This window comes from Paenibacillus sp. 10L310, assembly GCF_056395745.1.
Genome location: NZ_JBFTKC010000014.1, coordinates 57672 through 164927, shown reverse-complemented (window position 1 = coordinate 164927; position 107256 = coordinate 57672). Strand labels below are relative to the sequence as shown.

98 protein-coding genes, 1 rRNA gene, 1 pseudogene and 1 riboswitch (1 of these 101 cut by a window edge) are annotated in these 107256 nt (G+C 45.4%); of the genes and pseudogenes, 76 read left to right on the top strand and 24 right to left on the bottom strand.

Features of this window, described 5'->3' with window-relative positions; all coding sequences use genetic code 11:
* Positions 1–98, top strand: a 5S ribosomal RNA gene (gene rrf, locus AC1DE7_RS24330); the annotation flags it as partial.
* Positions 99–281: 183 nt separating this feature from the next.
* Here the strand turns inward: rrf and AC1DE7_RS24325 are convergent.
* Both AC1DE7_RS24325 and AC1DE7_RS24320 read right to left on the bottom strand, forming a co-directional pair.
* Positions 282–659 carry an NADPH-dependent FMN reductase gene (locus AC1DE7_RS24325; protein ID WP_477535339.1) on the bottom strand — a complete coding sequence of 126 codons (378 nt, stop codon included), beginning with the start codon at positions 657–659 and terminating at the stop codon, positions 282–284.
* Positions 660–687: 28 nt separating this feature from the next.
* Complete coding sequence (locus tag AC1DE7_RS24320) at positions 688–837, bottom strand: hypothetical protein (RefSeq protein WP_477535338.1); 150 nt, start codon at positions 835–837, stop codon at positions 688–690.
* 301 nt (positions 838–1138) lie between these two features.
* On the opposite strand from AC1DE7_RS24320, the gene AC1DE7_RS24315 reads away from it, so the two are divergent.
* Positions 1139–2143: a beta-ketoacyl-ACP synthase 3 gene (locus AC1DE7_RS24315; RefSeq protein ID WP_477535337.1), complete on the top strand. Its 1005-nt coding sequence runs from the start codon at positions 1139–1141 to the stop codon at positions 2141–2143.
* 176 nt (positions 2144–2319) lie between these two features.
* On the opposite strand, the gene AC1DE7_RS24310 is transcribed toward AC1DE7_RS24315, so the two are convergent.
* Positions 2320–4254: an amidase family protein gene (locus AC1DE7_RS24310; RefSeq protein ID WP_477535336.1), complete on the bottom strand. Its 1935-nt coding sequence runs from the start codon at positions 4252–4254 to the stop codon at positions 2320–2322.
* A gap of 370 nt (positions 4255–4624) precedes the next feature.
* Here AC1DE7_RS24310 and AC1DE7_RS24305 point away from each other — a divergent pair, with 370 nt between their 5' ends.
* The 20 genes from AC1DE7_RS24305 (at position 4625) to AC1DE7_RS24210 (ending at position 28785) form a co-directional block, all read left to right on the top strand.
* Positions 4625–6754 (top strand): DNA topoisomerase III, encoded by a 2130-nt coding sequence (locus tag AC1DE7_RS24305; protein ID WP_353883953.1) that lies wholly within the window; start codon positions 4625–4627, stop codon positions 6752–6754.
* A gap of 74 nt (positions 6755–6828) precedes the next feature.
* On the top strand, positions 6829–6966 hold the full coding sequence (locus AC1DE7_RS24300) for a hypothetical protein (protein ID WP_017690703.1): 138 nt from the start codon (positions 6829–6831) through the stop codon (positions 6964–6966).
* Between the two features lie 126 nt (positions 6967–7092).
* Entirely contained in the window at positions 7093–7356 is a 264-nt protein-coding gene (locus AC1DE7_RS24295) for a DUF1294 domain-containing protein (RefSeq protein ID WP_017690702.1), read from the top strand.
* A 222-nt stretch (positions 7357–7578) separates the two neighbouring features.
* Positions 7579–8013: a universal stress protein gene (locus AC1DE7_RS24290; protein ID WP_017690701.1), complete on the top strand. Its 435-nt coding sequence runs from the start codon at positions 7579–7581 to the stop codon at positions 8011–8013.
* Between the two features lie 270 nt (positions 8014–8283).
* Positions 8284–8385: riboswitch (purine riboswitch) on the top strand.
* 194 nt (positions 8386–8579) lie between these two features.
* A complete protein-coding gene (purE, locus tag AC1DE7_RS24285) occupies positions 8580–9065 on the top strand; it encodes a 5-(carboxyamino)imidazole ribonucleotide mutase (protein ID WP_017690699.1) in 486 nt (161 codons plus the stop codon).
* Positions 9062–10264, top strand: coding sequence for a 5-(carboxyamino)imidazole ribonucleotide synthase (purK, locus tag AC1DE7_RS24280; RefSeq protein ID WP_036668401.1), 1203 nt, complete (start codon positions 9062–9064; stop codon positions 10262–10264). Before purE ends, purK begins: the two co-directional genes overlap by 4 nt.
* Complete coding sequence (gene purB / locus AC1DE7_RS24275; RefSeq protein ID WP_036668399.1) at positions 10261–11559, top strand: adenylosuccinate lyase; 1299 nt, start codon at positions 10261–10263, stop codon at positions 11557–11559. Before purK ends, purB begins: the two co-directional genes overlap by 4 nt.
* A 381-nt stretch (positions 11560–11940) precedes the next feature.
* Positions 11941–12813: a phosphoribosylaminoimidazolesuccinocarboxamide synthase gene (locus AC1DE7_RS24270; protein ID WP_036668396.1), complete on the top strand. Its 873-nt coding sequence runs from the start codon at positions 11941–11943 to the stop codon at positions 12811–12813.
* Positions 12814–13415: 602 nt separating this feature from the next.
* A complete protein-coding gene (gene purS, locus AC1DE7_RS24265) occupies positions 13416–13661 on the top strand; it encodes a phosphoribosylformylglycinamidine synthase subunit PurS (RefSeq protein ID WP_017690695.1) in 246 nt (81 codons plus the stop codon).
* Positions 13662–13665: 4 nt separating this feature from the next.
* Positions 13666–14355: a phosphoribosylformylglycinamidine synthase subunit PurQ gene (gene purQ, locus AC1DE7_RS24260; RefSeq protein WP_036606071.1), complete on the top strand. Its 690-nt coding sequence runs from the start codon at positions 13666–13668 to the stop codon at positions 14353–14355.
* Positions 14333–16576: a phosphoribosylformylglycinamidine synthase subunit PurL gene (purL, locus tag AC1DE7_RS24255; RefSeq protein WP_074093477.1), complete on the top strand. Its 2244-nt coding sequence runs from the start codon at positions 14333–14335 to the stop codon at positions 16574–16576. Before purQ ends, purL begins: the two co-directional genes overlap by 23 nt.
* Entirely contained in the window at positions 16561–18039 is a 1479-nt protein-coding gene (purF, locus tag AC1DE7_RS24250) for an amidophosphoribosyltransferase (RefSeq protein WP_036606069.1), read from the top strand. Before purL ends, purF begins: the two co-directional genes overlap by 16 nt.
* Before the next feature lie 514 nt (positions 18040–18553).
* On the top strand, positions 18554–19594 hold the full coding sequence (purM, locus tag AC1DE7_RS24245; RefSeq protein ID WP_101314736.1) for a phosphoribosylformylglycinamidine cyclo-ligase: 1041 nt from the start codon (positions 18554–18556) through the stop codon (positions 19592–19594).
* Entirely contained in the window at positions 19594–20211 is a 618-nt protein-coding gene (gene purN, locus AC1DE7_RS24240; protein WP_036606067.1) for a phosphoribosylglycinamide formyltransferase, read from the top strand. Before purM ends, purN begins: the two co-directional genes overlap by 1 nt.
* 293 nt (positions 20212–20504) lie before the next feature.
* Complete coding sequence (gene purH, locus AC1DE7_RS24235; RefSeq protein ID WP_036606066.1) at positions 20505–22052, top strand: bifunctional phosphoribosylaminoimidazolecarboxamide formyltransferase/IMP cyclohydrolase; 1548 nt, start codon at positions 20505–20507, stop codon at positions 22050–22052.
* A gap of 129 nt (positions 22053–22181) precedes the next feature.
* Positions 22182–23447 (top strand): phosphoribosylamine--glycine ligase, encoded by a 1266-nt coding sequence (purD, locus tag AC1DE7_RS24230; RefSeq protein WP_405158511.1) that lies wholly within the window; start codon positions 22182–22184, stop codon positions 23445–23447.
* 716 nt (positions 23448–24163) lie between these two features.
* Positions 24164–25501 (top strand): hemolysin family protein, encoded by a 1338-nt coding sequence (locus AC1DE7_RS24225; RefSeq protein WP_076253832.1) that lies wholly within the window; start codon positions 24164–24166, stop codon positions 25499–25501.
* 231 nt (positions 25502–25732) lie between these two features.
* A complete protein-coding gene (locus tag AC1DE7_RS24220) occupies positions 25733–26815 on the top strand; it encodes a hemolysin family protein (protein WP_036606063.1) in 1083 nt (360 codons plus the stop codon).
* Positions 26816–27214: 399 nt separating this feature from the next.
* A complete protein-coding gene (locus AC1DE7_RS24215; protein WP_445253600.1) occupies positions 27215–28165 on the top strand; it encodes a ring-cleaving dioxygenase in 951 nt (316 codons plus the stop codon).
* A gap of 14 nt (positions 28166–28179) precedes the next feature.
* On the top strand, positions 28180–28785 hold the full coding sequence (locus tag AC1DE7_RS24210) for an alpha/beta hydrolase (RefSeq protein WP_315371338.1): 606 nt from the start codon (positions 28180–28182) through the stop codon (positions 28783–28785).
* Positions 28786–28896: 111 nt separating this feature from the next.
* Here the strand turns inward: AC1DE7_RS24210 and AC1DE7_RS24205 are convergent, their stop codons facing one another.
* On the bottom strand, positions 28897–29580 hold the full coding sequence (locus AC1DE7_RS24205) for a stalk domain-containing protein (protein ID WP_315371330.1): 684 nt from the start codon (positions 29578–29580) through the stop codon (positions 28897–28899).
* A gap of 246 nt (positions 29581–29826) precedes the next feature.
* Between AC1DE7_RS24205 and AC1DE7_RS24200 the strand changes: the two genes are divergently transcribed.
* The 4 genes from AC1DE7_RS24200 to AC1DE7_RS24185 all read left to right on the top strand — a co-directional run bounded on the left by AC1DE7_RS24200 (position 29827) and on the right by AC1DE7_RS24185 (position 35328).
* Positions 29827–32118, top strand: coding sequence for a beta-glucosidase (locus AC1DE7_RS24200; RefSeq protein ID WP_477535335.1), 2292 nt, complete (start codon positions 29827–29829; stop codon positions 32116–32118).
* A gap of 361 nt (positions 32119–32479) precedes the next feature.
* Positions 32480–33370, top strand: coding sequence for an alpha/beta fold hydrolase (locus AC1DE7_RS24195; protein WP_477535334.1), 891 nt, complete (start codon positions 32480–32482; stop codon positions 33368–33370).
* A 63-nt stretch (positions 33371–33433) separates the two neighbouring features.
* Positions 33434–34726: a threonine ammonia-lyase IlvA gene (ilvA, locus tag AC1DE7_RS24190; protein WP_477535333.1), complete on the top strand. Its 1293-nt coding sequence runs from the start codon at positions 33434–33436 to the stop codon at positions 34724–34726.
* Positions 34726–35328: a GNAT family N-acetyltransferase gene (locus AC1DE7_RS24185; RefSeq protein ID WP_340983482.1), complete on the top strand. Its 603-nt coding sequence runs from the start codon at positions 34726–34728 to the stop codon at positions 35326–35328. Before ilvA ends, AC1DE7_RS24185 begins: the two co-directional genes overlap by 1 nt.
* Positions 35329–35478: 150 nt before the next feature.
* On the opposite strand, the gene AC1DE7_RS24180 is transcribed toward AC1DE7_RS24185, so the two are convergent.
* A complete protein-coding gene (locus AC1DE7_RS24180; protein WP_340983481.1) occupies positions 35479–36447 on the bottom strand; it encodes a hypothetical protein in 969 nt (322 codons plus the stop codon).
* Between the two features lie 316 nt (positions 36448–36763).
* Here AC1DE7_RS24180 and AC1DE7_RS24175 point away from each other — a divergent pair, with 316 nt between their 5' ends.
* Both AC1DE7_RS24175 and AC1DE7_RS24170 read left to right on the top strand, forming a co-directional pair.
* A complete protein-coding gene (locus tag AC1DE7_RS24175) occupies positions 36764–39937 on the top strand; it encodes a copper amine oxidase N-terminal domain-containing protein (RefSeq protein ID WP_340983480.1) in 3174 nt (1057 codons plus the stop codon).
* A gap of 256 nt (positions 39938–40193) precedes the next feature.
* Complete coding sequence (locus tag AC1DE7_RS24170; RefSeq protein ID WP_282319437.1) at positions 40194–41099, top strand: AraC family transcriptional regulator; 906 nt, start codon at positions 40194–40196, stop codon at positions 41097–41099.
* Between the two features lie 25 nt (positions 41100–41124).
* On the opposite strand, the gene AC1DE7_RS24165 is transcribed toward AC1DE7_RS24170, so the two are convergent.
* Positions 41125–41937 (bottom strand): DUF1129 family protein, encoded by an 813-nt coding sequence (locus AC1DE7_RS24165; protein ID WP_340983479.1) that lies wholly within the window; start codon positions 41935–41937, stop codon positions 41125–41127.
* Positions 41938–42349: 412 nt separating this feature from the next.
* On the opposite strand from AC1DE7_RS24165, the gene AC1DE7_RS24160 reads away from it, so the two are divergent.
* From AC1DE7_RS24160 to AC1DE7_RS24150, 3 genes are all read left to right on the top strand, one after another.
* A complete protein-coding gene (locus AC1DE7_RS24160) occupies positions 42350–42583 on the top strand; it encodes a hypothetical protein (RefSeq protein ID WP_036606058.1) in 234 nt (77 codons plus the stop codon).
* A gap of 254 nt (positions 42584–42837) precedes the next feature.
* Entirely contained in the window at positions 42838–43668 is an 831-nt protein-coding gene (locus AC1DE7_RS24155; RefSeq protein WP_036606057.1) for an alpha/beta hydrolase, read from the top strand.
* A gap of 103 nt (positions 43669–43771) precedes the next feature.
* Positions 43772–44557 (top strand): DODA-type extradiol aromatic ring-opening family dioxygenase, encoded by a 786-nt coding sequence (locus AC1DE7_RS24150; RefSeq protein WP_340983478.1) that lies wholly within the window; start codon positions 43772–43774, stop codon positions 44555–44557.
* A 172-nt stretch (positions 44558–44729) separates the two neighbouring features.
* Here AC1DE7_RS24150 and AC1DE7_RS24145 read toward each other — a convergent pair whose 3' ends face one another.
* Entirely contained in the window at positions 44730–44942 is a 213-nt protein-coding gene (locus AC1DE7_RS24145; protein ID WP_017690673.1) for a hypothetical protein, read from the bottom strand.
* Positions 44943–45097: 155 nt separating this feature from the next.
* Complete coding sequence (locus tag AC1DE7_RS24140; protein ID WP_017690672.1) at positions 45098–45640, bottom strand: DoxX family protein; 543 nt, start codon at positions 45638–45640, stop codon at positions 45098–45100.
* Between the two features lie 336 nt (positions 45641–45976).
* Here AC1DE7_RS24140 and AC1DE7_RS24135 point away from each other — a divergent pair, with 336 nt between their 5' ends.
* The 5 genes from AC1DE7_RS24135 to AC1DE7_RS24115 all read left to right on the top strand — a co-directional run bounded on the left by AC1DE7_RS24135 (position 45977) and on the right by AC1DE7_RS24115 (position 50849).
* Positions 45977–47050, top strand: a complete 1074-nt coding sequence (locus tag AC1DE7_RS24135) for a DUF3048 domain-containing protein (RefSeq protein ID WP_282319434.1) — start codon at positions 45977–45979, stop codon at positions 47048–47050.
* Positions 47051–47367: 317 nt separating this feature from the next.
* Positions 47368–47988: a DUF47 domain-containing protein gene (locus tag AC1DE7_RS24130; RefSeq protein ID WP_017690670.1), complete on the top strand. Its 621-nt coding sequence runs from the start codon at positions 47368–47370 to the stop codon at positions 47986–47988.
* 14 nt (positions 47989–48002) lie between these two features.
* Complete coding sequence (locus AC1DE7_RS24125; RefSeq protein WP_036606054.1) at positions 48003–48992, top strand: inorganic phosphate transporter; 990 nt, start codon at positions 48003–48005, stop codon at positions 48990–48992.
* 307 nt (positions 48993–49299) lie between these two features.
* A complete protein-coding gene (corA, locus tag AC1DE7_RS24120; protein WP_477535332.1) occupies positions 49300–50259 on the top strand; it encodes a magnesium/cobalt transporter CorA in 960 nt (319 codons plus the stop codon).
* 128 nt (positions 50260–50387) lie between these two features.
* Positions 50388–50849, top strand: coding sequence for a DIP1984 family protein (locus AC1DE7_RS24115; RefSeq protein ID WP_076320034.1), 462 nt, complete (start codon positions 50388–50390; stop codon positions 50847–50849).
* A gap of 394 nt (positions 50850–51243) precedes the next feature.
* Here AC1DE7_RS24115 and AC1DE7_RS24110 read toward each other — a convergent pair whose 3' ends face one another.
* Both AC1DE7_RS24110 and AC1DE7_RS24105 read right to left on the bottom strand, forming a co-directional pair.
* Entirely contained in the window at positions 51244–52332 is a 1089-nt protein-coding gene (locus tag AC1DE7_RS24110) for a DNA alkylation repair protein (protein ID WP_076320033.1), read from the bottom strand.
* A 134-nt stretch (positions 52333–52466) separates the two neighbouring features.
* Complete coding sequence (locus AC1DE7_RS24105) at positions 52467–53102, bottom strand: hypothetical protein (protein ID WP_083669946.1); 636 nt, start codon at positions 53100–53102, stop codon at positions 52467–52469.
* Between the two features lie 454 nt (positions 53103–53556).
* On the opposite strand from AC1DE7_RS24105, the gene AC1DE7_RS24100 reads away from it, so the two are divergent.
* Both AC1DE7_RS24100 and AC1DE7_RS24095 read left to right on the top strand, forming a co-directional pair.
* The gene (locus tag AC1DE7_RS24100; protein ID WP_017690665.1) at positions 53557–53847 is read left to right on the top strand and encodes a YerC/YecD family TrpR-related protein; all 291 of its coding nucleotides are present in this window, start codon (positions 53557–53559) and stop codon (positions 53845–53847) included.
* Position 53848: 1 nt separating this feature from the next.
* Entirely contained in the window at positions 53849–54634 is a 786-nt protein-coding gene (locus AC1DE7_RS24095; RefSeq protein WP_340983476.1) for a sirohydrochlorin chelatase, read from the top strand.
* Positions 54635–54779: 145 nt separating this feature from the next.
* Here AC1DE7_RS24095 and AC1DE7_RS24090 read toward each other — a convergent pair whose 3' ends face one another.
* Complete coding sequence (locus tag AC1DE7_RS24090; protein ID WP_076253824.1) at positions 54780–55349, bottom strand: TetR/AcrR family transcriptional regulator; 570 nt, start codon at positions 55347–55349, stop codon at positions 54780–54782.
* Positions 55350–55517: 168 nt separating this feature from the next.
* Here AC1DE7_RS24090 and AC1DE7_RS24085 point away from each other — a divergent pair, with 168 nt between their 5' ends.
* Positions 55518–56444, top strand: a complete 927-nt coding sequence (locus AC1DE7_RS24085; protein ID WP_076320031.1) for a ketopantoate reductase family protein — start codon at positions 55518–55520, stop codon at positions 56442–56444.
* Positions 56445–56515: 71 nt separating this feature from the next.
* Positions 56516–56932, top strand: coding sequence for a DUF4395 domain-containing protein (locus tag AC1DE7_RS24080; protein WP_036606047.1), 417 nt, complete (start codon positions 56516–56518; stop codon positions 56930–56932).
* Positions 56933–57027: 95 nt separating this feature from the next.
* Here the strand turns inward: AC1DE7_RS24080 and AC1DE7_RS24075 are convergent, their stop codons facing one another.
* Positions 57028–57744: an NPP1 family protein gene (locus AC1DE7_RS24075; protein ID WP_036606046.1), complete on the bottom strand. Its 717-nt coding sequence runs from the start codon at positions 57742–57744 to the stop codon at positions 57028–57030.
* A 525-nt stretch (positions 57745–58269) separates the two neighbouring features.
* On the opposite strand from AC1DE7_RS24075, the gene AC1DE7_RS24070 reads away from it, so the two are divergent.
* The 5 genes from AC1DE7_RS24070 to AC1DE7_RS24050 all read left to right on the top strand — a co-directional run bounded on the left by AC1DE7_RS24070 (position 58270) and on the right by AC1DE7_RS24050 (position 65350).
* Positions 58270–59151 carry a diacylglycerol kinase gene (locus AC1DE7_RS24070; RefSeq protein ID WP_017690659.1) on the top strand — a complete coding sequence of 294 codons (882 nt, stop codon included), beginning with the start codon at positions 58270–58272 and terminating at the stop codon, positions 59149–59151.
* A gap of 540 nt (positions 59152–59691) precedes the next feature.
* Positions 59692–61302 carry a 23S rRNA (uracil(1939)-C(5))-methyltransferase RlmD gene (rlmD, locus tag AC1DE7_RS24065; protein ID WP_340983475.1) on the top strand — a complete coding sequence of 537 codons (1611 nt, stop codon included), beginning with the start codon at positions 59692–59694 and terminating at the stop codon, positions 61300–61302.
* A 1221-nt stretch (positions 61303–62523) separates the two neighbouring features.
* On the top strand, positions 62524–62763 hold the full coding sequence (locus tag AC1DE7_RS24060; protein WP_051446949.1) for a phosphopantetheine-binding protein: 240 nt from the start codon (positions 62524–62526) through the stop codon (positions 62761–62763).
* Positions 62760–64253 (top strand): class I adenylate-forming enzyme family protein, encoded by a 1494-nt coding sequence (locus AC1DE7_RS24055; protein WP_477535331.1) that lies wholly within the window; start codon positions 62760–62762, stop codon positions 64251–64253. The genes AC1DE7_RS24060 and AC1DE7_RS24055 overlap by 4 nt, the downstream gene beginning before the upstream one ends.
* Before the next feature lie 41 nt (positions 64254–64294).
* Entirely contained in the window at positions 64295–65350 is a 1056-nt protein-coding gene (locus AC1DE7_RS24050) for a hypothetical protein (RefSeq protein ID WP_340983473.1), read from the top strand.
* Between the two features lie 59 nt (positions 65351–65409).
* Here AC1DE7_RS24050 and AC1DE7_RS24045 read toward each other — a convergent pair whose 3' ends face one another.
* Entirely contained in the window at positions 65410–65649 is a 240-nt protein-coding gene (locus AC1DE7_RS24045; protein ID WP_164783194.1) for a hypothetical protein, read from the bottom strand.
* A gap of 70 nt (positions 65650–65719) precedes the next feature.
* Between AC1DE7_RS24045 and AC1DE7_RS24040 the strand changes: the two genes are divergently transcribed.
* The 14 genes from AC1DE7_RS24040 (at position 65720) to AC1DE7_RS23975 (ending at position 80308) form a co-directional block, all read left to right on the top strand.
* Positions 65720–66667 (top strand): NAD-dependent epimerase/dehydratase family protein, encoded by a 948-nt coding sequence (locus tag AC1DE7_RS24040; protein ID WP_244898284.1) that lies wholly within the window; start codon positions 65720–65722, stop codon positions 66665–66667.
* Positions 66668–66680: 13 nt separating this feature from the next.
* The gene (locus AC1DE7_RS24035) at positions 66681–66932 is read left to right on the top strand and encodes an acyl carrier protein (RefSeq protein ID WP_036668367.1); all 252 of its coding nucleotides are present in this window, start codon (positions 66681–66683) and stop codon (positions 66930–66932) included.
* Positions 66929–68287 carry an ATP-grasp domain-containing protein gene (locus AC1DE7_RS24030; protein ID WP_127546851.1) on the top strand — a complete coding sequence of 453 codons (1359 nt, stop codon included), beginning with the start codon at positions 66929–66931 and terminating at the stop codon, positions 68285–68287. Before AC1DE7_RS24035 ends, AC1DE7_RS24030 begins: the two co-directional genes overlap by 4 nt.
* Positions 68288–68331: 44 nt before the next feature.
* Entirely contained in the window at positions 68332–69447 is a 1116-nt protein-coding gene (locus AC1DE7_RS24025) for a UDP-glucuronosyltransferase (RefSeq protein ID WP_340983472.1), read from the top strand.
* A gap of 27 nt (positions 69448–69474) precedes the next feature.
* On the top strand, positions 69475–70569 hold the full coding sequence (locus tag AC1DE7_RS24020) for a radical SAM protein (RefSeq protein WP_340983471.1): 1095 nt from the start codon (positions 69475–69477) through the stop codon (positions 70567–70569).
* Between the two features lie 43 nt (positions 70570–70612).
* Positions 70613–71791 (top strand): radical SAM/SPASM domain-containing protein, encoded by a 1179-nt coding sequence (locus AC1DE7_RS24015; RefSeq protein ID WP_076320024.1) that lies wholly within the window; start codon positions 70613–70615, stop codon positions 71789–71791.
* A gap of 32 nt (positions 71792–71823) precedes the next feature.
* The gene (locus AC1DE7_RS24010) at positions 71824–72828 is read left to right on the top strand and encodes an ABC transporter ATP-binding protein (protein WP_340983470.1); all 1005 of its coding nucleotides are present in this window, start codon (positions 71824–71826) and stop codon (positions 72826–72828) included.
* A complete protein-coding gene (locus AC1DE7_RS24005) occupies positions 72806–73615 on the top strand; it encodes an ABC transporter permease (RefSeq protein WP_017690646.1) in 810 nt (269 codons plus the stop codon). The genes AC1DE7_RS24010 and AC1DE7_RS24005 overlap by 23 nt, the downstream gene beginning before the upstream one ends.
* Before the next feature lie 4 nt (positions 73616–73619).
* Complete coding sequence (locus tag AC1DE7_RS24000) at positions 73620–74432, top strand: ABC transporter permease (RefSeq protein WP_127546849.1); 813 nt, start codon at positions 73620–73622, stop codon at positions 74430–74432.
* 40 nt (positions 74433–74472) lie between these two features.
* On the top strand, positions 74473–75321 hold the full coding sequence (locus AC1DE7_RS23995; protein WP_477535330.1) for an FkbM family methyltransferase: 849 nt from the start codon (positions 74473–74475) through the stop codon (positions 75319–75321).
* A gap of 5 nt (positions 75322–75326) precedes the next feature.
* On the top strand, positions 75327–76280 hold the full coding sequence (locus tag AC1DE7_RS23990) for a class I SAM-dependent methyltransferase (RefSeq protein ID WP_477535329.1): 954 nt from the start codon (positions 75327–75329) through the stop codon (positions 76278–76280).
* Positions 76281–76326: 46 nt separating this feature from the next.
* A complete protein-coding gene (locus AC1DE7_RS23985) occupies positions 76327–77361 on the top strand; it encodes a hypothetical protein (protein ID WP_477535328.1) in 1035 nt (344 codons plus the stop codon).
* Positions 77362–77689: 328 nt separating this feature from the next.
* The gene (locus AC1DE7_RS23980) at positions 77690–78052 is read left to right on the top strand and encodes a hypothetical protein (RefSeq protein WP_339285481.1); all 363 of its coding nucleotides are present in this window, start codon (positions 77690–77692) and stop codon (positions 78050–78052) included.
* 1563 nt (positions 78053–79615) lie between these two features.
* Positions 79616–80308, top strand: coding sequence for a CPCC family cysteine-rich protein (locus AC1DE7_RS23975; RefSeq protein WP_339285482.1), 693 nt, complete (start codon positions 79616–79618; stop codon positions 80306–80308).
* A 236-nt stretch (positions 80309–80544) separates the two neighbouring features.
* On the opposite strand, the gene AC1DE7_RS23970 is transcribed toward AC1DE7_RS23975, so the two are convergent.
* The 3 genes from AC1DE7_RS23970 to AC1DE7_RS23960 all read right to left on the bottom strand — a co-directional run bounded on the left by AC1DE7_RS23970 (position 80545) and on the right by AC1DE7_RS23960 (position 83967).
* On the bottom strand, positions 80545–82311 hold the full coding sequence (locus AC1DE7_RS23970; RefSeq protein ID WP_477535327.1) for a leucine-rich repeat domain-containing protein: 1767 nt from the start codon (positions 82309–82311) through the stop codon (positions 80545–80547).
* Positions 82312–82594: 283 nt separating this feature from the next.
* A complete protein-coding gene (locus tag AC1DE7_RS23965) occupies positions 82595–83476 on the bottom strand; it encodes a GNAT family N-acetyltransferase (protein ID WP_076253804.1) in 882 nt (293 codons plus the stop codon).
* 284 nt (positions 83477–83760) lie between these two features.
* Entirely contained in the window at positions 83761–83967 is a 207-nt protein-coding gene (locus AC1DE7_RS23960; protein ID WP_076329555.1) for a DUF2536 family protein, read from the bottom strand.
* Between the two features lie 385 nt (positions 83968–84352).
* Between AC1DE7_RS23960 and AC1DE7_RS23955 the strand changes: the two genes are divergently transcribed.
* The 7 genes and pseudogenes from AC1DE7_RS23955 to AC1DE7_RS23925 form a co-directional block, all read left to right on the top strand.
* Positions 84353–85315 carry a tRNA dihydrouridine synthase gene (locus AC1DE7_RS23955; protein ID WP_339285486.1) on the top strand — a complete coding sequence of 321 codons (963 nt, stop codon included), beginning with the start codon at positions 84353–84355 and terminating at the stop codon, positions 85313–85315.
* A 23-nt stretch (positions 85316–85338) separates the two neighbouring features.
* Positions 85339–85992: a hypothetical protein gene (locus tag AC1DE7_RS23950; RefSeq protein WP_477535326.1), complete on the top strand. Its 654-nt coding sequence runs from the start codon at positions 85339–85341 to the stop codon at positions 85990–85992.
* Position 85993: 1 nt separating this feature from the next.
* Positions 85994–86233 (top strand): hypothetical protein, encoded by a 240-nt coding sequence (locus tag AC1DE7_RS23945; RefSeq protein WP_339285490.1) that lies wholly within the window; start codon positions 85994–85996, stop codon positions 86231–86233.
* A 37-nt stretch (positions 86234–86270) separates the two neighbouring features.
* Entirely contained in the window at positions 86271–86693 is a 423-nt protein-coding gene (locus AC1DE7_RS23940) for a protein-export chaperone SecB (protein ID WP_339285491.1), read from the top strand.
* Between the two features lie 341 nt (positions 86694–87034).
* Positions 87035–87823, top strand: coding sequence for a hypothetical protein (locus tag AC1DE7_RS23935; protein WP_339285492.1), 789 nt, complete (start codon positions 87035–87037; stop codon positions 87821–87823).
* Positions 87820–88446: a hypothetical protein gene (locus tag AC1DE7_RS23930; RefSeq protein WP_339285494.1), complete on the top strand. Its 627-nt coding sequence runs from the start codon at positions 87820–87822 to the stop codon at positions 88444–88446. Before AC1DE7_RS23935 ends, AC1DE7_RS23930 begins: the two co-directional genes overlap by 4 nt.
* 179 nt (positions 88447–88625) lie before the next feature.
* A pseudogene (locus tag AC1DE7_RS23925) lies at positions 88626–89108 on the top strand (tRNA-dihydrouridine synthase); the annotation flags it as partial.
* A gap of 94 nt (positions 89109–89202) precedes the next feature.
* On the opposite strand, the gene AC1DE7_RS23920 reads toward AC1DE7_RS23925, so the two are convergent.
* The gene (locus AC1DE7_RS23920; RefSeq protein WP_477535325.1) at positions 89203–90258 is read right to left on the bottom strand and encodes an ankyrin repeat domain-containing protein; all 1056 of its coding nucleotides are present in this window, start codon (positions 90256–90258) and stop codon (positions 89203–89205) included.
* A gap of 252 nt (positions 90259–90510) precedes the next feature.
* Here AC1DE7_RS23920 and AC1DE7_RS23915 point away from each other — a divergent pair, with 252 nt between their 5' ends.
* Together AC1DE7_RS23915 and AC1DE7_RS23910 are read left to right on the top strand one after the other, a co-directional pair.
* Positions 90511–91080, top strand: a complete 570-nt coding sequence (locus AC1DE7_RS23915; protein WP_477535324.1) for an SF0329 family protein — start codon at positions 90511–90513, stop codon at positions 91078–91080.
* Between the two features lie 114 nt (positions 91081–91194).
* Positions 91195–92361 (top strand): cobalamin-independent methionine synthase II family protein, encoded by a 1167-nt coding sequence (locus tag AC1DE7_RS23910; RefSeq protein WP_477535323.1) that lies wholly within the window; start codon positions 91195–91197, stop codon positions 92359–92361.
* 191 nt (positions 92362–92552) lie between these two features.
* Here AC1DE7_RS23910 and AC1DE7_RS23905 read toward each other — a convergent pair whose 3' ends face one another.
* The gene (locus tag AC1DE7_RS23905) at positions 92553–93131 is read right to left on the bottom strand and encodes a GNAT family N-acetyltransferase (RefSeq protein WP_477535322.1); all 579 of its coding nucleotides are present in this window, start codon (positions 93129–93131) and stop codon (positions 92553–92555) included.
* 44 nt (positions 93132–93175) lie between these two features.
* Positions 93176–93925 (bottom strand): TVP38/TMEM64 family protein, encoded by a 750-nt coding sequence (locus tag AC1DE7_RS23900; RefSeq protein ID WP_477535321.1) that lies wholly within the window; start codon positions 93923–93925, stop codon positions 93176–93178.
* 183 nt (positions 93926–94108) lie between these two features.
* Here AC1DE7_RS23900 and AC1DE7_RS23895 point away from each other — a divergent pair, with 183 nt between their 5' ends.
* The gene (locus AC1DE7_RS23895; RefSeq protein ID WP_036668346.1) at positions 94109–94801 is read left to right on the top strand and encodes a response regulator transcription factor; all 693 of its coding nucleotides are present in this window, start codon (positions 94109–94111) and stop codon (positions 94799–94801) included.
* Complete coding sequence (locus AC1DE7_RS23890; protein ID WP_282319398.1) at positions 94794–96137, top strand: sensor histidine kinase; 1344 nt, start codon at positions 94794–94796, stop codon at positions 96135–96137. The genes AC1DE7_RS23895 and AC1DE7_RS23890 overlap by 8 nt, the downstream gene beginning before the upstream one ends.
* A gap of 179 nt (positions 96138–96316) precedes the next feature.
* On the opposite strand, the gene AC1DE7_RS23885 is transcribed toward AC1DE7_RS23890, so the two are convergent.
* Positions 96317–97852, bottom strand: coding sequence for a carboxylesterase/lipase family protein (locus AC1DE7_RS23885; protein ID WP_076329548.1), 1536 nt, complete (start codon positions 97850–97852; stop codon positions 96317–96319).
* 112 nt (positions 97853–97964) lie between these two features.
* Between AC1DE7_RS23885 and AC1DE7_RS23880 the strand changes: the two genes are divergently transcribed.
* Positions 97965–98774 carry a helix-turn-helix transcriptional regulator gene (locus tag AC1DE7_RS23880; RefSeq protein WP_017690624.1) on the top strand — a complete coding sequence of 270 codons (810 nt, stop codon included), beginning with the start codon at positions 97965–97967 and terminating at the stop codon, positions 98772–98774.
* Positions 98775–98776: 2 nt separating this feature from the next.
* Here the strand turns inward: AC1DE7_RS23880 and AC1DE7_RS23875 are convergent, their stop codons facing one another.
* Together AC1DE7_RS23875 and AC1DE7_RS23870 are read right to left on the bottom strand one after the other, a co-directional pair.
* Positions 98777–98980 carry a hypothetical protein gene (locus AC1DE7_RS23875; protein WP_074093540.1) on the bottom strand — a complete coding sequence of 68 codons (204 nt, stop codon included), beginning with the start codon at positions 98978–98980 and terminating at the stop codon, positions 98777–98779.
* Complete coding sequence (locus AC1DE7_RS23870) at positions 98981–100144, bottom strand: glycoside hydrolase family 27 protein (protein ID WP_076329546.1); 1164 nt, start codon at positions 100142–100144, stop codon at positions 98981–98983.
* A gap of 516 nt (positions 100145–100660) precedes the next feature.
* Between AC1DE7_RS23870 and AC1DE7_RS23865 the strand changes: the two genes are divergently transcribed.
* Positions 100661–101368: a DNA alkylation repair protein gene (locus AC1DE7_RS23865; protein ID WP_477535320.1), complete on the top strand. Its 708-nt coding sequence runs from the start codon at positions 100661–100663 to the stop codon at positions 101366–101368.
* A 220-nt stretch (positions 101369–101588) separates the two neighbouring features.
* Here the strand turns inward: AC1DE7_RS23865 and AC1DE7_RS23860 are convergent, their stop codons facing one another.
* Both AC1DE7_RS23860 and AC1DE7_RS23855 read right to left on the bottom strand, forming a co-directional pair.
* Positions 101589–101669: a putative holin-like toxin gene (locus tag AC1DE7_RS23860; RefSeq protein ID WP_353957565.1), complete on the bottom strand. Its 81-nt coding sequence runs from the start codon at positions 101667–101669 to the stop codon at positions 101589–101591.
* A gap of 277 nt (positions 101670–101946) precedes the next feature.
* Positions 101947–102522 carry a TetR/AcrR family transcriptional regulator gene (locus tag AC1DE7_RS23855; protein ID WP_315370434.1) on the bottom strand — a complete coding sequence of 192 codons (576 nt, stop codon included), beginning with the start codon at positions 102520–102522 and terminating at the stop codon, positions 101947–101949.
* A 201-nt stretch (positions 102523–102723) separates the two neighbouring features.
* Between AC1DE7_RS23855 and lpdA the strand changes: the two genes are divergently transcribed.
* From lpdA to AC1DE7_RS23835, 4 genes are all read left to right on the top strand, one after another.
* The gene (lpdA, locus tag AC1DE7_RS23850) at positions 102724–104109 is read left to right on the top strand and encodes a dihydrolipoyl dehydrogenase (protein ID WP_127546815.1); all 1386 of its coding nucleotides are present in this window, start codon (positions 102724–102726) and stop codon (positions 104107–104109) included.
* 49 nt (positions 104110–104158) lie between these two features.
* Positions 104159–104791, top strand: coding sequence for a biotin/lipoyl-containing protein (locus AC1DE7_RS23845; RefSeq protein ID WP_477535319.1), 633 nt, complete (start codon positions 104159–104161; stop codon positions 104789–104791).
* The gene (locus tag AC1DE7_RS23840) at positions 104775–105947 is read left to right on the top strand and encodes an ABC transporter permease (protein ID WP_477535318.1); all 1173 of its coding nucleotides are present in this window, start codon (positions 104775–104777) and stop codon (positions 105945–105947) included. Before AC1DE7_RS23845 ends, AC1DE7_RS23840 begins: the two co-directional genes overlap by 17 nt.
* Positions 105948–106231: 284 nt before the next feature.
* Positions 106232–107256: the 5' portion of a DUF4317 domain-containing protein gene (locus AC1DE7_RS23835; RefSeq protein WP_036668338.1), read on the top strand. The gene runs 157 nt beyond the window's last position; the window shows 1025 of its 1182 coding nt (coding positions 1–1025); it begins with the start codon at positions 106232–106234; its stop codon lies beyond the right edge, outside the window.

Sequence of the window (107256 nt, the reverse complement as noted above, 5' to 3'; positions counted from 1 at the left end):
GGGTTCCACACGTACCCATCCCGAACACGACCGTTAAGCCCTCTAGCGCCGATGGTACTTGGACCGCAGGGTCCTGGGAGAGTAGGACGCCGCCAAGCAATCTAAAGACACACTTGATGATATCGAGTGTGTCTTTTTTATTTTAATCCTAAATACTTATATAAATCTTAACAGCCCTGGTAAATAACCAAGGCTGTTTACTATTTCAATATTTATGAGAATGTTAAATAACTTTAAAAGGATCATTTCTTCTCTATCATCGATTTAAGTACAACATCTGTCTATACTTTCATTTGGTTGCAAGCCTCCCCAAGGATTGTAAGGGAGTTCTGCAATGCATGCTGGGTTTCCGAATCAATGATGACGCCTTGTTTGTTCATTTTCAATGTAATATGAGGAATGGTTAAACAGCCCTCCTGTAGAACTTGTGCATTAATCATGTTTAGTGTGAGCAATAAGGAAGCATGGGCTTTGTCACCTCCCATGGGGCTTGGGGAAGCAGCAATGACAATGGTGGGTTTATTGAGCCATTCTCCAGAAGATACAACCCAATCTAGTGCGTTTTTTAAGACCCCAGGAACGCCGTTTCCATACTCTGGCGTGCAGATAAGGACACCGTCCGAATGCTTAAGTTGGGCTCTCAAGTTCTGTACGGACACTGGACCCTCCTCGACATCGAGGTCAGGGTTAAAATGGTGGCAGATCATTTAATCCATCATATACTTCAAACTTAAGGTTAGTGTGAGCCAGTTTAATCATGGCGTGCATTAGTAACGTATTGGAGGACTGATTGCGCAGACTTCCGGAAATGGCAAGGATATTTAATTCTTTTTTCATGGATATAGATCAACTCTATTCTTTAGTAATGTAGGGCAATTTGTTTATTTTCCTCCTGTTTGAATGAGCTGTCTATAAAAAACGCATATAATTAAGGCATTCTTCATGTTAGTCAGGGAATATCCACAATTCTTCATCGAAAATGCATGCCATCGTTTGTATTGCTCTGGGTAATAGAATGAAGAGATCACTTTAAAATAAACAACTAACGAAAGAATCATAATAAATATTTTATAAAATTAGTACCAAGTACTAAGACTTAGTGATATAATGGTAAAAAACAAGTGAGGTGACTACCGGTATGAAGCATCAATCAAAGGCAACCATCACGGCAATGGGGACGTATGTACCGGATCGAATATTAACGAATGCTGATCTGGAGAAATTGGTCGAGACAAGTGACGAATGGATTGTACAGCGTACTGGTATGAGAGAACGGCGAATTGCAGCTGAAGATCAGTTTGTATCTGACTTGGCTACGAAGGCTGTAGAAGATATGATACATCGTTATGATGTAAGTGTAGAAGATGTGGATATGATCCTTGTGGCTACAAGTACACCTGAATATGCTTTCCCAAGTACGGCATCCAGAGTACAGGCTAATCTTAAGATCCCACACACGGGTGTACTGGATTTAAATGCTGCATGCGCAGGTTTTACCTACGGATTACAGCTAGCCGACAGTCTGGTGACCAGTGGAATGTACCGCAAAGTACTGGTAATTGGAGCAGAGACATTATCCAAAATTACGGATTACACAGACCGCACGACTTGTGTACTGTTTGGTGATGGAGCGGGGGCCTTCTTGGTGGAGAGATCATCGGGTGCTGAAGGTGACTTTATGGCAGCCATATCAGGTACACATGGAGAAGGCGGTGTACATCTCTATAAGAGTGGTCTGTCTTCGGAGATGAATGGTGTGCCTTTACAGGGCGAAGGTTGTTTAGTTCAGAATGGGCGAGAGATTTATAAGTGGGCTGTACGGACGATTCCAGAGCAATTGGGTAAACTTATAACGAAAGCTGAATTAAGCCCTGACCAGATTGACTGGTTTGTCCCGCATAGTGCCAACATGAGAATGATTGAAGCTGTTTGCGAACGTGGTCCGGTTCCTTTGGAACGTACTTTAACCAGTGTCGAGTATCGTGGGAACACATCTGCTGCTTCCATTCCGCTTGCTTTACAGCTTGCAGTGGATGAAGGGAAGTTGAAAGAAGGACAGAGCTTAGCTCTCTTTGGCTTTGGCGGTGGTCTGACATACGCAGGTTTGGTGCTGAAATGGGGCGTGCCGGACAGAGTTCAGTAATGAATAACATCGACTGTATGCAACATAAAAATAAATAGAGAAATTAAAAGAGACCACCCAAACTTCATGCAGTCATGAAGAGGGTGGTCTCTTTAGTGGGTTAACTCGTTTCAAAAAAGTGATATAATTGCATCTATTTTTTGTGTTAACGAGAATTATTTAATCCCATAAATATTTTACGGCGTGAGCTTAGGCGCTTGGCGGTGATGTGTACCTTGTTCGTAGCTGTAAGCCAGCTTGATCAAGGTTCCTTCATCAAAGGCGCGACCCAGGAATTCCATACCTACTGGCAAACCATCAGTTGTGAAACCGGCAGGTACAGTGATGGCCGGGAAGCCGGAGAATGGACTCAGACGGTTGTTACCACCGGAGTTTTGTCCTTCGCCAATAACACCAGCGGCTTGTGTGGACGTAGGATAGATGATGGCATCTAGATTATTATCTGCCATAACTTTTAGCAGGGACTCACGTGTAACTTGGGTACGTTTCAGGACGATGTCCTTGTATTCGGTAGTCTCCAACGTTTGGCGTGCATCCCGAGTCTTCATGGATTGCTCCTGAGATTTGTCGAACTCTCCGGAAGCGATGATCTCGGACAGACTGTGATATGGAGCGTCTGCACCCAATGAGTCCAGATAGTCATTCAGTTGGAACTTGAATTCATATCCGCTAAGGCTTGGGTATTTGTTGATCTCAGTCAAGTTCGGGATGGAGATGGGAACTGCGGTAGCGCCCAGTGTCTTCAGTTCTTCCACAGCGCTGTTGATCACATCAGCAACGGCTTTTTCTTCAGCTTTGGTACTTGGGATGAGTTCTGTGGCCACACCGATGCGTGCACCTTTCAGTCCGTTTACATCCAAGAAGTCTGTATAGCTGGAAGGGATTTTTCCAACCGCGTAAGCTGTAGAGACATCCTTTTTATCATAGCCGGCTGTAGCATCCAACATGATTGCAGCATCACTAACCGTACGAGCCATAGGTCCACCTACATCCTGTGTCAAAGCCAATGGGATAATGCCTTCACGGCTAGACAGTCCGATGGTTGGGCGGATACCCACAAGGCTGTTAAAGCTGGATGGGATTCGAATCGAACCACCAGTGTCTGTACCCATGCCGGCTGCAGCAAAGTTTGATGCAATGGCTGCACCTGTTCCACCGCTTGATCCACCTGGATAGTGATCCAGGGCGTAAGGGTTCAGTGTTTGTCCACCCAATGAGCTGGATGTCGTTATGCCGAATGCGAATTCATGCAGGTTCGTTTTGCCCAAAATAATGGCGCCAGCTGCTTTGAGTTTCTTCACTTGTTCAGCATCGTGAGCAGGAATGGAATCTTTCAGACAGATACAGCCTGCGGTTGTCGGCATGTCATTGGTATCGAAATTGTCTTTTACCAAAACCGGAACGCCATGCAGAGGCCCGCGGGCACCTTGGGCTGCACGTTCTTCATCCAATTGCTCCGCAATTTGGAGTGCATCCGGGTTCAGCGTTAATACGGCGTTGATGCTTACACCTTGATCATCGTATTTTTCAATGCGGTCCAGATATTTCTGAACCAGCTCTTTTGATGTCAGTTTTCCTTTCGTCATTGCAGTCTGGAGATCCATGATGGTTGCTTCCTCAAGGACAAACGGTTTTATGTAGTTATAAATGCGGTCTTTCAGTATGGAGAGGTCATTCTCGGTAAGTACAGCGTTTGGAAGGAAGAGGGAATCGGTATAACCTTTCATTAGCCCTGCCGTACTCAATGCACCAACAGCACCTGCAAAAGTGGCTTCATCCGGGACATCTTTGAATGATACGGTAGTCGAATCCAGCTTGAGCCATTGTTGCAAGGCGACCGCAGCATCTTTACGTTGTACGGTTGTGCCGGAGAGCTTGTCCATAGTAAAAGGAACACCTGCAAGTGTAGCCGCTTCTTCCATAGCCTGAACAAATGTTGCCGGAGTTGCTGGCGCTTTTCCTTTGGATACAGCTGCTACTGTTGTTTTACTCGTAGGCGTTGCCGTTGCGGCTGATACCGAAGGTACCGTTCCTCCCCATGTTGTGGCAACAACAGCACCTGCCAGTAACAAAGCCCCACTTTTTTTCAATACAGATCCATGATAAGTCATGCATCCACGCTCCCTTCCTGTGTCTCATTGATGTGTGTAGCAGCGATTCTGTTTCTATGCTTTTGACACATTGTATAGTTATGTCAGGTAATCTTACAAGGTTTATATTTATCCAAAAAAACGTATACATCAATACTTTACAGTGTTAATACTTACTGATGCTTCTGATTCCGTGTACTCAGGAAAACTATCAAACGAATTAATGTAATTAAAAGTGACATGAATACGACATATTGTTTAAACATGAGGTTACAGGAGGCGAATAGTTAGGAAGTAGAGATGACAGAGCATACCTTTAGTGTGAAATGATATAATGAAAAGATAGGGATAAAAGAGACATAACGTTCTACCAGAGAGGAAGAGATATGAAGTGAAGACATTGGTACTCGCAGAAAAACCATCTGTAGCACGCGAAATAGCCAGAGTCATGGGTGCGCGTGATAAACATAAAAGTTATATGGAAGGCCCGAAATATATCGTTACCTGGGCGCTTGGACATTTGGTTGGATTAGCTGAACCCGAGGATTACGACAAAAAGTATGCAACATGGAATCTGGAGGACCTACCCATTCTGCCAGATCGTACGAAATTGAAAGTACTTAAAGAGACCAACCATCAATATAAAGCCGTGCAGCAGTTGATGAAACGTCAGGATGTAGGCGAACTGGTCATTGCGACCGATGCAGCACGTGAGGGAGAATTGCTGGCTCGTTGGATCATGCAGATGGCGGGGTGGAAAAAAACTTTTAAACGCCTGTGGATTTCATCCCAGACAGATAAGGCGATCAAAGACGGATTTGCTTCGCTGAAGCCAGGCAGTCAGTTCGACCGCCTCTATGAATCTGCACGTTGCCGGGCGGAGGCTGACTGGATGATCGGACTTAACGTGACCCGTGCATTAACCGTTCGTTTCAATGCCCAGTTGTCTGCTGGACGTGTACAAACTCCGACCTTGGGCATGATTATGGACAGGGAAAATGAAATTAACGGTTTCCGCTCGCAGGAGTATGAGACGTTAACGGCAGACATGGGAGGTTTTCAGGCTGTGTGGCGGGCAGCTGGAGGAGATTCACGAATTTTCGACCCTCAAGAAACACAAGAATTGAAGAAACGGGTAGATGGGCGCAAGGGCACGATTGCCCAAGTGAAGAAAAGCGAGAAGGTTGAGCCGCATCCACTGGCATATGATCTGACGGAACTACAACGGGATGCCAACCGGAAGTATGGTTTCTCTGCAAAGCAAACATCAAATGTCCTGCAACGTCTGTATGAACAGCACAAGCTTGTGACGTATCCGCGTACGGACAGTCGATACCTCACTTCGGATATGACAGCTACGTTGAAAGAACGGCTGGATAGTGTAGCTATTGGACCTTATGCGTCTTTGGCACGTCCTTTGCTGCGCAAAAATCTGAATATCACCAAACGTATTGTGGATGACAGCAAAGTTACGGATCACCATGCGATTATCCCAACGGAGCAGACGGTGCTTTTGAATCAATTGAACCCAGAGGAACGCAAACTGTACGATCTGATCGTACGTCGTTTTATCAGCCTATTCTATCCGGCAGCGAAGTACGATTCGGTTGCGATCACGGTTCAGGTGGGGAATGACTCCTTCCATGTTAAAGGTACAACGGTGAAAGAAAGTGGATGGCGTGAAGTATACGGCGGCGATTACAGCGATGATGACGATGACCGTACTGATGATGCAGCAGACCATGAGCGTGCGCTTTTGCCAGATGTGCAGCAAGGGCAGTCCGTGACGGTTCAGCGTTGCCATATTAAAAGTGGACGGACGATGCCGCCCAAACGGTATACCGAAGCTGCTTTGCTTTCCCAGATGGAAAAGCATGGACTCGGCACTCCAGCTACACGTGCGGATATTATCGAGAAGCTGGTCAGTTCCGATACAATAGATCGTCAAGGCAACAGCATGCATCCAACCGGTAAAGGAAAACAGTTGATTGAACTGGCTGCCCCGCAGCTTCGTTCACCGGATCTGACTGCCCGCTGGGAAGCTGAACTGGAACGCATCGCTCGTGGGCAAGGGAAACCGGGGCCGTTCCTGGATGGTATCCGTTCCATGGCGAAAGAGTTGGTGTCCACCGTAAAAGGCAGCAAAGCAGAGTACAAGCCGCATAATGTGTCCAATAGCCATTGCCCGGACTGTAACGCACGGTTGTTGGAGAAGAAAGGCAAGCGCGGCAAGTTTCTTGTATGTCCTACCGAGGACTGCGGGTATCGTCGTTCGGCAGAAAAGAGACTCTCCAATCGTCGTTGTGCGCAGTGCCACAAAAAGATGGAAATCAAAGAAGGTAAGGCGGGGTTATACGTACAATGTCTACCTTGTGGTATTACAGAAACGTTGGATAAGGATAAACAGCATGTGAACAAACGCGATCAGCAAAAGCTGGTGAAACAATATGCTAAGCAGGAGTCCATTGGGTCTAACCTTGGAGATCTGCTGAAGGCGGCTATGGAGAAAAAGGGAGAGTAACACGCTTGAGGGTAGTTGAAGTCGTATAAGATCCTCCGTTTTCAGGCAACGTAAGCCAAGGAGGTGATACCTACATGCCGCATAACAAACCAGAGAAGATCCATAACCAGCAAAACAAAGACAGTATTCGGGAAGAGAGTATCGCTGTGCGCCCGGACAAAGCAGCCAAAAGAGCACCAAGCCTGAACGGTATTCCAAAGCAGGAGTCCTAGGTTAGAGCGAGGTTAGCGTTATTACACAAAATTGCGGTTCCCTATCCGGTGCGTTGAACATGTCTCTGATGAGGACTATAATGGAGACAGGGAGATGTCCCGGGACAGGGGGATCGCTAGAATTATATGCAAACCGGACTTATATTGTGGTTTTTATTTATTAATGTAGTTGGTTATCTGGTGATGTCGGATGATAAGAGGCGTGCGCAACAGCGTCGTGACCGTACACCCGAACGGACGTTATTCTTATTAGCATTTATAGGCGGTGCTTTGGGAGTCTGGATCGCGATGTATCGGAAAAGGCATAAGACTAAACATCCCAGCTTCACCATTGGCATTCCATTGTTGTTATTCTTGAATGCGGTAATCTATGGTTACTTTATTCAATGAACACATGGAACAAATGCGTAACCATTCGAACAAGACTTACGCTGAAGTGAAAGGTGTATCATTCATTCGTCTGATATGTAAATTCATTCGTATAAATGGTTCATTGTGGCTCTGGAACGTTTAAGGAGTTACATGGTTCTGTTATTTAACTGTTAGTTTATTACATGTCAGACCGAAGCTTGCTTCGCGTGCTCTACATATAAAGGAAGGGACGGGATTCACATGTTATTTTCCAAAATATTAGTGGCTTATGATGGTTCCAAAGCTTCAAATAAAGCACTTGATCGTGCGATTGAGCTAGCTAAAGTGTCCCCAAATGCAGTACTGGATGTCATTCATGCTTTTGATTTCCCACGTGTATTTATTGGTGAGGGACTGGCTCCATTGCCACCTTCACTTAATAATGACTATTACAATCTCGCGGTACAGACGACAGATGAAGCAAAAGAGCGAATTCAGGCTGCGGGTGTAACGGCCAATGTGGACCTGATTCAAGGAGCAGCTGCGGAAGTATTGCTTGATTTTGCCAAAGAGAATGATTCTGATATCATTATTATTGGTAGCCGCGGACTGGGTGGTATTCGGGAATTTGTCCTGGGTAGTGTCAGTCACAATGTGGTGCAACATGCGCGGGTTCCAGTACTGATCGTAAAATAATGGATGAAGTGTGTACGCACTGAAAAGCAGGAAGCCGGTTGTCTTCGAGAGATTGAAGAGGAGCCGGCTTTCTTTTATGGGATGAAATGGATGGTTAAGCGAATTTAAAGAAGCAATTCCCGAACATTATATTTGTCAATATGTTAAATGTTCGTCTTTAAGTTGACATTAGCTGTAGGGGATTGTTAGAATGTTAGATGTGTCGATCAGGTAAGAATAAGGTCGAGTAGGAACGAAATATGTAATAAGAGATTACAAAAATGAACGAAGATAGTTTGATAGATATTTGCTCGTATAACGCCGGGAATAGGGCCCGGAAGTATCTACCCGGGAACCGTAAATTTCCGGACTACGAGGAGATACGGCTGAGAGTCGCATGAAACCAGATGCGGACAGCAAGCCCCCTTTTGGCATGCCCAAATGAGGGATACGTATTTCTTGGAGTCCGGTGTCCGGAGAAAATGTGATGTTTTCGCGGGTAGCGGATTTTTTCATTTCACACGTAATAAGAGTTCCTTAATAGTCAGATGTAATCAAAAAAGCGCAGACGGGAGTTGGATGTATTCATGTCACTGCAAGTCGCTGTAATTATGGGCAGCAAGTCGGATTGGGAAACGATGAAACATGCGTGCGAGGTGCTGGACGAACTGGAGATTGGGTATGAGAAAAAGGTGGTCTCCGCCCATCGTACACCGGATCTGATGTTTGAATACGCAGAGCAGGCGATTGATCGAGGATTTAAGGTGATCATTGCAGGGGCAGGCGGGGCAGCACATCTACCCGGTATGGTTGCCGCCAAAACGATGCTTCCAGTCATTGGCGTACCGGTTCAATCCAAAGCATTGAACGGTCTCGATTCCTTGTTGTCCATTGTTCAGATGCCTGGTGGTATTCCCGTCGCAACTGTGGCGATTGGCAAGGCAGGGGCAACCAATGCAGGATTGCTGGCAGCTCAAATGATCGGTGCTTTTGACCCGGATGTCCAACGTCGCTCTGAAGCTCGCCGAGAGCGCATCAAACAAGAAGTACTCGAAAGTAGTGAAGAACTATGAATAGAGCAGGGAACCAATCCGGTATAGCAGGAGAGCTAAAAAAAGTCCTGCCGCCCGGGAAAACAACCATCGGCATTCTTGGAGGCGGACAGCTCGGACGGATGATGACGCTCGCAGGAACGGCAATGGGGTATCGATTCGTTACTCTTGATCCCGCTGCGGATGCACCTTGTGGTCAAGTTGCTCGTCAGATTGAAGCTGGTTATGACGATGCCAAAGCTGCACTTGAACTGGCTCGGCAATGCGATGTCATTACGTATGAATTCGAAAATGTAGATGCAGAAGTGGCTGGGCTGCTTGAACGTGAGTCTTACGTTCCGCAAGGAAGTGCGTTACTGTACACCACACAACATCGGTTGCGTGAAAAACGTGCGATCGAAGCCGCCGGAGTGAGAGTCGCGCCTTATCGGGAAATCATAAGTGCGGATACGATGCTTGCTGCTGTTAGCGAACTTGGAGTGCCCTGTGTACTGAAGACGGTGACTGGAGGCTACGATGGCAAAGGTCAACGGGTCATCCGGGAAGCAAGTCAGGCTGTTGCGGCATACGAAGAACTTGCGGCTACTGGTGCGGAACTGGTGTTGGAACAATTCATCAAGTTTGAATGCGAAATATCGGTCGTTGTAGCGCGTAGTACAAATGGGGAGATCAAAACGTTCCCGCCAGCGGAGAACATTCATGTGAACAACATTTTGCATGCTTCAATTGTACCGGCTAGAGTTGCCGCAGATATCCAGATTGAAGCGCAAAAGCTGGCAGCAGCGGTGGCAGAATCGATGAAGGCTGTTGGACTGCTGGCTGTGGAACTGTTTGTAGCGGCGGATGGAAGACTGTACGTCAATGAGCTGGCACCAAGACCGCATAATTCTGGTCACTATACGATGGAAGCTTGTGCGACTTCTCAGTTCGAACAACATATCCGTGCCATCTGCGGGTTACCACTTGGGGACACTTCGTTATTGAGTCCGGTTGTTATGGTCAATGTGCTTGGAGAACATCTGGAAGGCATTATCGCCAGAACAGGGCAACCTGATGTAGAAGCGATAGAGCTCGGTGTGATTCCCAAGCTTCACATATATGGTAAAACCGAAGCAAAAACAGGACGTAAGATGGGGCATGTGAATCTGCTCTGTCAGGATGTTGAAGAAGGATTGCAATGGATTGAACAAACTAATCTCTGGAGGAATACAAATTCATGATTGAACGTTATAGCAGACCCGAAATGAGAGCCATCTGGACCGAAGAGAACAAATTCCAATCGTGGCTGGAAGTTGAAATTTGTGCATGTGAGGCGTGGGCCGAACTGGGTGTTATCCCTAAGGAAGAAGCAGCATTGCTTCGTCAGAACGCATCTTTTGACATCGATCGCATCTATGAGATTGAAAAAGAAACACGTCATGACGTTATCGCATTTACACGTACGGTATCTGAAAGTCTGGGTGCGGAGCGGAAATGGGTGCACTACGGACTGACTTCCACGGATGTCGTAGATACGGCTCTAGGTTATGTATTGCGTCAAGCGAATGAGATTCTGGAAAAGGATATCGTGAATTTCATTGAAATTCTTCGTGAAAAAGCATTGGCTTATCAGCACACACCAATGATGGGACGTACGCACGGTGTGCATGCGGAACCAACTACATTTGGACTGAAAATGGCATTGTGGCATGAAGAGATGAAACGGAACCTGGAGCGTTTCCGCCATGCAGCAGACAATGTACAATACGGCAAAATCTCAGGCGCAGTTGGAACATACGCGAACATCGATCCGTTTGTTGAAGAGTTTGTCTGCGAGAAGCTGGGCACGAAACCTGCGCCGATCTCGACTCAAACATTGCAACGTGACCGTCACGCAGAATATATGGCTACACTGGCGTTGATCGCAACGTCCCTGGACAAGTTTGCTACAGAGGTACGTGCGCTACAGAAGAGTGAGTTCCGTGAAGTGGAAGAAGCTTTTGCTAAAGGTCAAAAAGGATCTTCTGCGATGCCACACAAACGTAACCCGATCGGTAGTGAAAACATCTCCGGTCTGTCCCGCGTCATTCGCGGACATATGGTATCCGCATACGAGAACGTAACGCTCTGGCATGAGCGCGACATCTCACATTCTTCTGTAGAACGTATCATTCTACCGGATGCAACGATGCTGCTGAACTACATGCTGAACCGTTTTGGTAACATCGTGAAGAACCTGACGGTATTCCCTGAAAACATGAAACGCAACATGGAGCGCACCTACGGGGTACCATTCTCCGGTCGCATCATGACAAAGCTGATCGACAAAGGTTTCAGCCGCGAGCAAGCATACGATACCGTTCAACCACGTGCGATGCAAGCATGGGAAGAACAACGCCAGTTCCAGGATATCGTGAAATCCACACCGGAAATCACGGAAGTGCTGAACGAAGAAGAAATCGCAGATGCATTCAACCCGTCATGGCACCTGAAGCACGTAGACACCATCTTCAAAAAGCTCGGCTTGAACGATTAATATATAAGTCCCATAAGGCTATAGCGCAGAATGATGGTTCAGCAGGGAACGCAGAGGACAGAAATAAGCTGAAGAAGCAAAGCTAAAAACATTATGAAAGAAAGCTACTTCGGAAGCATACGCTGCGTCTTTATCAAATTTAGAACAAGTTTTACTCCCTAAAAGTATAGGTTGATTATGTGTTCACGCTGGAACGGAGAAGGCAGAAAAAACCTGAAGAAGCAAAGCGCTCGCCTTTATCCCCGGATTTTCACTTTGCAAAAGTGGAATCAAAAAATCTGGGGATAACAGCGATCGGAAGGTTGTTCTGCATTCGGAGTGGCCCCGCGTGAAGAGGGGAATTGGACGTATACTTTACATCTCCTGAAAGAAGGTGAGCCCATGGCACTGTCCACTGCGGCAGATCTCGTTAAAGCACCTCTGTTATATAAAGGAAAAGTACGTGAATTGTACGATCTGGGTGAACATTTTCTGATCGTGGTTACGGACCGTATATCGGCATTTGATTACGTGCTGGACCCGGCGGTTCCCGAGAAAGGAAACGTACTGAATAAACTCAGCAGCTTTTGGTTCGAACTGACGGGTGACATGATGGAGAATCACGTCGTTCATACCGATGTGAATCAACTGGGTGATCTCATCACAGACCCTGAATTGCTCAAAGACCGCATCATGGTAACCCGCAAAGCAGAACGCATTGATATTGAATGTGTCGTGCGTGGATACATCACGGGTGGGGGATGGAGACAATACGAGACGAGTGGTGAAGTGAATGGCATTAAACTGCCTGATGGACTTCGCAAAAACGCCAAGCTCGAAGTTCCTATTTTCACACCGGCAGCCAAAAACGATGTTGGTCACGATGAGGACATCCCAATGGATCGCATGAAAGAACTGGTGGGAGACGCACTCGCAGTTGAGCTTCAGGAAAAAAGCTTGCGCCTGTACGAATTCGCCCGTGATTACTGTGATCAGCGTGGCATCATTCTGGCAGATTGCAAATTCGAGTTCGGCATCGTGGATGGCAAGGTCATCCTGATTGACGAAATCTTCACCCCAGATGCTTCACGCTTCTGGGCCAAAGAGAATTATGAACTCGACATCGAGATCGACAGCATGGATAAAGAGCCAGTGCGCACCTATCTCGCCGGAACCGATTGGGACAAGAACAGCAAACCTGATCCACTTCCACAAGAGGTAGTAAAGACAACAACCGCAAGATACGTCGATATTTATAACCGTTTAACGAAATAATAAAGTTTAACGTTTGAGCGAGAGGCTATGGGAAAGTTTGAGGAAGCTAACGTTTGAGTGAGAGGCTATGGGAAAGTTTGGCTTTCGATCGCTGTTGCCCCCGGAATGTTTTGATTGGAATCCTTTTTTCAAAAGGAAACATTCCGGTTGCAAAGGCGAGCACTTCGTTTCTCTAGCTCAAATCTTTCCCTCCGCCAGTGTTCAAACTGGTGGGTGAGGCAATTAAGAGCGGTGGCTTCCCACAGGTAGGGAAGCCTAAAGAGATTGCAAGATTCAAATTCACTGATTCATAAAGTAACTTAAAGACCATTAATTGTTTCAAGTAATGGTCAGGCTAGACCATTACACACCGTGCAACGTAAAAGGTTTAGGCCTTTAAAAAACGTCGCATGGACTAGCGGAGGGGCGGAATTGTTCTTAAAGGAGCGATAGCGTTCGCCTTTGTCCCCGGGTTTTGACCGCACAGCGGGCCAAAACAATCAAAAAACCTGGGGACAACAAGCGACCGGAAAGAACAATCCGCCCCGGAGCAAGCTCCACACCCCATTTTTAACAGCATAAAGCATTTATCCCGTTCATTACTGAGGAGGAACATAAGGATCATGATCAAAGCAACCGTATATGTCACTATTAAGCAAAGCGTACTCGACCCGCAAGGCGTAGCTGTTCAAGGAGCCCTGCATTCTATGGGATTCAACGAAGTGGAAAGTGTACGGATCGGTAAAGTCATGGAATTGAACCTGGATACAACAGATCGTGCGGAAGCGGAGAAACGATTGAAAGTCATGTGTGAAAAGTTGCTGGCCAACACCGTTGTTGAAGATTACCGCTACGAATTGGAGGGTTAATCTCATGAAATTTGCAGTTCTTGTGTTCCCTGGCTCCAACTGCGACATCGACTGTTACAAGGCAGTGGAAGATGCGATCGGACAAGAGGTTGATTATGTATGGCACACGGCTACAGATCTTTCGGCTTATGATTGTATTTTAGTTCCGGGTGGTTTCTCTTATGGTGACTACTTGCGTTGCGGAGCGATTTCCCGCTTTGCACCGGTAATGAACGAGGTAGCGAAAGCTGCTGAACAAGGTAAATATATTTTGGGTATTTGCAACGGATTCCAGATCCTGACGGAAGCGGGATTGCTTCCAGGTGCATTGATCCGTAACACTTCCCTGAAATTCCGTTGTCACGATACGGTATTGAAAGTGGCAAACGCAGATACACCATTTACACGTGACTATGCACCCGGCGAAGAGATTATCATCCCGATTGCTCACGGTGAAGGCAACTATTATTGCGACGAGGAGACGCTGGCGAGTCTGCAAGCGAACAACCAGATCGTATTTACGTATGGTACCAACCCGAACGGTTCCCTGGGTGATATTGCAGGAGTCTGTAACGAGGCTGGAAACGTGGTCGGCATGATGCCGCATCCAGAGCGTGCAGTGGATTCACTGTTTGGTTCGGAAGACGGCAAACGTATGTTTACATCTATTTTAAAAGCATGGAGGGATCGGCATGACGCAGCAGCTATCCGCTAAGGAACCAACAGCAGAACAGGTCGCAGAACATAAACTTTACGCACAAATGGGCGTATCTGACAGCGAGTATGCGCTGATCTGTGAGTTCATGGGGCGCAAGCCAAACTACACGGAAATTGGTGTGTTCAGTGTAATGTGGTCCGAGCACTGTGCTTATAAAAACTCCAAGCCATTGTTGCGCCGTTTCCCAACCACTGGACCACGTGTCCTGATGGGACCTGGTGAAGGTGCCGGTATCGTGGATATCGGTGATAACCAGGCCGTTGTATTCAAAATTGAAAGCCATAACCATCCTTCCGCGGTTGAGCCTTATCAAGGTGCGGCAACAGGTGTGGGCGGCATTATCCGTGATATTTTCTCCATGGGTGCAAGACCAGTAGCAATACTGAACTCCCTTCGTTTCGGTAAGCTGGAGAGCGATCGCGTTAAATATTTGTTCGAACATGTGGTAGCGGGTATTGCTGGATACGGTAACTGTATCGGTATTCCTACCGTTGGTGGCGAAGTGATGTTTGATGAGAGCTATGAAGGCAATCCGCTGGTTAACGCCATGTGTGTGGGTCTGATTGATCATGACAAGATTCAGCGCGGTGTAGCTAAAGGTGTAGGTAACCCTGTGTATTATGTTGGGCCGCCAACAGGCCGGGATGGTATTCATGGAGCAACCTTTGCATCGGTTGAATTGACGGAAGAATCCGAGTCCCAACGGACAGCGGTTCAGGTCGGTGACCCGTTTATGGAGAAACTGGTGATGGAATCTTGTCTGGAATTGATCGACACGGGCATCGTGCTCGGAATTCAGGATATGGGTGCTGCGGGTCTGACATGTTCGAGTGCAGAGATGGCAAGTAAAGCGGGTAATGGTCTGGAATTGTATCTGGATCAGGTACCACAGCGTGAAGAAGGCATGACGCCTTACGAGATGATGTTGTCCGAGTCCCAAGAACGGATGTTGTTCGTTGTAGAGCCGAAGGATGAGGCGCAGGCGATGGAGATCTTTGAACGTTGGGGCGTAATCTGTGCCAAAGTTGGTAAAGTAACGGATGATGGTCGTCTGAAATTGATCCACCACGGCGAAGTGGTCGGAGATATGCCGGTAACGGCTTTGGTTGACGAATGTCCAGTGTATGACAAACCTTCTTCTGTACCTGCCTACTACGAGCAAAGTGCTTCCATCGACACGCTTCGTTATGACGAAGTGTCGGATCTCGGCGGAGCACTGAAACAAGTGCTGGCATCACCAACAGTAGCAAGTAAAAAATGGATTTATGATCAATATGACTACATGGTGCGTACAAGCACTGCCGTTCGTCCGGGTTCGGATGCGGCTGTAGTTACGATTCGTGGCACACGCAAAGGTCTCGCGATGACAACGGACTGTAATGGACGTTATGTGTACCTTGATCCTGAAGTTGGCGGACGGATTGCCGTAAGTGAAGCAGCGCGTAACATTGTATGTTCCGGTGCTGAGCCGCTGGCGATTACGGACAACCTGAACTTCGGTAATCCGGAGAAGCCGGATATTTTCTGGCAAATGGAGAAAGCGGTAGACGGTATGGCGGAAGCTTGTCGTGTGCTGGATACACCGGTCATCGGTGGTAATGTAAGTCTGTATAACGAAAACGCCAAAGGCTCCATCTATCCAACGCCAGTTGTCGGTATGGTAGGTCTCGTTCATGACACGGATCATATCACGACACAAGCATTCAAATCCGAAGGTGATGTTATCATCCTCCTCGGTGAAACAAAAGCTGAACTGGGTGGCAGCGAGCTGCAATACGCGGTTCATGGTCAGACGGAAGGTCGTCCACCAGAACTGAACTTGCAAACGGAAAAAGCGCTGCTCAGCACGGTGCTGGAAGCGATCCAATCCGGACTCGTTCGCTCTGCACATGACTTGTCTGAAGGTGGCTTGGCTGTAGCACTCGCAGAGTCTTGTATCAGTGGTAACGTAGGAGCACAGGTGAATGTGGAGACTGCACTTCGTGCAGATCACGCCCTGTTCAGTGAGAGCCAATCCCGTATCTTGTTGTCGGCTACGCCAGAGCAAGCGGGTAAACTTGAAGCATTTGTACGTGAGCGCGGTGTACCTGTTGCTGTGATTGGACGTGTAGAAGGAAGTAACCTGACGATTGAATTGAACGGAACATCAGCCGTGAGCGAACCTGTAGGAGGTTTGGCTCAGGTCTGGGAGGATGCGATTCCATGTCTCATGAACTGACGACAGGACCGTTGTGGACAGGCGATTATTATAATGAAGGGTCCGGCAAGGAAGGACTCGACAAATTGAAAGAAGAATGCGGTGTGTTCGGGGTGTTCAGACACCCTGACGCAGCTTCGCTCTCCTATTATGGACTGCATGCGCTGCAACATCGGGGCGAAGAAAGTGCAGGCATGTGTGTGAGTGATGGCAGCCAGTTTAACTATCATCGCGGCATGGGTCTGGTGAAAGAAGTGTTCACCAAAGACCTGATGCAGACGTTGACCGGGGATATTTCCATTGGACATGTCCGGTATTCCACAAGTGGTGACAGTAAACTGACAAACGCACAGCCATTGGTATTCAAATACCGTGATGGCGATTTGGCGGTAGCGACCAACGGGAACATTGTGAATGCACCAACGATCCGGCGCGAGCTGGAGCAGAGCGGGTCCATTTTCCAAACAACAAGTGATACCGAGGTCATTGCGCATCTAATTGCACGATCCTCCAAAGGGCTTGTGGAAGCGGCAAAAGAGGCGTTCCAGCGCATTGTGGGTGGCTATGCATTTCTGATCATGACCAACGACAAACTGCTCGTGGCTTCCGATCCGCACGGACTTCGTCCGCTGACGATGGGTAAGCTGGGAGATGCATATCTGTTTGCATCTGAGACGTGTGCACTGGAAACAATTGGCGCAGAGTTAATCCGTGACATTGAACCGGGTGAACTACTTGTGTTGGATGCAGATGGTCTACATGAGGATCGCTTTGATCATCACAAACACCGCAAGGCATTATGCGCGATGGAATATATTTATTTTGCTCGTCCGGATAGTGATATGAATGGTACGAACCAGCATGCGGCCCGTAAACGGATGGGAAGCCGGATGGCGATTGAGTCGTTTGTGGATGCGGACTTGGTTACGGGGGTACCAGATTCCAGCATCTCGGCGGCCATTGGATATGCTGAACAGACAGGTATTCCGTATGAGATGGGTATGATCAAGAATAAATACACTGGACGTACGTTTATCCAGCCAAGCCAGGAATTGCGGGAGCAGGGCGTGAAGATGAAGCTGAGCGCTGTGCGTCGCGTTGTGGAAGGCAAACGTGTGGTTATGATTGACGACTCCATCGTACGGGGAACAACTTCCCGACGGATCGTGAACATGCTGCGTGATGCAGGAGCAACGGAAGTACATGTACGGATTACATCACCACCGTTCAAAAACCCGTGTTTCTACGGTATTGATACGCCTGACAGCCGTGAATTAATTGCTTCACAGTTGTCGGTGGAAGAAATTTGCCGTGAAATTAATGCGGACTCCCTGGAGTTCCTCAGTCCGGATGGACTGATTGCATCGATTCAGGGAGATAATCAGGATGATCCTAAAGGCGGACTATGTCTCGCATGTTTTGATCATGATTACCCAACCCGCCTCGATTTTGGCGGCGAGGAAAAATTCGGCTGCAGCTGTTAGTTGTAAAGCCCCGCCTTGCGGAGCAACAGGGGCCAGGCAGCCAGGCGAAGCAACTGCCACCGGGCCAAGCCCGCGCCCTTAAGCCCCGCCTTGCGGAGCAACAGGGGCTAGGCAGCCAGGCGAAGCAGCTGCCCCGGGCCAAGCCCGCGCCCTTAAGCCCCGCCTTGCGGAGCAACAGGGGCCAGGCAGCCAGGCGAAGCAGCTGCCCCCGGGCCAAGCCCGCGCCCTTAAGCCCCGCTTTGCGGAGCAACAGGGGCCAGGCAGCCGAGCGAAGCAGCTGCCCAGCGGGCTTGCCCCGCAGCGTAGCTGAGCGGGGTTCGCCGACCGATGGCTTGCAGCCAACGGAATCGGCGAACAATCCCGCGAGATCACGCACGAACCAACCATAGCAAGATCACACCAGCCACCTCTGCACCGCTTTTTTGGCGGGTGTCCAGAGGGCCTGCCAAGGTCCTATGGGGTCCTCCCGGGCGGGAGGATTTAGGTGGGGCGAAAAAAAAGGAGATGATTCCACTTGTCCGAAGCATATAAAAAGGCCGGCGTTGATATCGCGGCAGGTAATGAAGCGGTTGAACGGATGAAAAAACACGTGAAGCGTACCTTCCGTCCGGAAGTGATGACGGATCTGGGTGGATTCGGTGCCCTGTTCGGTTTGAACAAAGATAAATACGATGAGCCGGTGCTTGTATCCGGTACAGACGGCGTAGGCACCAAGCTGAAAATTGCATTTGCCATGGACCGTCACGATACCATCGGAATCGACGCGGTAGCGATGTGTGTGAACGACATTGTGGTACAGGGTGCAGAACCACTCTTCTTCCTTGACTATCTGGCATGTGACAAAGTCATTCCTGAGAAGATTGAAGCTATTGTCGCGGGTATCGCTGAAGGGTGTCATCAATCTGGTTGTGCGTTGATCGGTGGCGAGACGGCGGAGATGCCGGGCATGTACAGTGAAGGCGAATACGATATTGCCGGATTCACGGTGGGCATCGTGGACAAAGCGAAGATCATCAACGGTACAACCATCGCCCCTGGCGACACAGTGATTGGACTTGCTTCCAGCGGTGTGCATAGTAACGGATTCTCGCTGGTACGCAGACTTTTGTTGGAAGATGCAGGACTTGATCTGCATGATGAAGTAGCGGAACTGGGCGGTAAGCTGGGTGATTCTCTGCTGGAACCTACAAAGATCTATGTTAAACCCCTGTTGTCCTTGCTGGAAAAGGTAAAAGTAAAAGGTATGGCTCACATTACAGGTGGTGGTTTCATCGAGAATATCCCACGTATGTTGCCTAGCAACGTGAATGTGGATATTGACTACGGCTCTTGGCCGATCCTGCCAATCTTCAACCTGTTACAGGAAAAGGGTGCTGTTTCGAACCGTGACATGTTCACCACATTTAACATGGGTGTCGGGCTTGTACTGGTCGTTAATGAAGCAGATGCATCGGAAGCGCTGCAACAACTGAAAGCATCTGGTGAAGAAGCGTACATCATTGGCCGTGTTACTGAAGGAGATGCGCGAGTAACCTTCACGGGAGCGGATGTTTAATGGCGAACTACCGCATAGCTGTATTTGCCTCGGGTGAAGGGACTAACTTTCAGTCATTGGTCGATGCAGTACGGAATGGTGGGCTGAATGCATCCGTTGATCTGCTCGTGTGTGATAAACCATCTGCACGTGTTGTGCAGCGGGCACAGGACGCAGGCGTGGAATGTCATCTGTTTACTCCGAAAAATTATGCTTCCCGTGAAGCCTATGAGTCAGAGATCGTGGAAGTGCTTGAATCCAAAAAGATCGACCTGGTCGTTCTTGCCGGATATATGAGATTGCTGACTTCCGTTGTGGTGGATCGTTACGCAGGGCGGTTGATTAACATTCATCCGTCCTTGCTACCGGCATTTGCAGGTAAGGATGCGATTGGACAGGCATTGGAATACGGTGTGAAAGTTACGGGTGTGACCGTGCACTTTGTGGACGGAGGCATGGATACCGGACCGATTATTGCCCAGCATCCGGTTCCCATTTTGCCAGAGGATACGCCTGAGTCAATCAGCCGTTCCATTCATGCGGCTGAACAGCAGTTATACCCTGAAGTTGTTTCCTGGTTCGCGCAAGGTCTGGTTCAGTTAGACGGACGTCACGTGACTGTTAACAAACCGGTTTGATATAAGTTGAATTTTTTTACACATTAACGGAGAGGACAGAAAAAACCTGAAAAAGCGAAGCGTTCGCCTTTATCACCGGATTTTCCCTTTAAGAAAAGGGAATCAAAAAATCTGGGGATAACAGCGATTGGAAGGTTGTTCTGTCATCGGAGTGTCCCGTGTAAACATCTTGGTTCAACTTCTATAACAGAAGTCGAATATTGGTACGCATTTTGTGATATTTCTCGGGAAATAAATCGGCTGTGTTTCGTCAGGAAACGCGAAGCCATGGGACATTAAAGGAGGAGCATATTGTGAGTATCAAAAGAGCGCTGGTTAGCGTATCGGATAAAACGGGCATCGTGGACTTTTGCCGCGAGCTGTCGCAAATGGGTGTGGAGATTATTTCGACAGGAGGTACAAGCAGCCTGTTGTCGAAGGAAGGCGTACCTGTCATCGGAATTTCGGATGTGACCGGATTTCCGGAAATCATGGACGGACGTGTCAAAACATTGCATCCGGCAGTTCATAGTGGGTTGTTGGCTGTGCGTGATAACGAAGAGCACACACGCCAGATGGAAGAACTCGGTCTCGGCTACATCGATCTGGTTGTCGTGAACCTGTATCCATTCCAAGAGACTATTGCGAAACCGGACGTAGCATACGAAGATGCCATCGAGAACATCGATATTGGCGGTCCAACGATGCTTCGCTCGGCAGCCAAAAACCATGCCTTTGTCAGTGTCGTTGTAGACGCATCTGATTACAGCCAAGTGCTGGAGGAAGTGCGCAACGATGGAGATACCACTCTCGAAACTCGCAAACGGCTTGCGGCAAAAGTGTTCCGTCATACGGCGGCTTACGATGCACTCATCTCCGACTACCTGTCCAACGTAAATGGCGATCCACTGCCAGAGCGTCTAACGGTTACTTACGAAAAACTCCAAGATTTGCGTTACGGCGAAAATCCACACCAGCAGGCGGCATTCTACCGCAAACCGCTGGCTGCTCAAGATACGTTGACAACAGCCGAGCAATTGCACGGCAAAGAGTTGTCTTATAATAACATCAACGATGCGAACGCAGCATTGCAGATCGTCAAAGAGTTTGAAGAACCAGCCGTTGTCGCGGTTAAACATATGAACCCATGCGGCGTAGGTATTGGCGCAAGTATCTATGAAGCTTACGGCAAAGCATATGCTGCAGATCCAACATCTATATTTGGTGGCATTGTGGCAGCAAACCGTATTATCGACAGCGATACAGCAGGCAAGTTGAGCGAGATTTTCCTGGAAATCGTACTTGCTCCTGATTTTACACAAGAGGCTCTCGATATCCTGACGAAAAAGAAAAACATTCGTTTGCTCAAAACAGGCGAACTGAATGCTGCTCGTAAACGGGAGAGCCAATTCGTGGTAACGTCTATCGACGGTGGCATGATCGTGCAACAGTCCGATGTACACTCCATCGAAGCGAGTGAACTGAACGTGGTAACGGATCGTGCGCCATCGGAAGAAGAACTGAAACAGCTCTTGTTTGGCTGGAAAGTAGTTAAACACGTGAAATCCAATGCGATTGTACTTGCTGCGAATGATATGACGGTGGGTGTGGGCGCTGGACAAATGAATCGTGTGGGTGCGGCCAAAATCGCGATTGAGCAAGCGGGCGAGCAAGCAAAAGGTGCTATTCTGGCATCTGATGCGTTCTTCCCAATGGGTGATACGTTGGAACTGGCAGCAAAAGCGGGAATTACAGCAGTGATCCAACCTGGTGGTTCGATCAAAGATGAAGAATCCATCAAAGTAGCCAATGAATACGGAATTGCCATGGTCTTCACAGGCGTTCGTCACTTCAAACACTAGAACGAAAAAGGTTTAAATAAGGGGTGTCGCCTGTCATGCTAATGACTTATGGTACACCCCCTATTTTTTAGTTTTTTCAACACGCAATAGCGTAACAAATTCAGTTATGCACGGAGGGGAACAGAGCGAATGGATATTCTGGTAGTAGGCGGCGGTGGCCGGGAACATGCAATCATCTGGGCACTGGCGAAGAGTCCAAAGGTAGACAAGATTCACTGTGCACCGGGAAATGCAGGCATTGCTCAGCTGGCTGAGTGTCATGCCATTGCGGTGAATGAATTCGATAAACTAACGGCTCTTGCTGTAGAGCTTAAAGTAGGTCTGGTGGTTATTGGTCCGGATGATCCGCTTGCGGATGGGATTGTGGATGCATTTGATTCGACAGGTATTCCGGTATTCGGACCCCGTCGTAATGCAGCAGAGATCGAAGGAAGTAAAACGTTCATGAAGGACCTGCTGCACAAATACAACATTCCAACCGCAGCCTATGAAAAATTCGACAACTACGAACAAGCTCAAGCATACCTGAATGAGCAAGCAATTCCGGTTGTCATCAAGGCAGATGGACTGGCAGCGGGCAAAGGTGTGACCGTAGCTTATTCGCGTGAAGAGGCTGATCAGGCACTTCGCAGTATCATGGTGGACAAAGTATTTGGTGAAGCAGGAGCCAAAGTAATTATCGAGGAATTCCTCGCAGGGCAGGAAATGTCCATTCTGGCTTTTGTTGATGGGGAGACGGTTCGCCCGATGGCGGCGGCACAGGATCACAAACCTGTATTCGACAATGATCAGGGGCCAAACACAGGCGGTATGGGTACATACTCACCATTACCACATATCCCTGCTTCTATTATTGAGGAAGCCGTGGAGACGATCATCAAACCAACTGCCAAAGCAATGGTGTCCGAAGGACGTCCGTTCCAGGGGGTATTATTTGCCGGACTGATGATCTCGCCGGATGGCAAACCCAAAACGATTGAGTTCAACGCACGTTTTGGTGATCCGGAAACACAGGTTGTATTGCCACGTCTGAAGAGCGACTTGTTTGATATCTTCTGGGCAACCGTTCATGGCAAGCTGGCTGATATTGAGATTGAATGGAGTGATGAAGCCGCAGTATGTGTGGTGCTTGCTTCAGGAGGTTATCCGGGTCCTTATGCCAAAGGTGTAGTCATTGAAGGACTGGATCAAGTGCAAGATGCCGTGGTATTCCACGCAGGTACAGCACGTAGTGAAGCAGGAGACTGGGTTACGAATGGTGGACGGATCCTGGGTGTAGTTGGCCTTGGTGCGGATATTGCCGAAGCTAGAAACAAAGCTTATGAACAGGCGGAGCGTATCCACTTTGATGGTAAACATCAGCGAACGGATATTGCTGCCAAAGCACTCGTATAGAATGAATATAAGAGCCCGTAAAGATGTATACCGGAAAGGTATTTGCATCTTGCGGGCTCTTTGATACGTATATAGATGTATCTTGTGCATAAGGCCGGACTTGTCCAAACGGGAAAGAATATGGGGAAGATTCAAAACGGGATTAAATCAGGGAGATCCGGCATGTTTAATGCCCTAAAGTAAGGGGTAGTATTTTTATAAATTGGACTATACTAAACATGTGAACAATATCACATTACGAGGTAATATCAATCATATTATATAAAGTACGTAACATACATAGAGACTAATTTGTGAACATTATACTGTAAGCTTGTGGCAAACCATAACGTGCAACTGGATGGTTGAGCGGGAAACATGGTATACTTTTCGGAAACAGGAATGAGTACGAGGGGAGGTGGATATCTATTGGGTAGGCGATATTGTAAATTGTCCAAATGGCGAATCTAGGTGGAGTTAAGCGAGGAACAATTGACAGCATGAGGGGTAACCCGATTTGAATGAAGAAGTTTCTGCAAGTCATTGACTTCATCTTGAATTCCTGTTTTGTAATTTTACAAGGTCAAACGTAAGACATACAAAAGTTATCATTGAAATCAATTTTATATAAGGCAGACGTCGTGTTGAAAGACTAACAGTTGATGAATGGTTAACACAGTTAACGGATCACGCTGTAACTATCTCTGGAGGTGAATCCCTGAGAACCGGGGAAATCATTGGACATAATTACCATATTGAATATCGTTTTACTTATTATCTTGATTGCATTGACTGCATTTTTCGTAGCATCGGAATTTGCTGTAGTCAAAATTCGTACATCAAGAGTGGATCAACTGGTCGCGGAGGGCAATAAAAAGGCCGTATTGGCTAAAAAAGTTGTCTCGGACCTGGATTATTATCTGTCAGCCTGTCAGCTCGGTATTACGGTCACTGCTCTGGGACTGGGAGCGCTCGGAAAACCGACGGTTGAGAGATTGTTATATCCGGTATTCAATTATTTAGATGTACCTGCTTCAATCTCGTCGATTGCTTCCTATGCGATCGCCTTTATCCTCGTCACGTTCTTGCACGTGGTTGTTGGTGAGATGGCACCGAAAACGTTGGCGATTCAATTTTCAGAAAAACTGACATTAATGCTCGCCCCATCGCTATACTGGTTTGGTAAAATCATGTATCCGTTCATCTGGGCGCTTAATGGAACTTCACGTGTTCTTCTGCGAGGATTCGGTGTAAAGCCTGCCAAACATGATCAAGCCTACTCGGAGGATGAGATCAAAATCATCATGAACCAGAGTTACGAAGGTGACGAGAACAACAAGACCAAGCTTTCATATCTGGAAAATGTATTTGTGTTCGATGAACGTGATGCCAAAGACATCATGGTACCTCGTACAGAACTGGTGACATTAGATCAGGATATGACCTATGACGATATTATTCCTATATTGGATGAACATAACTACTCACGTTACCCTGTCATCGAGGATGGGGACAAGGACCGCATTATCGGCGTTGTGAATGTGAAAAAGATTTTGCCTGACATGGTAGCCGCAAGATCATATCAGCTAAGCGAGTTCGTTCGTGAGATCCCATTTGTTTCCGAAGTTACAAGTATCCAGGATGCGATGATTAAAATGCAGCAGGAACGTGTACACATGGCCGTGGTCGTGGATGAATATGGGGGTACCTCGGGTATCATTACGATGGAGGATATTCTGGAGGAACTTGTCGGTGAGATTCGCGATGAATTCGATGCCGATGAGGTGGCTGATATCCAGGAAACCGGAGAGAATCAATATCTCATTAATGGCCGGGTACTTTTGGATGAAGTGGAGCGGCAGTTCGGGCTTAGCTTTGAAGGTAATGAAGAGATGGATACCGTTGCTGGATGGATCCAGTACCAGAAGGGTGTAGGTGTGGAAAAAGGAGACACGGTAGAACACGGCGATTATGTCTGGACCGTTGTGGATACCGAAAATTATCACATCAAACAAGTTCTTCTGGAACGAGTGAGCGGCGCACAGGTTGAGGAAGCTACTAGCGATCTGGCGTGATCTTGTCCGGAAATCTTTTAAAAATTTAAATATTTTTGCGATAACGGAGAGGACAGAATAGACTGAAGAAGCGAAGCGTCCGCCTTTATCACCGGATTTTCCCCTTTTATATAAGGAATAAAAAAATCTGGTGATAACAGCGGTCGGAAGGTTATTTTGTCATCGGAGTGGTCTGTGCAACCTTAATATAAATTTTATTTGGAGGTGAATCCCTCAACCTGAGGGAAATCATTGGACGGAATAATAGCCTTGAATTTATTTTTAGTAGCCGTATTTATAGGTCTGACAGCCTTTTTCGTTGGAGCCGAATTTGCAATTCTTAAAGTACGGATGTCCCGAATCGATCAATTGATCTCGGAAGGGAACAAAAAGGCAGTACTGGCCAAAAAAGTGGCGCACAACCTGGATTATTATCTGTCGGCATGTCAATTGGGGATCACCATCACGGCGCTGGTATTGGGAGCCTTGGGTGAACCTACTGTTGAGAAAATGCTGCATCCGCTCTTTGAGCGAATGGAAGTACCAGCGGCATTGTCTACCGTGCTTTCCTATGGTATTGCTCTGGCGATCATTACGTTCCTGCACGTGGTTATTGGTGAATTGGCACCGAAAACCCTGGCGATTCAGTTTGCAGAGAGAATGACGCTGTTGCTGGCACCACCACTGTATTGGTTCGGTAAAATCATGAATCCATTCATCTACGCGCTAAATGGAGCTGCTCGTCTGTTGCTTGGCATATTTGGTGTAAAACCTGCCGGGCATGATACCGTTCACTCCGAAGAAGAGCTGAAGCTGATTATGGCACAGAGCTACGAGAGTGGCGAGATCAACCAGACGGAGCTGGACTATCTCAAAAACATTTTTGCTTTTGATGAGCGTCTGCTTCAGGAGATTATGATTCCACGAGATAAAATTGTTACTCTGAATAAGGAAATGCCGATTGATCAGATCATTGAGACGCTAAATCGACATGAATACACGCGATACCCTGTTATTGCAAATGGGGATCAGGCTCATTTTGTTGGCTTTATTAATACAAAAGAAATGCTGACGAGTGTGGCTGCGGGTAGAGATTTCAATATGGAGACATTTGTTCACAATACGCCGAGTTTCTCCGAGCGTTCTCCAATCAAGGATGTACTGATCCAGATGCAACAAAGCCGTGTACACATTGCAACCGTGAAAAACGAGGCAGGTGCTACGGTAGGTATGGTTACGATGGAGGATATCCTTGAAGAGATTGTCGGAGATATCAAGGATGAATACGAGCATAAAGATTTGGTGAATCCACCAAAAAGAATGAAACTGGTTTAAGAAGCAGTAATACAAAAGTAATACAGGAATAAGAAGCAACCTAATCAATCGTTATAACGCTAAGCAGGTTCCCGGAGTGATCGGGGCCTGCTTTTTGTATTAAATCTTAAATTTAAAATAAAAGCTTGCATAATGTGGTCCAATGGATTAATATAAATTTAAAGAATCTTAACTTAAAGATAAATAACAGGAACCAATAAATAAAAGAAGCAAAATAAGTCGAACTAATAACTTACACGTAACGAAGAGGACAGAAAAAACCTGAAAAAGCGAAGCGTTTGCCTTTATCCCCGGATTTTCCCTTAGGAAAAGAAATCAAAAAAATCTGGGGATAACAGCGATTGGAAGGTTATTCTGTCATCGTAGTGTCTGTGTAAATAAACCAAGGGAGTGGAGATTATGTTCAGAACTTCAGGAATTCATCATATTACAGCTTTTGTTGACGATGCGCAGAAAAACGTTGATTTTTATGCAGGTGTGTTGGCGCTCAGACTGGTGAAAAAAACAATTAACTTTGATGCACCGGACGTGTATCACTTGTATTACGGGAATGAGCAGGGTGCACCGGGCACAATCATTACCTTTTTCCCACAGCAGAATTCAAGAAGAGGTGTCATTGGGTCAGGTCAGACTGGAGTTACCGTATATGCGGTTCCTGTAGGAAGCCTGCCTTTCTGGAAAGAACGTCTTACTTCCTTCGATATTCCATATGAAAATAAAACCAGATTTGGTGAGCAGTACATTCGTTTCTTCGACAAAGGCGGTCTGTTGCTTGAACTGGTTGAGCGTGAAGGCGGTCAGCCAAGCAACTGGAGTTTCAACGGTGTGACACCGGAGCATGCCATCAAAGGATTTGGCGGAGCCGTATTGTTCAGCCACGTTCCTGAGAAAACCATGGACGTCTTGGTGAGCAAACTGGGTCTGGAGCAAGTCGGTGAAGAGAACGGACTTCTTCGTCTTCAGGCAAGCGGCGATATTGGTCAGATCATCGATATTCAGTCCACAGGTATCCAACGCGGGATTGGTGGAGCCGGAACGGTTCACCATATTGCATGGCGTGCCAAAGATTACGTGGAACATGAACAAATTCAGCAGGATCTTGAACAATCCGGATATCATCCAACGCCAGTCATTGACCGTCAATACTTCAACGCTGTGTATTTCCGGGAGCCGGGTGGTATACTGTTCGAACTGGCTACGGATCCTCCGGGATTTGCACGGGATGAACCAGCAGAGAGCATGGGTGAGAAACTGATGTTGCCTGAATGGTATGAACCACAGCGTGAGCAGATTGAACAATTGTTGCCACGAATTGAAGTACGTGAATGGAAAGGAGAGTCCAAATCATGACCACAACCAATACAATGAAACATATCTATAAAGCAGGTGCTCAGCCGGATGCGCCAACAATCCTGTTGCTTCATGGCACAGGCGGAACCGAGAATGATCTGATCGGTCTGGCGGAGATGATCGCACCAGGAGCTGGCATACTTGGGGTGCGGGGTAATGTATCGGAGAACGGGATGCCCCGTTTCTTCCGCCGCCTGGCCGAAGGCATTTTTGATGAAGAAGATCTGATTGCTCGTACGGCAGAGCTGGGATCTTTTGTCGATGCAGCTGCGGTGGAATATGGTTTTGATCGGTCCAACGTGTATGCACTGGGTTACTCTAACGGTGCCAACATTGCGGCAAGCTTGATCTTCCATCAAGCAGATGTATTCAAAGGTGCAATTCTGCATCACCCGATGGTACCGTTGCGCGGACTCGAACTGCCGGATCTGAAAGGTCTGCCTGTGTTCATTGGTGCGGGCGAGAACGATCCGATTGTACCAAGACGTGAAACCGAGGAACTTGCTTCGCTGCTCAGCGGTGCAGGTGCCGATGTAAACACGCATTGGGAGCGTCAGGGTCATCAGTTGACTCGTACTGAGGCAGAAGTTGCGGCAGCTTGGTTTAAGACTCAGGCGTAAATTGGGTGGATAGACATCCTCTATTCAAATGATAAATTATTTTAATGTCTCTATAAGAAAAAAACGTTACTCATTTGAGTAACGTTTTTTTCTAGATTTGAAATTTTATTTCTAATTTAGATTACCAGTAACAAAAATAGAACTTTCAGAACCGGTTATGTTGAGAGTTTCAGCTTCGACAGTCAGCTTTTTAGCTGCTCCAATGTCGAATGAAGCAGTTTGAATTTTATCAGATGTACCAATAATAATCTCTTTAAGCAACACATCTCCATCTAAAATTCTAACACTAATATCTGTCTTTACATCAATTGGGAATACAGAAACTTCAAGTTTTTGATATTTTCCTTCGGTAGAAATATTGAAGCCTTTATCAGCACTATTAATTTCCTTTATAACAACTCCAGAGAGATAATCTTTCCCTTGTTGAACAGTGAATTGTTTATCCTTCGTAACATAGGAACTATATTCAGTTACAATTTTCTCGGATGTTATAGGTGTCCTATCTGATTTCTCACCAAGCATAAGAGTTTGGCTACTGCCGTTATAATCTACCGCTACTCCAAGTGCTTCGCCTACTGAACGAACAGGTAGGTATGTCGTGCTGTTATATGTAATTGCAGCTAATTTCTTACCATTTTGATCCACTGGGCTCCATGCTTTACCTGAAATGTTGTAATTGATTCCCCAATTCAGATTGGCCGTGATTTTCTCCAAGATTGGTGCAGCTCCGGCGCCGATAGCCATACCTCCAAGAAGTGTAAAGCTAGATAACGCAATAATAAACTTTTTCTTCACAATTTCTTCCTCCTAAAGTAAATATATGATTTCATTGTAATTATATTACTTTAGACATGGTATGACAATGATTTTAATAGTCTTAAAGTATTAGTCTTCTGAGTTATCAGTAATATAGACCTATAATCGGAATGACTGGTGTTATGTAACCGTTACTAACCGGGTAAACATTTGAATGTGTGGTAGATAACCTTGTATGCTTATTGATATAGCTATGTATCAACATCATGAACTGGAGGGGTTAATGTGGAACGTAACATCAAGGAACTGGTACAGCGGATGACACTGGAAGAAAAAGCGGGCATGTGCTCGGGACTGGACTTTTGGCATCTGAAAGGGGTGGAGCGTCTTGGCGTTCCATCCATCATGGTGACGGACGGACCTCACGGACTACGCAAGCAGGATGGGAGTGCGGATCATCTTGGACTAACGTCGAGTGTGCCTGCAACCTGTTTCCCGTCCGCGGCAGGATTGGCTAGTTCATGGGACAAGGAGCTGGCGCGTCAGGTCGGGGTGGCTTTGGGAGAGGAATGTCAGGCCGAGGATGTAGCGGTATTACTTGGACCGGGTGTAAATATTAAACGTTCCCCATTGGGTGGACGTAATTTTGAATACTTTTCCGAAGATCCGTTGTTATCTACGCAGATGGCTACCGGTCATATTCAAGGTGTGCAGAGCCAGGGTGTGGGTACGTCTCTCAAACACTTTGCAGTTAATAATCAGGAAGAACGGCGCATGTCGATTGATGCGGTGGTGGATGAACGGACGCTGCATGAAATCTATCTGGCGAGCTTCGAAGGTGCGGTGAAGGATGGACAGCCGTGGACGGTGATGTGTTCTTATAATAAGGTGAACGGTACGTATGCAGGTGAGAATGAATGGTTGCTTACGGATATTCTGAAAGACGAATGGGGTCATGAAGGTCTTGTGGTATCAGACTGGGGTGCGGTTAATGAACGTGCAGATGCCCTTGCAGCAGGACTGGAACTGGAGATGCCAACAAGTGGTGGAATCGGTGAGCGTAAAGTGATCGATGCCGTAGAAAGCGGACAACTGCCGCTGGACAAGCTGGATCGGGCGGTGGAGCGTCTGCTTACGCTGATCTTTAATGCCGTTGATCAAAAGCAAGATGGGGCTACATATAACAAGGATGAGCATCACCAACTTGCGCGTAAGGTGGCAGCCGAGAGTATGGTTTTGCTGAAAAATGAAGAAGGTATCCTGCCGCTTGGGCGTGAAGGCGATGTGGCGATAATCGGGGCATTTGCGCGTAAACCTCGCTTCCAGGGCGGGGGAAGTTCCCACATTAATCCGACCAAAGTGGATGATATTGTGGAAGAGATGACACAGGTGGCTGGCGAAAGTGTAACCTTCTCGTATGCCCCAGGTTATCGGATTGAAGCGGATGATGTGGATGAGACATTGATGCATGAGGCTGTTCAGGCAGCACAGTCAGCGGATACCGCTGTTGTGTTTGTTGGATTGCCGGATCGTTATGAATCCGAAGGGTATGATCGTGCCCATTTGCGTCTGCCTGACAATCATATTCGTCTGATTGAAGAGATTGCAAAAGTACAATCACGTGTGGTTGTGGTGCTGAGCAACGGATCTCCAGTGGAGATGCCTTGGTTGCCGCAGGTGCAAGCGGTGCTTGAAGCTTATCTTGGTGGACAGGCCGTTGGTGGAGCGATAGCTGATCTGTTGTATGGGGAGGTGAATCCGTCCGGTAAACTGGCAGAGACATTCCCTGCCAAACTCAGCCATAATCCGTCTTATCTGAATTTCCCGGGCGAAGGGGATCGAGTTGATTACCGGGAAGGTATTTTTGTTGGTTACCGCTATTATGATAAAAAAGAGCTGGAGCCACTGTTTCCGTTCGGTTATGGACTAAGTTATACGACATTTGAATATGCTGACCTGAAGGTAGATCGCACAGAATTGACCGATCAGGATGAGGTGAATGTGCAAGTAAGGGTCACCAATACCGGTGACAGAGCGGGCAAGGAGATTGTACAGTTGTATGTCAGCGATGTAGAGAGCACAGTTATTCGTCCTGTAAGAGAATTGAAAGGATTTGCGAAGGTGGCCCTTGAACCTGGAGAGTCCAAAGTGGTGAGCTTCACACTAAACAAACGTTCATTCGCCTATTACAACGTAGATATGAAGGACTGGCATGTGGAGACCGGAGAGTTCGAGATTCAGGTAGGCAGTTCCTCACGGGACATTCATGTGCACACACGTGTGAATGTAGAGTCTACAGCGACATTCCTTCCAACCTATACGCGTAATAGTACATTGGGTGATATCCAGCGTGATCCGGCCCATAAACAGCTACTGGACCAGGCTTTGCAACAATTCCAGGAAGCCAGTGGGTTCGGCGGTGATGATGCCGGGGATCATGCAGATATGATGGATGCGATGATGAAATATATGCCGCTACGAGCACTGGTTGCGTTTAGCGGTGGGGCCATGACGGAAGAAGCGATGAATGAACTTCTGGAGCAGCTGAACAACAAGAATCATGGTATTCGGGGATAAGGGGCTGTGCTCTTAAACCGAGTATTCGTCCATCCTTGGATTAAGTAATTATGCAATATGTGCAGGAACTGCGCACGAAGCAACAAGAAGGTGTATGTGAGGTCCAGCGACACAGTGGCTGGGACAGTTACCCGATCCGATCATGGATCGGGTTTTCTTTTTGCATAAGGAAAAAGGAGGGGGGAAAGGAACGGTGTATGGAGGATGATCCTTGCAACGTGACAGAGGTGACAGGAATGCTGTAACTTGCTGAAGCAACATGGTTGTCGTAAAGCATGGATTATTCTATAATGAAGTAATTGATAATCATTTTCAATTAGATTCGGTGATAGATGATTATGCACGTAATCAGGAGGGGAATATGAATCCTAACCCTAGCTCACATACGTTTGGTTCAAGTGCGTTTGTTCGGACCCGTGATGGTCGCAAACTACATTATATGTCCAGGGGAACAGGAGAGCTGACGGTTGTATTTGAGTCCGGTATGGGCGTCTCCAGATCAAACTGGGGACTGGTTGCACCAGCCATTGCTGAGCATGCACGTGCAGTTGTGTATGACAGGGCAGGGGCGGGACGAAGTGATGTCGACTCGGCTCCCCGCAGCCTTGAACGCATTGCAGGGGATCTTGGAGAACTGCTGACAGCTCTGGGCCCAGGCCCATTCATTCTGGTTGGACATAGCTGGGGGGGTCCGATTGTACGGGCTGCGGCAGCTGCACATCTATCTCGATTACGTGGCATTATTCTGGTAGATCCATCAGACGAGCATTGCGAAATGTATTTTTCCAAGCTTACTAAAAAGAGCTTTGCCATCAATGGTTTCATTATTCCAATCATGGCGCGGACTGGCTTATATAAGATGTTTGGCAGCAAAGCTGGAAGTGTTCAGCCTGACGATGTGGCAGCGGATCACCTCAAGGAGGATTTCACTGTACGGGCAGCCAGCACGATGCTTGCAGAAGGCAAAACATTTCTGGATGACATGGCAGCGCTGCTGGAACATCCTCCGGCTCTGGGTGATCTGGAAGTTAGCGTGATCTCGGGTACGAAACCGGGCAAGGGAGAGGGGAAAATAAGACCTGCCCTCATTACGGCGCATCGTCAGACGGTGAGCCAGCTGTCCAATGCGAGATGGATTGGGGCCGATCAATCGGGACATATGGTTATGTATACAGACCCTCAGGTCATTAGTGATGAAATTGTACGAATGATAAATGACGTGAGCTCAGGCGCAAGAACAGAGCAAAAGTGATACAATACAAAGAAAAGCAGTGCGCGACATTGCTAGACAATAAAAGCGGAGTGTGGAGACAACATGAAACCAGTTGAACAAGAACCAACGGGAACCACAAGTCCCGGTCGTGCCAGTGTTGGCATGGAAGATATCGTACGCGCACATCATGTGCTGCGTGAGGTCATTGTAAGAACGCCGTTACAGCGGGATGCTGTATTGTCGGCCAAATATAACTGTAATGTGTATCTGAAAAGGGAAGACCTTCAAGTGGTGCGTTCGTTCAAAATTCGGGGCGCCTATAATATGATTCGCAGTCTGCCACCAGCCGAGATGGAGAAGGGTATTGTCTGTGCAAGTGCGGGCAACCATGCTCAGGGTGTTGCTTTTAGTTGTAATGCCCTTGGAATTAACGGCAAAATCTTCATGCCGAGTACAACACCGAACCAGAAGGTGAAGCAGGTGCGTCGCTTTGGTGGAAACAACGTTGAAGTGGTGCTGATCGGGGATACGTATGACGATGCATACGCAGAAGCAATGCGTGCATGTGACGAACAGGGCATGACGTTTATCCATCCTTTTGATCAACCGAAGATTATTGCAGGTAATGGTACGGTAGCGATGGAAATCATGGAAAGTCTCGATGAGAATGCCGACTATGTGTTCGTGACAATTGGTGGCGGAGGGTTGGCAGCCGGCGTGGGAACCTACATGAAGACCGTGAGTCCAGAGACACGCATCATTGGAGTTGAGCCACTTGGGGCAGCTTCCATGAGTGAGGCGATGTTCCGCAAACAGGTTGTGACGTTGGATGATATTGATAAATTCGTGGATGGTGCAGCGGTGAAACGGGTTGGCGATCTCACCTTTGATATCTGCAACAGTATACTTGATGACATTGTGAAAGTGCCAGAAGGCAAAGCCTGCACAACTATTCTGGAACTCTATAATGAAAATGCGATCGTTGTCGAGCCTGCCGGTTCCTTGGCTGTTGCGGCGCTGGAGCAGTATCGTGAGCAAATCGTGGGCAAGACGGTGGTCTGTGTTATTAGTGGCGGGAACAACGATATCGACCGGATGCAGGAGATCAAGGAACGTTCCCTGATCTATGAAGGTCTGAAGTATTATTTCATGGTTAATTTCCCGCAGCGTGCAGGAGCTTTACGTGAATTCCTGGAGGAAGTTCTAGGGAAAAATGATGATATCACCCGGTTTGAATATACGAAAAAGCATGATAAGGAAAATGGCCCTGCCTTGGTGGGCATCGAGCTGATGTACAAGGAAGATTACCACCCGCTCATTGAACGCATGAACCGCAAAGGTATCGCCTATACCGAACTGAACAAAAATCTAAATCTGTTCAACATGTTAATCTGATGAAACATACCAGTATGCCGTCAGATCACCACGAAACATCTCCTCTGATCAGACCTGCACGCATAGAAGATGCTGATCAGGTTATTCCTTTGCTGTATCAGGCGATAGGAGACATTGCATACACGCTTGCGGGTGAGGCGGATCATGAGAAGGCGATGCAGATTTTGCAGGAGTTCTATGTACAGGAAAACAACCGGATTAGCTATCGTCATGTGACAGTGATGGAGCGGGATGGGCTGATTGCGGGGATTCTGGTAGCCTATGATGGCGGAGAAGCAGATCGTCTGGACCAGCCGATTCTGGATCGACCTGGACGAAGCCGGGATGAGAAGTATGCATTGGTCAAAGAGACCCGTCCGGGGGAGTATTATCTGGATACTCTCTCGGTAAGTGAAGCTTATCAGGGGCAGGGCATCGGCCGGGCACTGATGGCTGCTTTTGAGCAGCAGGGCAGAGATCTGGGTCACTCGCAGGTATCCTTGATTGTAGAACGGGACAACGGCCGTGCGCTAATGCTGTACGAACGGCAGGGATATGTCAAAGACGATGTGATTGTCATCGCAGGACATGAGTATAATCATATGGTCAAACCGATTCAATAGTGCAGGGAGCTGACCGGTTGAGTTAGTTTTGATGATAAAAGCATGAAGAAAACCGCCACAGGAGCGAATCCTGTGGCGGTTTTTGTTGTGGTTATCTGTTGGGATTTAGCCTGAATTCGAACAGGATATTAACCATGGAAGCGGATTAACTCAATAATTCGCGTAGTCGCTGACCGGCACATTCTGCTCCAGCCATTTCTCGACAGCAGTCGTTTTTTCATACTTAGATTCCTTAACCACGTCCATAAAGGCATCCAGCTTGGTGAGGAATTCACTATCGACGGATGCAAGACGCTGCAAGACGCCGTTGTAGCCTCTTTGGGCGTTCGCAACCATTTTGTTCGTGTCATAATCAAACAGCGGTGTATTGTTCAGTCCATAAAAGGTATACAGGGTATAACTGTTTAACAGATTCTGCACCTGCTTGGCCCGATTTGATTTTGGATGCAGCTCCAGGAATCTTTCCTGGCTCAGTGCTCGAAGGAGAATTTCCTGATAGCCAATGACCAGAGCACCGTCATCCGCAGGCAAGTTTTTTGTTTCCTTTGTCATGATACTGATGTAGCTAGAGATGTCCTCTTTAATTACAGAGGTATATTTCACGAATGCCGCATAATTCATTATGGGATAGAGGGAGCCTTCGAGCATGACGAGGCGGTAGCCGCTGTCACGGGCTTCTTTTAACAGTGCACGCAGATCGGAGTCCTGGGTACGCTCCATGAGTTTGGTGAAGCTATCATTCAACTTGTAAGCCTTGATCATCTTGTCCTGAACGTTAGGAACGAGCAGGCGGTCTGTCATGGTACTTAGCGCCTTCAGGCGAGCATTCTCCAATTGAAGCACCATCAGGGTGGCGTGATGCTTTGTTACTTTTTTGATATGAGATTCGAGATAAGTATCCGCGGCAGGCAAGCCGTTCTTTTTGTAGAGCATGGACTGAAATGTTTTATATATCGTTGTTGAACTGGCAGTTGTGACTTTGGTATCTGTACTGGAAGAAGCGGCAGCAACGACTCCGGATAATGGAGCGACAGCCGTTTGGAGCAGCATGAGGATGGCGGTGGCTGTAATGAAGGTGCGCATGCCTTTACGTTTGGCAGATTGGAACGATGGTGTCATAGATATGAACCTCCCGTAGTTGAGAAAATGATAGGCGTTGTTCACTAGTCACTATACCTTAACCCAATTGGGGAAGGATGTGGTTGCGGAATAGTGACAAATTCTTCTGTTATTTTTAACTTTTGGAGGGTGGAAGATAGAGGGAGATTTCTGAGAAAATATTTTTTGTACAACTGGAAACTTTTGAGCCGATCTGAACGTCTTAGTTGTGCATAGGAAAATACAGGAATTAATGAAAAGAACAGCGAATCTATTTCGATGTTAACTAAATGTGAGAATGGGGATATGGGATATGAGGAAAGCGGGAGGAAAACAAGTGAAGAAGGTAATGTCAGCGCTGGCTGTATCGGCCATGCTGATGTCCGCACTTCCAACGTCGGTTATGGATGCAGCCGCGAGAATCAGCATATACATCAATGATGCAGAGTTATCATCTGCTCAGGCACCTGTCATGAAAGGTGGACGCGTACTCGTTCCGCTTCGGTCGATTTTTGAAGGATTGGATGCGAAGGTACAATACACGAACAGAACCAAAACGATTGTTGCAACTCGCGATGATCAGGAAGTTACTTTGAAACTTGGTTCCAAAACGGCATACATCAACGGGGAAGCGATATCGCTGGATGTACCTGCAAACACGATTAAGGGCAACACGATGGTTCCAATTCGTTTTGTCAGTGAAGCTTTTGGAGAAAAAGTATTCTGGAACTCACGCAATCAGCGTGTAGATATCAAGACAACAGCAACACCTCCAGTAGATGAGACACAATATGCTGCATGGAACATCTATGGTTCGGTATCCGGAAGTAACGGAGATGGTCGTGACTTGACCGTGAGCTTCACACGTCCAACTTCAGAGAAGGCGGTATCTGCTTACCGGATTATGCTGGTAAAAACTCGCGATGTGAATAGCTTCACGGAGTCCTCAGCAACTGCCGTACCTTCTGCGAACTATACATCTGTTACACCAAATGGCAGCAACCCGAAACTGACACTTAACGCGCAGACACGTGACGTGAACGGGGATTTGCTCAATAGTAATGAAACGTATCGTCTGTACGTACTGACTGTTGGTAACAGCAGCAATAATTATAAAAATGCACTGAACTGGTCTTCCCAAGCATTGAAGCTCAATAATGTGAAATCCACAGTACAGGCGGTTGCAAGTCTGCGTGCCGCAGATATTAGTGACTATGGCGATGGCCGCGATCTGGAGATTAACTTCACGCAGCCGAGCACAACATCGAACATTACGTATTATCGTGCTTTTGTAGTCAAAGCGAAGGACTCTTCTGCGTTCAATCTGGCTGCAGCGAATAAAGTGTCCAGTGCAAACTCCACGATCATATACAAAGGAAACAGTACCGCAGTGAAAAGCCAGCTGACTTCTTCGACACGGGATACGTCTGGCGAAATGATTAAAAGTGGCACAGCGTATGTGGTCTACATCTTGTCGGTAAGCACTAATACAACAACAGACAGCAAGCTGTCCGCAGCATCATCTTCACTTACGTTGTCCGTGAACACAGCAACGTCTCCAGTAATTACGCAGGTGAAGGATAACTCGGATTATGGAGATGGTCGTGACATTCAGGTGAGTTTCAACCGTTCATCAGATGAGTCCAAGGTGGCGAATTATCGCGTCTTTGTGGTGCGTAACTCGGTTGCCAGCAGCTTTAATCTGACAACGGCGAGTAACCTGTCCTCCAGTCTGTACTATACGGTGAATAAAACAGGCAACAACATTACAACGACATTACCTTCATCCATGAAGGACACAAGTGGTTATAATGTAACGAATCTGCAAGATTATCGCATCTTTGTGATGGCGGTGGGCAATCAGCAAAATGGATACACCAATGCGCTGTCAGCTTCCTCCACAGCCCTGAGACTGACAACGACCGGTAACGCAGGAGTCATTAGCAACCTGGCTGTTGCGGATATTGGTGACAACGGTGATGGGCGTGATCTACGGGTTTCGTTCAACAAGGCCGCGGATGAGTCCAGAATCTCTGGATATCGAGTATACGTTGTTCGCTCCGGTAATGCGGGCAACTTCACACTAAGTGCAGCTAATGCGTCGAACTACTATACGCAGGTGAACAAAACGGGTGGTAACTTGTCAGTTACGCTTCCGAATGCATATGATACAAGCGGTTCCCTTATTTCCAATAACGTTTCCTATCGTGTATTCGTTATGTCAGTAAGCAATAGCGGAAACTCAAGTCAAAATGCGTTGTCTTCATATTCTTCTCAGATCACACTGACTGCGAACACGGCTGTTACCGCTCCCACCAGTGTGACTGCGAAGGACATCGCGGATAACGGAGATGGACGTGATTTGCGTGTGACATTTAATCGATCGTCGAATGAGACGAACGTGTACCATTACCGTGTATTTGTAGTCAAAACTTCCAACTTGAGTGGATTTGATTTGTCGGAAGCTAATCGGAACTCCAACTTTAAGGTGGTAAATAAAGCTGGAGGAAGCGGAGATTACACGGTGACTTTAGACGATACCAAGGCAACAGATAGTACAACTATTCGCAATGATGAGAACTATCGCATATTTGTACTTGCGGTAAGTAATACAGGTAATTCATCCAATGTGCTGTCAACGGCCTATGCAGATGTTAAATTGTCCGTAACTATTGCAGTAGGAGTAGTTACAATTACTAACGTTGAAGTTAAGAAAGAAGAGCAAGCAGCTGGTGATGTAACGGATGTGACTTTGAGATATACGGAACCAGCTTCCAAAGCAGGCATTGGACGTTATGTTGTTATGGTTGCTCCGACAGGAAGCGCATTTGGGCTCAATGTAGCGAAGAATATAGCGAAAGAAAACAATTCCACTACAATAAAATACGTGGAAACATCTGGTGGAAATGCCATACTTCCGGGTGTACTGTCTGATATCAATGGTCAAAAAATTGAAGCAGGCAAATCATACACGGTGTATATTTTATCTGAATCAAACGACAATAATCGTGAATCAAGTTTGGCTTCATCTACATTCACTATTAATGCGAAGAAACAGACAGTAACACCAGTGCAAACGGTAACTGCTTTAGAAGCAAAAGTAACTGATAATTTAATCAATGTAAGTTTCGATAAGCCAAATGAATTAGGGATTACTCGTTACGATGTGTACATTGTTAAAGAAGGAAGCGGTTCAGGAACTGCTGGGAGAGCTTTAAAAACTGTTGATACGGGTGGTACTTCTTCAGGGACAGCAATAGTGGATATTGGAAATTCCGCCAATGATTCAAATAATATGGCTTTTGGAGCGGGTAAATACAAAGTTTTGGTAGTCTCAGTGGTGAGTGAATCGACGAAATATACATCTGTCAGTGCAGAAAGAACATTTGATATTCCGCCAGCTTCTTCTGGCAATGGTCAGGGAACTGACAATAAGGGCGCGGGAACTTCAGGTGGTAATGGCACTCAAGCATCTGCTACAAACGAGCTATCCACTACGCAGGGTTCATGATTTTAAGATAGACAAATGCGGTTGAAACGCATACTGGGTAATTGAATTTTAGGAATTCGAATCCATTAACTCCCTTTCCATACGGAAAGGGAGTCTTTATCATTCCCTCGTAGATAACGTTTAACGTTATCGCGGCAACTTCCATTTTGAAAATCTTGTCGCCAAAAAGGTTCCTTAGACCATTGCTGGAACAGGACAAACGGATGGATAATAGAAGGAATAAGCTAGAAGCCTATGATCCGAAAGGAATGATGGAATGCTTGCATTTCGTTTGACGGGCCTGCCGGATTCCCGGTTGCCGCTGTACCTGTATTGTGTGGGGACACAGGAAGAGAAAGTTCTGCATAGACCGGATGGATTTCCGGTATATCAGTTGTTTTTGTCACGCGGTGGTGAAGGGCAGTTCAAGGTAACGGGAAAAGGGACATGGACGATAGGAGCAGGGCAGTTATTCATCGTGGAACCCGAAGTTGCGCATGAGTATGTGCCTCATTCCAAATCCAAAGGGGAACTGGGTTATATCGGTATTGGCGGTACATCGGCTGGATCGGTACTACAATCCACGGGTTTGCTTCAGAACGAGCCGTGCCATATCTCTGGTTTTGAAATCATCTGGTCACGGATGACCAATCTCTGGCATGGGCTGGATCGAGGAGCAACGGAGATGTGGAACACATCAGCCCTTATCTACCAGCTTATTTTAGATATAGCACAATTGAAAATTTCATCTGATGTCGGCATAGGAGGTATTGGAACATCTAGGGCACAGGATGGCACTGTAAAACACTCTAATCGGGAGCCCGATCCGAGCAAGGATGCACTCATCCGAGCAGTAGCATTGATGCATACGCACTATCAGGACGATCTGTTATTGAAGCATGTCGCTGACGCAGTGGGCTATTCGGTTCAGCATCTCAATCGATTATTTCATCATCATTATGGCGTGACAGGACATCAATATATGCAACGATTACGTTTGCAGAAGGCTTCGGACTGGATGGACAAGCATCCAGGAGCAAGTGTACGAGAGGCGGCAGAGACCATAGGGATGGAAGTGAACTATTTTATCCGGATGTTCAAGCGGGAGTTTGGAGAGACACCGGGCAAAGGAATCAAACATCGGAACCAGCTCCAAATGGAAAAAGACCTCACGAATTCGTGAGGCCCCTTAATCGCTTATATACGTGTTATACTGTTTTCTTTTGTCCAAATAAAGGTCTTACCGTTGCAAGTCCCACAACTCCGATCACGGCACTCACCCACGGAGCCAGTGCAAATACCGGAAGTTTATCACGTAGTGGATACCCTACAAACAGCACAAGGACCACGATGACGATGTAAATGATGATTCCCTTAAGGTTAACCTTAGGTACGGTGTTCTTGTCCGCTCCTTCATCGTCCGGTCGCTCAGCAAGGCGGCGAAGCATCTCCACCAATGCAATACCGCCAACTGCCGCAACGATCAGAGAGAACAGACTGATGTGTTGGAACGGCTCCGTATCTCCGCCAGTCCAACCCACGAACAATCCCACACATCCTTGAATCAACATGACAAAAGACAAAGCCGCCCAAGCGATCATGGCATACCACTTTGGTGTCCGTTTCACAGGCTCTGGATTCTCAGTTGGCTGTGGTTCTACAGCGTTGGCATTCTTTTTCGATGAAGCTGTTGAACTATTATCACGGGTTGGGCTGGATTTACCCACCTCAACGGCAGCCGACTTCTCCGGTGCTGTATTTGTAATCCCAAGCTGTGCATGGATGTCTTGTTCCAGATCAGGTCCGTATAACTCGCGAGCTGGTTTGTTATCCCGCTGAGCCTGTATGATTGCTTTTCCGGCGGAGAGTATCCACTCTTCCTGTGTTCTCTCGTCCGCTGGCGCATGACGCGCAATTGTGCTGATCTCGTCATACAATTTCACATGTTCAGGTGTCATTCGACTCATCTCAGTTATTTGCCGATTCTGTATTTCTTTAAGCTTCTTATAGGAAATCCCCAATGATTGCTCCCCCTGTCTACACACGTTCTGATCTTCCAATTGACTGAAGACCCTGACGGTATTTTAGTATACGGGAAGGGCTCTCGTTTCGCAAAGTCATTCCTTATAAAAAAGCTGCTCATGGTGGACCCATATCCATACACAGGCCAGTATAACACAGGTGCATAACAGCACCAGTTTACCGTGATGTTGAATCCATTCCAGTAGATGTTCCATGAATTCATTCCTTTCGGCAGAAGGATTCCGAGGCATATGCTGCCTATGTTTGTTCGTTTATTTTCCCCCGTTCATGTAAAAAAATACCCTCACGCCTCCCAGATCTAACGATTGTGTGAAGTATGCATAAAGAGCAGCCGATTCCATCACAATAGTAGCATTTCCAACAGAAATCCAAGATTGGAGTGTGCTTGTTATGGATAAACAAACAGAATTGACCCGGAAGCTGCTACTGAACAGCAACTCCCGTGGAGTCGTGGACGAGGTTGTATCCTTTGAGGAAAATCTGGAGGATACGGAGTATGCAGAAGAACTGACAGATGGAAATTTGAAGGGAAGAAGTTTCTGGGACAATACTGATTCGGGTCATGAGCATGAGTGGAATGGACGGGTGGAGACCCACGAGATGTTCCGTAGAAGCTACGAATAACGAACCTGCAACACTTGGTTTGAATTCCAAATGATATCCGGGCCAGCTGTCATCAGCGTGGCTCATTTTTTTGCGCTTATTATCCGATAAAATGTAGATTGGTAGTCGACGTAGAAAGGGTTCTTACTTACGTTGACTTGAAGGTTACGGGATGATAGTATATGAATAACATCTTAATACAAACTAAACTTATCGGATTATATATATTTAATAAATGGAAGTTAACAGGCTAAGGGTGGAAAGGGGAAATCGGTATGGAACGTCAGATCAGTATCCGTCATGGACAGGAAGAATTAACAGCCACGATTCATTATCCGGTCGTGAAAGATATCAAGGAGGAGAAGAGTCAGCAACGGGTCCCTCTGGCGGTCATCTGCCACGGCTTCGTTGGTAGCCGGATCGGCGTGGATCGTTTGTTTGTAAAGACTGCACGGGAGCTGGCTGAAGACGGTTATCTGGTCTTGCGTTTCGATTATATCGGTTGCGGAGAGAGCAGTGGGGAGTACGGAGCGGAGGGACTGGAGTCCATGGTGCTGCAGACCCGTTCGGTGCTGGATTACGCGGTGAATTGCAGTGATGTAGATCCTACGCGTGTTACGCTGATTGGTCATAGTCTGGGTGGTGCCGTTGCATTACTAACTGCTGTACGTGACAAACGTGTCAAAAACCTGGTTATGTGGTCCTCCGTGGGTTATCCATTCAATGATATCGTGAAGATTACGGGACGGGAAGTATACGATGAAGGCGTGAAACTGGGTGCGGCTGATTATCTGGGATACAAATTCACACCGACGTTCTTCGAGTCTCTTGCTGAACAACAGCCATTCCAGGAAGCAGTTAAGTTTAGCGGAGATGTACTCGTCGTGCATGGCACGTCAGATGAGATTATTCCTGTAGACTACGCATTCCTGTATCAAAAGGTATTCTGGATGCGCCAGGAAGGCCGTTGCGACAAGGAGATCATCTTCCAGGGTGATCACACCTTCTCTTCAGGTAAAGAGCGGGAACAGCTGATTACGCGTACCAGAGAGTGGCTGGGTGAACGTCAGAAGATCGAGCAGGATTGGCAACACTGGATGATATAAGTGGCAGGATTACAACTGTTTGGGGATGTCAGCTTGGAAAAGCGCCTTCTTAAGGGTAAAATAGAGGAGTAAGCATTCTATCCGTGTCTGGAGGTTGGCAGCAATGACATTACCCGCACTTTTCATTGCGCATGGTTCTCCCGCTCTGGCGGTGGAGAGCAATGACTACACTCACTTCTTGAACCAGCTTGGAGACAGGCTGCCGGCTCCGAAAGCCATTGTCGTATTTACGGCGCATTGGGATTGTCCTGAACCGTCCGTGACGATGGATAATACACATCAGACCTTGCATGATTTTTACGGATTTCCTTCTACGATGTATACGATGGAATACCCTGCATCTGGGCAGCCGGATTTAGCGAACGAGATATGTGCTTTGTTCACCCGTAGCAATCTGGCACATCAGCCGATTCGAGGCCGAGGGCTGGATCATGGCGTATGGGTACCGTTGCTCCATATGTATCCCAAGGCTAACATTCCTGTGATTGCTGTATCTGTAGACTCGCTCCGTACGCCGCAGGAACAGTATGATATTGGCCGAATGCTGGAACAGCTACGTCATGATGATGTGTTAATCATTGGCAGCGGTGGAACGGTTCACAATTTGCGATTGCTGGGCAATACGGATGAACCGCAAGAGTGGGCGGTGGAATTTGATAACTGGATCGGGGAGCGCTTGCAGCAGTGGAACACAAGAGAACTGTTTCAATATGAGAAAAAAGCCCCTCATGCACGTACGGCGGTTCCGTCGTATGGTACAGAACACATTGCACCTTTGTTCTACGCCATGGGTACAGCGGATATGTCCCGATCAGCGAAGCGTCTATTCCAGTCTTACCCTTACGGAACGCTCAGTTTGAACTGCTGGCAGTTTGGAGACGGCGTGTAACTTGGAACAGACAACAGCCTGATTATGGTGCTTGAAGCCAGTTTGGTACGGATAACATAACGTGTATTAATGCATACAATTACAATATATAAACAAAAGAAGGTTACTGTACACCCTTGAAGGGCTACAGTAACCTTTTTTCAATATGAGGACTTATTCATGCAATAGATCTTTATTTGCGGATTTCGAACAATTCACAGTCTGTACGCGAATGATAAGCGAGCTCACTGACACTGGATTGTACTACTACGGTGTTGCTGTCAAAACGGATAATGATGCCACCGGAGTCAATCTGGTGATTATCTTTAAAAACTCGAACCTTATACTTCATATTCATGGCTTCCTGGAAGTCCGCATCGGTCTCGAGACGTCGCTGGGTCGGCATATCGTGTACTCCTTTGAAGTTCAACTTTATTTCATCATAATACGATTTTCTGTGGATGGGCAAGTCAGTCAGGCATTCAGGCTGATTTTGAAAAGTAAAAAGCCCTGCTCTCCAGGGGGATTGGGAGCAGGGCCGAGAATTCTATGAATGATTGCTTAAGCTGTTTTTTGAGTAGGGCTAATCGTTGGTGTGTCTTTAGGAAGATTTCCTTTGTTGTTACGAGTGAACAATCCGCGAAGGTAAGGCAGTACCCAGTGATCCAGACCGATTTTACCTGCATTTGCACCAGCAACGACAAGGAAGATTTCCATTACAACCAGTTGAGCATTCGTGCTTACTGTTCCCGAGAAGAGGAACGCGAAGTTCATGACCATAGCCATCAGTGCTGCTAGTGTAGTGAAGCAACCGAGGATGAGACCCAAACCTACAAGGAATTCACCCAATGGGATAACGAAGTCGAACAGTCCTGCGTTTGGTACTGCGAATTTCTCAAGGAACGTTCCCCACCATGCTTGAACTGCAGGATGATCACCCGTTGTTTTTTCCAATGCCCCTGCAAGGAACCCGCCAGCTTCGAATCCGCCAGTCAATTTGCTCCATCCGTGAGTCATCCAATCATAACCGATATACACCCGAAGTACTGTCAAAATCCACATTGCTACTTTGTTTTCTCTAAGCCATTGGTTTGTGCTGAACATATGAACCACTCCTTCATGGAATCTAGTGTGTGTTGTTTTGTTTTTCTAAGTGATCACCTTTGATGTCTTTATTGTATAGTTCAAAAGTCGTTTTGTTTGTGATTAAAATCACAATCTAGTTCAAATTTTAAGTAAGGTTTGAGAAGTTCACATTTAGGACATATTTTTCTAGCTATATGCTGTTTCAAATGTGAATTTCAAGCTGTATCAAGGCCTTCTAGGCGCAGACAAATCGGATGGGGTGTGATTAAATGGAAAGAAATACGTGAAATGGTTGCCCACATGAGACATATATCACAACTTAGAACCAGGCCATATCGTTCAGGAGGTCCTATATTGAAGCTTTTTAAATGGAACAAAGCAGCATCGGTTGCATCTCTGTTTATTCTCTCATTAAGTCTTGTTGCCTGCCAAAACCAGGAGGTGGCGCAGATGCCAGTTCAGCCAGAACCGACACCTGCACCTGTACAAGAAGAACACGTGGAGGAAACCAACACGTCTCTCTATACAGCACCTCTGACGGGTCTGCCTGTAGATGAAGCGATTACGCGTCGACCACTCGCCGTAATGATTAATAATGCACCCGCAGCTCGGCCCCAATCGGGTCTAAGTTCAGCCGATATCATTCTTGAAGTTCTCGCTGAGGGAGGCATTACCCGTTTCATAGCCATCTTCCAGAGTGGAGGCGGTGCTGAGACGGTTGGACCCGTTCGCAGTATACGTCCATATCTAATTGAGCTCGGCGAGAGTTATGATGGGGTACTTGTTCACGCCGGAGGCAGCCCTGAGGCGTATTCCATTTTGCAAAGGCAGCAGAAACAGCATATGGATGAAATCTCGAATGGTGGACCCTACTTCTGGCGTTCCTCGGATCGTAAAGCCCCACATAATCTGTATACTTCAGCGGACAAGCTGAGAGAAGGGTCAGACATCAAGGGTTACAGCCATGATTTCAAGTCGCCGGTATACAATTATAACGAAGAAGGCGCGACATCCGCAGGAGAGGCAGTGAAGCAATTTGATATCCATTATTTATTGGATAGTTACCGGGTGACGTATGATTATGATGAAGTTAGCGGACGATATATGAGAATGGTGAATGGCAAGGCAGATCAGGATCTGGATAATGGGACTCAACTTGGTGCAGCGAACATCATTGTGGCAGGTGCAGATCACAAGGTGCTCGATAATGTAGGTCGGTTGTCCGTTAATTTGGAACAGGACGGGGAAGCCATGCTTTTTCAGAAGGGCAAGATGATTCGTGGGCAGTGGGTGAAGAAGCAGGGGGATATTATACGGTTTGTTCAAGGTGGCAGTGAAGTTGCTCTTGTACCGGGTAAAACCTTTATCAGCATTGTTCCCAATCAACCGGAATTTTCCAGTCATGTGAAGCTGGCTGCGCAGCAATAAAAGGATGTAATGAAAGAAAACAATGAAACATGTATTCATTTTGTTGTCGAAAAGGCATTATATTTGTCCTTAGCGTGAAAAGTAGAATCGTGTCGATTTTGAATTTTGATGTCGAATTGTAAACGCAGTGTAAAATCTTGACTTGAATTTACCATTATTCCAAATAATTAAGATTCATTTCAGATTAATGTGATAAGAATATAAAAAAGGATCACACCTTTTGTACAAACCATGAAACAAATATGATAAGATATCAAAGGTTGTCATTTCATGTTTCATCGGTTGTCGGCAATTTTTCTCGTAAAGGGGATAGAGCTATGAAGCTTAAGAAGAAGAAGGATATATTTTTTGAGACACTGGAGAATATGGCAGATACGGTTGTTCAAGCGGCAGATTATTTCTCCCAGCATGTTTCCAACCTTCAGGATGTGACTCTTTTTGCTAATGAAATGAAGAAGTACGAGTCGAAATGTGATGATTACGTGCATACGATCATTACAGAACTCAACAAAACATTTATCACACCGATCGAACGCGATGATATTATGGAGCTGACAACAACACTTGATGACGTATTGGACGGACTCGAAGCAACGGCTTCCCGTTTCTATATGTACCAACTGACAGATCCAGATGATGAGTTCGTCATACAGTTTGCTGAAATTTTGCGCCAATCGGCTTACGAAATTCAGAAGGCGATCCATCTGCTGTCCCAGAAAAAATTGCTCGCGATCCGTGAGTATACCATTCGTTTGAATGATCTGGAAAACCAAGGCGACGAAGTGCTGCGCATGTGTATCAAACATCTCTTCGCTACCGTGTCTGATCCGATTGAACTGATCAAGCGTAAGGAAATTTACGAACGTCTTGAGACAACAACGGATGCTTGTGAAGACGTGGCGAACGTGCTTGAATCCATCATTATGCGTAATTCTTAAGGAGCCAGAGAATAATGGAAACAACGATTTGGGTATTGGGTATAGTCGTCTTCCTTGCACTGGCGTTTGACTTCATCAACGGTTTTCACGACACGGCCAATGCCATTGCGACTTCGGTCTCAACCCGAGCACTGACGCCGCGTCGAGCTATTCTTATGGCAGCGGTGATGAACTTTGTCGGTGCGATGATGTTCACAGGTGTTGCGAAGACGATTGGGGGGAGTGTGACCGACCCCACCACGCTGGATAACGGGATAGAGGTCGTCATAGTCACCTTGATATCAGCGATTATCTGGAACCTGGTTACATGGTGGTTCGGTATTCCGTCTTCTTCCTCACATGCACTTATTGGAGCCCTTGCAGGTGCCGTACTCGTTGGCGCAGGATCTGATAAAGTGAAATGGAGCGGATTCATTGATATCGTCGGAGGTTTGTTGTTATCACCTCTGATCGCATTTGCCATCGGTTATGTGGTCATGACGATTCTCAAATATATTTTCGCCAAACGCAGTCCGCATAACGTGAACAAAGGTTTCCGTACGGTACAGATTTTCACGGCAGCACTGCAAGCATTCACGCATGGTACGAATGATGCACAGAAAGCGATGGGAATTATTACCTTTGCTCTGGTTGCAGCAGGTGTACAGGATAATCTGGATGTTCCGCTGTGGGTTAAAATTTCAGCGGCAACAGCGATGGCTCTGGGTACGTCCATCGGTGGTTGGAAAATCATCAAAACGATGGGTACCAAAATCTTTAAAATTGAACCGATTAATGGTTTTGCCGCGGATATTTCAGCTGCTTCCGTTATTTTCACAGCAACGTTGCTTCACCTTCCAGTTAGTACAACGCACGCGATCACATCAGCAATTCTGGGTGTGGGTTCCGCGAAACGTTTCTCTGCTGTGAAATGGGGACTTGCTGGACGTATCATTATTACGTGGTTCATTACGATTCCGATTACTGCGGGACTGGCAGGATTGCTCTACTGGATTATTTTCTAAAAAGAGAAGTTATCCCGAACGAATTCGGGGTTACCAGACAATCTGTTCATAACTGTGTGAATATCGGGATATGTGGACAATTATACAACCAAAATCAAGAGACGCCTGTGCATGAACGTGTGGACAGGCTGGATATGTGGATAGCCATCCGTGGAATGATAAACCAAAAGAAGATATTCCTGTGGATACAGGGAACTGTGGATAGGGAAATGAGAGAAGCCAACAGGGTTGGCTTTTTTTGTTGTCGAGTTAGAAGATACCTGTGTACAATAACGTAAAGATACAGGACAAGGACGTGGTCTAATTTATGATTCGTACACTCGCCATTACACGAGAACATCAAGTCTCCGTTAACGTACCACTTACACAGCTGGATCTGAACGATTACGCCTGGGTATGGGCCGATTTTAACCAGCCAACGGAAGAGGAAAGCCGTTTGCTGGATACATATTTTCATTTTCACCCTTTAGCTATTGAGGACTGTCTGCATGTGTTGCAGCGGCCCAAGCTCGATTATTATGATAATCTGCAGTTTCTTGTGCTGCACGCACTGAACCCGTCCACACTGGAAGCCGAGGAGGTTGACTTGTTTCTCGGATCAAACTTCCTAGTGTCTTTTCATCATGGCGTATTGGAGGAAGTGGATGAAGCGTGGGAACGCTTGTTGCACCATGCTCATGAACGAACCATTTGGGCGCGAGGTCCGGTGGCAGCAGCCTATACGGTGATGGACAAGCTGGTCGATCATTATTTTCCGTCTCTATTTGCGATTGAGGATGAACTGGCCGAACTGGAGAACCGGGGTGGACAGGAGTCAGTTGAAGACTTGATGAACCAGGTGTTTGATCTGCGGACTCGATTGCTGAAGCTCAGACGAACGGTAGTACCGATGCGGGATCTGCTCTATCGGGTGGTCAATTCCCAGCATGTACAAYGAACAGGTGAACATACGGCTTATTTTACCGATATCTATGACCATTTATTGAAGCTGACGGATATGATTGAAGCCGATCGGGAGATGACCGCTGACCTGCGCGATAGTTATATTTCCCTGAACTCCAACCGGATGAATCAGATCATGAAGACACTCACGGTGATTACGACTGTATTTATGCCGCTCACACTGATCGCGGGTATTTATGGCATGAACTTTGCCTATATGCCTGAGCTTCAATGGAAGTTTGGGTATGGGGCTGTGTTGCTGTTGATGTTTGTGCTTGGTGGAAGCATGGTGGCCTGGTTTGTAAAACGGGGCTGGTTTAAGTGAGAACGAGTGTAATCAGATGTTAGTAACATAAACTTGTAATAACGTGTATCCACAGGTAAAATATAACGATATGTGAATAGATTCTGGATGAATTATCCATACATATCATTGTGGAAGGATGGGATACGATGAGATTGGCAGAGGCTCTTGTACTGCGTGCAGATGAGCAGAAGAAGATAGCTCAGCTCAAGCAACGTCTGGAACGCGTAGTTAAAGTTCAGGAAGGTGAACAGCCAGCAGAGGACCCACAGTTGCTTATGATTGACCTGGAGAATACGATCCGGAGCCTGACGGTATTGGTTAAGAAAATTAATAAGACCAATGCACAGACTGACTTCACAGCTGGAGTTACGCTTGCAGATGCCCTTGCAGAGCGGGATGGAATCATGCAAGAAAGAGCATCGTTTAACGAAGTTTTGCAGCATGCGTCCATTCGCCAGGATCGGTACAGTCGTTCTGAAGTGAAGTATGAGCGAACCGTGAACATAGCAGATATTCAACATAAAGTGGATAGCCTTTCGAAATCCTACCGGGAACTGGATTTTAAAATTCAGGAGAAGAACTGGACCATAGACTTAATCGAGGAATAAAACTGCGTCGGTAACCCTATCCAAATGAAGCGAGCATAACCCACCAACGGGAAGTTGGAAACCTGGTAGACGCTGGGCCATGTCTAACCCATATCATCATTTAGCCCAATATTGTTACAAGAATGCGCAGCATGGATGTATCGTGTATCTTTCTAATTGTTACGACCATATGCAGGTCTTTGGATAGCGGTGAGGGTGGGTAAGGGGAATTGCAGTTTGAACTACATATGAAGAAGGCCACTGGGCCATGATCTCGGGCAGTAATAAATGTCGGGAGATGATGTTTGCCAGGTGGCCTTTCTGATTCTTCTATTAGAAGTTTTGAAAAAATGTATCCACATGTGAATAACTATTCCGCTTCAACAAGCTGTGTATAACTTATGATGACTTCCTTTTACTCCATTTCAAGAACAAAAGAAGTTGTAGCTGCTTCTTTGCCATTCACAAGAATGGTAAGCGTATGCAGACCGACATAATATTTTCTCGTTGTGATGACTTTGAAGGATTGTTTGGTGGCTACCTTGGTTCTGCCTGTCGGGTACATTTTATCGGAGCATTTGAACCGTTTGGGGGCCTGCTTGCCGTTTGCCTTCATATAACCCATCTCATATTCAATTCGCAGCATCTGGGACTCGCCGCTCTCATTAACGACATCGAACGAAAAATGGAGATCCTCGCCAATGCTAATCGTATCCTGGACAAGCTGAAGCTGCTCAATGTGAATCGAATCCTGCTCGTTATAACCAAAAAGACTTAGTGCTGTGCTATGTCCTTTCTTCAGTAATGACCTGCTGGCATGCCGGACAATCCAGTCTGTGTGTGCATGTTGTCCGTACCAGGTCGTGGCCAGATCCATAACCAGTTCAGGGTGGTCCTTGGAGATGTCATTCAGATGATTGGCGACACTTTTGCGAACATAGAGGGACTCGTCCTGTTTCAATGCATGCAGAATCGGAAGTACAGGTGTTGGATCAGTGATAAAGTTCTGGAGTTTCGCACCCCATGGCAAACGTGGCCGGCTGCCCTCACTGGCAAGTCTGCGGATATGCTCGTTGTTGCTCTCTGCCCACGCCATCATATGTTTCATCGTTTGGATTGGATAAAGTTCAATAAACGGGCGTACCGCGAACTCCGAGCTGGAATAAGGTGTGAAGAGGGTCAGATACTTCATGGATAACTCGTAATCCTCTGGGTCAAGTCCGTTCACTTCGATAAAATCCGGTACAAACAGATATTCAACGCCTCTCATCGTAGGGGCGGCTTGTTCGATAATATGTAATGCTTCCTCATAATTGTCCGGCAGTACCTGGGTCAAAGCCAGTGTGATTCTGCGAATGCGCGCTTTGAATTCCAACTGTTCCCAGCCTTCGGCGAAAACCAATTCATGAAATTGCTGTGTATCCAGCTTAGGGTAGAATTGACGCATCTGTTCGCCGGTCCGATCGATTAATGCGGGAGTGTATTTGTCTTTGATAAGTTCCATGGTCCGCCTCCTTTAGTTACTATCCAGTATACCTCAAATTACAGAAATAAGAACGTAAGTTCCTGAAATTTATTTGTATACGGATGAACGGTGTTAAGGCACCCGCCTTCTGTAAGGGGGTGCCTGAATTTTTTTTAACCTTTGCGACTTTTGGGACGGCGCTTTGTGGAATTGGATTTGCGACGGACTGGAGTTGGATTGCGGCGACGTGTAGCATTCGTTGTTTTGTTCCGACGTTTGTTTTTGCGTTTGCGGGACGGCTTATATTCTTCATAGTCTGCATCGGCCGCGCTGCTATCCGTTTTTCCTTTTCCAAAAGGCAGAATGCCCATAACGAGTTTCATCATCGGAGCCATCTGCTGGATCCCACCGACGACCTTTTGCATTTTGCCTATTCCACTCATGATTCCATCAATACCGCCGAAGCGGTCGATCATTCCTTTTAACTCACCGATGTTGGCTAATGAAAAGCCGGAACTGCCAGTAGCAGGCGCCGGTACCGGAGCTGGGGGAAGAACCTGAGCTGCACCTCCATAAAAGTTTCCGCCAGCCACACCCTGCCCATAGGGTACGACTGCAGAAGCTTCGACTTCACCAAAGCCCGGGTAGTGTGGTTCTACGCCAGGATACATCGGTTGAATCTGAGTTTCATTTAAAGACCGTGGAACCACACCGGGCGGCATATAGGCAGAAGTATGCGCCTGCCGATGAGCATGAGAAGACGGACGCTGCCTTGGTGCTGGCTGGCGGTGATAATAATGCTGTGGCATGAACGATCACGTTCCTTCTATGTTGGATTTCGGAATTGCGTTCCATGAGTTGCATGACAGATGTACATCATAGACCCTTGTGGAACTCCCTTTTGTTATACTGTATGTCATTCGCGGAGAGACGGCGTAGGCGGGTATCCCGGAAAACGGGATATTTGCGGATTTGGGCGCATGTAAGATGGCAGGTTCACGAAGAGTAAAATGCAGTTTAGACACAAAATTGTAACATTTAGGAGGATTGAAATCCTACATAAGTAATCGGATATATACAGGTGAAAACTGGGAAAAAGCGCGGAAATTTCGCCCGATGTACGCGAGGGGAGGACAATAGTACCTTTTGTAAGCGGTAACATGTATTTTTATTCTGTAGTGCGTGAAATCGGTAACGCTTGAAATACCAACTCAGGGTGAGTACAATGTAGGTACACAGTAACCGCTAGGGGATGATGATGAAATGCAGCTGAAAAAGCTAAATGATAAAAGCATTGAACAACTATTCGAGGCTATTTTGACGCTAAAAGATATTGAAGAGTGTTATGTTTTCTTTGATGACCTCTGCACAGTTAACGAGATCCAATCCATGTCCCAGCGGCTGGAAGTGGCTCGTATGTTGGGTAAAGGCAATACGTATAACCAGATTGAAGCGGAGACAGGTGCGAGTACAGCTACAATTTCACGTGTGAAACGCTGCCTGAATTACGGCAATGATGGTTATAAAATGACGCTGGAACGCCTGGGACGCTAACATGAAGAAGCCGGGTGTACTCATCATCAGTCACGGTTCACAGGAGCAGACCTGGGTGGAATCCGTCGATGACGCGATCTCCCGGTTGAATCTGCCTGTTCCATTACCGGTTGAAGCCGGTTTTCTTGAACTTGTGGAAGGACGCCTGATCCAGGACGGTATCGACCGACTGGAAGCACAAGGCGTAACCGATATTCTGGTCGTACCTCTATTTGTTTCGTCCGGGAGTACACACGTGGATGAAATTGAATATGCCATTGGTGCAAAGGAAACACCTGATCGCGAAACGGATCTGGAACCGTTCGAAGTGAAGGCTCGGGTTCACTTCGGTTATCCGGTGGATAACGATCCGGATATTGCCGTGATGGTGTGGGACAAAGTCCGAGTACTGTCGCAGCAACCGGAGGAAGAAACGATTCTGCTGGTTGGCCATGGTAGTATTCATGATGGTTTTCGCGAGCGTTGGGAAGCCGGAATTTCTTCCCTTGCAGAGCGTGTGCAGGAAGTTAGTGATGTAGCCCATACGGATTATGCATTGCTGAATCCGGAGAGTGTGTACGACAAAGTGAAGTACTGGAGCGAAGAGCGGGGGAACCGAGTCATTGTGACGCCGCTGTTTTTGAGTGCCGGTTATTTCACGAGGAACGTTATCCCGGGTCGGTTGCAAGAACTGAATTATGTGTACAGCGGTGAGACACTGTTGCCACATCCATTGCTTGGGCAGTGGCTGGAGCGCCAGATCCAGATTTTGCTGGAGAGATGTAATGAAGTTAAAGCTTCTTCTTGAAGTGATCGCTTTGGCCTAGGTGTGTGATCACATCGCTCGCAGTGATGTCGCATCAATTGATTTGAACTCCATAGCTTCATAAACAATCAAACCACGTCGAAGGACGTGGTTTTTGTTTGTTGTAGATCACTTGAAAGAGATTGGGCTATCCATTAATGGGTGCGTGCAATTGCAGATGTAGCTCCAGTAAACTTATTAATTGGTCAACGATCTCCTCGGCCGGATAAGGCATGGAATTCATAATCCACCACTCCAGGATACCGACTGCAGCGGAAGCAAGAAACTGTATGGTAATCTCTTTTTTCATACCTTCCTGGATTCCACAAGCATCCATTTGATCCTGTACTCCCTGGACCAACAATGTCATCAACTTACTACGGAATGCCGGAATACCTTTTTTGGTTAGAAGTGTAGTATAGGTAGAGGCATGCTGTTCCAGATAACGGAAAGTTCTGAGCAGCGCATCCTTGGCCGTAACGGGTGTTGTAGTAGAGCTTTCGATCATACAGGCATCCAACAACCGCTGCAAATAGGTCTCAATGCATTGATCCAACAGGTCGAACTTGTCAGCGTAATGCAAATAGATGGTTCCTCGGTTTACATTAGCCCGATCAGCAATATCGTTTATCGTAATTTGCTCAAAATCCTGTTCCTCCAGTAACCCCACAAAAGCTTCAATTATTGCCTTTCGTGTCTTGAGTACTCGTCTGTCCATGGCCCCTCCTATGATGGTTTTCAACAATAAGGAATCATTCGTTGATTATTCAACAAAAACGGATATTTTAACGATTGAAGCACAGTAGGTGCTTTGTTACTCTTATTTTATCAACAAATGTTGATAAAACAACGATTATTTATAAACTATGAAATTGAGGGATAACCAATGAAGATATTAGTGTATGGTGCGGGGGTTTTGGGCAGTCAACTGGCGCATGTTCTGGTGCGCGGCGGCAATGAAGTCACCATTCTGGCCAGAGGGAAGCGGGCAGAGGAGCTGGAGAAGGATGGACTCGTCATCCGGCATTTTTTTCAATTCAAAACGACAGTTGATCAGGTTCGGGTAGCCAGAACGTTGGAAGTGGATGACCAATATGATCTGATTTTTGTTGTCATGAAGTATAACGATTTTCCTTCAGTGTTACCTATTCTGGCAGACAATCAGAGCAGCAATATTGTGATTGTGGGAAACAACGCAGATGCACGAAGCATGCAAAACTTTTTGGAGGAAAACAGCAGGGTAGCAAAACAGGTCGCGTTTGGATTTCATGTGAGTGCAGGGAAGCGGGAAAAGGACCGCATGTTATCGGTCGGTGGAGGCAGCGGACAAATGGTAATCGGCAGTCTGGACGGAGAGATAGGCTTTAAACCTTTGCTGGACCAAGCTTTCCAACATGTGAAATACAAGTTAAATGTTCTGAGCGATATTGATGCCTGGCTGAAAAGCCATATCATCCCCATTCTGATGCTTAATGCGGTGAGTTTTAATGAGGAGCGTGAGTTGATCAAGTTGGACGGGAATAGAAAGCAAATCCAACATATGATTGGGGCGATGGATGAAGGCTTTAGCGTACTTGAGGCTATGGGCATAACGATTATACCGGAGATTCAGGCTAAAATGATCCGCAAGCATCAACGGATGTTGTACCTTCTGTTGAAGATCTATAGCATGCTTCCGGTTCATAAGCTGGTCGCGGGTTCTTTTGGAGAGATTGAGGCGTTAAATAATGCATTTACCGATTGGAAAAAGACAACAGGCACCCCGACTCCCCATTGGGATGTGCTGAAAAGAGATTTTACTCCCCTTAAATGAAGTGTTGCTCATTAACCCAATACCGACTACAATAAAACCAACTAATAAAATGGGGATAAGGAGATATACAGATGCGGGAAGTACCTATGCGCTATGTGAAAGCAAATCAGGTTGGTATTGTATTGTTTGTTTTGCTCTCGTTTGTGTTCAATCCAATTGTAGTTCTGGGCTTGCTGTGGATCATTCAGGTGGTGGGGCTGGCTTCCGGTGGCAAATTTAATCTGTTCGTACAGATTGGCAAAGTCGTGCTGACTGGTAAAGGTACAGAGGCGCAGGCGGTGGAGCTACAGCGATTCAACAATATTCTGGCCGTGCTCTTCCTGTCTTTGGCACTCATCTCGTTCTCGCTTGGTTGGGTAGGCGCAGGTTATGTATTCTCCGTCATGCTTCTCGCGGCTGCAAGCGCGGCACTGCTGGGTTATTGTGTAGGCTGCACCGTCTATTTCTGGTATAAACAGCTGCGTGCAGGCAGAAAAATCGGATTTTGAGGTTGGTTGAAAAAGTGATACAGGTATCCGGGATACTACGATAACTTCATAACGAAATCCCCCTCAAGTGAGCTGCCACTTGAAGGGGATTTTTTTTATCTGAACCAGGCCTTATTTAAATTGTTGGTAAAATTGTTATCGTTGAAAGGCACGTTGGCGCTACCGAAGTTTGTCGTGTTGAGTGCATTTCGTGCGGCAGAAGTCAGATCGTCCCATCCGATTAATGGTTGTGTTCCCCCAACAGCGTTGGTGACCCCGAGCTCATGGTTCAGCGGCCAGGTACTATTATAGGAAATCAACGGATGGTTACCTTGTGTATTGTTATTGCTCGGTGTAACTTTTGTAAACTGGCCGTGACCGGAATATGCGATAGAGAGGATTTTGGAATTGGCAGCTGCCGGATTATCGACCCACACGACGATTCCTTCCCAATCATGACGATGGCCGAGTCCAGAGGAAGGGGAGTCTTTGGGGAAATACCACGAATACATGATAGCCCACACCCCATTGTGCCATGCGGAGCGGGAGTAGATCTGCCCTGTATTTGAGCTACAGTTCCCATTCGATGACCCGGACGTATTCAAGCCAGCGCTGGTATTGCCCTGTTGATCCACTGCGGGAAAAGGCACACAACCATGATAGACCTTCAAAAATGGCTGAAAACGCTTGGCTGCTTGTTGCATTACGGTGACTGGTGAGACTTCCTGGAATCCGACAACCTGATCATGATTGATTTCTGCCGCTTCAACAACGGTGACCCAAGGAATACATGCCATAAGAAAGACCAGGAGCATTAACACGATTTTTTTCATTTACACTTCTCCTTCAAGGGTATGATGTGGTGCTAAGTTGAGGGTGCACTAAAACTATATTGGAAAAAGGTTTATGTTATTTATCTTTTCATCTTAAGATTTGTAAATTTGTAGCATATCTATGTCATAATCATATAAATATCATCGAAATCGAAGACTAATTCCTGTCCAAGCGGGCAGAATGGTTGATTAATGAGACTATTTTACATAAAAGGTAGTGGAGAAGATTCAGGATCGGTGCGTGAGGTTTATTGGGTAATAGGCAGATTAGTGGGTACGGATATGTTAAAATATACTTATGGATTACAGGCTAGGACATCTTTACATTTGATGATATGATAGGAGTTAAAGGCTTTGGAATGAGACGGAATTCCTGATGCATAGATATAGGTAAGTCGAAAGATTAGAGCAGAATGAACGCAAGTTCATTATTGTGTAAAAAATATGCCCTTTTGTGGACTGATGCAACGTAAGAATATGAGGTCGTTTAGACTCATGGATAATGTGGAATAGGTGGCGTATGAGATGAAAAAAGCTCGCTTAATATATAATCCGACCTCAGGCCGGGAAGAAATGAAGAAACGTCTGGCTGATATTTTGCAGCGTTTGGATCAAGGTGGTATTGAAGCTTCATGTCACGCAACAACGGGTGAAGGTGACGCAACCCGGGAAGCTGAACTGGCAATTGAACGCGGATATGACATGATTATTGCTGCTGGTGGCGATGGCACGTTGTATGAAGTTATCAATGGTATGGCTGAGCGGGAGAATCGTCCTCCGCTGGGTGTGTTCCCTTTGGGAACAACGAATGATTTTGCACGTGCACTCGGCATTCCGAGACAGTGGGAGGATTATGTGGATCTGGTCATTAACCAGCAACTTCGTCCGCTCGATCTGGGCAAAGCGAATGATAAATATTTTATCAACATTGCCGGTGGCGGCTCATTAACTGAACTGACCTATGAAGTGCCGAGTCGTCTGAAAACGATGATTGGGCAACTGGCCTATTATATGAAGGGTATTGAGAAAATGGCGAGTCTGTCTCCACAGGAGCTGATTATTCGTGCCGACGGTCAGGAAGAGATCCATGATGAATTCATGTTATTCCTCATCGCCAATACCAATTCGGTCGGGGGTTTTGAGAAGTTGGCTCCAGGAGCAACCATTGATGATGGTCTGTTCGATGTGATCGGTGTCCGCAAATGTAATCTGGCTGATATGATTCGCCTCGTAACGCTCGCGTTGCGTGGGGAGCATCTGAACGACAAGAAAGTGGTTCATTTCCAGACGAGTCATATGGAAGTTACGTCGCCAGGTTATGTGCAACTGAACCTCGATGGAGAGTTGGGCGGCACGCTACCTGCTACGTTTACGAATTTGCGTCATCATCTGATGTTGTATCGTTAAACTTGGCACTTAGCGGAGAATGTGGTTGCTTGCGGAAAGCGTTAATGCCGCAGTGGTTTTTGTAAAGCATCGCACAAGTGGTGAGGAGAGTTGGATACAGCTCTGCCGTAAGGTGAGATGGAAGTGCAATTTCCAGTTGCTGTGTACGGTGGGATCGCGTATAATCTCATGTGGTCACCATACGTTGAGCGGATACAGGGCACATTGTGGTGATTGAGTGAACGTGAAACAATGAACATTGAACAGTGAAGGTTAAAAGTGCTGGTCTAGTTCGATGGTACTGCGATGTAGTACACCGTACTGAATGTAACAGTTTGGTCGAGTGCCGGCTGGCGGCTAACGAACTCAGAAAGCCTTAATGTGGCTAAATAGCCGAAGCTGCGAATCTAACGAATCTCAGTGTCGTTATTTTGGAGAAAATGACCGAAAAAGGTCGGAAAACACCATCCGAAGATGATATAACGTTTCTGAAATTCATTAGAAATTCGGAACGTTATTTTTTGATGTGATACCATATAAGAAGAAAGAAGTGAATGTACGTTGTCTAATACGAACCGCAGCGGTCGTGGAAAAAACCGCCGGAATTCGGCTGCCTCTCAGGGGCAAGGGAACGCTTCAGCGTCCCGTCAGCCAAGTCAATCATCTCGTCCATCTACACGTCAGCAGGGAAAAGAGGTGCGGCCACAAGGCGCATCTCTTTCTGCCGTTCGTCCAAAGGGGAGAACGCGTGAATCTGCACCAATCGAAGGACTGCCCGTTAGCAAAAATGAAGAGACCGTCATCGACATCATTGGCATGAACCATGACGGTGAGGGTGTAGGTCGTGCGAATGGATACACGCTCTTTGTGCAGGGTGCGCTTCCAGGTGAAACCGTGCGTGTGCGCGTGATGAAAACCAAGAAGCAGTATGGCTATGCCAAACTGCTGGAAATCGTGAAAGCAAGCCCGGATCGAGTGTCCGCGCCTTGCCCGATCTACGATCAGTGCGGCGGCTGCCAGATCCAGCATATGAGTTATGCCGGACAGCTTGCGTGGAAACGCCAGTTGGTGATTGATAATTTGCAACGGATTGGCAAATTGAACGTGATGATGGAGGATGCAAAAAATACGGAACAGGGTATTCGCGTCCTTCCTACGATGGGTATGGACGAGCCGTGGCGATATCGGAACAAGGCACAGGTGCCCATTGGTGTGACCGAGGGTGGTCTGGTAGGTGGTTTTTACGCCAAAGGAAGCCATCGCATCATCGATATGGAGAGTTGCCTCATTCAGCATGAGCACAATGACGAAGTGGTCGCAAAGGTTAAAGAGATCGGCAGTCATTTTGGAATTAGCGCCTACAACGAAGAGACAGGTCGCGGCTTATTGCGCCATGTGGTTGTGAAGAAGGCATTCCGTACTGGCGAGATGATGCTCGTACTGGTCACGAATGGTCGAGACATTCCGTACAAAGACGAATGGATTGGCAGTATCCGTGAAGCGATTCCGCATGTGGCAAGCATCTGCCAGAACGTGAACAAGAAACAGACCAACGTCATCTTTGGCGATGAGACCCGCGTCCTGTGGGGCCGTGATGTAATTTATGATTATATCGGTGATGTGCAGTTTGCGATCTCTGCGCGTTCGTTCTATCAGGTGAATCCGGTGCAAACGGAAGTACTGTATGGCAAAACGGTAGAGTACGCTGGACTGAGCGGCAAAGAGACGGTAATTGATGCCTATTGCGGCATCGGAACGATTTCTCTTTTTCTCGCGCAACATGCGGATCAGGTGTATGGGGTAGAGATCGTGCCTGAAGCGATCGAGGATGCGCGGAGCAATGCTCTATTGAACGAGATGCGCAACGTCAAGTTCGAAGTTGGTGCCTCTGAGGATGTCATCCCGCGCTGGAAAGAACAAGGCATCGAAGCTGACGTCATCGTTGTCGACCCACCACGAAAAGGCTGCGACCCGCGTTTGCTCGATACCATCCTGGAGATGAAGCCGGAACGCGTGGTTTACGTGAGTTGTAATCCGAGTACGCTGGCACGTGATCTTCGTGTGTTGGAAGATGGCGGCTATCGCACCGTGGAGGTAACGCCGGTGGATATGTTCCCGCATACGGTGCATGTGGAATCGGTGGCGATGTTAAAATGGAAGGGGCAGGATTAATTCCTACGCCTCTCGTTGTTCCAACTTCCTTATGGATTGAGGACAGGAAATATATAATGTATGGCTTTGATTGAACCGCCGTTAATAACTTCAATTTTTTGAATAAGTCTTTGAAGTGCCTGCTTAAAGACTTGTTGACCTTCAATTTGAAGTTCGGTGAAGCGGGATAATTGCTTTATATAGGCACGGAGTTGTTCTTCCGTGTCTTTTTTTGTACCTGTAATAATGAAGTAATTACTGATTTTGTACACACCCTAAACCTAATACAGATAGAGGTGAAATTTCTTGAACTATAGGGGCATAGATCTCATCAAGTAGAAGCTTCTTATCATCACGCTTGTAGCCAAATGTGGGTAGAGAAGCCTTGTAGGGGGTTCGTGAAAATATCATCTTCATGTGGCTCGCCGCTGGCCAACAGCCATACTTTCGTACCAGTAACCTCTTTCTTTCCGAACGGATGAAAGAGGTTACTGGAAACCATGTTTACCCATGTGCTAGAGTTATAACTGATTTCGATTGGACGTCAAAGCGAGGCAAACTTCATTAACTCAGCTTTGGACGCTGATACACGTGATTCTGTATCGTGTTCATGAGCGATTCCAGTTTGAAGTCGAGCCGTTCTCCTTAAATAATTGACGTTCGTTCTTGACAGCCCAACAGCATGCGTTGAACATCTCCTTGGCATCAACGGGCTTTTCGAAACTGTTGACAATTGGCAGATATGTAATTATATTTAATATATCGAGCGATTGGTGCTGTAAATCTACTATTGTAAACGCTCTCCAAGCAAATCTTTACGCAGTATAGTTCAATCCCGTCAAGGAAGAAAATGGAGAGTTGATGGTGTGCTTAATCCCGGTTTTGTACACGCACTATCCATTTACGAGTGACATTCATCCTAGTTTTGTAGAGCATTTTCAGCAACGCTTCATTGCTTGGGAAAATGCTTTTTTCTTTAGGCTTTGCGATGTTGACGAAGGAACCCTCAATTATTTCCGTCGTTGTACTCTTCGCGTCAAGCTTTTTATGTCCTGCATCGTGTCATACTCCGCCTCCAGCATGAATTGCAGAATCTCTGCATACAACTATGCAAACAACTCTTTCAATGCAAATTCACCTTGTTCATCGTTATGAACTTATTCTTCTTCAAAATCACTTTCTCATCACGTATACTATCCTCTTTAATCAGCCTTTCTAAAGATTATCTAACGGGGGAATATGATGTCTAAATCAATAGAATCTATCTTGAGAGATGAAATTTTTGCTGAGCTGGACATCGAGTATCCGGAAGGCCACGATACCCGTTTGTTGGACCAAGGGATCGATTCAGTAGGCTTCATCAAGCTTATTGTTTTAATGGAATCGAAGTTTAACATCTCGATCCCTGATGAAGATCTGTTATTTGAGAAGTTCTCCACGGCTGGATTAATCCTTAATTATTTGACTGTGAGAACGCTATGATGACTATCATTCAGCGTCTATTTCTGGAGGCCTCTGATCGCCAAGATCATATTATCCTTGAAGATCTAAAGCAGCAATGGACTTACGCAGAGGTGATGACAGAAGCTTACTTGATTGCTCTATATATCCACAAGAATTTTGAGCTTGAGTCCGGAAGCCATCTTGCATTATACACAAATAATGAGCCCTTGTTCATTTTTGCGGCGCTGGGCATTCAATTCTGCGGTTATGTGTTAGTACCGGTTCCTTATTCGGCGTCCAATACTGAAATTGAAAATATTTTAATTGCTAGTGACGCCAAATTGGTTATCAGCAAATCTGCACAGCCAGCGCATTTAAATTGCGACATACCTTGGGTTACCGCTCAGGATTTATCGCAAGAACCAATGCCTTCGTTCGAATCGATCTCGTTAACCAATCAGTCCGATCCCAATCAATGTGCGATTCTCCTTCCTACATCGGGCACAACCGGAAAATCTAAAATCGTTATGTTATCCCATTGGAATGTATTAACGAATGCGTTGGCACATGGCGGAAAGGTGGGGTATACAGAACAAGATTCGTTTCTTGTAACGATGCCCGTTCATTTCAGTTCTACGATTGTCACGCAATTAATTTCTTGTATGTTATATGGAACCCGAATTAAACTTATCAGCTTGCCCTTTCTGCCGCGCACCGCGTTTAAACTGTTTCAGAATAAGGCGGTCACGGCATTCTCAGCGGTGCCTACGCAATTGATGCACTTTGTTTCCGATTTCCATCAGACAAAGAACTGGAGTGCCTTTGACTCCATTGAATTTATTGTAATTAGCGGTGCGGCGACTCCCGCGAAATTAGTAGACCATCTTCAGACTGTATTTCCTCATGCGGACATTATTCAAACCTATGGATTGACCGAAGCTTCTCCGCGGGTAAGCATGATGGAACGGGGAGAGCGCTACTTATCCTGTGGATCACCCATAGATGACGTTTCTATTCGTCTTGTTGACGAAGAAGAGAATGAGATAGAAGGAGCTGCTATCGGAGAAATTTGGGTAAAGGGCCCGAATGTGATGCTCGGTTATTACAAAAACCCGGAGTTAACGAACGCTACCATTGTTGAGGGTTGGTTAAAGACAGGAGATTTGGGATATTGGAATGAATCAGGGTGTCTTATACTCACAGGCCGAAAGAAGAATATCATTATATCCGGCGGTATCAATATCTATCCGGAAGAAATCGAGGAATTTTTGTACGGCTTGAAAGAAGTGGAGGAGGTCATGGTTGTTGGTGTACACGATGATCTGTTAGGCGAAGTGCCTATCGCATTTCTGAAAGTTTTTAATGAATGCCTGATTGATATAGATGCACTGACACGACATTGCAACTTGCATTTGTCAACGTATAAAGTGCCTAGACAATGGAGGATTATCGATAACATTCCAAAAACAAAAACAGGAAAACTGGACAGGGCAAGTACGAAGCGCTTATTGCTAAATGAGATATACTGATTCGAAATCCTTAAGCCATTTAACCAGGGGTGAACGAAAGGTTGAAGAATTCAACTCAAACGTTAGGCAGAAAAATATTGCCGGTCAGTTATCCGATGATTACAACCTATACGCAACATGCTCATCTCTTGTCCATACTTACCCATTACGAGTGCGCACACCCATGGATATTTAGCAATTATATCCAATTGTTTATTAACAAAGATTATAAACATCATTGGGGAGATTTTTATTTTCCTGTGACTTATGAGCTACGGCCTTCGGATGCGTGCAAATGGATTACTACTCAAAAGATACATAGAGATACTGTAACAACTAAATGGGACTCTGTTATTCATTTTATTGTAGAAAATATTAATGCTAATAACTATGTCCACACCATGATCAATTATTTCTACGTGCCCCTAAGCGATCGCTACAATAAACTTCAATTGCATCATGACATATTTGTTTATGGCTATGATTTGGATAGAGAGATGTTGTATGTTTCCGATTTTTTTAAGAACGGGGTGTATAGTCAGGCTGAGATATCATTTAATGATTTCAATCTTGCGTTCGACACAAATCATCTAACAACCAATCATGATTACCTTAGAGAAATGGTTTATCTGTATACATTCAATGATCAAAATCAGGATAAATTCAGTGCAGATACCCTATTGAATTCTATAAGAAATTATTTCACTAAGCAAACGCCGGAGTATTGGGAGATGTTCAACTACGGGGGTGACAAGGATAATCTTGACTTCGGCATGCAAATATACACAACTCTATTTAATTATGTGAAAGAAACATCGGAACATAAGGCTATGCTTGATATAAGACCCTTTCATTTACTTTATGATCATAAGAAGATGATGACGCTAAGACTCAAGTACTTGTACCATAATCGGCATTTAATTGAATTAAATCAAGAGCATATAGATGAATTCACAGCCATAGAACTTCAGGCAAGGATACTTGTGAATGTAGCGATTAAATATAATTTGACTAGGGATACGAGTATTTCCGAAAGCTTACAAACGCTGATTACGAATATAGAAAATGAAGAATCCATATTCCTTGAACGATGGCTGAAGAAGGTAGGCATTCAGTAATGTTGAGGGAGCAGATGATGTCAGTTGTGGATATCTCTTCTTGTACCTGAATAGAAGCCTTAGCCCGAAGCCGGTGGTGATCCGGGCATATTTATGGAGGGAGTGATGCCGGGATTATAATCGTTGCGATACAGCGTATTGATTAAGCCAAACCGTTGCTCTTGTCTTAAAGATCCGTTTGCTGACAGCCTATTGCTTTCTTGTCTTTCAACGATCCGCATTGCTTCAAGCGCTTTTTCCGGCACAACCACAGCGAATCCACTCACCTCAAGAATCTCTCCTGTTATTTGACCCGACATCTTGTGATTCATGCATAGAACCATACCTGTTCGATTGAATTAATAGTGGCTTCACAAACCTTAAGTAAGGGTGGGGATCATAATATTCATTGTATTAACAGGAGTCGCAGGCTTCATCGGTTCCAACCTTGCCGAGAGGCTGCTGCGGGAAGGCCATACCGTTATCGGCGTCGATAATTTTCTGACCGGGTCTACTGTCAATATAGACAATCTCTTACGGTCGCCCAATTTCAAGTTTATCGAGCATGACGTCATTTATCCGCTCGCAATTGAAGGCCCTGTCGATTGGGTGATGCATTTTGCAAGTCCTGCCAGTCCGCCTAAATATTTGTCCTATCCGATCGAAACGATGAGGGTCAACAGCGAAGGGACGATGCATCTGCTGTATCTGGCCAAAGAAAAGCAGGCTGCTTTCTTCTTGGCTTCAACAAGCGAGATCTACGGTAACCCAACTGTTCACCCTCAGCCGGAGACCTACTATGGCAACGTGAATTCGGTTGGAGCAAGAAGCTGCTACAACGAAGCGAAGCGGTATGCAGAGGCGATCACCTACTGGATGAACAGGAAATACGGTATACCGGTAAGGGTCATTCGGATCTTCAATACATTCGGCCCGAAGATGGATTTAAATGACGGACGCGTCATTACCAATTTCATTAATGAAATCATGTCCAAGCAAAACCTTACGATTTATGGCGACGGCAGACAGACGAGAAGCTTTCAGTATATCGACGATTTGCTGGAAGGGATTGTGAGACTGCTGAGCACCACGTATGAACAGCCAGTCAATTTGGGGAATCCGGAGGAAGTCACCATACTTGAAGTCGCCCAAATATTGAAGGAGCTAATGAAGTCCAACGCGCAGTTAGAGTTTCTCCCGCTGCCGGAAGACGATCCAAGGAGAAGGAAGCCGGATATTACCATTTCAAGGACGATTATGGACTGGGAACCGGCGATCAGTTTGCATGATGCACTCGCTAGAACGATCCATTATTACCAGGGTCAATATATCCATTAAACGGGAGGTACCTATGCAAGAACAGATCATAGCGATGATATGCGAAATCAAGGAAGACGCCCAACTGGCAAACAGTTTGAACGAGCATTCGAACATCATGGAAGACGGGGGATTGGACTCTTTACAGCTAATTACTTTTGTACTACAGGTGGAAGAGCGTTTCGGTATTGAAATCGATTTTGAACAATTCGACTTCAATCTTATGGAGTCGGTCACGACCTTCTGCAATTATATCTCGGAGCTGCAGAAAACAGCGCCTGTATGAACGATAGACGCAAGTTCGAGCTCATTATCGGGACATTTGACGCGGAACGCTTCTGGCGCGACCCTAATCTAGCCAAACTGCCGTCGTTTCACGATCCTGAAATGGAGAATATCGTGATGGCCATGGATGAGCTGCTCTTCCCATTTTGCGAGGCGCAGGATAAGCTCATTACTCGCTATCGAATGAACGTTTGCCATAAAGAGTATTTGCATGAGATCGGATTTAAATTTCTTTCCAATTCAACCGATCTCGAGAGTCCTGATGTAGGAAGCGTAGGCAGAACCGCCAATATATTCGACCTGCTCACATCAGCCGATCGAATGGGTGACATGGATCTCTACTTGCTGGACGGCGCCCGGTTGTCGCCCTTTGCCGTCATTCCGGGGGCGGATCGTACTGCAACGCGTTACGGGCTGGAACAGGATTTTCCAGCTATCGAAACGGTTCAGACTGTCAATTCGAAGCTGTATTCAACCGAATTGAACCGTCGCCTTGATCTTCGGTGTGACAGCCAGACGGTCTATTCTCCCGAAAAGCTGCTGGCAAGCGGCTTGACTTTGCTGAATCAAGGACCCTTCCTGATCAAAGATGAGTTTGGGGTATCGGGGAAAGGCAATTTGCTGATCGAGTCGGAAGCGATTTTGCGGCGAGTCACATCCTATGTCGCCGATCAGTGCAGCAAGGGAAAAACGGTTCGGTTTATTATTGAGCCGTTCCTCCGCAAGGAATTGGATTTTTCTTGCCAATTCCACATCGATCCGGACGGCACTTACCGACATATCTCAGTGCAGCAGTTGGTCAATCACAATTTCGCTTACCAAGGCTCCTATACAGCAGACGATAGGTTGCTTCATATGCTGCAGGAAGCGAAGTATTTTGATGTAATGAAACGGGCGGCTCGCGAGCTTTATCGGTCGGGTTATCACGGCGACGTATGCGTCGATTCTATGCTGTTGACAGACGGCCGCATCGTTCCGATTGTTGAGGTGAATGCAAGAAGATCGATGAGTCTGATCAAGCATTACGTTGACCGCTACCTGAAGAAGCACGACACGGCCGGGAGCATGACACATGCGACTTTACAGTTTGCATGCGATGTATCATTCGATCAATTGCTTGAATCGCTGGACCGCGAGGGTGTTCTATATAAGCCTGATCGAGGATTCGGTATTTTACCTTTAAGCGCGAATACGCTCTTTATTAACAAAGTCGTCAGCGAGTGCAAGGGGATCCGGAATAAGCAGGTGAAAGGCAGATTATATTATTCGTTGATCGAAGGGGAATGGGATAACGAACGATTGACCACTAAGGTTAATGAGGTGCTGTCGTCGTTATCCTTCAAGATCGCCCGCTGATGCAGTCCGAAGCGCTTGAAGCCATGAATGGAGGAAGAAATTTTATGGGTGAGCGGAAAGTGACGATTCTATGCTCGGGTTTCGGTCTGGGTTTCTATATTCCCGGCCTGTTAGCTGCAAGTGATTTCGAGAAAAGGGATATCGCGACGGAAGTGCTCGTGTTCGAAAGCTATTTGGAGCAAGACAAGATGGATCATATTGTAGACAGCAGAAAGGCTTACCACAATAATTTCGCACTTGCCAATTTATCGGCCCGAATGCCGATGGATATCCGGGGCAGCATTGATTATGCCCAGGTCGAGCTATTGCTGGAGGCGTGGAAAGCGGAAGAGCGGTACGAATTCATATCGTTATCCGGACACTGGATCTATATTCTGGATTTGTATAGGGAGAAGATGCTGCCGAATCAAATTCATGTAGACCTGCTCTACGTCGATTCAGATCTGGCCCCGTCTTGGAAGAGCTTGAAGAAGTTTCATCCTAGCTATGACGAGTATTATTACAATGCTTGTCTCTATGACACCGACAAGATGGAAATTCGATACGAAATCCCGGTTCTTCATCGTACGGCACTGCCCTTCGACTCAAGGAAGCGGCGGCTTGTTGTTCATGGCGGCGGCTGGGGGATGGGCACTTATCAAAGTACAATTCCAGAGCTTGCCTCCCATAACTATGGGCTTGATATCGTAGCTTACGATTGGAAGGAAGCGAAGCCCGATCCCGATCACCGATATTGGATGAATGATCCGGAATGGTGTGCATGGGTGAAGAGTGCGAACGGCCTGCACGAGTTTCCGCCATACATCGAAATAACGGGAGAAGACACGAAGTCATACGCCGCTGAGGTTGATCATCATTGGTTATTCGATATCGCTTCGGAGGCGATGGCTATCGTGGCCAAGCCGGGAGCGGGCACATTAATCGACTCGCTTGCATCCGAAACCCCTCTTATTCTGCTGGAGCCGTTCGGAAGTCACGAGCTTAGCAATTTGGAATTGTGGGAATCACTGGGGTTCGGAATACGCTACGAGAAGTGGCGGGAGATGGATTTTTCCGTAGAGGTCCTTAGGGAGATGCATCAAGCGATCATGAACAGACCCGGAGAACGGACGAATTATGTGGATCATTATTGTGCGAGAGTCGCGTTAACGAAGGGGTAAGATTTCAATGGCAGAAGGGGTTATGCGATGAGCGTAAACAAATTGAGTGTCGCCCAAGATAAGACAAAGACAAGCTATCCGAGATGGATCGTCATGCAGCTGTTGGAGGAGTGTAATTTACGATGCAAGATGTGCTATGAGTGGGGACTCGAAGGTCCCTACAAAAGCAAAAAAACGTTAGCGCATCTGGATCCGGATCTCATTAAAAAGATCATCGTCGAGTGCAGCCCGGGCAAGCCGTATTACGATTTCTTCGGCGGCGAGCCGCTGATGTACCCTTGGCTGAGCGACATTCTCGCCATGATCAATCACTATGGAAGTAAAGCGGACTTCCCCACGAACGGCACATTGCTTGAGCAGCATGCCGAGATGCTTGTCGAGACTGCTCCAAATAAGATCTGGATGTCGCTCGACGGCCCTGAGGAAATAAACGATAAGCAGAGAGGCAAAGGCGTATTCAAGAAAGTAATCAAGGGGATCGAGAAGCTTTATGAGCTTCGGGAAAGCAAGGGCAAGCAATTTCCGAAAATGGGTGTATCCTTTATCATTACGCCCTTGAACTATATGTACGTTGAGGAATTTTTCTTTAAGCATATCGACTTGTCAATGTTGGACCATATCAGCATGGAAGTGCAACTCTATGCAACGGAAGAGCAGTATGCCCAATATGTGAAGGTTCTTAGTGACAAATTCGACGTTCATGAAGCTCCTTATGCCAAGGGGATGGTGTGGCGTGACACCAGTTCGTTCAGCCAGATCGATATTCCGGAATTGACGAGAAAGCTCAATAATGTTAAAGCGTATTGCTTGAAAAACAGCATCCATGTGATCACCTATCCGAAGACGATAGATGAACAAAATTTGAGCAACTATTTCTCGGGGCAATTCCATCAGATGGCTGATAAACGGAATCGGTGCTCCCTTCCATGGGTTTATGCGGAGATTACGGCAAGGGGCGACGTTTCTCCCTGCCATGCCTTCTATGATCTGACCTTTGGCAACGTGAACGAAGAGAGTTTGCTGGATATCTGGAGTAGTGACAAGTACAAAGATTATCGCGCGTATATGAAAAAAAATATGCTTCCGATTTGTACGGCTTGTTCAAGGTATTATATCTATTGATTCATGTGAATGACCTAATAGGTTTAAGAAGGGTGGTGTTGATATGAATCCGAAATCAGAGATTAAACGTTCCCCAAAGGATTTGCAAATATTGAAACGTACTATCAAGAATACGGTGGAAACCAAGCGGAACATGGAGAAAATAGCGGGTTACGCGACACCGTTGCCAGAGTCGGTCGGGATTAAACTGACGAACCAATGCAACTTGCGCTGCAAGCATTGCTATCAATGGAACGACACCGGCTATCATCACTTTATGACACCGGAGCAGCAGCGGGAACAGCTCGACTACGGGCTGCTGGAGAAGCTGATCCTCGAGACGGAACCAGCCAAGTCGAGACTCTATATCTGGGGCGGCGAGCCGCTCGTATACAGCCATTTCGACCGTTTGGCCGATTTGCTTGAAGCCCATCCTCGCGAGACGACGATCTGCACGAACGCGATGCTGATCGAGCGAAAGCTGGACGCCTTGCTGAGAATCTCCGACAACCTGGAGCTGCTCATTGCACTTGATGGATTCGAAGAAGAGAATGATGCGCTTCGCGGCAAAGGGGTATTCAACAAGGCGATAGATGCTATTCGGATGCTAGTCGAGCTGCGCAAGGAAAACCGATTCAAGGGCAAAATTACGATCCATACCGTCGTTAACGATGCTATGACCGACAAGCTGTACGATCTGTTGGACTTTCTGGAGGGCGTCGGTGTAGATATGGTCATGGTCTGTTTCCCGTGGTACATCTCGGACGAGTGCACGCAGGGAATGGACGATTACTTTGACCAGAAGTTCGACTTCCTTGCGGCGAGCGAGCACAAGGGCGAACGAAGCTGGCACGCCTTTAACTACAAGCTCGATCCGGAGCGTATCCCTGCTTTGATGAGCGAGTTGGACCGGGTGAATAATCGGGTCTGGAAAATGCGTTTACGCTACCAGCCGAATCTGGATTATGACCAGATCGAAGATTTCGTGCTCGGCAAAGAGGTGAAGAGTAAAGGCACGATGAACAAGAAGTGCCTGGCTCTCTCGAACCGGATGGATATTACGCCCGATGGAACGATTGTTGCGTGCAAATTTTTCAAAGAGTTCGAGATCGGCAAATTAAATGAAGCGTCCGTACAGGAATTATGGCACGGCATGACCTACAGAAGGATAAGGGAAATGATGGATGAACGACTGACACCGGCATGTTCCAAGTGCAGTGTCTTGCATTTGCACGGTGTTTAACTATTCTACATGAGCATAAATGAGGTGAACCAGTGAGTATTATCCAAGTGGAACGCTTATCCAAAAGCTTCAATTACTACGAAAAAGAATTGGGGTTCAAAAAATCGCTAAAAAATTTAGTGAAGCGGAAATCACTGATCAAAGAAGCGGTTAGCGAGATATCACTTGTAATCGAGCAAGGCGAGATGGTCGGGTTCTTAGGCCCGAACGGTTCCGGCAAAACAACTACGCTTAAGATGCTGTCCGGCATCTTGTATCCGACAAGCGGGCAAGCGACGGTATTAGGCTATGTCCCTTGGGAGCGAAAAAAAGAATTCAAGATGCAGTTCTCGATCGTGATGGGGCAGAAATCGCAGTTGTGGTGGGATTTACCGGCGAACGAATCGTTGTACCTGAACAAATGCATTTATGAGGTCGAGGATAAGCCCTACAACCTTGTCCTGGATGAGCTTACGGAGATGCTTGATGTTAAAGATCTGCTCAATATTCAGGTACGTAGGCTTTCGCTGGGGGAACGGATGAAGATGGAGCTAATTGCGTCGCTCATCCACCGGCCTAAGGTAATTTTTCTGGATGAGCCTACAATCGGACTCGATCTGATTTCGCAGAAGCGCATTCGGGAGTTCCTGAAGTGTTATAACCAGCAGACGAAAGCAACGGTTATTCTGACAAGCCACTACATGGCGGATATTGAGGATTTATGCAAACGAACAATCATCATCAATCAAGGGAAGATCGTATACGACGGCGATCTTCGGCGTGTGAACGAGCTGTTTCATGCAAAAAAGATCATCAAACTGCAATTTACGGACGAAGTGCCGAGGCAAGCGCTAAGCGAGTATGGCGCTATCATGCAACATGACGGTATGAATGCCGTCATGGAGATCGATAAGCATGACCTCCAGCGGCTTTCCAAGATGATGCTGGACCGGTTCCCGATCCTTGATTTCACAGTTGAAGATATACCTGTCGAGCGAGGCATCGAAAGCTTGTATCAGAAAGATGGGGTCAGACATGAAAGCCTTACAGAAGTATAAAAGGACGTACATCCTTGCGCTTCAGAATGCGATGGAGTATCGGACCGATTTCTTTATGAGTATCATCAGCGGCGGCTTCATCATTCTCGTCCAATGCTTCCTCTGGACGGCTGTGTTTCGCAGTTCGCCGCAAGAGATTATTAATGGCTATACTTATTCACAGATCATCATTTATTCCGTGTTGTCCGGCGTCGTCTCCAAGCTGGTTTCTGCCGGCTTCGAAGGGGAAATCGCGAATGATATCAAGACGGGTGGACTGAGCAAATTTATCGCTCAGCCCATTCATTATTTCAGCTATCGGATATGCAATTTTTTCGGTGGGAAAACGGTTCAGATCGGGGTCGTCCTTGTCTTATTCGTCATACTGATGATCGTTTTTACTCAGATTTGGGGGTTTCAGCTTAGAGGGGTGCAGATCGTTATGTTCCTGGTCAGCATTCTGTTCGGACTGCTCATCAACTTCCTGCTTTTTTATTCGATTAGTGCTCTCGCGTTCATCATTACCGAGGTTTGGGGCGTTTATATCGCGTTCAATCAAGGCGTCTATCTGCTAAGTGGTGCCATCTTTCCGCTTAATATTTTCGGAGATACGTTTGCCAGAATCTCCAGCTATTTACCGTTTCAATATGTCGTATTCTTCCCGGTTAACATCATCAATGGGAGCATGGCGATTCATGAAATCGTGCGCGGACTCCTCTTACAAGCGGTCTGGGTAATTGTGCTTATGATGATTTCGAAGTTGTCGTGGGATTCCGGGATGAGGAAATATGTAGCCGTTGGAGGTTAGATCTGTGAGTATCAGCTTGACGGAGTTTCGGAAGCATGTACGTATGTTCTTTATTTTCGCAAAGAACAGCTTGGTCGGTTACATGGAATACAAAGCGAATTTCTACTCCGGTTTGATCATGGAGACCGTATTTCTGTTTTCCAAGCTGATCTATATCTTGTTCGTTTTCCAGCTCGGGATCGAAATCAATGGCATTTCTCCTGACCAGATGTTGATCTTCACGGGGACCTATACGATTATGATCGCAATCTATACAGGACTGTTTATGGATAACTTTTATAGATTCGCCGGCCATATCCGCAACGGGACGCTGGACTTGTATATGACGAAGCCGCTTTCGCTGCAGTTCATGATTTCATTCCGGCACGTTAACTTCGCGTTTCCGATCCCGAACCTGATCGCCGGGATCACGATGATCGTACTGGCTTGGCAGCGTCTTGACATCGAGCCAAGCTTGATCCACGTGGCCGGATATATCGGCGTGATCTTGAGTAGCACAATCGTGACCTATTCGGTACTTCTACTTCCGCAAATCCTTGCCTTCTGGACGGTGAAATCCGGTTCGATCTTCGAAATACTCGACAAATGTTGGGATTTAAACAATATGCCGATGTACATATACCCCAAATGGCTGCGGAGAATTGGGCTGTATGTTGTGCCGATCTTGTTCATCACCAACATGCCGTCGGTTTATTTGATTGATCGATTGGACTTGTTCCTTGGGATATGGATTTTTGTAGCTCCCGTTATATCGCTTCTAGTGGTCAGGCTGTTCTGGAAGCTGGCCGTCAAACGCTATGAAAGCGCCAGCAGTTAGAGAAATGCCCTACAAACAAATTGTTGAGAAGGTGAATTGAATGAGCAAGACGGAGCATGAGCGTCATCCATTGCAGACAGACGCCATTACAAAGAAACGGCTGCACAACGGGATTGAAATCTATCAAAACAACGAAGGAGAGACCGAGTTTCTCTACAACGAGATTTTCCACAAGGAGATGTATTTCAAGCACGGTATTACGCTTCCGGATCATGGCACGGTCCTGGACGTCGGGGCTAATATCGGCATGTTTAGCCTATATGTCAGCAGCAAGAGCGACTGCAGGGTGTATGCCTTTGAGCCACTGCCTCCGACGTTTAAACTCTTGAAGATGAATACGAGCTCGCTGCCTCGCGTAACGACGGTTAACGTCGGGCTTTCCAATGAGATCAAGGAAGCGGAGTTTGCCTATTTTCCTACGATGTCCACGGACTCTGTCCAGATCAAATACAGGGAGAACCACGATCAAGATCTCCGATACGGGTTAATCAACCATTACGAAGATAATTTCGCTGACCGGCGAATGCTAAACCGCTTTGTCGATCATCTTATGTCGCCGAAGCTTCTGAATGAACAAATCTATCGTTGCAAGCTAACTACGATCTCCGAAATGATCCGTTTTTATGATCTGAACCAAATTGATCTTCTCAAAATCGACGTGGAAAAAAGTGAGTTCGAGGTGCTGGAAGGAATCGAACCGGAAGATTGGGGCAAAATCAGGCAAATTGTAATGGAGGTACACGGACTGGACGGAGGGCAGATCAGCAGGCTCGAGAACATCTTTCAAACCAACGGTTTCTATGCCGTGATCGATTACTACGAAGATTTGAATATCCCAAATTACTATAATGTGTACGCGTTGAATCAAATGCATACGTCGGCTGGGTGATAGTCATGCTACAACATCTACCTGCAAGGTTGGTATGCTCCAGCTGCAAGGGCGTGCTGGTCCAGTCGGAGGCATTGCTACAATGCTGTAGCTGCGATGCGGTATATACGAACGATGACCGTTATGTATCGATGCTCGACCGGCGTGAGCAGTTTGTCCACCCTTCCGAATGGAACCGGAAAGAGGCTGAAATTCGGGATTATAGCGAGATTTCGCACTCTCTTGCGCTGTCCGGTATAGGCCGATTCGCCACCTTCTTAAATTATGGTTACGTCCCGCACGAGAATGAGCAACATGCGGTGATTGAGCCCGACGATGCATGGAATAGAAACTCGGTCAAGCTGCTGCTTGAGACAGTGGGCAGGACGGCGATTCGGGAGCGGCAGGTGATCGACATCGGATGCGGCAGGGGAGGGAACATAGCAGCTCTGTCTAAATATTTCAAGCCGCTGTCTATTGTCGGTCTCGACATCTGCCCGGCGAATATTGCCTATTGCAATGCCAAATCCCGAGGGGGTGAATCTTTGTATCTCGTCGGCGATGCGGAGAATATACCGTTTGCAGACGAGAGCTTCGATGTGGTGTTAAATATAGAATCCGCACATGCCTATCCGAACCGATCTCGATTCTATGAAGAGGTGTACCGGATAATGAGAGTTGGCGGCGTATTTCTGTATACGGAGCTGATGCTGGGAGATCAGGTAGCGCATAACATCAGGCTGTTAGAGGAAGCAGGCCTGTCTGTAATCCGCAATCAGGATGTGACTTCGAATGTTCTTCTATCATGTGATGAGAGTGCGAAGCAACGTACTGGCACACAAGGGATTGCGAGCAATGCCAAAGCGAGCACGAATATTGGAGATATCAATGAATTCATCGCATTGCCCGGCTCGAAGAAATATGAAGAGATGAAGGCTGGAACGCGGCAATACCGTATGATGAACCTTGTTAAGAGGTAATATAGCCGTAATATCAAATATAATTTTAGTATAGGAGAAATATTTTATGGAAGAAATTATTTCCCTGGACACCTTTCAGCCCTTCGACGGCATGACAAAAATGTATCCTCATCATAATTTTCCTTATTTTAATTGCGGCTACAATTTGTTGTTAACGCTTGCCAGATATTTTAAAAAAGATGAGTTGCCGATTTTGAATAATGTTATTAGCATTTATAGATTTGATAAACAAAAAATACAAACAAGAGGATATTTCAAGTTAGAGGTGTTGGATCTTGAGGAGGGGGATCAGATCCTTGAGGAAATGGGGATCTCTATTCGTAAAAAATCCCCTGAACTAGATACGTTACAAGATGAGATCATAAACTCTATTTCAAGTGGTCATCCGATTTCCATATTTATTGATTTATTTTATCAACGCGGGAGAGACTTTTACTATAACAAAAAACATGGACTGCACCCTGTTTTTGTCTATGGCTTCAATCTTACGAACGAGGAAATATATACGGTTGATGATATTACAGAATACAGACAATATTCTCTGCCATTTTCAGAATTTAAATGGTCATGTATGACTTCGGAACACGTAAAGATGCCAGACTACTTTTGGGAATATGCGCTAGTGCCCCCCGGTAATCATGAAATCTTGAACAATAAGAATTTAGCACACACAACCATCAATACATTCGTAGAAAATATGTGCAGGTATCAAAATGAAATAACGGAAAGTTTGAATAATATACTGTTGTTGGCAGAAAATTACGAACTCATTATAAAAAATGAAACGATTATAGAAACACTGAGCAGTACTATTTATAGAAAATGTTCTGAGAAATACAGGTTAAATACTCTCTATAAGTACAACATTGATCATATCCATGCAAGACATACGCTTGACCCGTTATTGGACCAAATTATTCATGACTGGAAGACAGTAAGGATCTATTCGAATAAAGCCATCATGTCCCAAAAGTTCACTGGGGAAATCATAGACAAGTGCATTGGTTTATTTACAAAAATATATACGAATGAAGTACATTTTCATAATCAATTATTTTTAATGTTAAAGGCTTTCAGGTAAAATCACATCTAATATTGCTAGAAATGAGCCGCATCAACAGGCATACTGTGTATGTGTCTTTTCATCGTATGAAAATCGCCGCTGTCTGCATCAACACTAGTCATGTGGAGTGTTACTCACTGTTGGTCAGGAAAGACTAATAGTTGAGATGTATTGGCGGAAATAATAAGAGGAGCGAGAGCCCCTCTTTTTTATTATTGTAGTAAAAGAATAAAACCCTCTCGCACCTTTTCCTTTACATGATTACGGAAAAAATAATAAGGAGTTTCATGAGAGTTTTAAATTACCCTTATTATCCTCGACCAGCAAGGATAGTACGTTTGAATACATGGATGTTTTTATCAACACACCGTACAGATTGGTGACAGCACATTCATATAATCAATATATACAGTACGATAAGACGGCATCTATTGATGAAGTTATGAGCTTGATCAACGATGATTCTATTTCATTTACTGCTTATGTGCTGAGAGGAACGGCTAGTATGCTAGCTACCGAATTGATACAGGACGGAAAAGTAATTGAATCATATAAGATTGATAATAATGTGAAAGGAGATATGAAGACTATCTATTTTTCCGTAGATGCTATTGATTTCCGGGAACCCGCTATTCTGAAAATACTCGAAAAAAGCAATCCTTCAAATTACTCTGAATATCAGATTTCTTTTGAGAATTATATTAAATAGAGTTTTATTGGAATAGTATAAACCACTAGTCACTGAGGACGGGAAATGTTGTAATGCATGGCTTTAATTGAAATTTATTACCTTCAATTTTTTGAATAAGTCTTTGAAGTACCTGCTTCAAGACTTGTTCATCGTGGATGTCGTCAAGTTCGGTAAAGTAAGATATTTGTTTTCTAAAGGCACGGAGTTTTTCTTCCGTGTCTTTTTTTGTTTCAAGTAGGCTTTCAATCGTTGCCTATGCTTATCACTGATCGTAGAATGTTCCCAAGTTTGGATATATTATAAATTCTCTTTGAATGTTCATCGTCACCAACTCATTACTATCTATGGCCGTTCTATGGATTTATAAAGGTACGCTCGAAAGATAAAGGGTTTTGGAAGGTTTTGTCGAATAGTTCTACATGCTTACAAACATTCATTGAGGAGGGAATCAAACGAAGTGCAACGTGATAATAGAACTACATACAATCAGCCTAATAGATCATCCGTACAAACTAACAGGGCTGTTAGCGGTCAATCTAGGACGACTAGTCCCCAAGCAAGCAGTACAAAGAGCGTAAATGCAGTTATTTGTCGTAAGTGCAAGTCACAACAAGTGGTAGCCAATAAAAGAGGTTACAGCTTCGCAAACTTGTTCACAACTCTTAGTATTATGATTCTTTTTGGCATACTGACTATTGTATCGAACTACCTTATCAATTTGTATAGAGTGAGCTATGCTTTAGAAAGCTTTATGATATTATTCATGGGATTAGGAGCAATCTCCTTGTTTCTAGCGCTACCAGTAAGTATATTAGTCGGGTTCGTTGGGAGAAGTGAAATTGTTAACGGCTGTATGAACTGTGGTTTCAAATGGAGACCAGCTAAGAGGAAGTGAAATTGATGGGGCAAGTGTAGATCTACCTGAGCTATAAGGGAGTTACAATACTCTTAGGAAATGCAGACTATTCTGTATAATGAATTTTTGAGTGGTTCAGAAGGCTAAAGGTGTTCAAATGTTAGTTAGTGGCCGGCTCACTGTATCAGTACGTATTTTTATACATAATATGTTAATTTTTAGGCGTTTATGAACCCCTAGTTTCTGGTATTGGTGATATGTCTCACATTAGTTATATCGAGACATCAGCAAAAGTGTTCAGCAGTGAACTGATATTACCGGTGAGAAAATAAGGACAGCTGCTGTCAGTTGCCCCTGATTGAGCAAATGCTAATCCTGTAACTTGTTTTAAGTGTCCACACGCACATGTGGAGAGTGTAGCCATATTAGTGAGAAAAGATTAAACTAAATGTTACGGTTTCAGAACCCTTCCAACACGACGGAAGGGTTCTATTTTATATGGGTAATTACGGTGATAGCGATTCATATTAAAAATTGAGCAGTATTTACTTTCCAAACTTCAGGAAGATGTGATTTTAGTGTAGAGAACACAAAAAAGAATATTGAATGTATTAAGCAAAGGGTATATAAGAATGATCCAATAAATTTGAGTGGTATATGTATTACAATTTTTAATGTGAGGGTTGGGCATGTTTGGGTAAGCGAGATGAAAAGGAGTAGCTAATATGAACAGATTTAATTGTCCCTGTTGTGGCTATCCCACACTGGAGGAAAGACAGGGTTGGGAAATTTGTTGTTTATGTAATTGGGAAGATGATCCGCACGCAGATGAAGTTTGGGACGGACCCAATCAAGACTATTCACTTACTGAGGCTCGTGAGAACTTCAAAAAACACTACATCATGTATAGAGATAGACGAACAATCTTAAAACAAACGAATAAAGAAGTACAAACAAAGAAAAGATTAATTCATGCATTTGAAAAGCTTAGAACCGCCGCAAATAATGAATCTGACCAACAAATATGGCAAGAAATCAACTCCTTCGAAAAGGAACTAGATGATATAGTTCACGAAAGAGTAGAACGTTACAGCAACAACATAGAAAAGAATCAAGAGATTATAAACCTGATCAATTCCGATAATCCTGACACAATCGTAAATGGCTTGCTATCTCTAACATTAAATGCGGATGATGGAGAGTTTATACAAGAACTGATGGTCCGATACACTCAGCATAAAAATGAAAATATAAGAGGAATAGCCGTTCTTTGTTTTGGCCATATCGCAAGAATACATGGAGCAGTGAATAAACAGTTGATTCTTCCACTTATCCATGATGCATTAAAAGATGAAAGTTCATTTGTTAGAGGGCATGCTGATTCAGCATTGAATGATATAAATATGTTTTGTGGGTAGTAACTTGAATAGTAGAGAGGGGGGACGAATCCCTATTTTTTTGTTGGGTCTGCTATCGTGCTATGTCGATGTTAGATCAAAAGCCGATTGCCCTGAAATCAGTGCAGTCGGCTTTTCGTATCATGTAATGACTAATCATTGAGATTCATTAGGTGAAAAACTAAAAGAGAGACTTTCGCCTCTCTTAAGTTCATTAATCACAGGAGTTTAAGAATCTCCATTGATCTGTATACTGGCTAATATACGTGCACACCCGCACCAAGCACGGACTTGTTTTGCACGGAATTACCGGATAGATATACCTTTTGCAGATTAGGCAGCTGGCTTAGGGTCTCGATATTGGAAATGGCATTGTTCTCGAGATGAAGCTCTTCTATGGCCTGCCAGTTACTCATGAATTCTAAAGAATCCAAATTGCTATCCTGCATGGTGAAGGAACGTAGAGCGGACATGTTGGCAAAGTAAGGCATCATTTGATCAATTTCAGTAACAGAGGTATTGTTCATGCTAAAATATGACTGGTTTAAGGTCAAATGTTCAAGTACGCTGTTCTCCGCGGCCGCCTTTTGTTCAAAGTTCAGCCTGCACTCGGAGCAAACCAAAGATTTCACCTGCTTCAAACGAAATAAGGCGTCGCTTTCCTTGAACAGTGACGAGTCGTAAATGTTTAAAGTCTCTAGGCGGGACAAGCCGTCCAGGGCGGCAAGACGGGTTATTTCACTGATCTCCCAGAGGGAAAGCTGCTTCAGCTTCGGAAATTTCCCCAGCGCAGCCAAGTTCAATTCCCCACTTCCGCCACGGAGCGTCAGACTGGTTGTAGTCGGGGCCTTTAGCCCGGGGAGAAAGGAGCTTGGAATTTCCACTCGCTCTACTTTAGGCAGTGTCAGCGCTTCTGCATTCTCGTAGTAGCCGGACAACGTTAATTCCCGCAAAGAGGGCAGACTGTTTATGGCCTTTACGGAGCCAAGCTCACTTAGAGAAGCCAGGCGTAGTGTGGTAATAGAGTTTTTGCCGGTCAAGCGCTCCAGACTGGAGAAGTTTACATTTTCAATATCTAACTTTTGTAGAGCAGGCATATTTTGCACAAAGTCGATGGACTTTACATTCGTTAAATAGGACAACTGAAGCTCCTGAAGCTGGGTCAAGGCATATAGCGGCTGCAGGTCTGTGGTTTCACTGTACTGTATAGACAAGGATGATAACCCGGTCATGGACGACAACCATCCGAGTTCATCGACAAAGGTGAGCGACAGGGACTTGATTGGCAATTGGTTTAACAAGTGAAAATTTGTTACGGACTCATCCACATAGGTAATGGATAAAGAGTTCAGATTGGGGAATTCCAGCAACATAGCCAATTCCTGATTGCTACGAAGCTGAGTGGTAAGCTCCGTAATTTTAGACTTGTCGCCAAAGTAGCCCGAAAATGTACTAAAGGATTCGTTAAAAGCGCCACCATAACTTTTTAATCCGGGCATATGGGCCAAAGTGGTTTGGTCCGTCTGGGATATTTCATAGGTATTCGTCAGGTCCAATGCCGTCAGTCCCTTAAAAGCTTCAAAATCTCGCTGATCAATCCGCTGGCTATTCAGTTTCTTGTCCTGAGTAATATAAGTGATCTTCTCGGCCTGTTCGTCGCTGAAGGGATCGGAGAGGCTATATGTAAACTTCCACTGATCATTCTCCGAATGCTCTACGGTTAAATAGCGAATACGAGCCAATTCCTCCTCTGTTGGCAAGGCGGCCCCTTTATCAAAGATATCTCGCAAAAATGAGAGCAGAACCTCGCTTTCAGGCATCTTTCGTACAGGCAGATTGGCTTCTGTTTTTGGATAGGTGGAGCTATTGCTATAATAAAAATATGTACCGATCGCGCCAGTTAGGACTAACATCAGTATCAGCATTACCTTTACGGAGGCAGTCTGCTTCGGTGGTACTTTAGGGGGCGTTCCATGGTAATGATTAATAGTCTGGTCTACGTAATAGACATGATTTTGCTTCAATAAAAGTTCTGTTTCACAATAGGGACACTTTAAAACCTCATCCTTCTTGTATTCAATTCTTCCGTTGCAATTGGGGCAGTTTAGCGGGATAAACGCCACGAATGTCCCCTCCTTCATTATGATGGTCATAAGATCATGCTGAACGGTCATCTGATTTCATTATACCTTTTGAATTTACGTTTGATGAGAGAAAGAAGTTTCACATAACGAAGGAGCAGGGAATCCTGCTCCTTTTTGATCTTTTTTAAGTATGGTCTGGTGGTAGGTCTTATTAAATAAATCATCAAGCAATAGATGTAATCGGGTGTTTAACGTGCAGAGGGTAGAGATGTTCACCATGGGTTCTTACAAATAAACCTTCATTGGTGATCGAACTTTTTAGAACGATATCATCTGTTGCATCTGGAGTGAAATGAAAGGTTACTTTCTCTGTATCTTCATCTGCAATCTTATCCAAGATATCTTTCATATTCATTTCGTTTAAGCTAACAACGTCGAAGAGCTCAATATGATTGTCTTCTTTCTGATAAATAACAATGACGTTTTCGTTTTCCAAGTAATAAATATCATCACTAAAGACATTCAGGCAATAAAACATGAGTATTCCTTGAGCATGATGGGTTGCGAAATGCTGAGAAACAGGCAATCTTTCCGATGCCAATTTTTGAATAAGACGTAAATCCTCCGCGTTAGTTACATTTAGTTTTCGGATGTTCGCAGGCTCGGGTGATTTTTTTGCCGTATAATTTATTGAAAAAAGATGTTCTTCCACAGGTTTAAACCCAAACTTGGGGTAAAAATCGAGCACAGATTCATTGGCAAAAAGGTACATATAATCGTACTTGTTCTCGTATTCCTCTAAAACTTTGTTCATTAAACGTGTAGAGAGTCCTTTCCCCCGATAATCAGGATGTGTCATCACCGTGCCGATTTGAATCGCTTTTTTCTTCTCACCGTGAATGATGAGCTCAAGGATGTTAACAGAAACGTTGGCAATAACCTGGTCTCCATCGACATATGAATAAGGAATGTAACGCTCGCCCCAGTATCCTTGTTGATACCAATCTTCAAAATTGATCTCAAACGTGTTGACAGCAAGCTCGAAAAAACTCTTGCGCAGTACTTCATTGTTTTTATAATTCTTCATAAATATTAATTCTTGCATGGTATTCTCCCCTTAATCCTCAAAAGTGACTGTTTGTAAAGTGGTACGATCCCGTATTTAACTATGTAAAATATGATTACAGGTGACAAAAATCCTCTTTTAACACCGCGTTTTAAACAAACTTGGCGATGTTATTTAAGCAGGAGTTTTAATAAGAGAAAATGGAGTTTGATATGGAAAGAGACGCGAGCGAATTCGCGTCTTCTTTTTTGCATGCTTTATAGGATATGCTTAAATGCAATTGCGTCAGTGAACTGTTTTTCACTATTGAAAATCTTGGTCCATTAATTTACGGCAAAATGCACGATTGCACTATATAACATCTTGTTGCGAAAAGGGTCAAACGTTACTTGATGCTGAACTTGCTTCACGCGTAGCATTAATGCTTTGTTCATTCCGATTCGTTCTTCGATCGCTCGTTCCAGTTCACGGAAGTCATAAGCCTGCAAGCATTCGACTTTGTCTTTGATCATATCCAGTGAAATTTCCATATATCATTCAGGCCTCCTTAAAATCTTGATTTGCAGGTTAAAAGCCTGTCGAGCTTCATTTTAGAGGAGCTTTTCCAGTTCGGCAAGAGCAATCGGGCTGAAAATCTAATAAAGACGTGATAAAATCGGGAAAGGGCAATTTTGAGATCATCGAACTTCCGTTAATCTGAAGATCTAATGGAAGTAATAACAGATACTGCTGTTTGAACGAAGTTACATTTGCATGGTATAAGTGAAGAAGCAAGGACAGCATAATGTGAATTGCAACGAAAACTGTTAATGTTAATTCTAATGTAGATGATAGGCAGGCAGATGCAAAGAGTTACGTTTTATGATTATTAATGAGGACGGAGACTGTCCTGGAATGTATAGAGGAGCTTTTGAGATGACAAAGGAAAACTTTTGGCGTGAATTGCCACGACCATTTTTTATACTGGCACCCATGGAAGATGTGACGGATGTTGTGTTTCGGCATGTCGTAGGTGAGGCAGGCAGACCGGATGTGTTTTTTACCGAATTTGCGAACACAGAGAGTTATTGTCACCCTGAGGGGCACCATAGTGTGCGCGGGCGTTTGACGTTTACAGCGGATGAACAGCCGATTGTGGCTCATATTTGGGGAGATAAACCGGAATTCTTTCGTGAGATGAGTATCGGTATGGCGAAAGAAGGCTTTAAAGGCATCGATATCAATATGGGTTGTCCGGTAGCGAATGTAGCCGAGAATGGAAAAGGAAGCGGCTTGATCTGCCGACCAGGCCTTGCGGCGGAGATTATTCAGGCGGCGAAAGCCGGGGGGCTGCCGGTCAGTGTAAAAACGCGTCTTGGATTTACTGAGGTAGACGAATGGCGTGACTGGTTAACCCATATCTTGCAACAGGACATTGTGAATCTGTCCATTCACCTGCGGACGAGAGAAGAAATGAGCAAAGTAGACGCTCACTGGGAACTGATTCCGGAGATTAAGAAGCTTCGTGATGAGATAGCGCCCAATACTCTTCTGACGATTAACGGGGATATTCCTGACCGTGAGACAGGCCTTAGACTCGTGGAGCAATATGGTGTAGATGGCATTATGATTGGACGCGGTATCTTCCAGAATCCGTTTGCTTTTGAGAAGGAGCCGAGGGAACACAGTAGTGAGGAATTGCTTGATTTACTGCGTCTGCATCTGGATTTGCATGATCAATATTCCGAGCTTGAACCACGTTCGTTCAGTGCGCTTGCCCGTTTCTTTAAAGTCTATGTCCGTGGCTTCCGCGGGGCTAGTGAGCTGAGAAACAGCTTGATGAACGCCAAGTCGACAAGTGAAGTTCGTACGTTGCTTGATGAATATATTACATTTTAGTCTATTCTATATTCTATAACAGGTTGGTTTTGCTTGCGAGGGCCTTTCAGTTAGGGTATTATTGTAAAGAGATAGGTATTTTTTACCTTGTTTTAGATTATGATAATAAAGATACTGAGTTCTCAATGACTGAAAATTTTGAGTTTGAAGGTTATCATGGTACAAGTGAGTCAGCAGCTGTTAAAATTGAAAAGGGTAACTTCAACATTGATTATAACAGAATCGGATGGTTGGGTAACGGAGTATATTTTTTTCAAGAAGATATCGAAATGGCAAATTATTGGGCGACTCGAAAGTTTAAAAATAAAGGGATTTCCGTAGGTCTTTTTAGAGTTGAACTTGCTATGCTTAAAAGACAGGTTTTTGATGTAACAGATCCACTTGGTGAACACAATAAATATTACCAAGGTATAAGAAAGAGATTTGTGGAAAATGAGATTAAAAAGCATGGGATTAACGTTAAGGCTAAAAATCAGGATGATTTAGATGGTAAGGTTTATAATATGATCTGTATAAAAGATCGTTATAAGTTAGTAAGAGGATGCACAATTACACCTGATGATAATGATAGAGAACACAAGTTAATACCTCATACTCCAAATGGAGTAGAATTATGTCTCAGAGATGTACAATTGATTACACTAAAAGAAAAAATAAGTTTTGATGGGAGTGTTTGAAATGTCAGACATTCAAAAAAGTATTGATAATTTCTTTGATGAGATGGATCGGGATGAATTTGTAAACTTGCTCAAAGAAGCTGGGTTTGAAGTTGAAAACGGTGAGGGTCATGTAATCTTTAGTGAAGCCGAGAGTTACTCCTATGAGAATAAAACAACATTTACAATTGGTGGAACATATAAATCAAAATATAGTCCAAAGACAAATCATGTGGCGGGAAGTTTTCCGCTCGCGAGTTAATCTACTAAAATTACAAAAAAATTGATAGAGGGTTATTATGGAAGATGAAATTATAAGTACACTTCGATTTAATGATTATAAAATTGATAGAATGATATTTTCACGCAATCATAATTTCAATGATATCGAGAATGAAGAATTAGAGATTGAATTTAAATTCTCGTCTGAAGTTCATGTTTCTACAGATAAATCCAAAGCAATTGTTGTTTTAACTTGCAGATTATTTGATGAAGATTTTAACGAGAATAACTTTCCATTTTTTTTAGAACTTACTATGCGAGGGTATTTTGATTGTGAAAATGTTGATTTTGAGAATTTTGAGTTGAATTCAATGGCAATATTACTTCCTTATTTGAGGTCGACTATTACAAGTTTTACTGCTCAAGCGGGTATTTCTCCCGTTATCATTCCTACAATTAACGTTTATAATTTATTCCACGAACATGATAGTGACGATTAAAAGTAACCTTATAAAAAAGCTACTGAAAAAACTATTGTAGTTGTGGAAGAAGAGGGCATCCTCTCATGGTGGACAGTGATAAAGAAGTTCATGTTTGAATGAACCTAACACTGAAAACCGGAGGGGATCTTTGTTATGCTTGGCTATTACTGTATAGGGGAATAGCACGATACAATATATCCATTTGCAAGGGTGCTAAAGTCATTAGATAACTGTTCAAGAAGTCTTTTAATAAGACATTTACCTATCACCATATGTAGAATGTTTCAAACCATATATTTCCTAATATACATACATTAATCTAAAGCAAGCATTTCATAATAAAAATGAGGTGAAAGATAATGATACAAATTGAGTGTTCCTTTTTTCTAGCATCGCAGCCTAAATTGGCAATAAATCGTTCACATATCTATAATGTAACTAAATCTGAAATAGGCATTTACGGTAATCTCTATACAGGAAATTTGATTCGTTCGCTTGGTGTTCATTATGATGACTACGTAAACGCAAGTGGAGCTCCGATATGGACGATTAATAATCGATATCAGGGACATTCCATTGGCAGAATCAAACTCCACTCAGAGAAACACAAATCTCAAGCAGTTACAGGGAATATTGGTGAAGCTGTTGTTATGCTAGCTCTGGAATCTTCAATGGGAGTCCGAAATTTACCATTCCATAGGATGAAAGCCCATCAGATTAAATGTCCGGATTTCCGGTTTTACTGTAATTGGTCTAACATAGATGCCTTATGGGGAACAAGCCTCTCTTCTTTAAGCACATTACCAGACAATTTACCACTTGAAGTGAAGACTCATTTAAAAAAAGATAGTGGTTATCTGCTGGATGCATTGGAACAGTTGTTAAAGTATTGGACAGAATGTGATCGCGAGGGCATTTTAAATGCAGTTGGCTATGGCGTAATTGCAAGAATTGATCTAGATGTGGCAAGAAATCCGGGCTCCAACCGACATTTTATACGCTATTTTTTGTTTGTTAAGAAAGCCAACTTCACGTTGAGGAAACTAGAAAGAGTTTTGAAAATACTGAAAAATAAACAGTTTAAGCAAAGGGATAAAGCCACTCGCCAATTACTTCAAGACAAATGGATTGGCAGGTACATGCTATGAATAAGATGGTGCTCATAAAATTGCAGGAAATTAACTCGTTGTTATGGGTTCTAGATCTTGACAAGGCAAAGCCTGTATTGGAAGATTTGGTGATAATGTCAAAAAAAAGTGAAGATCCCTTTTTCAGTAAAATGACTAGAAAATATAAGCGAACATATGATGAACTTAATGCCCAATTAAATCAGGAAAAATTAAATTTCGTTGGTGTTCAAGAGTTGGATCACAGCACTGAGCAGGAATATGGTCACCTCTCACATAGTGATGAGTTTGCATCCTCTTTATTAATAATTAAGAATAGATTTGAATTAGAGATTAGAGTAGTTATGGGAGCTTTAAAGAAGCTTGAGTATGCTAAAGAGAGCATCGTGGTCACGAATTTCCTTAATGCCCGTAAGGTAGAAGAAAGCAAAACAGCTCTTGTCTATTCCATATCATTTACTGATGAGGTTCAAAGGTTCGGAGAAATTACATTCACTCAATCTGGAATCGCTATCGGGAGAGTGTTTTCCAATGAATACCCAATACTAAATGATGAATCTATAGTTACCTATGAGGGTATAACCGTTGCAATAATTGAGTTGGCTAAGAAAATTTATAGCAGAAATGAATTTATTCGAGATTAGTTAAGTTCTCTATGTGTACGAAGTAGGATATTATTTACAAAGCGTGATATTCAAAATGAACTTTTCGCTTTCTTTTCATTTGGCGAATTGTAATACGAAGTGTAAGATAGCTCCCCCCGTTACTTTAAAATGCTCTATAGGTGAAGACGAAACAAGGACAGGAACAGTTTTTTTACTTTCAAAACATCGTGAATCTGTCCATTCATCTGCGGACGAGAGAAGAAATGAGCAAAGTAGATGCTCACTGGGAATTGATTCCTGAGATTAAGAAGCTTCGTGATGAGATAGCTCCTAATACACTGCTGACGATTAACGGGGATATTCCTGACCGTGAGACAGGCCTGAGACTCGTGGAGCAATATGGTGTGGATGGTATTATGATTGGGCGCGGTATTTTCCAAAATCCATTTGCTTTTGAGAAGGAGCCGAAGGAACACAGCAGTAAGGAATTGCTTGATCTGCTAAGGCTGCATCTGGATCTCCATGATCAATATTCCGAGCTTGAACCGCGTTCGTTCAGCCCGCTGGCCCGTTTTTTCAAAATCTATGTTCGTGGCTTCCGCGGTGCTAGTGAGCTGAGAAACAGCTTGATGAACGCCAAGACCACTTCTAAAGTACACGAATTGCTCAATGAGTTTGAAAGTAATGAACAGGCGGAGTAGAGTAAGGCGTTAATCATGGATACGGAGTATAATTTAGATAGATTTAATAGAAAAAAGAAGCGGTAACTTTTCCGCTTCTTTTTTGCTTTGCTGTTTAACGCGTATACGCAGGTTTCTCCATAGCCACCGGCTGAGGATTGGCAAGCACCCATAACACAGCCAACTCGGATAATCTGGCGGGCGCATCAAAATCGTATCCATTGTGAAGTCTGCTGACCAAGTCTGCTGCCTCTTGGAGAAGTGCCGGGGCGAGTGGCGTACCAGAGCCCAGGTGACGAATCAGTGCATCCAGCATCTTGCGATACTCCGCATCCCAGTTTCCACCGCCATTATCCAATACTTCATGGGACACACGTCCTGTGATGCGGATGACCTCTCCCTGCACCGTTTGAGCGTGGCCTTGGGCGGGAATGAGATATTCCCACAGCTCTTGGTGCTGTTTGGTCCAGGTGGTTGCCTTTACCTGAATGGGAGTAGTCCCATCGTGTATGATCCGATTCGCTACCGGCTCAACATCAAATAACTGGTACAGTTTGATCAGCGCATCTGAAACTTCATCGACCTTGTCCTTATTGAACTTCTCACGGACGAATTCAAAATCCTTACCGATCCGCTTCACCGATTCTTTCATATCGGGGGTGACCGATGCTCCGGCATTCAGCAGAATTGCGGCAATCTCTGCCAGACTGACTATATCGCTATTCCTGCAATTGGCTAACCCCTTAGCTAATGGCGTATTTCCCTGTTTATTTTCTACGTTAATCGTAGCGCCCTGGGTTACCAACTCTTGAACCACTTTGGTTCGATACCCATTGACCGCTGCATGTAACGGTGTTTCATTTTGGTAATCCACAGCGTCCAGATCCGCACCTAATTCAAGGAACAGGGGTACATTTCCTGACCAGTGTGAGGCATGGGCATGTAAAGGCGTGCGTTGATATTTGTCGCGTGCATTAATGTCTGCTCCTTGCGCTACCAGCCAGCGGACCAATTCATCCGAAATATGCCGAAAGCTGAGGGCCGTACCTTTGCTATAACCCCCACGTGCATCCCATTCGCATTGCTCGAAAATTTCTTTTACAGTAGCGATATCATTATCTTTAACGAGTTTTTCCATATGAGCAGGTAAGGTTGCTTCCTTCGTAGCCATTACACTCTTCCTCTCCTTTGTGAATAACAACGTATGTTCCAATGGTAGGCTATGACGATTTAATAGTAAGTAGATAATTTTCTGCAATCTTATCACATAGGGGATTTTAAAACCAATAACTGGGTTTCTTCCATCATCCATTTGGTTTGCTATGTTATAATTTAGATGAATGTTGATACTGGAGACGGATTGAAAAATATTTGAAATGATCGCCGCAATTCATGCGGTAGGCTTTTGATAATAGGAGGATCTATGTCCTGGAGTAAATTGAAGCAACAACTGGAGAGTTTTCTTAGTCCTGCGTTAGTTGGAAGGGTGGAGTACCGTGCCACCAGCTATCGCTATTCACCTGATAAATCAGGCAATTGTTATATTACTGTAGATAAAAAGAATGTACTCAACATGAGTGATACTACAACCCCAATTCGATGGTATCAGTCAGAGCAGGAGATCAAGAGCGATCCGGAAATCATGATTCCTGTGAGCGATGAAGAGATTGAAGCTATTCGAAAAGATTCCAAAGGACCCATTCCCGAGGATCGTCTTCATGTCATGGCAAGAAGCAGAAAAATCTCCGTGCATGCCAAAGAGCTTTTTTTGGCTCAGACCGCACTTAGTAAATCGAATTTTACCGTTGCAGCTACGACGTATTTATCCACTTCTATAGAGGATAATCTGGAGAGCAAGGATATCTTGTTTAATATTCTGGCTTTAATGGACAGACGAGTTGGCAAAAAGCGAATTCTAAATATGTCGGAGCAGGTCAAATTAAAGCATCCAGCCGTTCAGTATTTTTATGAACTGCGTCGTCGTACGGTGTGAAATTGAATAACTTTTGATATAGCTTTTAACTATAACCAGTTATGGTTTTTTAGTATCCCTTCTAACTGCTCTCAGCGTGATATGATCATTGTATACAACGAGGGGGTTTTTTACATGACTGATAAGTTCCAGATCGTAGGAAGTTTATTGCGGCCGGATGAGCTGCTGAAATATAAAACGCAAATTGAACATAATGATGATATCCAATATCCGTTCTATGAAAACTACGAAGGATATGAGAAGTGTGAGACAGAGGCAATCAAACAAGTTGTCGCTAAGGAAATCGAACATAACTTGTCCGTGGTTACCGATGGCGAATTCTCCAAATCGATGTGGCATCTGGACTTTGTATGGGGATTTGGCGGAGTGAAGCGTTACATCGCGGATCACGGCTATTTTTTCAGAGATGTGGACGGAACTTCGAAATATGAAACACGCAAAGATATTGGACTGCGCATCATTGATAAATTGAGTGGAAAGAACCATCATTTCATTCAACTGTTCCAACAACTGCAAGACACAGCTGGCGAGCAACAAACGAAACTTTGCGTACCGTCTCCTTCCCATATTTTCGGTGAGCTTTCCTGGTCAGATAACATTGGTGGAACGGATGCTGTATATCAAAACATACAGGAGCTCAAAGAGGGTCTTGTGATCGCGTATAAGGAATTCGTGGAGGAATTCGCTGCAGTGGGCGGTAAAATTCTGCAATTCGATGATTGCTTGTGGGAGCTGTTTGCAGACGACAACCCGAACTCTCCGTTTACAGGGGAAAATATTAATCAAGATGAAGTAAAGGGACTTGCTACCGAATTCATTGATATTAATAATACTGTGATTGACTTTGGTCATAGCCTTGGCTTGAAAATGTGGACACATAACTGCCGCGGCAATTATGATTCCCGCAACATGGGTGGTGGATCGTATGCCAAAATTGCGAATCTGTTCCTGAAGCAATTGAAGTATGACCGTTTCTTCCTGGAGTGGGATGATGATCGTGCGGGTTCAATTGAAGCTCTGGAAGTGTTCAAGGACAGACCTGAAACGGAAATTGTACTGGGTCTGTTGTCATCCAAAACGAGTACACTCGATGATGAAGCACGTGTTGTCCGTTTGCTGGACGAAGCATCCAAAATCATCGATAAGGATCGGCTGCTGTTGTCTCACCAATGCGGATTTGCATCCTGCGATGGTGGTAACGAATTAAGCGAAGCTCAGCAATGGGCGAAGATTGATCAAGGGCAGAAGATTGCAAAGCAATATTGGGGCAGCACCGTCTAGAATTCAAGCTAAATGTATTGTGACCTTATAAATACATTGCTCGATCAATAGTGTTCTGTGCGATAACGAAACGGCGACTTTTCCTCTGGAATCTATCCAGTGAGAAGCCGCCGTATTTGTTGTGGAACGTACACATGGGTACGTTCTCAGTTCTATAACTTTTTTAAACTAATGATGGGGCTTGTCATTCTTTATTTCTGAGATTCACGCTGTGCCAGCCATTCCTTTTTCAACAAAGCATATTGATACGTATTCTCGTATTTCGGTGTGCCGTCCTCATTTTTGACAAATGAAATGAACTCCAAAAAAAGACCTTCCCGACGCATGCCCAGCTTCTCACACAGTTTCTGAGAACGGAAGTTATCATCCTCGACATAAGCGTACAATCTTCTTATTCCCTGTTCCATAAAGAGATTTTCGATGAAAGCATTGGCGCTCTCACTGGCGTACCCTTTCCCTTCAAATCTGCCATTAAAATTCCAACCTATACTATACGTATCTGAATTCGAATCTTTATCCGTATCGGAATCCCGATCTTCCCTCATACCAAACAGCTCACCGATCAACTCGTTACTGTCTTTCAGACAGACTGCGATGTGGGAATCGTCACTGCTTCTTTTTGCGACCTCTGCCGTAGCGTCTTCCAACGTTGAAATTCGTTGATCCATAAAACAATTCACTCTGGGATTTGCTGTGTATTCCAACAGTCCGGCTGCGTCCGTTACGGTGAAATTTCTCAGGATTAATCGATTGGTTTTAAGTATTTGCATAAGATGATATACCTCCGGTTTTCATATCAATAGATTGGCTTTGTTCATGTTGTATCTCTTTTTATTTTACGAGACTCCCTATTCGTACTATAACTGGGTATAGCCTTGGGTTTGGGTTTGGCTTTGGCTTTGGTACTGTCTGACCGGGAGAACAATCCCACCAATTTCTCCCTATAGATATAACCGAGTACAAACCCGATTACAGCGATAACAGAAATAATAATGGCGATTGTGTATTGTTGCATATGAATTGTGGACCCTACGACGGTAGATGCGATGATCCACGGCAGACGACCGACGATAAGGATCGTGAAGAATCTAAACGAACTAATCGATGTAAGTGCGGCGACAAATACAAGCATGTCTTTGGGCAAGCCGGGAATTACGAAAAAGATGAATAAAAAAGCGGAGAACTTCTTCTCATCATGAATTAACGACATCCACTTATTATTTTTCTTTTGCATTAGCCGTGAAATATAAGCGCGACCGATAAAACGAGTAAAATAAAAAGCAATCGCTGAGCCTATAATCAAGCCTATTGTAGTATACAAGGACCCAAGTGTAACCCCATAGATATAACCGCCTGCAATCTGTACCACTTCTCCTGGAATAGGTGCAACCACGATCTGAAGAATCTGGAATAAAATAAACATCACCGGACCCCAATGGCCTGTTGAATGAATATACGCTCTGAAATTGTCCATGGAAGACATGATTTTAATAATGGCAGGAGAATAATACACCAGTAGACCAATGGACAACATGATGAACAGACCCAACAATATGTTAATCATTACTTTTTTCGAAGTTTGTGGCATTCCTGACGACCCCTTTGTGTAATAACTTCTACATATTTACAGTATAAGACGAAATTATTAAGAGATACCTACATAACTTCTGAAGAATTCTTAAGTCGATTGTATTTGCTGGTAGTCGCTTATAGCGCATATTATACTGAAATTAGACGGAGGGATCAGATGAGCAAGAAAATTCTAATTGCTGATGATAACAGTGAAATTCGTGAAATTGTAAGGATTTTGTTAGAGAGTGAGAATTATGAAGTGATTGAAGCGATAGATGGTCAAGATGCGATTGATAAAGTGAACGAAGAGACGGATCTCATTATTTTAGATATGATGATGCCCAATAAATCAGGGCTGAAGGCGTGTCTGGAGATTCGTGAAAAAACAAGCGCACCGATCCTGTTTCTCACGGCGAAAACGCAGGATTCTGACAAACAATTGGCCTTTTCCTCAGGCAGTGATGACTTTTTGTCCAAACCCTTTTCCTATACAGAACTTGTTTCGAGGGTGAAGGCTTTACTGCGGAGGTATTATGTATATCGTGGCAAGGAGAAGACCGAAGAAAAGGACCAAATTATCGTTAAGGATCTTACCGTCCATCAGGATTCAAAAGCCGTGTTTGTTGGGGAGAAGGAGATTGCTCTAACTGAAATTGAATACCAGATCTTGCTGCTGTTGGCTAAGAAGCGACGAAAGGTATTCTCGGCAGAAAATATATATGAGAGTGTTTGGGGGCAACCCTATTTTTATACGTGTAATAACACGGTGATGGTTCATATTCGTAATTTGAGAGGCAAACTGGAGGATGACCCGCAGAACCCTAAATATGTGAAGACCGTTTGGGGGAAGGGGTACAAAATTGAATAGATTATTAATCGGAAAAAAGCTGAAGATTAAACTGGTTCTGGCGGTTGTCATTTCTTTGGTCATTTCCATAAGTGCACTCGTTATTTTACAAGTTGTTGGCGAGACTGTATTGGATAGTTATTTAAGCAAATCCACTTTTGTAGAGAACAGGCAGCAAGATGCGCTTGATCGATTCGAAGCATTTGTGGATAACCAGAACGTGTCAACCCGTGATCATGAGCAATTGTCTGCTTGGATAAGACATGAGCGCTACTTAAATCTGTATATTTTTGCAAAAGACAAATTGATATTTTCCTCCAACACGGAGATTGATCCTGCCATTAATGAAGAGTTGTTAACTCAATTCGTGCCATCAAAAATACCCATCACCACCATCCATTTTGCGGATCAGGATGCCCAGATATACTTGGTTAGCTTTTATGAGTATCAATACTACAACCTCATTCTGATTATTGGTGTTTTCATAGCGGCCATTGTGTTTATTGTTTCCTTTCTACTGATGATTAATAAGAAAACATCTTATATTGGCGTGCTTGAACAAGAGATCAAAATACTCGAAGGTGGAAATTTGGATTATTCGATTACGATATCGGGAAAGGATGAACTGTCATCTCTGGCCCAGAGTATTGATGAGATGAGGAAATCATTTGTGGAGCGGCTGGGCAGCGAGGAGAGGGTCAGGATGGCCAACCGTGAATTGATCACTGCGATTTCCCATGATTTGCGAACGCCACTCACGATTCTATTAGGATATATGGATATCATAGAACTCAACAAATATAAGACACATGAGGATCTGTTGCAGTATATTCATAATAGCCGGGAGAAGGCCTATCAGATCAAAGTGCTGTCAGACAAACTATTCGAATATTTTACGGTATCCTCGGCCGCTGAAGAAGAGGAAGTAGAATTTGAAGTGTATGAGGGCAGAGCGCTTATCGATCAACTCATAGATGAGCAATTAGTGGTTTTGGACGATATAGACGTGCAGGTTCAGACAGATGCACATCATGAGGAGTTTTTGCTGGAAATCAATCTGGTCGCGATGCGTCGCGTAATGGATAATATATTTTCAAATATTCGAAAATACGCCGATCCAGGGCATCCCGTTCATATCCAGATTTCTTTGAGGCAACAATGGGTTATTCTTGAGGTGGAGAATAAGATTAAACGTGTTGGCAAAAAGAAAGATAGCAACGAAATTGGACTCGTTAGTTGTCAGAAAATGATCCAGCAGCACAACGGGACGTTGACGGTGTCGCAGGAAAAGGATATCTTTTCACTACAGATTAAGCTACCTGTCATCATCAATAAACCAACACAGACTCATATATAACGGATCTCTTGAAATGATGTTGAGTGTTCGTGGGATTCCTTTGGCTGCCTATTCTGTAGTGGGGTAACTTGCTAAATAGGCATAGGCGAAAGAACATCGCTCTACCATTCACAATATACAAAGAGAGCCATGCGACAGCATGGCTCTTACATATATCGCGAGAGGGCAAACCTCATGTTTTAAACAACAGGTGCATTCTGTTTCTTGAAATATTGTTCAATTAAAAACGCGAGCATCGGTCCGGGCTCAGCCTTCTGTAATTGAGCCTGATCGCCAAATTCTATTAGATACGGCTGTTCCGTAGTACAAGGAGTCCAATGAGGCATCAGCTTTCCGGTGGAGTCCGAACCGTTTGGGTCACCTGTAGCAATAAAGTTGGATAAGTAATTACACATCTGGCGAGCCAGATCATAATGCTTGCCTGTGAAAGGCCGCCAGCATTTGGCAAGTGTTTCGAAGAAGAACCACAGATCAACGGAGTGAAAAGTACCTGGCTGATCCCAGCCCGGAATCTCGGCGTCGAAGTTATAATAGTAGAGAGGCGTTTCAGACGGATGACCGCTGTTCGCGCGGATGGCGAGCAGAATGGCATGTTGGATCATGCGGACCGATGCTTGTTGCAGAGCATGTTCGATTTGGCCGGAATCAGCCTCACATAGTTGCAAAAAGGCAGGAGCATCCTCGCCAAACAGCTCCACAGCCATCTGCTTCAGTTCTTCCAGATTGGCTGCGGCGGGACGGGTCCAAAATTCGGAAGACGTATGCCCCAGCATTACGGGGATCGCCTCGCGCTCCTGCTGAACAAAACGAATAAACGGATCGCCTGCGCAGAATTGTTCGTCGATGACGGTTCCCCAGAAGCTTTTGTATTCGAGTGCTTTGTCACGGAGATATTCAGCATCCAGTTGTCTCGCCTCAGCCAGGGAAGATACGCCCAGGAAGCCGAAAAATTCAACCCCGGCCTGCTCTGCATCTCGCAGTGTGGAGCGGACAGAAGGCACGCGGACCTTCGGGTACAACTCGGTAGCTATACCGCTCATGATGACGGCTCGCTGGAACAAGCCTTTATTTTGCGGAGAGGTCATCTGGCTGAGTACACTTCCTCCGCCTGCCGACTGTCCGCCGATGGTGATCTGGTCTGGATCACCGCCAAAGGCGGCAATGTTGCGTTTGACCCACTGGGTACCTGCTTGTTGATCAAGATGACCAAAGTTGGCGGGTGCATGTGGGGATTCGGCACTAATCTCAGGATGGCACAGGAAGCCAAAGGCATTCAGTCGATAATTAATCGTCACAACGACAATACCTCTACGAGCGATTCGCTCGCCATCAAATTCCATTTCGGCCGTATGGCCGACTTGCAGGCCCCCGCCAAAATACCAGACAAAAACAGGCAACTTCTCGTCCGTACGCTTGGCGGGTGTCCAGACATTCAGATACAGACAATCCTCGTCCATGGGCAGGTCGGGATCAACGGCCCATTCGCGGGTATAGATATTGTTATCATCGATGACTGTTGGGGCTTGCATGGAGATGGGGGCAAAATCAAAAGCTTGCAGTACACCTTCCCAGTTCGACTGCGGTTGCGGAGCGCGCCAGCGGTTCTCACCTACAGGAGGTGCGGCAAAAGGAATTCCCTTGAAGCTGGTAATCCGCGGGTCCGCCGCGGGCAGTCCTTGCACTTGTCCATGTTCTACCGTAACCATTCTAAGCATACAACATTCTCCTCTCTGGATTTAGCATGTAAGCGTTACCGAGCATCTGATCAACGATATATAAGATAAACCTAACGCCAGAACAGGGCGTCTTAGAAAGGGGGAATCAAGGTTGAATCCGATTTGGCATGAGAGCAGTAGAGCCAGTAATTTGTATTTTATCAGCGGTGGTCACAAGCCAGCTAACCCTCACCAATGGGGGCCAGGCGTGCGTGACGTTTATGCGCTGCACTATATTATCCGCGGCCAAGGGACGCTGGAGACGGGCGGCCGCGTTTTTCGGCTCGTTACGGGGGAAAGCTTTATCATATTTCCGCAAAAGGAGATTTACTATTATCCAGACCCGCAAGATCCATGGGAGTACGTCTGGGTGGAGTTTAGCGGTGAGGATGCCGGGCGGTTGCTGGGGCTGACACAACTCTCAGAGGTACAACCCGTGGTGACGGTCTCGCCGGAGACATTGCAGCCTTTTTTCCACCTTGCCTGGAACGCGGGTGCATCATCTTATGAATTACTGCGGGCGGATGCACGTTTGCGTCTGCTACTCTCCTACTATATGGAGCATTATCCGAAAGAGCCGCAGGTGGACGCCAAGGATTATGTCTGGCTGGCGAGAAAGTACATCGAGCAGAACTACTGGAAGCCAACATTGACCGTCACCGAGATCGTAAAGGCAGTTAATCTGGAGCGCAGTTATTTGTTTCGTCTGTTTAAGGCAGCAACCGGCAAGTCTGTTTTGGAGTATATTACATCCTGCCGAATCGAGCGCGCCTGTGAACTGTTGAAAACGTCGGGCCTGCCGATTCAATCGGTAGCTTATTCTGTCGGCTACAATGATCCGTTATATTTTTCCAAAGTATTTAAGAAAGCAACTTCACACACGCCAACATCGTACATGATGCTGCACGGGACCAAGGCATAACGTTAACGGAACAGGGCACAGTTCCCGGACTCTCGGAAATAACGGATCAGCTTCTCAATAGGCTCACGTCCACAGTTCAGCTTCACTCCTATACAATCAATGCACAGAAATTGCTGGGCAGAGCGCGAGATCAATTTGAGGTAGATGCCCACATCGTCTGAAGAGAGCGGGACCTGACAGGAGGTGCACAGGCGATGTTGAGCCATCTATTTCACCAGTTTGGCCCGGACGACGAGGCAATCATGTGCTGCGACAACGGGAGCGAAGCGTTCACGGAACACGCCAAGCTCTTGATGTTCCCAGCAGTCATACAGGGAAAGGGTATAACCGGCAGCGTAAGGCAGACCCATATCCCAAAATTGCAAAGACAATTCCCGCTGGCTGTCGCTCAGGTTGAAGAAACCAATAGCTAGATCACCATCTGTGAGTACCTTCACCAGCATAAATACATCGTCTGTGTGAAACCATTGCGGTTCTGGTTTGATGCGGTAAGCTCCGCGCGCTTCTACATCCTGATTGATAGCGATCAGGTCAGGATTCAGGAGAATATCCTTTGTAATCTGGTTAGCCTTGCGCACGTCACATCCGATCATTAATGGGGAACCCATCATGGACCAGAGAGAGAAGTGGGTTTTATATTCGATGTCGTTGCATCCGCCGATGCTGCCAATATAATCATTGTTGCTTCCACCGTACATACCTACAATCAGCATATCCATGTCGTTATGGCAGAAGGAGCCGGTGTAGCTTTGTTTGCCCAATTGAGACAGGGCAAGTTCCTTCACTGAATCCCAATTGTCACGGATATCGCCGGTGGAGCGGTACATATGAGCGCCCGATTCCCGAATCCAATCGTATACGTCGTCGGCTCCCCAGTTGCAGGCGGAGAACAGGATATCGCGTCCGCAGTTTTTGAGCGCAAGACTCATCCGTTTGTACAGCAGCTCTCCTGAGATATGGCGCGGCTTGAAGCAGTAATCATACTTCAAATAATCAACGCCCCATTCGGCAAAAAGGGCAGCATCCTGGAATTCATGCTCGAAGCTACCTGGATACCCGGCACATGTATGCGTACCTACGCATGAATACATGCCGAATTTTAGTCCTTTGCTATGGATATAATCAGAAAGCGCTCTCATTCCACTCGGGAATTTATCCGGGTCAGCCACCAGATTACCGCTCGCATCCCGTTCCTTCAGGCTCCAGCAATCATCAATGACAATATACTCGTAACCAGCGGCCAGATAACCTTCTGATACAAACACATCAGCGACATCCCGAATTAATTGTTCGTTAATATCCCACGTAAAGGTATTCCACGAATTCCAGCCCAGGGCAGGGGCAAAGCCTAACACTTGATTGTTGCTCATGCTCTCGCATCCTTCCTCATCTCGGTTTTGTTAACAACACTAAACTGAACATAAACGATGAGTGACGTATCCTGCCATAGCTTAACGTTGCTTGGACATGGACATATGTTGCTCTGCTTGTGCTGGGGGAATTCCCTCTTCCAATCCGGCTCTCGGCAGGTATTCAGAAGTTGTCGGTAGAAGCATAAGAAAGGAAAAATGTCTGTCTGCGAAAAAGTTATACCTATCTTTTCAGGGATCTGTGCGAAAAAATGGTATGGATGTTATGATCGGTGATAATACTCGAACAGGTTGTCAGAGCAACAGGGAAATTTGAATAGTATTCAGTTTTTTTAGGAAAAATACTCCAGTGGGGAACCCCTCATACTTAAGGTAGTAATTCCGTCGTAACGATTATGCATATGCCAGAAGGATTCCAATTGGATAATGTACGATTTCTCATCGGTTTTTTGTTAAACATAAGTGTCTGATTGATTTGATTAGATATATAATTTATAGGATTGGGAGTGTCACGAAATGAATCTAGATGAAGTGATGCAGGAGCTTGAAGCGCTGGGCAAAGAACGAACGAAAAAAATCTATATCTCCAACGGTGCGCATGAACCGCTATTTGGCGTGGCAACCGGAGCGATGAAACCAATGGCGAAGCGGATCAAAAAGGATCAGCCTTTGGCGGAGGAACTATATGCAACGGGGAATTATGATGCGATGTACTTTGCGGGCGTGATTGCCGATCCTCAAGCGATGACGGAAGCAGATTTTGATCGTTGGATTGACGCTGCTTATTTTTACATGATCTCTGACTTTATCGTTGCTGTGACGTTAGCCGAGACGGATATTGCTCAAGAAGTTTCGGATAAGTGGATCGCCAGCGGAGATGAGCTGAAAATGTCAGCAGGATGGAGCTGTTACTGTTGGTTACTCGGCAGTCGAAAGGATGCTGAATTTTCGGAGAATAAACTAATGGAGATGCTGGAACAGGTCAAAAAGATGATTCACGAATCTCCGGAACGAACAAAATATTCGATGAACAACTTCCTGTATACCGTTGCAACATCCTATCAACCGTTGCACGATCAGGCGGTGGAGGCAGCTCAGGTCGTTGGCCCCGTTGAAGTGAACAAGGACAAGCCCAAGAGCAAGCTACTGAATGCCTCTGAGAATATCCAAAAGGCTGTGGAAAAAGGTCGGACGGGCTTCAAGCGTAAATATGTAAGATGCTGAAATTTTCGCCGTATCGTCAGTTTTAACATATGGAACATATGGTTATCGTGGGATTGAAATCCACAATCTCCATGTTATAATGAGGACAGAAACAGCTTATAATGCAAAGAGAGCCGTGCGGTAACACGACTCTCTGACGCAATAGCCGCTTTTAAGGGCGGTGGGCTTAACAAGAGGATACACGATCAAGTAGACCGCAACCTTTGCAAGGGTGGGCGGTCTACTTGTGTTTATTGGACAGCAGCGCTACAATCAGCAAACCGAAGGTAAGCATTAGCATAATTGCTTCAAATACTGTCACAAGGCATCACCTCCCTTCCGGGAGATTAGCCGACCGCCCATATAAGCCTTTCCATTGCTCTGTGAGTATACCATATTTTTCTTGGACCTAATAGATGAACAATAATTCGTTTTTATAAAAGTTTGGGAATGTTAATGACCCCGTGCTTTGAATGCGAAAAGAGCGTTACGGTGGCTAGTATGGAATTTATTTAGTTGCAAACAGATAAGAAAAACACGCCATTTATAGGCGTGTTTTTTGTTGACAGCTAGATAATAAGCATATAGCAACATCGAGGCTACATATCGTTCCTTTTAACCATTTCTTTGGCTTGCTGTCTGCCTGCCGAGAGAAAGCTGTCGCTAAGCTCAGGATCACTAACAGAGCGTGCAAGTACAAGCGAACCAACCATTGTACTGAACAGTGCACGACCTCTGGACACATCAATCTCAGCCAGATTGGAGATAAAAGCGATCATCCGCTCCAATTCATGGGTAAATACCTGCCGAACCTCTTCGGACGAACGGGATATTTCGCTGGAAAGGGCGGGGAAAATACAGCTCATTTCCGTTTGGTCGCGGTGATACGGACTCAAATAATAATCGATTACTTTATTAATTTTGGAATTCTGCTCTTCCTGATCAGCCACGTTCTTTAGAAGTGTAATGGTATCACTAATGGCATATTCGCAGGCTTCGGCAACCAATTGTTCCTTGTTGTCAAAGTGTGAATAGAACCCTCCATGAGTTAATCCAGCTCCCTTCATAATAAACGGGACACTCACCTCCTGGATACCATTGGTGCGAAAAGCTCGAGCAGCACTCTCAACAATCTTACCTCGTACTTTTATCTTATGTCCTTTGGGATAGGGCATGATCACTCACTCCATAGCTTTCATCGTTCTGCTTTTATAAAATATTATAGTCATCATAATAAAGCCTGTCAATTTGGCGACTGGATATCTGTTCATTTTCAAAAGGGACAATACGATTGTTGACGGTCTTAAAATATGATGGTTATAATATATTATGGTCATCATATTTTAAATTGACTTCAAATCGGGAGGTATCAGACTATGAGCAAGCTTGAATCTGTGGATACGTTAGTTATTGGATCAGGTCCAGGGGGATATGTGGCGGCGCTTCGTTCTTCGCAGTTGGGGATGAAAACGGCGATTGTTGAACGTAAACAGCTCGGCGGAGTCTGCACACATGTGGGTTGCATACCATCCAAAGCCTTAATTGCGGAATCGCATCGTTATGATTGGTTCAGACAGTTCAATCAAGCTGACGCGGCAGCTACATTTAAGACTGCTCAGGATTTTAAACAGGGAGTTGTGAATAAACAGGCAGGTGGCGTCCACTATTTGTTAAAGACTGCGGGTGTGAACACTCTGGAAGGAGAGGCTAGTCTGGTGGATGAGCACACAGCCATGATCCAGCAAGCTGGGCAGGAGCAAAGCATTTCTTTTAAAAATCTCATACTGGCAACGGGGTCTCGTCCAATTGAGCTGCCAGCATTTCCAGTTGGAGGTCGCATCTTATCTTCCACAGAAGCACTGTCTTTGGGGGAGGTTCCGAGTAGTTTGGTTGTGATCGGCGGAGGGTATATTGGAGTGGAGCTTGGACAGATGTATGCCAAATTTGGAACCAAGGTAACGATTCTGGAGGGAGGGGCCCAAGTATTGCCTGGATTCGAGGGGGAACTTGTAGCCCCTGTAGTCAAACAATTGAAGGCGGATGGCATCCAGATCGTAACCGGAGCGATTGCTGAAAAGGTGGAGCACAATGCGGATTCCGTTACACTGCATTATTCAAAAAAACAGGAGCAGCAACAAGTTACGGCAGAATATGTATTGGTTACGATCGGCAGGAAACCCAATACAGACGGCCAGTTAGGACTGAAACGCATAGGTTTGCCCGTAACAAACAAGGGACTGGTTGACACGGATGAACAGTGCAGAACGGTTATCCCGCACATTTATGCCATTGGAGATATTACAGCCGGTCCGGCACTTGCCCACAAGGCATCCTATGAAGCCAAAGTAGCCGCAGAAGCCATTGCGGGTCTTACCTCCAAAGTGGATTACAAGGTGATTCCGCTTGTTGTCTTTTCTGATCCGGAGATATCCAGTGTTGGGGTAAGTGAGACGGAAGCCATTGCACAGGCCGTTCCGGTGGTTATTGGGAAATCTTCTTTCGGGATTAACGGAAGAGCATTGGCATTAAGAGAACCCGAAGGATTTGTGAAAATAGTGGCAGACCCGACCACAGGAATTGTCATTGGTGCGCAAATCGTAGGCGTGGAGGCATCCACACTGATATCGGAGCTCGCACTCGCAATTGAGATGGGGGCAACCGTGGAAGATCTGGCCATGACGATTCATCCTCATCCGACTTTGGGAGAAGTGATCATGGAGGCAGCCGAGAACGCGGTCACCAAAATGAAAAAGCAAAAATAGTCAGCAAATTTAACCATACACGAGGATTGGGAATGGGAGAGATATAAGGATGAAGATAAAAGCAGGTTTGTATATCGGAATTGCGATGGTGCTCATTGTTGGAGGTTCACTTTTGGCTGTTAAAGGAAAGGATGCTGTAAGTCAGGCCGAGAGCCGGAAACAAGGCATACTTGAGGCAGAGCAAACGACTTTAATTTATCAGAATAGCCCCGGAGCAATTGCAGAGGTTGGTGCGTCTGCAGGTGACTCCGTGAAAGAGGGAGAGGTACTTTTCAAAGTGAAATCAGCCGGGGAGGGAGATGTGGATGTACTCGCACCGTATGACGGGTTGGTTGACCGAGTTGCTGTAATACAGGGAGATCAAGTTCAAGCAGGAGTCCCGCTGGCAGTTGTACAAAAGAATACGTATTACATCGACCTTTACATACAGGAAAGTGAAATTCAACAGCTTGAAGTGAATCAAAGCATTGATGTTCATTTCCCTTATTTGGATCAGCCAACGCAGGTGAAGGGGAGTATTATTTCCATCTCAACTGCTCCTCAGTTTGCGAACTTGCGTATGTCGCGGGAAAAAGGGCAAGCCGATTTGAGCATGTTTCTGGTCCGAATATCGATGGATTCGAATACCGATTTGCTTCCGGGGATGACGGCAGAGGTGAAACTTGATGAAATCACTGATTGACGAGTGGAAGTACGTTGTAGGCAGTAAGTATATACGGCTAATTTTTATTGGGCCAATGATTGCAGCCTTATTTTTCGGCTTAATGTTCTCGCAGAATCAACTCAGTAAATCACCAGTTGTGGTCATTGATGAGGATCATAGCGAATATTCACGGCAATTGATCTCCAAAATAAATGCGTCTCAATACATGAGCGTCAAAAGCGTATATGCGAGCCGAATGAGTCCTGAAATATTGCTTGCCAACGAGCAGGCTGTAGCGGTCATTATGCTTCCCAATCAGTTGGGATTGCGTCAACAACAAGGGAAATCGACGAATATCGGCATCTTGATGGATAACACGATGCCCTCGGGGTTAACAGGTATTCGCACTGCGATTCAGGAAATCATACTGACAGAGAATATGACCCTTTCCATGACACGTCTGATCCAAAAAGGGATGGATGCCGAGACAGCTAAAGGAATCGTGTCACCGTTATCCCTTCAGCAACGGATGCTGTTTAATCCAACCTCCAGTTATGTCGGTTTTATGGTGCTTGGATTTGTGAATATCGTAGTATTGATGATTACAACAAGTGCAGCGGGCTCAATTGTACCCCGGCTTCGTCAGGAAGGGAAACTGTTTGCAAACGGAAAGTCACCCTTTCAACTATGGGTTCGGATTATACCTTACGTTGTGTTGAGTTCACTTTCGCTGCTTCTATCCTATGGATTATTAAAGCAGGTGGGGGGAATGCGGTTTGAAGCAGAGCCTTATCTTTTTATCATTCCGTTAGTTGTTTATGCTTTTGCTTTGTCACTCATGGGTATGCTGATTGGATACACTGCCAAAGACTTATCCAAAGTCAATCTGCGGACCAGCTTGGTATTATATCCGTCCTTTCTGGCTACGGGAATTCAACTAACACCACTGGCGTTCCCAGAACCGTTCCAAATGTTCGCAGGGGCATTACCCATGAACTGGCTTAACCGTCTGATTCGTGGAATGGCGTTTAGGGACGGGGCGCTGACAGCCTACAGTCAGGAGTTGGGGGCATTGCTGATTATTATTGGCGGAGTGTCCTTGTTTATGGGATTACTGTTTCTGCGGGAAGCAAGGAAACTTTCTCCTGACAGGGAACCACTGTTGAATACGGATATATTACCGAGCAGTAATTAATTTTTTAAGAATCGTTAAACAACGAAAAAAGACGCACGGGAGTCATTCCTGTTGCGTCTTTCTGTTTCCATAGATTGATTCTCATTAATCGTCATCATTATATGATATAATTTCTCACTGAGAGTACAGAAATGGAGAGCAAGAACGGCTTGATCCAGCTACTCCATAGCTGCCCCTATTTGTGACCTACTGCTCAGATGAAAACTTCCAAGGGAGCACTGATTTTTAGGATATAGAGTTGCACGCAGATAAAATTATTTATTATGGGAGTTGTCTAACGAATCATGAATAAAAAAGAAGTCGCGCATATACGCAAGCAGTTTAAACTCGATCACGATCTACTGAATATTTACGATATTCTCAACGTGTATATTACGAAGGAAACCAATGAGGTCTATCACTGGGAGCGTCACCCGTTCGAACTGGTGGATAGAGAGAAGCAGGAGCTGTACATGGGCAATTTCAAAAAATTGCTGACAGGTGATTTGGATCAGAAGTTATTCGAATTGAAGTTCCAGGAAGCGGCGGAGGACCCGGCTCAGGTACTGCTTCACCAGGCTCTGGTAACAGGTGATCCGGATGAATGGCAGGATCTGATGTTACTGCTCGTGGATCGAATGTTGGTGGATACGAAGTTTGAGCGGGATATGGTAGCTACGTTCGTGCGTGGACAGTATTATCTGCCGACCAAGGCTAGAAACGAAGCTACGGAAGAGAGTGAGAAGAATGAGGTGTTCGCCCATCCGTTCATTCTGTGCAGCGTAAATTCCACGGAGAAACAGCGGAAGACACTCTTGTTTGATTACGTGGAGAGAGAATTCAAATACAACATTATTGTAGATCCGATTATCAAATTAAGCACGCCAGAGCAAGGGTTCCTGTACCCTAGCGTGACGGACAACTACTCCGATGTGAATCGTGTACTGTATTGTACAGGGAAATCTAATTTCCCAGATCCGCATTTTGTTGAAAATGTACTGAATGGAGAAAGATCCGTTACCGCACTAGAAGAACGGGCGATCTTCGAAGATATCGTCAAGGAAGTGGCCGGTGAACAGCTAGATTCAGCCACCATTGCACATGTATATGAGGAGATCAACCGGGTCATCGAGATTAACGAAGAGTCCCATGAGGAAGAACCTCCGAAGCTGGATTATAAAGATCTGGAACGTGTACTGACCGCAAGTGGTATAGAGGATCTGACAACAGAGAAAGTAGAACGTGCCTTCGAAACCATCGTTGATAACAAGAACTATGAGATGAAGGCAACCAGTGTTATGCCGAAGTTCACGTCCAAGTCCATTAAGAT

Excerpts from the sequence above, each read along its gene's own strand:
- AC1DE7_RS23900 (WP_477535321.1), bottom strand. The coding sequence starts at position 93,925 with ATGATTAACATATTGTTGGGTCTGTTCATCATGTTGTCCATTGGTCTA.
- AC1DE7_RS24075 (WP_036606046.1), bottom strand. The coding sequence starts at position 57,744 with ATGAAAAAAATCGTGTTAATGCTCCTGGTCTTTCTTATGGCATGTATT.
- AC1DE7_RS24130 (WP_017690670.1), top strand. The coding sequence starts at position 47,368 with ATGAAGCTTAAGAAGAAGAAGGATATATTTTTTGAGACACTGGAGAAT.
- AC1DE7_RS23975 (WP_339285482.1), top strand. The coding sequence starts at position 79,616 with ATGAACAGATTTAATTGTCCCTGTTGTGGCTATCCCACACTGGAGGAA.
- purE (WP_017690699.1), top strand. The coding sequence starts at position 8,580 with ATGTCACTGCAAGTCGCTGTAATTATGGGCAGCAAGTCGGATTGGGAA.
- AC1DE7_RS23965 (WP_076253804.1), bottom strand. The coding sequence starts at position 83,476 with ATGCAAGAATTAATATTTATGAAGAATTATAAAAACAATGAAGTACTG.
- AC1DE7_RS23995 (WP_477535330.1), top strand. The coding sequence starts at position 74,473 with ATGAGCAAGACGGAGCATGAGCGTCATCCATTGCAGACAGACGCCATT.
- purF (WP_036606069.1), top strand. The coding sequence starts at position 16,561 with ATGTCTCATGAACTGACGACAGGACCGTTGTGGACAGGCGATTATTAT.
- AC1DE7_RS23910 (WP_477535323.1), top strand. The coding sequence starts at position 91,195 with ATGACTGATAAGTTCCAGATCGTAGGAAGTTTATTGCGGCCGGATGAG.
- AC1DE7_RS24140 (WP_017690672.1), bottom strand. The coding sequence starts at position 45,640 with ATGTTCAGCACAAACCAATGGCTTAGAGAAAACAAAGTAGCAATGTGG.
- AC1DE7_RS24085 (WP_076320031.1), top strand. The coding sequence starts at position 55,518 with ATGAAGATATTAGTGTATGGTGCGGGGGTTTTGGGCAGTCAACTGGCG.
- AC1DE7_RS24115 (WP_076320034.1), top strand. The coding sequence starts at position 50,388 with ATGAGATTGGCAGAGGCTCTTGTACTGCGTGCAGATGAGCAGAAGAAG.
- AC1DE7_RS24095 (WP_340983476.1), top strand. The coding sequence starts at position 53,849 with ATGAAGAAGCCGGGTGTACTCATCATCAGTCACGGTTCACAGGAGCAG.
- AC1DE7_RS24060 (WP_051446949.1), top strand. The coding sequence starts at position 62,524 with ATGTCTAAATCAATAGAATCTATCTTGAGAGATGAAATTTTTGCTGAG.
- AC1DE7_RS23930 (WP_339285494.1), top strand. The coding sequence starts at position 87,820 with ATGAATAAGATGGTGCTCATAAAATTGCAGGAAATTAACTCGTTGTTA.
- purQ (WP_036606071.1), top strand. The coding sequence starts at position 13,666 with ATGAAATTTGCAGTTCTTGTGTTCCCTGGCTCCAACTGCGACATCGAC.
- AC1DE7_RS24055 (WP_477535331.1), top strand. The coding sequence starts at position 62,760 with ATGATGACTATCATTCAGCGTCTATTTCTGGAGGCCTCTGATCGCCAA.
- AC1DE7_RS23845 (WP_477535319.1), top strand. The coding sequence starts at position 104,159 with ATGAAGATAAAAGCAGGTTTGTATATCGGAATTGCGATGGTGCTCATT.
- purB (WP_036668399.1), top strand. The coding sequence starts at position 10,261 with ATGATTGAACGTTATAGCAGACCCGAAATGAGAGCCATCTGGACCGAA.
- AC1DE7_RS24155 (WP_036606057.1), top strand. The coding sequence starts at position 42,838 with ATGGAACGTCAGATCAGTATCCGTCATGGACAGGAAGAATTAACAGCC.
- ilvA (WP_477535333.1), top strand. The coding sequence starts at position 33,434 with ATGAAACCAGTTGAACAAGAACCAACGGGAACCACAAGTCCCGGTCGT.
- AC1DE7_RS23895 (WP_036668346.1), top strand. The coding sequence starts at position 94,109 with ATGAGCAAGAAAATTCTAATTGCTGATGATAACAGTGAAATTCGTGAA.
- purD (WP_405158511.1), top strand. The coding sequence starts at position 22,182 with ATGGATATTCTGGTAGTAGGCGGCGGTGGCCGGGAACATGCAATCATC.
- AC1DE7_RS24035 (WP_036668367.1), top strand. The coding sequence starts at position 66,681 with ATGCAAGAACAGATCATAGCGATGATATGCGAAATCAAGGAAGACGCC.
- purN (WP_036606067.1), top strand. The coding sequence starts at position 19,594 with ATGGCGAACTACCGCATAGCTGTATTTGCCTCGGGTGAAGGGACTAAC.
- AC1DE7_RS24300 (WP_017690703.1), top strand. The coding sequence starts at position 6,829 with ATGCCGCATAACAAACCAGAGAAGATCCATAACCAGCAAAACAAAGAC.
- AC1DE7_RS24145 (WP_017690673.1), bottom strand. The coding sequence starts at position 44,942 with ATGCCGACCCAGCGACGTCTCGAGACCGATGCGGACTTCCAGGAAGCC.
- AC1DE7_RS24210 (WP_315371338.1), top strand. The coding sequence starts at position 28,180 with ATGAAACATATCTATAAAGCAGGTGCTCAGCCGGATGCGCCAACAATC.
- purK (WP_036668401.1), top strand. The coding sequence starts at position 9,062 with ATGAATAGAGCAGGGAACCAATCCGGTATAGCAGGAGAGCTAAAAAAA.
- AC1DE7_RS24045 (WP_164783194.1), bottom strand. The coding sequence starts at position 65,649 with ATGTCGGGTCAAATAACAGGAGAGATTCTTGAGGTGAGTGGATTCGCT.
- AC1DE7_RS24150 (WP_340983478.1), top strand. The coding sequence starts at position 43,772 with ATGACATTACCCGCACTTTTCATTGCGCATGGTTCTCCCGCTCTGGCG.
- AC1DE7_RS24100 (WP_017690665.1), top strand. The coding sequence starts at position 53,557 with ATGCAGCTGAAAAAGCTAAATGATAAAAGCATTGAACAACTATTCGAG.
- AC1DE7_RS24195 (WP_477535334.1), top strand. The coding sequence starts at position 32,480 with ATGAATCCTAACCCTAGCTCACATACGTTTGGTTCAAGTGCGTTTGTT.
- AC1DE7_RS23855 (WP_315370434.1), bottom strand. The coding sequence starts at position 102,522 with ATGCCCTATCCCAAAGGACATAAGATAAAAGTACGAGGTAAGATTGTT.
- purS (WP_017690695.1), top strand. The coding sequence starts at position 13,416 with ATGATCAAAGCAACCGTATATGTCACTATTAAGCAAAGCGTACTCGAC.
- AC1DE7_RS24160 (WP_036606058.1), top strand. The coding sequence starts at position 42,350 with ATGGATAAACAAACAGAATTGACCCGGAAGCTGCTACTGAACAGCAAC.
- AC1DE7_RS24270 (WP_036668396.1), top strand. The coding sequence starts at position 11,941 with ATGGCACTGTCCACTGCGGCAGATCTCGTTAAAGCACCTCTGTTATAT.
- AC1DE7_RS24090 (WP_076253824.1), bottom strand. The coding sequence starts at position 55,349 with ATGGACAGACGAGTACTCAAGACACGAAAGGCAATAATTGAAGCTTTT.
- AC1DE7_RS24110 (WP_076320033.1), bottom strand. The coding sequence starts at position 52,332 with ATGGAACTTATCAAAGACAAATACACTCCCGCATTAATCGATCGGACC.
- AC1DE7_RS23935 (WP_339285492.1), top strand. The coding sequence starts at position 87,035 with ATGATACAAATTGAGTGTTCCTTTTTTCTAGCATCGCAGCCTAAATTG.
- AC1DE7_RS24180 (WP_340983481.1), bottom strand. The coding sequence starts at position 36,447 with ATGACACCATCGTTCCAATCTGCCAAACGTAAAGGCATGCGCACCTTC.
- lpdA (WP_127546815.1), top strand. The coding sequence starts at position 102,724 with ATGAGCAAGCTTGAATCTGTGGATACGTTAGTTATTGGATCAGGTCCA.
- AC1DE7_RS24215 (WP_445253600.1), top strand. The coding sequence starts at position 27,215 with ATGTTCAGAACTTCAGGAATTCATCATATTACAGCTTTTGTTGACGAT.
- AC1DE7_RS24005 (WP_017690646.1), top strand. The coding sequence starts at position 72,806 with ATGAAAGCCTTACAGAAGTATAAAAGGACGTACATCCTTGCGCTTCAG.
- AC1DE7_RS24295 (WP_017690702.1), top strand. The coding sequence starts at position 7,093 with ATGCAAACCGGACTTATATTGTGGTTTTTATTTATTAATGTAGTTGGT.
- AC1DE7_RS23960 (WP_076329555.1), bottom strand. The coding sequence starts at position 83,967 with ATGGAAATTTCACTGGATATGATCAAAGACAAAGTCGAATGCTTGCAG.
- AC1DE7_RS24020 (WP_340983471.1), top strand. The coding sequence starts at position 69,475 with ATGAGCGTAAACAAATTGAGTGTCGCCCAAGATAAGACAAAGACAAGC.
- AC1DE7_RS23915 (WP_477535324.1), top strand. The coding sequence starts at position 90,511 with ATGTCCTGGAGTAAATTGAAGCAACAACTGGAGAGTTTTCTTAGTCCT.
- AC1DE7_RS23955 (WP_339285486.1), top strand. The coding sequence starts at position 84,353 with ATGACAAAGGAAAACTTTTGGCGTGAATTGCCACGACCATTTTTTATA.
- AC1DE7_RS23885 (WP_076329548.1), bottom strand. The coding sequence starts at position 97,852 with ATGCTTAGAATGGTTACGGTAGAACATGGACAAGTGCAAGGACTGCCC.
- AC1DE7_RS24310 (WP_477535336.1), bottom strand. The coding sequence starts at position 4,254 with ATGACTTATCATGGATCTGTATTGAAAAAAAGTGGGGCTTTGTTACTG.
- AC1DE7_RS24025 (WP_340983472.1), top strand. The coding sequence starts at position 68,332 with ATGGGTGAGCGGAAAGTGACGATTCTATGCTCGGGTTTCGGTCTGGGT.
- AC1DE7_RS23990 (WP_477535329.1), top strand. The coding sequence starts at position 75,327 with ATGCTACAACATCTACCTGCAAGGTTGGTATGCTCCAGCTGCAAGGGC.
- AC1DE7_RS24170 (WP_282319437.1), top strand. The coding sequence starts at position 40,194 with ATGCTTGCATTTCGTTTGACGGGCCTGCCGGATTCCCGGTTGCCGCTG.
- AC1DE7_RS23840 (WP_477535318.1), top strand. The coding sequence starts at position 104,775 with ATGAAATCACTGATTGACGAGTGGAAGTACGTTGTAGGCAGTAAGTAT.
- AC1DE7_RS23920 (WP_477535325.1), bottom strand. The coding sequence starts at position 90,258 with ATGGCTACGAAGGAAGCAACCTTACCTGCTCATATGGAAAAACTCGTT.
- AC1DE7_RS23940 (WP_339285491.1), top strand. The coding sequence starts at position 86,271 with ATGGAAGATGAAATTATAAGTACACTTCGATTTAATGATTATAAAATT.
- AC1DE7_RS23875 (WP_074093540.1), bottom strand. The coding sequence starts at position 98,980 with ATGGCTCAACATCGCCTGTGCACCTCCTGTCAGGTCCCGCTCTCTTCA.
- AC1DE7_RS24320 (WP_477535338.1), bottom strand. The coding sequence starts at position 837 with ATGAAAAAAGAATTAAATATCCTTGCCATTTCCGGAAGTCTGCGCAAT.
- AC1DE7_RS23945 (WP_339285490.1), top strand. The coding sequence starts at position 85,994 with ATGTCAGACATTCAAAAAAGTATTGATAATTTCTTTGATGAGATGGAT.
- AC1DE7_RS24080 (WP_036606047.1), top strand. The coding sequence starts at position 56,516 with ATGCGGGAAGTACCTATGCGCTATGTGAAAGCAAATCAGGTTGGTATT.
- AC1DE7_RS24015 (WP_076320024.1), top strand. The coding sequence starts at position 70,613 with ATGAATCCGAAATCAGAGATTAAACGTTCCCCAAAGGATTTGCAAATA.
- AC1DE7_RS23985 (WP_477535328.1), top strand. The coding sequence starts at position 76,327 with ATGGAAGAAATTATTTCCCTGGACACCTTTCAGCCCTTCGACGGCATG.
- AC1DE7_RS23980 (WP_339285481.1), top strand. The coding sequence starts at position 77,690 with ATGGATGTTTTTATCAACACACCGTACAGATTGGTGACAGCACATTCA.
- AC1DE7_RS23905 (WP_477535322.1), bottom strand. The coding sequence starts at position 93,131 with ATGCAAATACTTAAAACCAATCGATTAATCCTGAGAAATTTCACCGTA.
- AC1DE7_RS23865 (WP_477535320.1), top strand. The coding sequence starts at position 100,661 with ATGAATCTAGATGAAGTGATGCAGGAGCTTGAAGCGCTGGGCAAAGAA.
- AC1DE7_RS24290 (WP_017690701.1), top strand. The coding sequence starts at position 7,579 with ATGTTATTTTCCAAAATATTAGTGGCTTATGATGGTTCCAAAGCTTCA.
- AC1DE7_RS24070 (WP_017690659.1), top strand. The coding sequence starts at position 58,270 with ATGAAAAAAGCTCGCTTAATATATAATCCGACCTCAGGCCGGGAAGAA.
- AC1DE7_RS24125 (WP_036606054.1), top strand. The coding sequence starts at position 48,003 with ATGGAAACAACGATTTGGGTATTGGGTATAGTCGTCTTCCTTGCACTG.
- AC1DE7_RS24105 (WP_083669946.1), bottom strand. The coding sequence starts at position 53,102 with ATGCCACAGCATTATTATCACCGCCAGCCAGCACCAAGGCAGCGTCCG.
- AC1DE7_RS24315 (WP_477535337.1), top strand. The coding sequence starts at position 1,139 with ATGAAGCATCAATCAAAGGCAACCATCACGGCAATGGGGACGTATGTA.
- purL (WP_074093477.1), top strand. The coding sequence starts at position 14,333 with ATGACGCAGCAGCTATCCGCTAAGGAACCAACAGCAGAACAGGTCGCA.
- AC1DE7_RS24030 (WP_127546851.1), top strand. The coding sequence starts at position 66,929 with ATGAACGATAGACGCAAGTTCGAGCTCATTATCGGGACATTTGACGCG.
- AC1DE7_RS24185 (WP_340983482.1), top strand. The coding sequence starts at position 34,726 with ATGAAACATACCAGTATGCCGTCAGATCACCACGAAACATCTCCTCTG.
- AC1DE7_RS23870 (WP_076329546.1), bottom strand. The coding sequence starts at position 100,144 with ATGAGCAACAATCAAGTGTTAGGCTTTGCCCCTGCCCTGGGCTGGAAT.